At 58.0% G+C, this 115343-nt stretch carries 91 protein-coding genes and 2 tRNA genes; 61 read left to right on the plus strand and 32 right to left on the minus strand.

Features of this window, described 5'->3' with window-relative positions; translation table 11 throughout:
- Together VJU77_16365 and VJU77_16370 are read left to right on the plus strand one after the other, a co-directional pair.
- On the plus strand, window positions 1-1333 hold a 1333-nt coding region (locus VJU77_16365; GenBank protein HKP04928.1), incomplete at its 5' end, for a hypothetical protein.
- Window positions 1334-1962: 629 nt separating this feature from the next.
- Window positions 1963-2451, plus strand: coding sequence for a hypothetical protein (locus tag VJU77_16370; GenBank protein HKP04929.1), 489 nt, complete (start codon window positions 1963-1965; stop codon window positions 2449-2451).
- A 585-nt stretch (window positions 2452-3036) separates the two neighbouring features.
- Here VJU77_16370 and VJU77_16375 read toward each other — a convergent pair.
- The 8 genes from VJU77_16375 to VJU77_16410 all read right to left on the minus strand — a co-directional run bounded on the left by VJU77_16375 (window position 3037) and on the right by VJU77_16410 (window position 19416).
- The gene (locus VJU77_16375; GenBank protein HKP04930.1) at window positions 3037-7188 is read right to left on the minus strand and encodes a M4 family metallopeptidase; all 4152 of its coding nucleotides are present in this window, start codon (window positions 7186-7188) and stop codon (window positions 3037-3039) included.
- Between the two features lie 556 nt (window positions 7189-7744).
- Window positions 7745-9598 (minus strand): hypothetical protein, encoded by a 1854-nt coding sequence (locus VJU77_16380; GenBank protein ID HKP04931.1) that lies wholly within the window; start codon window positions 9596-9598, stop codon window positions 7745-7747.
- A gap of 100 nt (window positions 9599-9698) precedes the next feature.
- Entirely contained in the window at window positions 9699-10082 is a 384-nt protein-coding gene (locus tag VJU77_16385; protein HKP04932.1) for an efflux RND transporter permease subunit, read from the minus strand.
- Window positions 10083-10167: 85 nt separating this feature from the next.
- A complete protein-coding gene (locus tag VJU77_16390) occupies window positions 10168-12666 on the minus strand; it encodes a hypothetical protein (GenBank protein HKP04933.1) in 2499 nt (832 codons plus the stop codon).
- Between the two features lie 119 nt (window positions 12667-12785).
- Window positions 12786-16088: an efflux RND transporter permease subunit gene (locus VJU77_16395; protein ID HKP04934.1), complete on the minus strand. Its 3303-nt coding sequence runs from the start codon at window positions 16086-16088 to the stop codon at window positions 12786-12788.
- A 3-nt stretch (window positions 16089-16091) separates the two neighbouring features.
- Window positions 16092-17279 carry an efflux RND transporter periplasmic adaptor subunit gene (locus tag VJU77_16400; protein HKP04935.1) on the minus strand — a complete coding sequence of 396 codons (1188 nt, stop codon included), beginning with the start codon at window positions 17277-17279 and terminating at the stop codon, window positions 16092-16094.
- Window positions 17276-17764, minus strand: a complete 489-nt coding sequence (locus VJU77_16405) for a MarR family transcriptional regulator (GenBank protein HKP04936.1) — start codon at window positions 17762-17764, stop codon at window positions 17276-17278. Before VJU77_16405 ends, VJU77_16400 begins: the two co-directional genes overlap by 4 nt.
- Window positions 17765-17997: 233 nt before the next feature.
- Window positions 17998-19416 (minus strand): glycosyltransferase family 39 protein, encoded by a 1419-nt coding sequence (locus VJU77_16410; protein HKP04937.1) that lies wholly within the window; start codon window positions 19414-19416, stop codon window positions 17998-18000.
- A gap of 163 nt (window positions 19417-19579) precedes the next feature.
- On the opposite strand from VJU77_16410, the gene nusA reads away from it, so the two are divergent.
- The 6 genes from nusA to VJU77_16440 all read left to right on the plus strand — a co-directional run bounded on the left by nusA (window position 19580) and on the right by VJU77_16440 (window position 26327).
- Window positions 19580-20833 (plus strand): transcription termination factor NusA, encoded by a 1254-nt coding sequence (gene nusA / locus VJU77_16415; protein HKP04938.1) that lies wholly within the window; start codon window positions 19580-19582, stop codon window positions 20831-20833.
- A gap of 52 nt (window positions 20834-20885) precedes the next feature.
- Window positions 20886-23177 carry a translation initiation factor IF-2 gene (gene infB / locus VJU77_16420; GenBank protein HKP04939.1) on the plus strand — a complete coding sequence of 764 codons (2292 nt, stop codon included), beginning with the start codon at window positions 20886-20888 and terminating at the stop codon, window positions 23175-23177.
- An 87-nt stretch (window positions 23178-23264) separates the two neighbouring features.
- Window positions 23265-23612: a 30S ribosome-binding factor RbfA gene (gene rbfA, locus VJU77_16425; protein HKP04940.1), complete on the plus strand. Its 348-nt coding sequence runs from the start codon at window positions 23265-23267 to the stop codon at window positions 23610-23612.
- A complete protein-coding gene (locus VJU77_16430) occupies window positions 23609-24589 on the plus strand; it encodes a bifunctional oligoribonuclease/PAP phosphatase NrnA (protein HKP04941.1) in 981 nt (326 codons plus the stop codon). Before rbfA ends, VJU77_16430 begins: the two co-directional genes overlap by 4 nt.
- Window positions 24567-25289, plus strand: a complete 723-nt coding sequence (gene truB, locus VJU77_16435) for a tRNA pseudouridine(55) synthase TruB (GenBank protein HKP04942.1) — start codon at window positions 24567-24569, stop codon at window positions 25287-25289. Before VJU77_16430 ends, truB begins: the two co-directional genes overlap by 23 nt.
- A gap of 102 nt (window positions 25290-25391) precedes the next feature.
- Entirely contained in the window at window positions 25392-26327 is a 936-nt protein-coding gene (locus tag VJU77_16440) for a bifunctional riboflavin kinase/FAD synthetase (protein ID HKP04943.1), read from the plus strand.
- On the opposite strand, the gene VJU77_16445 is transcribed toward VJU77_16440, so the two are convergent.
- On the minus strand, window positions 26319-26657 hold the full coding sequence (locus tag VJU77_16445) for a hypothetical protein (protein HKP04944.1): 339 nt from the start codon (window positions 26655-26657) through the stop codon (window positions 26319-26321). The two genes, VJU77_16440 and VJU77_16445, sit on opposite strands and share 9 nt — an antisense overlap.
- Window positions 26658-26811: 154 nt before the next feature.
- On the opposite strand from VJU77_16445, the gene VJU77_16450 reads away from it, so the two are divergent.
- Window positions 26812-27189 (plus strand): hypothetical protein, encoded by a 378-nt coding sequence (locus VJU77_16450; protein HKP04945.1) that lies wholly within the window; start codon window positions 26812-26814, stop codon window positions 27187-27189.
- Between the two features lie 15 nt (window positions 27190-27204).
- Here VJU77_16450 and VJU77_16455 read toward each other — a convergent pair whose 3' ends face one another.
- A complete protein-coding gene (locus VJU77_16455; GenBank protein HKP04946.1) occupies window positions 27205-27888 on the minus strand; it encodes a DUF6249 domain-containing protein in 684 nt (227 codons plus the stop codon).
- A 147-nt stretch (window positions 27889-28035) separates the two neighbouring features.
- Here VJU77_16455 and VJU77_16460 point away from each other — a divergent pair.
- Window positions 28036-28107 (plus strand) — tRNA-Gly (locus VJU77_16460).
- Window positions 28108-28426: 319 nt separating this feature from the next.
- Here the strand turns inward: VJU77_16460 and VJU77_16465 are convergent.
- Together VJU77_16465 and VJU77_16470 are read right to left on the minus strand one after the other, a co-directional pair.
- Window positions 28427-28654: a hypothetical protein gene (locus VJU77_16465; GenBank protein ID HKP04947.1), complete on the minus strand. Its 228-nt coding sequence runs from the start codon at window positions 28652-28654 to the stop codon at window positions 28427-28429.
- Between the two features lie 180 nt (window positions 28655-28834).
- Window positions 28835-29134 carry a hypothetical protein gene (locus VJU77_16470; GenBank protein ID HKP04948.1) on the minus strand — a complete coding sequence of 100 codons (300 nt, stop codon included), beginning with the start codon at window positions 29132-29134 and terminating at the stop codon, window positions 28835-28837.
- Window positions 29135-29150: 16 nt separating this feature from the next.
- Between VJU77_16470 and VJU77_16475 the strand changes: the two genes are divergently transcribed.
- The gene (locus VJU77_16475) at window positions 29151-29900 is read left to right on the plus strand and encodes a hypothetical protein (GenBank protein HKP04949.1); all 750 of its coding nucleotides are present in this window, start codon (window positions 29151-29153) and stop codon (window positions 29898-29900) included.
- 262 nt (window positions 29901-30162) lie between these two features.
- Here VJU77_16475 and VJU77_16480 read toward each other — a convergent pair whose 3' ends face one another.
- A complete protein-coding gene (locus VJU77_16480) occupies window positions 30163-30477 on the minus strand; it encodes a hypothetical protein (protein HKP04950.1) in 315 nt (104 codons plus the stop codon).
- Between VJU77_16480 and VJU77_16485 the strand changes: the two genes are divergently transcribed.
- From VJU77_16485 to VJU77_16505, 5 genes are all read left to right on the plus strand, one after another.
- Window positions 30476-31807: a hypothetical protein gene (locus VJU77_16485; protein HKP04951.1), complete on the plus strand. Its 1332-nt coding sequence runs from the start codon at window positions 30476-30478 to the stop codon at window positions 31805-31807. The two genes, VJU77_16480 and VJU77_16485, sit on opposite strands and share 2 nt — an antisense overlap.
- A 237-nt stretch (window positions 31808-32044) precedes the next feature.
- Window positions 32045-33268, plus strand: coding sequence for a hypothetical protein (locus VJU77_16490; GenBank protein HKP04952.1), 1224 nt, complete (start codon window positions 32045-32047; stop codon window positions 33266-33268).
- An 18-nt stretch (window positions 33269-33286) separates the two neighbouring features.
- Window positions 33287-34342, plus strand: coding sequence for a glycosyltransferase family 2 protein (locus VJU77_16495; GenBank protein ID HKP04953.1), 1056 nt, complete (start codon window positions 33287-33289; stop codon window positions 34340-34342).
- 59 nt (window positions 34343-34401) lie between these two features.
- On the plus strand, window positions 34402-35850 hold the full coding sequence (trpE, locus tag VJU77_16500; GenBank protein HKP04954.1) for an anthranilate synthase component I: 1449 nt from the start codon (window positions 34402-34404) through the stop codon (window positions 35848-35850).
- Window positions 35843-36412 carry an aminodeoxychorismate/anthranilate synthase component II gene (locus VJU77_16505; protein ID HKP04955.1) on the plus strand — a complete coding sequence of 190 codons (570 nt, stop codon included), beginning with the start codon at window positions 35843-35845 and terminating at the stop codon, window positions 36410-36412. The genes trpE and VJU77_16505 overlap by 8 nt, the downstream gene beginning before the upstream one ends.
- A 343-nt stretch (window positions 36413-36755) precedes the next feature.
- On the opposite strand, the gene aroF is transcribed toward VJU77_16505, so the two are convergent.
- Together aroF and VJU77_16515 are read right to left on the minus strand one after the other, a co-directional pair.
- Window positions 36756-37763 (minus strand): 3-deoxy-7-phosphoheptulonate synthase, encoded by a 1008-nt coding sequence (aroF, locus tag VJU77_16510; GenBank protein ID HKP04956.1) that lies wholly within the window; start codon window positions 37761-37763, stop codon window positions 36756-36758.
- 32 nt (window positions 37764-37795) lie between these two features.
- Window positions 37796-38407 (minus strand): alpha/beta hydrolase, encoded by a 612-nt coding sequence (locus VJU77_16515; GenBank protein ID HKP04957.1) that lies wholly within the window; start codon window positions 38405-38407, stop codon window positions 37796-37798.
- Window positions 38408-38607: 200 nt separating this feature from the next.
- Here VJU77_16515 and VJU77_16520 point away from each other — a divergent pair, with 200 nt between their 5' ends.
- From VJU77_16520 to VJU77_16545, 6 genes are all read left to right on the plus strand, one after another.
- Window positions 38608-39402: a 50S ribosomal protein L11 methyltransferase gene (locus tag VJU77_16520; GenBank protein HKP04958.1), complete on the plus strand. Its 795-nt coding sequence runs from the start codon at window positions 38608-38610 to the stop codon at window positions 39400-39402.
- Between the two features lie 98 nt (window positions 39403-39500).
- Window positions 39501-40577 carry a nucleoside-diphosphate kinase gene (locus tag VJU77_16525; GenBank protein ID HKP04959.1) on the plus strand — a complete coding sequence of 359 codons (1077 nt, stop codon included), beginning with the start codon at window positions 39501-39503 and terminating at the stop codon, window positions 40575-40577.
- A gap of 44 nt (window positions 40578-40621) precedes the next feature.
- Window positions 40622-41785, plus strand: a complete 1164-nt coding sequence (locus VJU77_16530; protein ID HKP04960.1) for a pyridoxal phosphate-dependent aminotransferase — start codon at window positions 40622-40624, stop codon at window positions 41783-41785.
- Window positions 41786-41866: 81 nt separating this feature from the next.
- Window positions 41867-43480, plus strand: coding sequence for a 1,4-alpha-glucan branching protein domain-containing protein (locus VJU77_16535; protein HKP04961.1), 1614 nt, complete (start codon window positions 41867-41869; stop codon window positions 43478-43480).
- A 97-nt stretch (window positions 43481-43577) separates the two neighbouring features.
- Window positions 43578-44807, plus strand: a complete 1230-nt coding sequence (locus VJU77_16540) for a hypothetical protein (protein ID HKP04962.1) — start codon at window positions 43578-43580, stop codon at window positions 44805-44807.
- A gap of 26 nt (window positions 44808-44833) precedes the next feature.
- A complete protein-coding gene (locus VJU77_16545; protein ID HKP04963.1) occupies window positions 44834-45415 on the plus strand; it encodes a ribonuclease H-like domain-containing protein in 582 nt (193 codons plus the stop codon).
- Between the two features lie 180 nt (window positions 45416-45595).
- Here VJU77_16545 and VJU77_16550 read toward each other — a convergent pair whose 3' ends face one another.
- Window positions 45596-47062 (minus strand): hypothetical protein, encoded by a 1467-nt coding sequence (locus tag VJU77_16550; GenBank protein ID HKP04964.1) that lies wholly within the window; start codon window positions 47060-47062, stop codon window positions 45596-45598.
- A gap of 304 nt (window positions 47063-47366) precedes the next feature.
- On the opposite strand from VJU77_16550, the gene VJU77_16555 reads away from it, so the two are divergent.
- Both VJU77_16555 and lpxA read left to right on the plus strand, forming a co-directional pair.
- Window positions 47367-48686, plus strand: a complete 1320-nt coding sequence (locus VJU77_16555; protein ID HKP04965.1) for a bifunctional UDP-3-O-[3-hydroxymyristoyl] N-acetylglucosamine deacetylase/3-hydroxyacyl-ACP dehydratase — start codon at window positions 47367-47369, stop codon at window positions 48684-48686.
- A 153-nt stretch (window positions 48687-48839) separates the two neighbouring features.
- A complete protein-coding gene (gene lpxA, locus VJU77_16560; protein ID HKP04966.1) occupies window positions 48840-49619 on the plus strand; it encodes an acyl-ACP--UDP-N-acetylglucosamine O-acyltransferase in 780 nt (259 codons plus the stop codon).
- Between the two features lie 201 nt (window positions 49620-49820).
- Here lpxA and VJU77_16565 read toward each other — a convergent pair whose 3' ends face one another.
- Window positions 49821-52043, minus strand: coding sequence for a right-handed parallel beta-helix repeat-containing protein (locus VJU77_16565; protein ID HKP04967.1), 2223 nt, complete (start codon window positions 52041-52043; stop codon window positions 49821-49823).
- A 315-nt stretch (window positions 52044-52358) separates the two neighbouring features.
- Here VJU77_16565 and VJU77_16570 point away from each other — a divergent pair, with 315 nt between their 5' ends.
- Window positions 52359-54731, plus strand: coding sequence for a hypothetical protein (locus VJU77_16570; protein HKP04968.1), 2373 nt, complete (start codon window positions 52359-52361; stop codon window positions 54729-54731).
- Between the two features lie 72 nt (window positions 54732-54803).
- Here VJU77_16570 and VJU77_16575 read toward each other — a convergent pair whose 3' ends face one another.
- Together VJU77_16575 and VJU77_16580 are read right to left on the minus strand one after the other, a co-directional pair.
- A complete protein-coding gene (locus VJU77_16575) occupies window positions 54804-56393 on the minus strand; it encodes a TIGR03790 family protein (protein ID HKP04969.1) in 1590 nt (529 codons plus the stop codon).
- A gap of 1 nt (window position 56394) precedes the next feature.
- Entirely contained in the window at window positions 56395-57195 is an 801-nt protein-coding gene (locus VJU77_16580) for an MBL fold metallo-hydrolase (GenBank protein ID HKP04970.1), read from the minus strand.
- 67 nt (window positions 57196-57262) lie between these two features.
- Between VJU77_16580 and recN the strand changes: the two genes are divergently transcribed.
- From recN to VJU77_16595, 3 genes are all read left to right on the plus strand, one after another.
- Window positions 57263-58927 (plus strand): DNA repair protein RecN, encoded by a 1665-nt coding sequence (recN, locus tag VJU77_16585; GenBank protein ID HKP04971.1) that lies wholly within the window; start codon window positions 57263-57265, stop codon window positions 58925-58927.
- 19 nt (window positions 58928-58946) lie between these two features.
- Window positions 58947-60293 carry a nucleoside recognition domain-containing protein gene (locus VJU77_16590; GenBank protein ID HKP04972.1) on the plus strand — a complete coding sequence of 449 codons (1347 nt, stop codon included), beginning with the start codon at window positions 58947-58949 and terminating at the stop codon, window positions 60291-60293.
- 95 nt (window positions 60294-60388) lie between these two features.
- Complete coding sequence (locus VJU77_16595) at window positions 60389-61570, plus strand: FAD-dependent oxidoreductase (GenBank protein HKP04973.1); 1182 nt, start codon at window positions 60389-60391, stop codon at window positions 61568-61570.
- A gap of 33 nt (window positions 61571-61603) precedes the next feature.
- Here the strand turns inward: VJU77_16595 and VJU77_16600 are convergent, their stop codons facing one another.
- Window positions 61604-62083 carry a hypothetical protein gene (locus VJU77_16600; protein ID HKP04974.1) on the minus strand — a complete coding sequence of 160 codons (480 nt, stop codon included), beginning with the start codon at window positions 62081-62083 and terminating at the stop codon, window positions 61604-61606.
- 79 nt (window positions 62084-62162) lie between these two features.
- On the opposite strand from VJU77_16600, the gene VJU77_16605 reads away from it, so the two are divergent.
- From VJU77_16605 to VJU77_16630, 6 genes are all read left to right on the plus strand, one after another.
- A complete protein-coding gene (locus VJU77_16605; GenBank protein ID HKP04975.1) occupies window positions 62163-62630 on the plus strand; it encodes an RNA pyrophosphohydrolase in 468 nt (155 codons plus the stop codon).
- Between the two features lie 156 nt (window positions 62631-62786).
- A complete protein-coding gene (locus VJU77_16610) occupies window positions 62787-63602 on the plus strand; it encodes a response regulator (protein ID HKP04976.1) in 816 nt (271 codons plus the stop codon).
- Between the two features lie 78 nt (window positions 63603-63680).
- Complete coding sequence (locus VJU77_16615) at window positions 63681-64763, plus strand: type IV pilus twitching motility protein PilT (GenBank protein HKP04977.1); 1083 nt, start codon at window positions 63681-63683, stop codon at window positions 64761-64763.
- Between the two features lie 12 nt (window positions 64764-64775).
- A complete protein-coding gene (locus tag VJU77_16620; protein ID HKP04978.1) occupies window positions 64776-65942 on the plus strand; it encodes a PilT/PilU family type 4a pilus ATPase in 1167 nt (388 codons plus the stop codon).
- A 3-nt stretch (window positions 65943-65945) separates the two neighbouring features.
- Window positions 65946-66410, plus strand: a complete 465-nt coding sequence (locus VJU77_16625) for a hypothetical protein (protein HKP04979.1) — start codon at window positions 65946-65948, stop codon at window positions 66408-66410.
- 135 nt (window positions 66411-66545) lie between these two features.
- Window positions 66546-67064: a GNAT family N-acetyltransferase gene (locus tag VJU77_16630; protein ID HKP04980.1), complete on the plus strand. Its 519-nt coding sequence runs from the start codon at window positions 66546-66548 to the stop codon at window positions 67062-67064.
- Here the strand turns inward: VJU77_16630 and VJU77_16635 are convergent, their stop codons facing one another.
- Window positions 67065-67391: a cupin domain-containing protein gene (locus VJU77_16635; GenBank protein ID HKP04981.1), complete on the minus strand. Its 327-nt coding sequence runs from the start codon at window positions 67389-67391 to the stop codon at window positions 67065-67067.
- Window positions 67392-67484: 93 nt separating this feature from the next.
- Between VJU77_16635 and VJU77_16640 the strand changes: the two genes are divergently transcribed.
- Window positions 67485-70070: an ABC transporter permease gene (locus VJU77_16640; GenBank protein HKP04982.1), complete on the plus strand. Its 2586-nt coding sequence runs from the start codon at window positions 67485-67487 to the stop codon at window positions 70068-70070.
- Between the two features lie 37 nt (window positions 70071-70107).
- Here VJU77_16640 and VJU77_16645 read toward each other — a convergent pair whose 3' ends face one another.
- A complete protein-coding gene (locus tag VJU77_16645; protein ID HKP04983.1) occupies window positions 70108-70551 on the minus strand; it encodes a hypothetical protein in 444 nt (147 codons plus the stop codon).
- A 93-nt stretch (window positions 70552-70644) separates the two neighbouring features.
- Here VJU77_16645 and VJU77_16650 point away from each other — a divergent pair, with 93 nt between their 5' ends.
- The 3 genes from VJU77_16650 (at window position 70645) to VJU77_16660 (ending at window position 74761) form a co-directional block, all read left to right on the plus strand.
- Window positions 70645-71298: a carboxypeptidase regulatory-like domain-containing protein gene (locus VJU77_16650; protein HKP04984.1), complete on the plus strand. Its 654-nt coding sequence runs from the start codon at window positions 70645-70647 to the stop codon at window positions 71296-71298.
- A gap of 66 nt (window positions 71299-71364) precedes the next feature.
- Window positions 71365-73539, plus strand: coding sequence for an ATP-binding protein (locus VJU77_16655; protein HKP04985.1), 2175 nt, complete (start codon window positions 71365-71367; stop codon window positions 73537-73539).
- On the plus strand, window positions 73529-74761 hold the full coding sequence (locus VJU77_16660; GenBank protein ID HKP04986.1) for a hypothetical protein: 1233 nt from the start codon (window positions 73529-73531) through the stop codon (window positions 74759-74761). Before VJU77_16655 ends, VJU77_16660 begins: the two co-directional genes overlap by 11 nt.
- A gap of 58 nt (window positions 74762-74819) precedes the next feature.
- On the opposite strand, the gene VJU77_16665 is transcribed toward VJU77_16660, so the two are convergent.
- The 6 genes from VJU77_16665 to VJU77_16690 form a co-directional block, all read right to left on the minus strand.
- On the minus strand, window positions 74820-76265 hold the full coding sequence (locus VJU77_16665; GenBank protein ID HKP04987.1) for a hypothetical protein: 1446 nt from the start codon (window positions 76263-76265) through the stop codon (window positions 74820-74822).
- 81 nt (window positions 76266-76346) lie between these two features.
- The gene (locus VJU77_16670) at window positions 76347-77726 is read right to left on the minus strand and encodes a TIR domain-containing protein (GenBank protein ID HKP04988.1); all 1380 of its coding nucleotides are present in this window, start codon (window positions 77724-77726) and stop codon (window positions 76347-76349) included.
- A 141-nt stretch (window positions 77727-77867) separates the two neighbouring features.
- The gene (locus VJU77_16675) at window positions 77868-78761 is read right to left on the minus strand and encodes a hypothetical protein (protein ID HKP04989.1); all 894 of its coding nucleotides are present in this window, start codon (window positions 78759-78761) and stop codon (window positions 77868-77870) included.
- 264 nt (window positions 78762-79025) lie between these two features.
- Window positions 79026-80063, minus strand: a complete 1038-nt coding sequence (locus VJU77_16680) for a hypothetical protein (protein HKP04990.1) — start codon at window positions 80061-80063, stop codon at window positions 79026-79028.
- Window positions 80064-80119: 56 nt separating this feature from the next.
- Window positions 80120-80869 (minus strand): hypothetical protein, encoded by a 750-nt coding sequence (locus VJU77_16685; protein ID HKP04991.1) that lies wholly within the window; start codon window positions 80867-80869, stop codon window positions 80120-80122.
- A 392-nt stretch (window positions 80870-81261) separates the two neighbouring features.
- Window positions 81262-81334, minus strand: a tRNA-Phe gene (locus VJU77_16690).
- 55 nt (window positions 81335-81389) lie between these two features.
- On the opposite strand from VJU77_16690, the gene VJU77_16695 reads away from it, so the two are divergent.
- From VJU77_16695 to VJU77_16710, 4 genes are all read left to right on the plus strand, one after another.
- Entirely contained in the window at window positions 81390-82622 is a 1233-nt protein-coding gene (locus VJU77_16695) for a site-specific integrase (GenBank protein ID HKP04992.1), read from the plus strand.
- A gap of 593 nt (window positions 82623-83215) precedes the next feature.
- Window positions 83216-83368 (plus strand): hypothetical protein, encoded by a 153-nt coding sequence (locus VJU77_16700; GenBank protein HKP04993.1) that lies wholly within the window; start codon window positions 83216-83218, stop codon window positions 83366-83368.
- Between the two features lie 12 nt (window positions 83369-83380).
- On the plus strand, window positions 83381-83689 hold the full coding sequence (locus tag VJU77_16705) for a hypothetical protein (GenBank protein HKP04994.1): 309 nt from the start codon (window positions 83381-83383) through the stop codon (window positions 83687-83689).
- A 1316-nt stretch (window positions 83690-85005) separates the two neighbouring features.
- Entirely contained in the window at window positions 85006-86091 is a 1086-nt protein-coding gene (locus VJU77_16710; GenBank protein ID HKP04995.1) for a hypothetical protein, read from the plus strand.
- Window positions 86092-86121: 30 nt separating this feature from the next.
- On the opposite strand, the gene VJU77_16715 is transcribed toward VJU77_16710, so the two are convergent.
- The gene (locus VJU77_16715) at window positions 86122-87723 is read right to left on the minus strand and encodes a DUF4365 domain-containing protein (GenBank protein ID HKP04996.1); all 1602 of its coding nucleotides are present in this window, start codon (window positions 87721-87723) and stop codon (window positions 86122-86124) included.
- Between the two features lie 276 nt (window positions 87724-87999).
- On the opposite strand from VJU77_16715, the gene VJU77_16720 reads away from it, so the two are divergent.
- Window positions 88000-88761, plus strand: coding sequence for a nuclease-related domain-containing protein (locus VJU77_16720; GenBank protein HKP04997.1), 762 nt, complete (start codon window positions 88000-88002; stop codon window positions 88759-88761).
- A 220-nt stretch (window positions 88762-88981) separates the two neighbouring features.
- On the opposite strand, the gene VJU77_16725 is transcribed toward VJU77_16720, so the two are convergent.
- The 3 genes from VJU77_16725 to VJU77_16735 all read right to left on the minus strand — a co-directional run bounded on the left by VJU77_16725 (window position 88982) and on the right by VJU77_16735 (window position 94097).
- A complete protein-coding gene (locus VJU77_16725) occupies window positions 88982-90571 on the minus strand; it encodes a hypothetical protein (GenBank protein ID HKP04998.1) in 1590 nt (529 codons plus the stop codon).
- 212 nt (window positions 90572-90783) lie between these two features.
- Window positions 90784-92727 (minus strand): hypothetical protein, encoded by a 1944-nt coding sequence (locus tag VJU77_16730; protein HKP04999.1) that lies wholly within the window; start codon window positions 92725-92727, stop codon window positions 90784-90786.
- Between the two features lie 692 nt (window positions 92728-93419).
- Complete coding sequence (locus VJU77_16735; protein HKP05000.1) at window positions 93420-94097, minus strand: hypothetical protein; 678 nt, start codon at window positions 94095-94097, stop codon at window positions 93420-93422.
- Between the two features lie 417 nt (window positions 94098-94514).
- Here VJU77_16735 and VJU77_16740 point away from each other — a divergent pair, with 417 nt between their 5' ends.
- The 18 genes from VJU77_16740 (at window position 94515) to VJU77_16825 (ending at window position 115282) form a co-directional block, all read left to right on the plus strand.
- The gene (locus VJU77_16740; protein HKP05001.1) at window positions 94515-95387 is read left to right on the plus strand and encodes a branched-chain amino acid ABC transporter permease; all 873 of its coding nucleotides are present in this window, start codon (window positions 94515-94517) and stop codon (window positions 95385-95387) included.
- Window positions 95384-96283 carry a branched-chain amino acid ABC transporter permease gene (locus tag VJU77_16745; GenBank protein ID HKP05002.1) on the plus strand — a complete coding sequence of 300 codons (900 nt, stop codon included), beginning with the start codon at window positions 95384-95386 and terminating at the stop codon, window positions 96281-96283. Before VJU77_16740 ends, VJU77_16745 begins: the two co-directional genes overlap by 4 nt.
- Window positions 96284-96322: 39 nt before the next feature.
- Window positions 96323-97912: an ATP-binding cassette domain-containing protein gene (locus tag VJU77_16750; GenBank protein ID HKP05003.1), complete on the plus strand. Its 1590-nt coding sequence runs from the start codon at window positions 96323-96325 to the stop codon at window positions 97910-97912.
- A 2-nt stretch (window positions 97913-97914) separates the two neighbouring features.
- Window positions 97915-99090 carry an ABC transporter substrate-binding protein gene (locus VJU77_16755; protein HKP05004.1) on the plus strand — a complete coding sequence of 392 codons (1176 nt, stop codon included), beginning with the start codon at window positions 97915-97917 and terminating at the stop codon, window positions 99088-99090.
- Complete coding sequence (locus tag VJU77_16760) at window positions 99090-99872, plus strand: class I SAM-dependent methyltransferase (GenBank protein HKP05005.1); 783 nt, start codon at window positions 99090-99092, stop codon at window positions 99870-99872. Before VJU77_16755 ends, VJU77_16760 begins: the two co-directional genes overlap by 1 nt.
- A 1-nt stretch (window position 99873) precedes the next feature.
- Complete coding sequence (locus tag VJU77_16765) at window positions 99874-101538, plus strand: hypothetical protein (protein ID HKP05006.1); 1665 nt, start codon at window positions 99874-99876, stop codon at window positions 101536-101538.
- Window positions 101520-102464 carry a hypothetical protein gene (locus tag VJU77_16770; GenBank protein HKP05007.1) on the plus strand — a complete coding sequence of 315 codons (945 nt, stop codon included), beginning with the start codon at window positions 101520-101522 and terminating at the stop codon, window positions 102462-102464. The genes VJU77_16765 and VJU77_16770 overlap by 19 nt, the downstream gene beginning before the upstream one ends.
- Window positions 102461-103225, plus strand: coding sequence for a hypothetical protein (locus VJU77_16775; protein HKP05008.1), 765 nt, complete (start codon window positions 102461-102463; stop codon window positions 103223-103225). Before VJU77_16770 ends, VJU77_16775 begins: the two co-directional genes overlap by 4 nt.
- A complete protein-coding gene (locus VJU77_16780; protein HKP05009.1) occupies window positions 103222-104781 on the plus strand; it encodes a PLP-dependent transferase in 1560 nt (519 codons plus the stop codon). The genes VJU77_16775 and VJU77_16780 overlap by 4 nt, the downstream gene beginning before the upstream one ends.
- 33 nt (window positions 104782-104814) lie before the next feature.
- Complete coding sequence (locus VJU77_16785) at window positions 104815-106359, plus strand: hypothetical protein (GenBank protein HKP05010.1); 1545 nt, start codon at window positions 104815-104817, stop codon at window positions 106357-106359.
- A 14-nt stretch (window positions 106360-106373) separates the two neighbouring features.
- Window positions 106374-107534 carry a hypothetical protein gene (locus VJU77_16790; GenBank protein ID HKP05011.1) on the plus strand — a complete coding sequence of 387 codons (1161 nt, stop codon included), beginning with the start codon at window positions 106374-106376 and terminating at the stop codon, window positions 107532-107534.
- A gap of 142 nt (window positions 107535-107676) precedes the next feature.
- Window positions 107677-108384, plus strand: coding sequence for a hypothetical protein (locus VJU77_16795; GenBank protein HKP05012.1), 708 nt, complete (start codon window positions 107677-107679; stop codon window positions 108382-108384).
- A complete protein-coding gene (locus VJU77_16800) occupies window positions 108381-109598 on the plus strand; it encodes a response regulator (protein HKP05013.1) in 1218 nt (405 codons plus the stop codon). Before VJU77_16795 ends, VJU77_16800 begins: the two co-directional genes overlap by 4 nt.
- 106 nt (window positions 109599-109704) lie before the next feature.
- Window positions 109705-110616 carry a hypothetical protein gene (locus VJU77_16805; GenBank protein HKP05014.1) on the plus strand — a complete coding sequence of 304 codons (912 nt, stop codon included), beginning with the start codon at window positions 109705-109707 and terminating at the stop codon, window positions 110614-110616.
- Between the two features lie 15 nt (window positions 110617-110631).
- On the plus strand, window positions 110632-111888 hold the full coding sequence (locus VJU77_16810; GenBank protein ID HKP05015.1) for a hypothetical protein: 1257 nt from the start codon (window positions 110632-110634) through the stop codon (window positions 111886-111888).
- Between the two features lie 37 nt (window positions 111889-111925).
- Window positions 111926-112690 carry a hypothetical protein gene (locus tag VJU77_16815; protein ID HKP05016.1) on the plus strand — a complete coding sequence of 255 codons (765 nt, stop codon included), beginning with the start codon at window positions 111926-111928 and terminating at the stop codon, window positions 112688-112690.
- Window positions 112687-114519 carry an AAA family ATPase gene (locus VJU77_16820; protein ID HKP05017.1) on the plus strand — a complete coding sequence of 611 codons (1833 nt, stop codon included), beginning with the start codon at window positions 112687-112689 and terminating at the stop codon, window positions 114517-114519. The genes VJU77_16815 and VJU77_16820 overlap by 4 nt, the downstream gene beginning before the upstream one ends.
- Window positions 114506-115282, plus strand: a complete 777-nt coding sequence (locus VJU77_16825) for a DegT/DnrJ/EryC1/StrS family aminotransferase (GenBank protein HKP05018.1) — start codon at window positions 114506-114508, stop codon at window positions 115280-115282. Before VJU77_16820 ends, VJU77_16825 begins: the two co-directional genes overlap by 14 nt.
- The last annotated feature ends 61 nt before the right edge of the window (window positions 115283-115343 follow it).

Consider the following 115343-nt stretch of genomic DNA (forward strand, 5'->3'; position numbering starts at 1 on the left):
GGTTTCCTTTGGCATCGAGACGGCCAATGCGGCGGGGACAGGAACGACCCAACCGATCAACGTGCGCCTGTATACGCAAACCACAGGGACCTTCCCTGGCGGAACGCGGACGCAGATCGCGACGACGACGGTGAACGTGGCCGACCAGACCAACACGGTATTGAGCGTGCCGCTGGCGGCAGTGGTGCCAGCAGGGACGACGCAATTGATCATGGAAGTCAATTCGCCGGATGGACAGGCAGCGGGTCACTCGTTCTTCATCGGATCGAACGCGTCGGCGCAAACTGGCCCGAGCTACATCAGTGCAGCCAGCTGTGGCCTAACGACGCCGACCGACACGTCGGCGATCGGGTTCCCGAACATGCACATTGTGTTTAACATCAATGGTGGATGCGGAGGAACTCCGACCCCGACAGCCACTGCTTCGGCCACAGCCACGCCGACAGCAACCGCGACGGCAACCGCAACCGCTACGGCAACAGCCACACCGACAGCGACGGCGACAATTGCACCGACCCCAACAGCAACCCCGACGCCGGGCGGAATAACGCAAGCGTTGAATCTGTCGACGCGCATGCGCGTGCAGGTGGGCGACAAGGTGGGCATTGGCGGGTTCATCATCACGGGCAGCGCACCGAAGCATGTGGTGGTGCGCGGAATCGGACCTTCGCTGATCCACAATGGCATCACCGATGTGTTGGCGGATCCGATTCTCGAGCTCCATGGGCCGAGCGGGTTTACCACGGTGACCAACGACAACTGGAGAGATACGCAAGAGGCGGCGATCGTGGCGACAGGGCTGGCTCCGACCAATGACCTCGAGTCGGCGATCGACGCGATGCTGGCGCCCGGAGCCTACACGGCGGTAGTAAGAGGGAAGAACAACGCTTCGGGCGTGGCCCTGGTGGAAGTCTACGACCTGAGTCCGACGAGCGGGAAACTGGGGAACATCAGCACGCGAGCGTTCGTGGACACGGGGGACAACATCGTCATCGCGGGCATGGTGCTGGGGAACGGGACCTCGCTGGACCGGGTGGTGGTGCGAGGGATCGGGCCGAGTCTTGCGCCGACCTTCTTCCCCGCGAGCGCGGTGTTGGCCAATCCGACGTTGGAACTGCGGGACGAGAACGGAACGCTGATCCTGGCGAACAACGACTGGCAGGACAACGCCGGGCAAGCGGCGGAGATCATCGCGGCTGGGTTGGCGCCGAGTAACAACCTGGAATCGGCGATAGCGGCATCGTTACCGCCCGGGTTCTACACGGTATTGCTGGCTGGGTTAAACAACGGGACCGGGATCGGCCTGGTGGAAATCTACGATCGCGGTCCGTAACCGGAGCCGATAAAAAAATAATGCGAGGCTCGTGGGGAACCGCGAGCCTCGCTTTTTTTTGGATGGCACGCTTGAAGACGGCGGGCCACCGCCGTTGGGGAAAACGCCACTAGCTTAGGTGGATCGAGCGCTCCGCGCTCGATGGTAGGGACGGCGCGCTGCGCCGTCCGCAAGGAGGGGCGCTTTCCAAACCGCCCTCTTTTCAAGGAGCGGCGGTGTCTTCACCGCCGTCAATTTACGCCACATTGGCGTCGCATCCGCCTTCAGCGTAGCCAGCGGCGAAGCGGCCGCAAAAAAAACGGCGGTTTGTAAACCGCCGCTCCTTGGTTTCGGCGCAGCGCGCCGTCCGAAAATAGCCCAGCGCTTTAGCGCTGGGATTTCTTCGCGCGAATTCGAAATCGTCCGCGGAGCCCTTCGACTTGCTCAGGGCTTTGAGCTTGTCGAAACGGCGGCCGATCCACCTCACGTCACCCGTCACACGTCACTCGTTTCCCATCCGTGTCATCCGCCCTGCCCGCATCGCTACGCGAAGCGTGCGGGCGCGGCGTAATCCGCGGTTTCCCCCTGCCCTCGCTCGTTTTGCCTTTGACATTCGTCCGCCCACTGGGTCGAGTAGGGCCCTCGCGTTTATGAAAAGAATCAATCTCGTCCTTTGCCTCTTTCTTGCCTCCTCCGGATTCGCCTTTCTTCAGGCGGCCGAACCGGAAGCCTCACCCTTTCCGGGCGTGCAAAAGGCCATGTCGCCTGGGGACTACGAAGCGGCTGGTTTGCAAAAGCTCGACCCGGCGGAGCGGGCAAAGCTCGATGAATTCATTCGCAACTATGTTGCGGTAAGCAACGAACGGGTGGCGACCACGGCAGTCGACAAAGCGGTAAAGGAACAGAAGGTCTCCGCCCCGGAGGTCATCCAGAGCCGGATTGTCGGCCCCTTCACCGGTTACAATGGACGAACCGTTTTCACGCTCGAGAATGGACAGCGCTGGGCCCAATCGCAAAGCGACAGCGCTTATTTTCCCAAGGTCGATTCACCGCCGGTCCTGATTGTGAAAGCCGGTTTCGGCTACCGCATGATGATTGCCGGCGCCTCCGGAGCGATCCGGGTGGTGAAGGTCAAGTAAGGGAGCGGCGGCGCGTTTCGCGCCCTCTTGCTCTTGCTCTTACTCTTTGAACCGCGGATTACGCGGATGCCGCGGATAAGCATGGAGACGGCACGCCATCGTGCCGTTGAGGGAAAACCGCAACGGAAGAATGGACAAGAATGATTGCTAAAGTCCCAAATCCCAACCACCAAATCCCAAATTCTCTGATCGACCGCGGATTACGCCGCGCCCGCAACGCTTCGCGTAGCGATGCGGGCAGGGCGGATGGCACTGATGGGAAACAAGTGACGTGTGACATGAGGTGGATCGGCCGCTCCCATCTTGGCGTCGCCCACAGGGCGACGGCTACAGAAGAAGATCGGCGGTTTGGAAAGCGCCGCTCCTTGCGGACGGCGCAGCGCGCCGTCCCTACCAATTCCATCCGTGATATCCGTGGAATCCGCGGTTAATAAGCATTTCCCAGTTTGGTGATTGTGATTTCCCTGGAATTTGGTTCTTGGGACTTGGGATTTCTGCTCAGCGCATCCATTGAGCAGCGCGCCCGCGCCGCTGTCCGCCCCCCGGCAAATGGAAGGCAGACAGCGCGCGCTTTGGGGCGATGCGTCAGGGTTGGAGTCCGAGATCGAAGACTTCTACCAGACCAATGCCGGTTCCACCACTTACCCCGGAAAGAAGAGCCGTGTAAGCGCCGGGCGCCAGGGTCGTCGAGATTCCGGATTCGAGGTCGTTGCTTGGCGCGAGCCCCGCGGCCGTGAGTTGAGCGGCCTGGGCGGGGTCATCCTGCCAATTGTTATTGGCAATCAGGACCGTTCCGTTGCTATTGCGCAACTCCAGGGTTGGATTCGCCAACACCGCGGATGCAGGGAAGCTGCCCGGGGCAAGGCTGGGCCCGATCCCGCGCAGGACAATCCGATCCAGATCCAAAATGCCGGCCCTGATCGAGAAACCAGCGATGACGATGTCGTTGCCGGTGCTCACGAAGCCGCGGGTGCTGAGGTTACCCAGTCTTGAACTGGCCGCCTCATTGAGGTCGTAGATTTCCACCAATCCAACTCCCGAGGTATTGCCGTTTCCTGAGACAATCGCCGTATAGGCGCCCGGACTTAGCGTGGCTATGATCGCCGATTCGGAGTTGTTGGCCGGAGCCAGGCCGGAGGCGATGATGGCCGCTTCCTGGGTGTCGCGCCAGTTGTTGTTGATTACGGTGACGAACCCGCTCGGTCCATGCAGCTCGAGCATCGGGTCGGCGAGCACGTCCGTGATCCCGAATTGGGTCAGGGTAGGCCCGAGCGCGCGTACGATCACCTGCTTGGGCCCGCTGCCGCTGATGATGAATCCACCAATACCCACTTTGTCGCCCGTCTGAACGCGCAGGCGAGTCGAGAGATTAACGGTTTGGGCGTGCGGCGTGGCACTTGGGCCCGGCGTCGGAGTAGGCGTAACCGATCCGCCCGGAGTCGGCGTCGGCGTTCCGCTTGGACCTGGAGTAGGTGTGGGGCCACCCTGGAGAAGAACCGTCGCACTAACGACATTACTGAACGGACCCTCCACCATCTGGCCGTTTATGGTGTAAGTCGTCCGCACCCGGTAACAGCGAGTCCCGTTCGTCTGGTTCTGGACCAGGAACGAAGTCGCGGCCGTGCTGCTGACGTCAAACCAGGCGTCGTTCACGATGGAGATATCATCAACGTACCACCCAAACGGCGTCGACCCGGCCCGGTTATCCGGACCGAGGGCATAATGGAAACGCAGCCGGATGGTCTGACCTCCGTAATTCGCAAGGCTCACCGAACGTTGAAAAAGCGGTTCGGTGGCAAACGATACCGGGCCAGTGCCTAGCTCCGACCGATTATGAATATAGAGCGCCTCCCAGGTTGTTCCATTGTCCACGGAAGCTTCGACCAGCACGTTGTCGTCGCCTTCGTTGTTGTCCCAGTCCGAGAAGTTAAGGAATGTCTGTCCTCCGGTCGGAATGGGTATCGGGTTGTTGTAGGTAAGGTACGAGTCCGCGCTGACCGTGTTTTCCATTCCCTGGGCATAGAAGGTAGTGCCGGCATGTTGCGGTTTCGTTCCTGTCGTCCAGTTGATGGCTCCTGATCCATTCGTCGTGGTGGTCCAGTTCATCAGGCCATGCTCGGCATCATCAAAGAGCAAAGGAGCGCACGCTTCCTGCGAGACCTGGAGCAGATCGGGGCCGGTGGCGCCGGTGGGCCGCACCCAGTTTAGCGTGTAGGAGCCGTCCGGATCCGGGTTCTGATAATCGCTTCCCGTGGAAAGCACGGGCGCTTCGAGAGTCGGGCATTGGATGACCTTAATGTTATCGATGTACCAGCCTTCGACGCCGTTGCAGCCATCCTGGCTCCAGGTGAAGCGGATATTGATCGTATCGCCCGGTTGTGCGACCGACGCGAGATTGGCCAGAGTAGTTCCCCACGAACCGTGGGCCACCCCTCCGAGATTCGTCCCGGTCCATGCGTCTTCACCGGGATTGGGCCCGGTGTTGTTGCCGATCGGCGCAGCCTGATTGTAGACGGTGTTCGGCGGGTTGAAGACGTACTCGCTCCGGGGGAGGAGCTGATACGGAAGACCATTCGTGCTGATCTCCACCTGGCCGCCATCCACTCCCGCTTCGCTCGCGATATAGTGGTCGAAAATCAACATGGGCGTAGTCGCCCCCGCTGGGATCGTAATCGGGGGACTATCAAGGGTGTGACTGCCGGAATAATCGCCGCCCGGCGCGCAAGTCCCACCGCCGGGCTGACCGATAGCTGGATTAATGGCAAACGCAGCCGTCCCGGTGCGACCACCTGGCAGGGTGGAATTCAAGTGGAAGAAGCGGGTCGCCATCTTGGTGGCGTCCTCCCAGTCAATGAGACCGGTGCCGTAGCCCATGCTTGTCTTGGTCCATGCACCTTCACCGCTCTCCCAATCCTCCGAGAAGATGATGGTGGGCGCCTGGCAAACCGGCGCTGCATCCGGATTCAAAAGGGGGCCAGTCGCACAGACCGGCGGCAGGCTCATCTCGACGGCCAGCATTGCCTTGGTCACCTCCTGGCAGTCAGCGGCCGTAATATGTTCGGTCGAAGGCGTGCCCGTCCCGCTATCGGTGGAAAGATTATTCAGGTTCGCTCCGATCAGATCGCTGCAGGAGCTTTGGAGCGCAATGGCGTGCGCCGGGAAATCGGTGGTAGGCGTTTGATACACCGATTCCGCGCGGAAATAGATCGCGGCAGCTTTCGTTAGGCCGATGCCGGTTATGGTCTGGCCGTTATACGAACCACCGGGCAAAAACTGCGTCCCATCCACGATAAAAGCATAGGCGTGGTTCGGCACGCCCGAGTTGGTATGAACTCCGCCGCCATCATCCGTGCCACAGGCATAGTTTGGAGAGGAAACCTTGCCGGGATCGCCGAGACGATCGGGGTCGTACATGTCGCGCAAGAGAAGCTCCTGCACTTGCTGGCCCAGGTCTTCGCCGACCAGCCAGCGTTGCCCGTTCGGGTACGGCTCGGCATTGTTGCTTCCGCCCGACCCATCCGATCCGTTAATCAGGTCGACCGTCTCGCCAAATATGTCCGAGTACGATTCATTGAGCGCGCCGGACTGAAAGGCGTAGATGAGTCCGTGGGTGTACTCGGTGTAGGCGTGGCTCCATTCATGGGAAACAACGTCGTCGGCGTCGAAGATCGGGCAATAGTTCGTGGAGGTTCCATTCCAGTAGGCATTCGGGCACTGCTCGTTGATCAGGTAAACGCTGATCATGTGATGCCCCATAGCGTCGTAGGAATCGCGGCCGAAAGCAGATGAGTAAAGGTTGTAGGTCTGGCCCGCGAAATCGTAGAGGTTGTTAACAAACGGCGCCGGACTCGGCGGGTCTCCTTCCTTGCGCTGAACAAAGAGGTCCGGATTCATGGGGTCGTAGCGCGGCGAGTAAATGGTCCGGTAAAGCGCGGATGGATGGAGCGGGAAATGCAACAAAACCGCCGCTGTTCCCGCATCGACCAGGACCTGCTCGGCCGATCTTTCTCCCGTCGCGGTGACGGAATAGGCCAGCCGGCTAACCACCGGCCGTCCTTCGAGCAAACCGGCGGGATAAATGACGGTCTCAACTTTCGCCACCTTCCATTTCTCACCGGCTCCCGTCTTTTGCAGCGCACTCATGGCCGCTTCGAGAGCTGAAGCCTCCGTAACATACGGAACCGTCCCGGCCGAAATCCGGCCGACATAATCTCCGTTCACGCCTGTGATTCCCTGGTCGTTCATGTGGACGACGACCTGCGCGCCAAAGACTGGAATGCCGTGATAGAACTGATTCAATCTCACGTGCGTCATCCCGATCGAGTCGGTCGTCGGCGCCGCGGCCTGGAGATCGTTACCGGCGGTGGCGGAGGCGCGCTCCGGATCGCTCATTCCGATTAATGCGCCGTGCGCGGCCAGGAACGCTTTCGCGCGAGTTTGCGGCGTCGTTGATTTATCGGCGGTCGCCAGGACTCCGCCGGAAGCGCGAACGAACCGATAATTGCCGGTTTGGCGCGAGACCTCACCGGTGATCTCGGACCGGCTGGATTTCCGAAGATTGTTGAACGCTGCTACGGCAACCGGATTAATCGTCACTGCTGAAGCGGCTGCCGAATTTCGGGTTGGAGTGGCGGCTCGCGGGTTCGTGGTGGAGCTGATCGCGCTCCAGGCGAAGGCTGCTCCAAGCAGGAGACAAGTGGAAGCCGCGGTCGCGCGGATGAGTCTGTAATATTTCATAGAGGTGTCCTTTCGGATGCAGGTTGAGCAATTTTCCTGACGTGGATTGGAGCTCTGCCCTGAAGGCGTGGGCGAATGTCCTGCCCTTGATTCGGGTGATGGAGGCCAGGTGTTCGTATTTTTGTGAAGCTAATTTCTTAATCTGCGGGAAAATAGGTAAGCAACTTTCGAATGGAGAGCGCAGTCGAAGAGGTTGTTGGACCGCGGATTACGCGGATATCGCGGATGATCGAGGTGGATCGAGCGCTCAGCTCGATGGTGGGGAAGGCGTGCTGCGCCGTCCGGACAAGGAGGGGCGCTTTCTAAACCGCCCATTCTTCTGTAGCCGTCGCCCTGGGGGCGACGCGAAATGGTCAACCGCGGATCACGCGGATTTCACGGATAAAAAATGGTAGGGACGGCGCTTTCCCGTTTCGACAGGCTCAAGGCCCTGAGTCCAACCGAAGGGCAAACCGCCGATTTCTTCTGTAGCCGTCGCCCTGCGGGCGATGTCAAGGTAACGGCGGCCGATCCACCTCACGTCACACCTTTCCCCATCCGCGGTCAATTTTTCGGGTCACTGCAGCTTGTAAACTTCAACCAACCCGACGCCCGTTGTGTTACTTGCACCGCGCACGATCGCCGTGTAGCTACCGGGCGCAATTGTCTGCAGTAATGCCGATTCACGATCGTTTGGGGGCTGAAGACCCAACGCTTCGATTTCGGCTTCCTGTGTGTCTCTCCAATCGTTGTTCGATCGAAGTGTCACACCGTAGGAATTAATCAAATCCAGCGTTGTATCCTGCAGCGCCCCTTGGATCCCGAAATCACTTAACGTAGGGCCCAAGGCGCGCACGACAATTTTCCCATTCGCACCATTAGCAGGCCCAACAATGATTCCGGCGATCATCACATTGTCCCCCGTATCGACCAGGCCCCGCGTACTGATGTTCGCTAAAGTGGAATCCGCGGCCGGGTCTAAATCGTAGGCATCAACCACCCCCACGCCGGTGGTGTTGCCCTGCCCGCGCAAAATCGCCGTGTACGCCCCGGGATTAAGGATCGCCACCAGAGCCGATTCCAAATCATTCGTTGGTGCCAGGCCCGTGGCTTCAATCTCAACCTGCTGATTGCTGCCGTCAGGTCTTAGCTTCCAGTTGTCATTTGTCGCGATAACCGCGTCACCCTGATGCAATTCGATGATCGGATCCGGCAACCTGTCATTGACCGCACTCAACGAAGGTCCGATCCCGCGGATGATTACCCGCTTGGGGTTAGTGCCTGTGATAATGACTCCGCCGATCAAGGCATTGTCACCGAGACCAACGCGCAGCCGGGTTGCAACATTGCGGAGCGCCGCAGTGGGAACTACATCGCTCCGTCCAGTATCGAACACTCGCAACCCAGTTGGACCGACATTCGTGCCGGTGGAAGCGAAAAGCCAGCGACCAGAGCGATCTATGGCAAGTTGACGTCCGTCAATGCCATGCGGCAGAGAGATCGTTCCCACCAGGTTAAACGTCGCTGTATCAAAGATCTTGATCGCACTTTGGGTGTAGGCCCCATGATATAGGAGCGTGTCATCATTGCTGAAAACCGCCGGTCCGGGGCGGGCACCCACGTTAAACGTTCCATTGACGCTTGTGAGGTCGGCGGTCGGAATCTCAAACGTCGTGTACGGAGGCGAACCATTCCCCCTGCCCATTGGATATACGATCAGCTGGCCGCCATGGCTGAGTTTCAGATCCGCGGCAATGCTGGCAAAGCTTGCGCAAAACGCGACTTCCTGAAGAAGAGACGCGTTTTCAGTCGCTACCTTAAACTTATTCAAGGTAGAGCATGTCCCGGCGGCGCCATCACCGTAAAACAATATATTCCGATCAGGACTGATCTCCAAACGACCGTCGACGGATTGGTGGTTTCCTCCCAACGGCGCCTGAAAGGCACCGGTGTTTGCATCAACCTGCCAAACCCGGGGGGAGCCGGAAAGCGGAGTCACATAAAGGCGACCGCCTAAGCCTTCTTCAACATCTGACAACTGCAAGGGGACCGGCAGACTTGGTAACCTCTCGAGAGTATTCAAGTCCAGCACTCTGATGCCGGGGTCTCCTCCCGCGTCTGCAATCCACAACTTTGATCCATCAACAGAAATGGACAGGCCTTCAGGAGCCGCTCCGAACGATACGCTTTTAATAATACTCATCGTAGTCGTATCGATCACGATGACGCGGCCGGAGCTGCTCGCGTAAACCCGAGGACGAATTGGATCCGCCACGAGGCGCGAGACGGCCTCATCGAATATGATTGGCGTCGGCGTGGGGGTGGGAGAAGGACCTGCCAAGGTATTTCCGGTAAAGGCAATCAGTGAGCCGCATCCCACCAATAAGAAACGGGAGATATGCATCGGACGCGCGGATTTAATACGTATCAAACAGAGAAGTCAAAGCGTGAATTTGGATGATCGGTAGCGGGCGGAGGAATACCCGCGAAGCCTGGTCCCCACGAAGCGCTGCCCGCCGTGCTGGGCCCAATTACTGAATACTAACTGAGGATGGCTGTAACCCTTTTGTCGCCCCGGTGGCGGTGTCGGCTTCGTGGTGCATATGGCCGCTGCGCAGGAACGGGACGCGATCGAGAACGTTCTCCTGGAACCACTCCAGCGCGAGGTAGATCACCGGCGTGATGTAAAGAGTGATGAGCTGCGAAACGATCAAGCCGCCAACGATGACGAGACCGAGCGGACGGCGCGATGATCCGTCGGCGCCGTAGCCGAGCGCGAGCGACACCGCCCCCATCAACGCGGCCAGGGTTGTGATAATGATGGGGCGAAAACGTTCGACGCTCGCTTCATGAATCGCGGTGCGAAGATCGTAACCTTCATCAATCCGGTGGAGAGCGAAGTCGACGATCATGATGCCGTTCTTTTTCCGCCCAAATGGAAAGACGCCGTCGCTCCCACTTTAACCAGAGCCATTCGCAGGCCGCGAGGCTCCAGCTCAATTACGGCAACTTATAAACTTCAACCAACCCCACGCCGGTGGTGTTATTCGCGCCGCGCACGATCGCGGTGTAATTGCCGGGCGAAATTGCTTGGAGTAACGCCGACTCGCGATCATCGCCGGGCGCAAGACCCAGCGCCTCGATTTCGGCCCGCTGCATATCCTTCCAGTTGTTATTCGAGCCGATCACTCCACCATCGGAGTTAACCAAATCGAGGGTCGGGTCCTGCAAGGCACCCGCGATTTGAAAATTGCTCAGGGTAGGGCCGAGAGCGCGCACGACCACAGTCGCATTTCCTCCGCCGGCGGGACGAAGGATCAAGCCGCCGATCATGACGTTGTCACCGGTTTCGACAAATCCTCGCGTGCTGATGTTCGCGATTTCCGAGATCGCCACCTGGTTCACGTCATAAACTTCAACGAGCCCGATGCCCGTTATATTGTTAACGCCCTGCACGACCGCTGTATAAGCACCCGGCGCCAGCGTCCGCACGATGGCCGATTCCAGGTTATGGCTCGGGGCAAGTCCGGTCGCTTCAATCTCAGCCGCCTGCGTGTCTCTCCAGTTATCATTACTCGCGAGCTGGATACCGCCCTGGTAAAGCTCCAGCCTTGGATCCGCCAAGGGGTTGGTGGAAGCGGAAAGAGAAGGCCCGATCGCGCGAACGAGTACCTTCTTGAAGTCTGTCCCGGTAACGATAAAGCCGCCGATCAACACATTGTCACCCGTCTGCACCCGCACCCTGGTTGAGATATTCAAGACCTGCGGAGCGGGGGTTCCGGCGACAGAGAGGTTCCGGCAAAACTCAGATGTGTTTCCGCCGGAATCGGTGGCGGTGGCGGTGACCGTTCTAAGTCCGGCGGGACAAGGCCAGGCAAAATCCAGCGTGGCTGTTCCATCCGGACCCGTCAGAACGTTGGCAGCGCCGAGGAAAACTTTCGCCTCGCCGAATCCAGAAGGATCTGCCACCGAATCGCCGAAGAATTCAACCCGATAACTCTGAGTGGCCATGCTGTTCAGGGCTCCGCGGATCCTCACGGTGTTGGCTTCGAAATCAGCCGACGTCAGCTCGGGATAATTTTGAAGATTATTCGCGCCAGTGTCCGTGTCGCCCGGATCGTTCGAAGTTGGATGATCAGTCCCAAGATCAATTCCGAGCTCCTCATTGCCGTAAACGAGGTTGCCGAGAATCGCGTTGCCAGTGGCGCTCGGCACCGAATTGAATCCCTGATAAACCGCGATTCCCGTCCCTGCGGGAAAGTCAATGGGGCCAGCCGAAGTAAACGCGATGCGATTGCCGGCGCCAGGTTCGGTGCCTCCAAGCAAATTGTCGTGGGCCAGGAAATTGAACTCCACTCCGTAACGTCCATTGCCGAGGGGCAGGACGCCGGATTCGTCCGTGCCAATGAAATTACCCTGGATCACATTCTCCGTCGCTTCTTCACCATCCAGGGCGCCGCCAATGATGATTCCGCCCACCCGGTTACCCGAGATGACGTTGCGCGCGCCAGGCTCCGTTCCGCCAATCACGTTATGGTGACCGGTCACGATGATGCCAATGCCGGTCGGGGTTCCCTCCGTGTCGACGATCCCCTTCCCGGTCACATCCAAGCCGAAGAAATTGCCCTTCACGAGATTTCCGAAGGTCGCAAGATTGCCGTCCTTGGCGCCCGCAAAATTAACACCGATGTAATTTCCACCCGTGGACTCACTGGACGAAAGCACGTTTCGCGCGGCGAGCGCGGTGCCGCCGATGAGGTTTGCGGAAGCGGCATTTTCCAAATAAACCCCATAGCCGCCCGCACCTTGAAGGACCGCCATCCCAGAGGCCTTCGTGCCCAGGAGGTTTCCTTCCACGATGTTGTCCGTCGCCCCCGGCCCGGTAATATAGGTATCGTAATATTCATTCCCCGCGATCAGGTTCCGCTCGGCTGGCTGCTGCCCTCCTATCCGGGATGCCCGGCAATTATCGAGCACAACGCCGTTAATCTGGCGCGGTTCCCTGGCGAGAGTGCCGACAATCGGTGCGAACGTCCCTGTTGGATCGGTTCCAATAAAGTTACCTTGTATCGTATTCCCGCTCCCTCCCTGACAAGTAATGCCGCTATCAAAACGGTTGATAATCAAACCACGAACAGTCGTATTTCCGCCGGTGATCATTAACGCACTTCCCAGGAAGCTGATGAAATTGCCATCGAGCTCGACCTTCAAACTTGCATTCAAACCCTGCCCGACGGGATTACTGTTTGGAAGCGCGCCGGCCTGGGTAAATCCATCGATCACGACCGGATCGGTGATCGCGGGAAACGGCTCGAGTGCCAGGATGGTCTGAACGCCGGAGCCGGGAATGGCGAAATGGATGCGGTCACGATCGCTGGCCGAAGCGTTCGGGTGCGAATTGGCATCCAGGATCGCCTGGGCAAGCGAGCCCGGTCCAGTGTCGGAGAGGGTGGTCACGATATAAGTGGTGGCTCGAACCTGGAGGGGGATAAGCAGCATCGCTGCAAGGAGGAGCCGAACGGAGAACACGCCGTGGAGTCTATCAGTCCCGAGCCTTGTCCTCCAACTAAAAGGCAAGTGCTCCGGGGAAAGACGCGAAACGACGACTGGCGCAGAACTTAGCTCGCACTCGCCGGTGCGGACTCCTTCGCACCGACTCCGGCGGGCGACGAACCCCCACCCATGTCGGACTCGTGGTGCATGTGGCCGCTGCGCAGGAACGGGACGCGATCGAGAACGTTCTCCTGGAACCACTCCAGCGCGAGGTAGATCACGGGCGTGATGTAAAGAGTGATGAGCTGCGAAACGATCAGGCCTCCAACAATCACGAGACCGAGCGGACGGCGCGATGATCCGTCGGCGCCGTAGCCGAGCGCTAGCGGGACCGCGCCCATTAACGCGGCCAGCGTTGTCATGATGATGGGGCGGAAACGTTCGACGCTCGCTTCGTGAATGGCGGTCCGAAAATCGTAGCCTTCATCGATCCGATGCAGTGCGAAATCGACGATCATGATGCCGTTCTTTTTCACGATGCCCATGAGCAGGAACAAACCGATCACGGAATAAAGCGAGAGCGTTGAATTGAAGAGCCAGAGAGTAAGCAGACCGCCCACGACCGCCGGGAAGAGGGTCGAGAGCACGGTGACCGGATGAACGTAACTCTCGTAAAGAATTCCGAGGATGACGTACATGACAAAGACCGCCGCGAGGACGAGAAAGGGCAACGCTTTGAAGAGCTGTTGCAGGACAAGGCCTTCGCCCTGCATCTCGCCCTTTACCGTCGGCGGGAGGACTTCGGCCGCGGTTTTCTCGATGAAATTGGTCACGTCGCCGAGCGGCGCGTCGGGCTTGGTATCGAATCCGAAAGTGACGCTGGTAAATTGATTGAGGTGATTGACCGCCTGCAGGCCAAGATTCGTCGTCGACTTCGTCAGCGTCCGGATCGGGATGAGGGTGTCCTTGCCCTCGGGGCGGATGTAGAGCTGGCGTAAATCTTCCGGCTTCGACCGATCGGCGTCGTCCACTTCGAGGATGACCTGGTATTGGTCGTCCGGCTGCTTGACCAGATAGACGTAGTTTTGGGAATAAGCGGCGCGCAGCAATCCCTGGAGTTTGGTGATGGAAACGCCATACATGCTGGCCCGGTCGCGATCGACGTTGATATCGAGGTTCGGCTGGTTGCGAAACAGGTTCGACCGCGGCGGCGCGGCAAAACCCTCGTAGCTCTTCAACTTCTCGCCGAGCTTATCGGCCGCGGCGTAAACCTCGTCCGGGTCGATCCCGCTGATCGTGTAACTGTAGCGTCCGAATTGGCTGCCGCTCGCGCCGATGTTGATCTGGAGAACCGGCCCCGGATTCAGGGTCGGAAAAATGCCCGGGATCTGGTTGAGGGTTTGGCGCAGTTCCATCGCCACTTCTTCGATCGGTTTCCGCTCCTTGGCGTCCTTCAAAAACAGAACGCAAAAAATCCCGGAGGACCCGGCGCGTCCGCTGCCGGCGATGGTGAAGTATTTATCCACGGCGGGATTCGCCTGAAGAATCGGATCGAGTTTTTCCTGCATGGCGCGCTGTTGCTGGGGCGAGGCGCCTTCCTGCATGAGCAAAGCGCCGCGAATTACGCCGCTGTCTCCGGTCGGCAAAAGCGTGAACGGCAGGGAAGAAAAGAAGAACCAGACGCCGACGCCGCAGGCGATGAGGATTGGCACCGCCAGCCAGCCGTGATCAAGAAACCAGTCAAGCGACCGGCTATAAAAGGCGCGGATCGGCTGGAAGAAACTGTCGGTGAAACGCTCCATCCAGGTCTTGCGCTCACCGGCGTGATGCTCGCGCAGAAGCCGCGCGCACATGAGAGGCGTCAGCGTGAGCGAAACCAGACCCGACGCGAAAATCGCCACGATGATCGTGATCGCAAACTCGCGAAAGATTCGCCCGAGCAATCCCGGCATGAAGGCAAGCGGAATGAAGACCGCCGCCAGGGAAAGCGTCATGGATAGAATCGTGAAAGAGATTTCGCCGGCGCTATTGAGCGTCGCGCGGTAGATCGATTCCCCGTGTTCCGCCCGGCGGACGACGTTTTCCAGGAACACGATCGCGTCATCCACGAGGAAGCCGATGGCAAGGGTGAGCGCCATCAGGGTGAGGTTGTTAATCGAATAGTTGAGCGCCCACATGACGAGGAACGTCAGCAGGATGGACAAGGGCAGAGCTACGACCGGGATGAGCGTGTCCCGCACGCGGCCCAGAAAGACGAAGATCACCAGGACCACGAGAATGAACGCGATGAAAAGCGTCGCCTGCACATCGGAGACCGAATGGACGATACTGAGCGAGCGGTCGAAAGTCGGGATCAGGTTGATCGATCCCGGCAGCTCGAGGCGCATTTGCGGCACGAGGCCATTGATGGAACGCGCGACCTCCACCGCATTCGCCCCGGCCTGGCGTGAAACCGCGAGGACAATCGTGGACGCCGGTGGGTTAAAGCCGCGCGCAAAAAATTTACGAGAAAGGCGCTCGTCCTGAACGCTGTCGACTACGTTCGCGACATCGCGCAAATAGACCGGCGCTCCGTCTTTGCCGCGAGCGATGATGAGATTTCGGTAGCCCTCCGCATCGGAGATCTGGCCGTTGGGGCGCAGAACCAGCGAGGTGTTTTTTCCGTCGAATTGTCCGGCGCCGGAATACGAGGTGCCGGAGCGGACCGCGGTGGAGAGTTCGTCGAGCGTGATGTTGCGGGAGGCGAGCGCCGAAGGATCGACCTTGATGCGGATCGCGCTCTTGACGCCGAAAATCTGGACCTGTGAGACGCCGGGCAGGATGTTGATCCGCTGCTGGACCTGAGAGGTCGCGTATTTGTAAAGGTCGCCGTCACTCAGCGTATCGCTGGTCAGCGCGATATACATGACCGGCGAATCGTTCGGGTTCGATTTTTCAAACCGAGGCGGGCTGGGCAGGTCGTTAGGTAACTGCCCGCTGGCGCGCTGGATGGCGGCCTGCACATCGGTCGAGGCGTCGATGATGCTCTTATCGAGATCGAACTGGAGGGTGATGTTGGTCGACCCCTGCGTGCTGGAGCTGGTGGTCAGCGTCAGGCCGGGAATCTGGGTGAATTGTTTCTCGAGCGGCGTCGCGATCGTGTTCGCCATCGTCTCGGGGTTTGCTCCCGGATAACTCGCGGAAACGGAGATGACGGGATAATCGACGGCCGGCAGGTCATTGACCGCCAGCTGCCGGAAAGTCAGGATGCCGAAGACGATCAGCGACGCCGTCAGCAGCATCGTCATGACCGGGCGTTGGATGAAGGGCTTGGAAAGGCCCGAGGAAAATTGGACGAGCTTGCCGCCTGGCGTTTTCTCGCCCGGCACGCCGTCGCGGTGCTCGCCGGGTTCGCCCGGCGGCGCGGTGCCCTCGTCGTAATCGCTCATGGCCTAGTGACCCGCGCTCCCGGCCGATGAACCCGCCGGTTTTTCGCCGCTATTCGATTCATCGGGACGCGGATTTACCTTCATCCCGGGCGACAACTGAAGCTGCCCGGAGGTGACGACCATCTCCCCCATCTGCACGCCGTCGGTGATGACAGTGAGGTCGCTCTGCCGCTGACCCGGTTTCACCTGCCGCAGCTCCAGGGTCGAATCCGGTTTCACGACGAAAACATAGGGGCCGTTCTGCCCGATCTGGACGGCCGTGCTCGGGATGAGCTTGGCGTCTTTCAAGACGTCGAGAATCAAACGCACTTTCACGAACTGCGAAGGCCAGAGGGCGCGGTCGGGGTTCGGAGTCACGCCGCGAAGTTTCACGGTCCCAGCGCCGGCTTGAACCGCGTTATCTATAAAGTAGAGAGTGCCGGCACGCGGTTCGATGTTGTCCTCCTCGGCGTCCGTCACGACTTTGAGATTCGGATTATTGAGATATCGCCTAACGAGTGGCAGGTCCGGCTCCGCGACCGTGAAGTCGGTGTAGATCGGGTCCATACCCATGATCGTGAGCAGCGGCGTTGTCCCACCCGGCCCGACGACATTCCCGATGTCGACGTTGCGCAGACCGGCGCGGCCATCGATCGGCGATTTGATGTAGCAACGGTCGAGATTCACCTGCGCCGCTGCGACCGCGGCTTCGGATCGGCGCGCATTGGCCTGGGCCGTGTCCCATTCCTGGCTGGCGGTAACGTTCTTTGCTTTCAGCTCCTCCTGGCGTTTGAACGTCGCCTGACTCAACGCCAGGTCAGCCTGCGCGGAGGCGAGCGCGGCTTCGTAAGGTTTCGGATCGATCAGGAAAAGGAGGTCGCCCTTCTTCACGTCGGCGCCGTCCTTGAATTCGCGGGAAACAATTTGTCCGCTGACCTGGGCCTGGATCTGCACCGTTTCGTAAGCGGCCGTGCTGCCGATTTCGTCCAGGTAGAGCGGCACGTCCTGAGTGATGACTTTCGCCGTCGTCACCACGCGGGGCCCGGGTGGCTGCTTTTGTTTTGGCCGGTTGGCAACCGTTCGCACCGTCAGGAGCAACGCCACCAGGAGGATGAAGCCCCCACCCCAGTAGAGTTTCCGGCGGCCAAAACGATGCTCGAGTTTGCCCACGGCGTCGCGCGCGAGAAGATTGCCTTTGGCCAAGGTCGTCATGACAAGCTGTTTCGTTTCGTCAGGCCGGAGTGACCATTGCGCGCGCCATTCGCGGGCCGTTCCGCCTTGTCCCTGATTTTCGAGAGCACTCTAATACAGGTCTCGAGATCAGGCTTCGGAATATTTTCGATCAGTTCGGCCCGCAAATCGTGGGCGGTATTGAAAATCTTGTCCAGGACCGCCTTGGAACGGCGTTGCAGGTGGACGGTTTTGCAGCGGCGATCTTCCTCCGAGCCGCGGCGTTCGACCCAGCCGTCATTTTCCAGGCGGTCGAGCAAACCGGCGAGAGTCGCGCCTTCAATTCCCATTCGTTCCGCGATTTCCTTTTGGGTGAGCTTATTCCCGCCCTGGGAGAGATGAATGAGGGTTCGCCATTTGCCCTGGCTCAAGCCGAGCGGGCGCAGGCGCCGATCGAGCCTGGTGCGCCAGGCCCGGGCGGTGCCGAAGAGCACGAGACCGAGTTCACTGATATTGGGCGGCGGCATAACGAATAGTTAGCATGCTAACGAAAACGGATTTCCCGCGGTTGTCAAACGGACGTTGGAGACGGCTCGCCATCGACAATGGAGACGGCACGCCTTCGTGCCGTTGGATGAGGCGACGCTGCCCCTCCCCGGCTCGAAGGCGAGCCGGCTCCAATGAGCGGGCGCGCCGGCTCCATTGGCTGTTTGAAAACGCCAGGCTTCCCTATCACGGCACGAAGGCGTGCCGTCTCCATTTACTCGCCTACCTTCGCCAAAACGATCGTGTGGTTCCGGTAATCGGTGATGCGTTCGATCGCCTGGACGCGCAACGGCAACCAGCGCTGGCTCTCCAACACCTCGCGTTCCCGCTCCGGTTGGAGCAACAAATAGCGGGCGTTCGCCGGCACTTCCTCCAGCCGGTTCACGTAAACCACGCGAGTGCGCAGATAAAACAGGAACGGCTGGTAATCCGGATCGAGCGCATAGAGCAACTCTCCTTCCGGCACGCGACGATCGATCTTGGCCGCGATCGGTTTCACTTTTGCCCGCCGTTGCAGCTGCGGCACGACCGCCACGGCATAGAGGCACAACAGGATTCCGGCGGCGATGGCCATCGAAACTACCCACCGGCGGCGCCGCTGTTCCGTCAGAATTTTTCCGCGCCATTGCACCTCCGGCGCGGCCAGGATCATGGCCATGAGCCAGCAGGCGGGAACCAGCGCAGGCATCGAATAGCGTGGCAACGCTCCCGGCAACAAGTTGACGAGAAGGAACGGCACCGCCGCACCCCAGGCGAGTCCGTGCGCCAGGCTTCGATCCTCGTCCCTCCCCCATTTGGTTTTACCGACCAGTGGCAGGAGCAAGGTCCACGGAAGAAAATAGGCGAGACCACGGGGAATGTTCAGGAGCCAGCTTCCAAGCTTGAAATCATCGCCAGTGAAACGCCCGGTCAATTGCGCCGACCAGTTTCCGGCGACGTCAGAGCCGCGCATCATCTGCCAATACGGGACCGCCCATGCGGCTAAGATTCCCGTCATGATGAGGAGCCCGAGAAAATGCGCCGGCGTCAGTAGTTTCCGCAGCTCCCCAGCGCGGTAGAGAACGGCGATGACGACCGCGTAGAAAAACAGCAGGTGGAGCGGCCCTTTCGCGAGCAAGCCGAGCCCGAGAAAAATCCAGGGCACCGTCCAGGTGAGCCATAACGATCGACGTTGCTGCCACCAACTGAGCCAGCAGACAAGCGCCAGTCCGAAAAGCGAAACGTAAAGCGCTTCAATCTCGATGAGCCGGCCCTTTTCGATTATCCCGAAGTTCACCAGCCAAATAAGCGCGCCGAAGAGCGAGCCGTTCGGACCGAGGCTGCGACGCGCGACCGTGAGGAACGCCAGCGCGACAACCAGGACACAGAGGACGGATGGCAGCCGGGCCGTCCATTCATTGCGAACGCCGGTAAGTTTGAAGGAGGCCGCGACCAGCCAGTTCACGAGAGGCGGTTTGCGGAAGTAGGGCTCGCTGCCGACCTGCGGAACGAGGTAGTTCCCCGATTCGATCATAGTTACCGCGGGAAGGATGCGCCGGCCCTCTTCGCCCTTGATCTCCAACGACCCGAGCCCGGGCAGGTAAATCGCTGCCCAGCAAAGAAGTACCAAAACGAACGCGGCCGTGCGGGACATCGTAACGTCCAACGTCCAACGTCCAACGCCCAACGTCCAATGGCAGAGCGCCGGATTCCTCCCTTGACGAAAGGCCCCTCAAAAATTAGGTTGAGCGCCTAGTCCGCGCTGAGGGAGTGGGAGCTGGTGTCCCACTCTTTTTAGTCTGCGGGCTAATGCATTTATGAACGCCGAGTTTATTGCCATGCTGGATTACCTGGAGCGCGAGCGCGGGATCAAGCGCGAGATCCTGCTCGAGGCCGTTTCCAATGCCCTTCTCTCGGCCTCCAAAAAGAGCGTGAGCGCCTCGCGCGACCTGCGCATCGACATCAATCCCAAGACCGGTGAGATCCGCGCCCTGGCGAAGCTGCTCGTGGTCGACAACGTAACAAACCCCGCGGACGAAATTTCCCTGGCCAAGGCGCAGCGGCTCGACCCAAACGCCGCCGTGGGCGGAGAGGTGGAAGTGGAAGTGACCCCGAAGAATTTCGGACGGATCGCGGCCCAGACCGCCAAGCAGGCGATGATGCAGCGCATTCGGCAGGTCGAGAAGGAAATGATTTACGAGGAGTTCAAGGATCGCGCCGGCGAAATCGTGAGCGGAACGGTCCGCCGTTTCGATCGCTCCGACGTGATTCTCGATCTCGGGAAGTTCGAAGCGATCATGCCGCAGCGGGAACGCGTGGTGGTGGAAGATTACAACGTCGGCGATCGCCTCCGCGCCTATGTGGTGGCGGTCGAGAACGGCATCCGCGGCCCGGAGATCATCGTTTCGCGAAGCCACCCAAATTTTGTGCGGCGCCTGTTCGAGCTGGAAGTGAGCGAAATCAACGACGGCACGGTCGAGATCCGCGGCATCGCCCGTGAAGCGGGTTACCGCACCAAGATCGCGGTGATGAGCGCGAACGAAAAGGTCGATCCGGTCGGCGCCTGCGTGGGAATGCGCGGGTCCCGGGTCAAGAACATCGTCCGGGAATTGAACAACGAGAAGGTCGACATCATCCGGTGGAGCTCCGATCCGAAGGAATTCGTCCTCGAAGCGCTCAAGCCGGCCAAGGTGAAGAACCTCGTCTTCGATCCGGAGAAGAAGAGCGTCCAGATTTCCGTCGATGAAGATCAGCTTTCGCTCGCGATCGGAAAGAAAGGCCAGAACGCGCGGTTAACCTCGCGCCTGACCGGCTGGGAAATCAATATCGACCGCGACACGACGGCGACGCATCAGGTCGAGCAAAAGGTCGCGCAGGCGGCCCAAACGCTCGCGGCCGGGCTGCCGATTACCCAGGAGCAGGCGCTCACTCTCGTTAAATCAGGTTTCACTAACCTCGAGGGATTGCGGGACGCGGCGGTCGAGGACCTGGTCGATATTCTTTCCGTGGATGCGGAGAAGGCGCGTGAAATTCATGAGGCCGTTCACCAGGAGACCCCGGCCGCGCAATAAATTGGTCCGCCTAACCAGCCGGCCATGAATAATTTTTTTTCCAGGAGCCTAAATGCCAACGAAAGCGACGACCAAGACCACAGCGCGGAAGGCCACGACCGCACGCAAACCCGCCCCGGCGGGTCCGTCCCGTGGCGGACCGGTCAAGGCCGCCGTCTCGTCGCCCCCGGCGCCTGAGCCCAAGCGCAAGGAAACCAAGAGCGCCAAGGAAGAGGCAGCGGCGCCGGCCAAGCCAAAGGCCTCCACTCAAGCGCCGGCCAAGCCATCCGAACCAGCGCGAAAGCCCGCTGCGGCACCAGCCAAGGTAACGACCGAGCCGAAAACGCCTGAGGCCCCGAAAGCGCCGAAACAGGTGATGGAGACGGTGTCGTTGATCGACGAAAAGAAGCCGCGGCCCAAGCGGGCCGAGGGCGGGGCCACCAAATCGTTCCTCCCTCCCATTTCCCGGATTCGGACGCCCGAGCCGGTTGCTCCACCAAAGCCGGCAGCACCGCCACCTCCGCCGCCCGAGCCGGCAGCCGAGGCCGCTCCAACCGAGACGAGCGCAGCCGAGCCCGAGGTCGAGCAAAAGATCATTCACATCAAGCCGCCGATCATCGTCAAGGAATTGGCGACGCAACTCGGTGTGAAGCCGTTTCAGCTGATCAAGGAGCTGATGACCGACTTCAACATTTTCGTCAATATCAACCAGACGATCGAGCCGGACATCGCCACCCAGATTTGCCAAAAGCACGGGTTCGTTTTCGAAATGGAACGCCGGGAAAAAGGGGGCGGCGTTCACAAGGTAGAACAGGTGGTGGTCGCACCCCCGCCGCCGGTGATCGAGAAGGAAGAAGAACTCAAGACCCGCGGCCCGATCATTACCTTCATGGGCCACGTCGATCACGGCAAAACCTCATTGATGGACGCCATCCGCAAGACGCGCGTCGCCGCCGGGGAAGCGGGCGGAATTACGCAGCACATCGGCGCCTACACCGTCGATTACAAGGGGACGCGGATTACTTTTCTCGACACTCCGGGCCACGCCGCGTTCACCGCGATGCGGGCCCGGGGAGCGCATGTCACCGACATCGTCGTGATTGTCGTGGCGGCCGATGACGGCCTGATGCCGCAAACTCTGGAGGCGATCAGCCACGCCAAGGCGGCGCCCCACGTGAAGATCATGGTGGCGATCAACAAGATCGACTTACCGGGAGCGAACATCGACCGGGTAAAAAAACAGCTCCAGGACCGCGAGCTGACTCCGGAAGATTGGGGCGGCGATACGATCGTGGTGCCGGTTTCAGCGACGAAGGGCATCGGCATTGACCAGCTCCTGGAGAACATGTCAGCGCTCGCGGAGGTAGAGGATTTGAAAGCGTCGCCCACCGCGACTCCGCGCGGCACCGTGATTGAAGCGCAGGTTGAACCGGGACGCGGTCCGACCGCGACGGTGATTGTGCAAATGGGGACCCTGAAAATTGGCGACCCATTTATCTGCGGCGATTACGGCGGCAAAGTGAAATCGCTCATGGACGACCGCGGCAAGCCGATCAAGGAAGCAGGTCCTTCCACTCCGGTGAAAGTGCTCGGCTTCAGCGGTCTTCCCCAGGCGGGTGATGAGTTTTTGGTGATGGAATCGGAACGGTCGGCGAAAACGTTGAGCGAAGAGCGTCTCCTCGACCGGCGCGCCGACAAACTTAGTGCGCCGCAACGCGCCACTCTCGAAAGTTTGCTCGAAGCGGCCGATGGCAAGAAGCATCTCCGGATTGTCCTGAAGTGCGACGCGCAGGGCTCGCTCGAAGCGTTGACGGGAGCGTTGGAGCAAATCGAGAGCAAGAAGATCGACCTCGAAATCATTCATTCCGGCGTGGGGCCGATCTCGGAATCCGACATTCTCCTGGCCAGTGCATCAAACGCGGTCGTGGTCGGCTTCAACATCAAGGTTGAAAGCATGGCCGTGAACGCGGCCAAACGCGAAGGCGTGCAGGTCAAACTTTACAGCATCATTTACGAACTCATCGACCAGATGAAGGAAGCGATGGCGGGTCTGCTCGATCCGGAACATCGCGAGACGGTGATCGGTCATGCCGAAGTGAAGCAGGTCTTCAAGTTGAGCAAGGGAATCGTGGCGGGCTGCCTCGTCACCGACGGCCGCATCGCCCGCACGGCGCGGGCGCGCGTGCTGCGGAAACGTCAGCCGGTTTACGACGGCGGGCTTTCCACTCTTCGCCGTTTCCAGGACGACGTGAAAGAAGTTCGCGTCGGCCTCGAGTGCGGCATCAAGCTGGGCGACTTTAGCGAATATCAAGTGGGCGACATCATCGAGTGCTATCAACTCGAGGCCATCGCGCAGAAACTCTGATGGTTGAGAGTTTTTAGTTGAGTGTTGAGAGCCGCTGGGAGGCCGTTCGAACTCTCAACTACAAACTCTCAACTCTCAACTTTCCTCATGAAACATCGATTACTCCGCGTGAATGAGCTCCTGAAACGCGAGCTCAGCAGCATCATCACGCGCGAAATGACTTTTGACGACGTCCTCGTGACGCTCAACCAGGTGGACGTCACTCCGGACCTGAAACACGCCCACGCGTATGTCAGCGTTCTGGGCAAGAAAGGCGAGGCCGCCGCGGCCATGGCCAAGCTCGAGGAAAACCGCGTCGTTCTCCAGGCCGCCCTCGCCAAAAGCGTGACCTTGAAATACACGCCTCATCTTGTTTTTCACCTCGACGATTCCATCGAACGCGGCGCCCGCGTTTTCGAAATTTTGCAGCAAATCGAGACGCCGGAAAAGGAATGAAGCAAGCGAGTTTCGACGAAATCGGGGCGGTCCTGCGTTCGCAGCAAACGTTCGCTGTCCTCAGCCATGTCCGCCCGGATGGTGACGCGCTCGGCAGCCAGCTTGGCCTGGGCCTTTCTCTGTCGAAGCTCGGAAAGAAGGTGATGGTCCGAAACGAAGATGGACTCCTGGAGAAATACAGCTTCCTGCCCGGCGGCGAGTTTCTCCAGACGCCTCTGAGTGAAGCGCAGGATTTCGACGTGGCGATCGCCCTCGACACCGCCACGCAGAGCCGCCTGGGAACGTCGACGGAGCTCGTGCGCAGCGCCAAAACCTGGATCAATATCGATCATCATCCGAGCAACCCCGGTTACGGAGACCTGGTCTATATCGACGCCACCGCGCCGGCCACCGGACAAATTCTTTTCGAACTGATCACCAGCCAGGGATTGCCGCTCGACACCGCCATCGCCGAAAACCTCTTCGTCGCCATTTCCACCGACACCGGCTCGTTCCAATATCCGAACACGACGGCGCGCACCTTTGAGATCGGAGCGGCGCTCCTGGGTTGCGGGGTGGACGTTGGCCGGGTCAGCCAACTTCTCTACGAGAGTTATCCGCGCCGACGCACCGAACTGCTCCGGGAGCTCCTCGGCACGATGCGTTTCGAAGCCGGCGGCAAAATCGCGACGTTCAGCCTCAGCTTGAAAGTCGCGGCCGATCTCGGAGCGAAGCCCGAGGACAACGAGGGATTGATCGATCACATCCGCGCGATCCAGGGAGTAATCGTGGCGATTTTTTTCGAGGAACTCGCTGACGGGAAAGTCCGGGTGAGCATGCGCTCCAAGAGCGAAGAAGTGGATGTTGGCGCCATCTGCCAAAAATTCGGCGGTGGCGGGCACAAGCTGGCGGCGGGCACCCGCGTTCGCGGCACGCTTCCCGAGGCGGAAGAAAAAGTTATCAAGGAAATCTGCGATGTCATTAACTGCGACTCCTGACGGCGTCCTCCTCGTGGACAAAGCGGCGGGGATGACGTCGCACGACGTCGTCGCGATCGTCCGGCGGCGTTTGCAGATGAAGAAGGTGGGGCATTGCGGCACGCTCGACCCGATCGCGACCGGTTTGCTTCTCCTCACCCTCGGCCGGGGAACGAAAATTCAGGACCTCCTGATGAGCGAGGACAAGGAGTATTCCGGCACGATGATTCTCGGAGTGACGACCGACACGCAGGATCGCGCCGGAGTTCCCCTGGAGGAACGTCCGGTGCCGCCGCTCGATGACGCGACGGTCCGCGCCGCGTTTGAGAAATACTCCGGCGATTTTTACCAGATGCCGCCGATGGTTTCCGCGATCAAACAGGGCGGGGTCCCGCTCTACAAACTGGCGCGCCAGGGAAAGACGGTCGAGCGAGAGCCACGCTTGGTTCATGTGTATCGCTACACGATCGATCGCATCGCTTCGCCCGAGATCGGTTTCAGCGTGGTTTGCAGCAAGGGCTTTTACGTGCGCACCTACGCCCACGACATCGGCGAAACCCTCGGTTGCGGGGCTCACCTGAAGGATTTGCGGAGGACGAAGTCGGGGCGCTTCAGCGTCGAAGGGGCGATCACCGTGGAAGAGCTGAAGAGCGGTGAGCCGGTTGATATTCTTTCCCGCATTTTGACGTTGCCCGAAGTCTCGCGGATGCGCGGGGCGTGAGGAAAGTAAGAAGGAAGAAGTAGGAAATAGGATTAGAAATATCCCGCCCGGCGAAATCCGGTTCTTGATTCATCCTTCTTAATTCTTACTTCTTACTTTTCGATGCTGGTCCTTCGTTCCATCTCCGATCTGGCTACCCTCCCCGGTCCCGTTTTCCTCGCGATCGGCGTTTTCGACGGCGTCCACCTTGGCCACCAGGCCGTGATTTCCACTTCGGCGAAACACGCGAAGGAGGCCGACGGCACTCCGGTCGTCGTCACCTTCGATCCGCATCCGGTGAAAGTTCTCCGGCCGAACAATGCGCCGCATCTGATCACCGCGACGCAGCATAAGATTGCGCTGATCCGCGATCTCGGGGTCAGGCATCTGCTCGTCCTCCATTTCGATCGCTCGTTCGCAGCCACCAGTCCCGAGGATTTCGTGCAACAGCTCGTCGAGAATTCGAAACCGCTGCGCGAAATCTGCGTCGGCCACGAATGGTCGTTCGGGAAAGGAAGAGCGGGCAACCTGGAGCTGTTGAAAGAACTGGGGAAACAGGCGGGATTCAACGTCATCGGCGTTCAGGCTGTCAGCGTGAACGGCGAAGTCGTGAGCAGCACGGCCATCCGGAAAGCGGTGGAAGAGGGCAACCTCGTCAAGGCCACGCAAATGCTCGGGCGGGAATACACGATCCTGGGCACGGTGGTCCGGGGCGAACAACTGGGCCGCAAACTTGGATTTCCGACCGCGAATCTGAGCGCGCACAGCGAGCAGTTTCCGCCGAATGGCGTGTACGTGACGGAGGCCCGCATGGGCGGCGCGGTCCATCGCGGCGTGGCGAACCTTGGGTTCCGCCCGACCGTGGCTGGCGAAAAATCAGAGCGCCTTCTCGAATTGCATCTCTTCGATCTCGACCGCGAGATTTACGGCGAAGAAATGGAAGTTCGTTTTCTGAGATATCTCAGGCCGGAACAGAAGTTCGCGGATGTCGAGTCGTTGAAAGCGCAGATTGCGCGTGACGTCGAGCAGGCCCGGGAATCGTTCGCGATCTTACCGTGAGCGTCCGCGCAAACGCGAGACGGCCGCGGCCAAACAGCCGGCGGTAACCAGAACGCCAATCGCGGCGGCGAAGACCAGCATCCGCATCACCGGCATCATCGCAACGTTGGCATAGGCTTCGAACGCCAAAGAAGTTCCGCCGGCAAACCAGAAGGCCGCGATACAGGCAGCCAGGGTGAGCCCCAGGAGAATCAAGGCGCGAGAGGAGCGGCGGACATGGCGGGCCGGCAGCTTTTGCACGACCTGTGAAGTGAAGCCGGCATCGTCGAGGTACGGCGCTTCATCGCGCAGCCGCGCATCCAGCCAATCTTCCTGAACTTTCTCGTCCATGTTAATTAGAACCCCACGCCGACAACATCTTCTTCAATTTTTCGCGTCCCCTCAACACATTTGTTTTCACGGTGCCGAGCGGAATGTCGAGAACGCGCGAAGCCTCGTCGTGGGAAAGCCCGTTCTGGCAGCACAATACGATGGCTGAACGCTCATGAACGGGAAGCAATTCGAGAGCGTGGGCAAGATCGTGGCGGAGAGCTGGATCGACAGTTTGCGGATCATGTTCGGCCTCCAACTGAGCTTCGTCGATGCCAACCAGCTCCTTTCTTTTGCGGGCTTCCTCCCGGAAACAATTGTAGGCGATCCGGTAAAGCCAGGTCGAAAAACGGGCTTCCCCGCGAAAGCTGCGAAGGTTTTTGTAAGCCCGCAGAAAGGTTTCCTGCGAAAGATCGTCCGCGAGCGAAACATCGGCGCGGACGAGCTGGCGGAGCAGACCCCGGACGCTCGACTGGTGGTTGCGCACCAGCTCGGCGAAAGCGTGGTGGTCATCCTCAAGAAGAACGCGGGCGACGAGGTCTGCATCGGTTAGCGCCACGCGCCCATGTTAGGGCAACGGCGGAACTTTGTCTTTAGGACGTTCGAGCTTCCAGACCAGCAAATAGCCCACCCCGATCAGGAACGGAATGATGCCCAGCGCCCAGGCGCCGCCTTCCCAATCGTTCACTGCTCCGAAGAAGATCATGAGTCCAAACCCGATCATGAGGAGCACCACCCCGCGGCGCATGTCCGAACGAGCGCGCACCACCGGCGGGGGCGCGAAGAGAGCTGCCGGCACTTCCTGGCCTCTTTCCACCATCGTCCGAACGGTGCGATGGAGGGACCGGCTCTTCAGGTAGCTGAAGAACATGATCGCCGCCACCACCAGGACAGGCGCGCCAAAAAGGGTTGTAAAGATGATCCCGATGATTGGGATGGCCATCAGGGCGCCGTCCCCGAAGTCGTCGTCACTGTCGTGATGGCGTTTAACTGTGACGCTGGAAGGGTTGTTGATGGTCACACCGAAATGGCGCTTCAATTTTCTGGCGACATCGCGGCTGATATCGTCGGATTCGTCCGGGGCGACGCTCGCGGCGACGGAGGGCGAAATGTTGGCGCCGGCCACCACCGCCGGGCTTGGGCTGGCGGGGCTCGCGAACGGCGTGGCCGAGGCCGAGGGAGACGGGGCTTGGCCGAGCAGGGTCGAGATAAGCGCGATCGAGCAGAGGCAGGTTAAGAGCAATGTTTTCATAGGCATTCTGTGTAGTGAGATGCAGCCCGGGCGGCTTTTGGATTCAAAAAAGACTCGAAACTCCGGTCTTCGTGGGCCGAGTCGAGGGAGCACAGACAAAAGCCTTGCATCGCAGGGTGTGGCGGCCATTATTCCATCCGCTAAAATGCGGGTGTAGCTCAGTGGTAGAGCACCTCCTTGCCAAGGAGGACGTCGCGAGTTCGAGTCTCGTCACCCGCTCTCCTCCCCATTCCTCTCTGGAGCCGGCACGCCATCAATGGAGCCGGCACGCCATCGTGCCGGGGAGGTGTGGCTCCGCTTTCCCCCACGGCCTGTGGGCAGGCCGTCTCCAAACTCGTGGGCAAGCCGTCTCCAAATCTCCGCTGCGGCGAGCCGTCTCCAAAATCCAGGAAACCGAAAGTAACAACCGGGTTACTTATCACCGCTCGACCGTATTTACATCCCGTCATATATCGCCCCACAACCAACCAAGAAAATACATGATGAACATCTCAAAACTTGATCAGACATCTCTCACGAGCCGCTCACCACTCTGGATCTATTGGGCGATTGTGACCATCGGCGCCATTTTCATCAGCGTCGGCGCAAGCGTGACTCTGGCGCAGGGCACAAGCCCCAGCCCGTCGCCGAGCCCAAGCGCTTCGCCGAGCCCAAGCGCTTCGCCAAGCCCAAGCGCTTCGCCAAGCCCCAGCGCTTCGCCGAGCCCCAGCGCTTCGCCGAGCCCGAGCCCTCTCCCGAGTTGCAGCCCCATCGCCAACGCCAGCATGACATACAACGGCGCTACCTTTAGCCCGCCTTCGCTGACGATTAATCCCGCGACTCAGGTGACCTGGACGAACGCTGGCAACTCCAAGATTCGCCTGCGAGATGTCGGTCATTTCTTCTTTGATAGCGGCGATCTGGATCCCGGACAGTCGTTCTCGTTCACTTTCTGCGCCGGCGGCACCTACTTCGTCGAGAATTCACGCGGCGGCGGATTGGCCACTATCACGGTGACTGGCTCAGGCCCTTCGCCCAGCCCGAGCCCAAGCGCTTCGCCGAGCCCAAGCGCTTCGCCGAGCCCAAGCGCTTCGCCGAGCCCCAGCGCTTCGCCGAGCCCGAGCGCTTCGCCGAGCCCGAGCGCTTCGCCGAGCCCGAGCGCTTCGCCGAGTCCGAGTGCCTCACCGAGTCCGAGTGCCTCCCCGAGCCCAAGCGTTTCGCCAAGCCCGACACCGATGCCCAGCCCTGCGGCCCAGCCAGTTAACATCTCGACCCGTGTCCGAGTGGAAACCGGCGAGGGCGTCATGATTGGCGGCTTCATCATCACCGGCAATGATCCCAAGCGCGTTATCATCCGCGGCATCGGTCCTTCGATGACGAGTGTCGGAGTCAACGGTGCCGTGAGCGATCCGATCCTGCGCCTCTTCAGCGCGAGTGGGTCGCCTTTGGCCGTAAACGACAACTGGCAGGACACCCAGCGGGCTGATATCGAGCAGACCGGTCTCCAGCCTTCCGATCCTCGCGAATCGGCCATCATCGCTACGCTGGCGCCGGCGGCTTATACCGCGACAGTTTCCGCCGCGAATGGCAGCAACGGCGTCGGCCTCGTCGAAATTTACGACCTCACCTCGACGAATAATTCAAAACTGGGCAACATGAGCACCCGCGGATCCGTCCAGACGGCGGAAAACGTGATGATCGGCGGTTTCATCCTCAGCGGCACCAACCTCAATCCCGGCAAGGTGGTCGTCCGTGCGATTGGCCCAACGCTCGGGCAATCTGGAATCACCAATCCGCTCAGCAACCCGAGCCTCAGCCTGTTCGATAGCAACGGGCAATTAGTGGGCTTGAACGACAACTGGCAGGATGATGCGAACCAGGCCAACCAGTTGCTGTCGCTCAACCTCGCGCCGCAAAACGCGGCAGAGTCCGCCATCGTGGCAATTCTGCCCCCGGGGCAGTACACGGCGGTGGTCGGCGGCCAGAATGGCGGCACCGGAATCGGATTGATCGAGGTTTACTCCATCAGATAACGACCAATCACTTGCTTCACTCATCGACCCGCTCCGCGGAAGGCTCCGCGGGGCGGCCGGTGGGGGAGGCGAGGCCCAATTCTCCAGGGAAAACCGAAGGTAACAGTTGAGTTACTTTTAACCATTCGACCGTAATTAACTTCTCTCTAATATCCAACCCACATTCCAAAAAACCAAAACATATGACCATTCCAAACCCTGATTACGTTGAACAAACTGATGGTTCGCGGTCGACAAACCGGCCGGGGCAATCGCGCTGGATTCAATCCGCGATTGTCGCCATCGGGTTGCTCTTCTCTGTGAGCGTCGGCGCAAACTCAGCCCTGGCGCAGCTCCCAAGCCCTTCACCGAGCCCGAGCGCTTCGCCGAGCCCGAGCGCTTCGCCAAGCCCGAGTGCTTCGCCAAGCCCAAGCGCTTCGCCAAGCCCAAGTGCTTCGCCCAGCCCAAGCGTTTCGCCAAGCCCGAGTGCTTCGCCAAGCCCGAGCGCTTCGCCAAGCCCGAGCGCTTCGCCAAGCCCGAGCGCTTCGCCAAGCCCGAGCCCGCTCCCAAGCTGCAGCCCCATCGCTAACGCCAGCATGTCTGTCGGCAATGGTTCCTTTAACCCGAGCTCGCTGACCATTGCAGCGGCAACGCAGGTGACCTGGACCAATACGGGTAGTTCCAGAGCCCGAGTGCGGGATGTAGGTCATTTCTTCTTTGATAGCGGCGACATTAATCCGGGACAGTCGTTCTCGTTCACTTTCTGTGTGGGCGGGACCTACCAGGTCGAGGATCAACGTGGCGGTGGCACGGCCACGATCGTTGTGACCGGCACTGGCCCATCGCCAAGCCCGAGTGCTTCACCAAGCCCGAGTGCTTCGCCGAGCCCGAGCGCTTCGCCGAGCCCGAGTGCTTCACCGAGCCCGAGTGCTTCGCCCAGCCCGAGCGCTTCGCCGAGCCCGAGCGCTTCGCCGAGCCCAAGTGCTTCGCCGAGCCCGAGCGCTTCGCCGAGCCCGAGCGCTTCACCGAGCCCGAGTGCTTCACCGAGCCCGAGTGCTTCACCGAGCCCGAGCGCTTCGCCAAGCCCAAGCGCTTCTCCGAGCCCGAGCGCTTCGCCGAGCCCGACCCCAACACCGAGCCCTGCTGCTCAGCCAGTCAACATTTCCACCCGCGTTCGAGTGGAAACCGGCGAAGGCGTCATGATCGGCGGCTTCATCATCACAGGCAACGATGCCAAGCATGTCATTATCCGCGGCATCGGCCCCTCGATGGCTGGCGTTGGCGTCACCGGAGCCGTGACCGATCCCGTTCTGCGCCTTTTCAGCGCCAACGGTTCGCCGCTGGCGGTCAATGACAACTGGCAGGACACCCAGCAAACCGAAATCGAGCAGACCGGTCTCCAGCCTTCAGATCCTCGCGAAGCAGCCGTCATTGCCACACTCGCGCCGGGCGCTTACACCGCGGCCGTCTCGTCCGCGAACGGCAACAACGGCGTCGGCCTGGTCGAAATCTACGACCTCACCTCGACGAACAATTCGAAACTGGCCAACATCAGCACCCGTGGATCCGTCCAGACCGCGGAAAACGTGATGATCGGCGGTTTCATCCTGGGTGGCACCAGCATCAATCCCGCTAAAGTGGTGGTCCGCGCGATTGGGCCAACGCTGGGGCAAGCTGGCATCGGCAATCCCCTTGGCAATCCAAGCCTGAGCCTGTTCGACAGCAACGGGCAATTGGTGGGCTTGAATAACAACTGGCAGGATGATCCAAGCCAGGCCGCCCAGTTACAGGCGCTCAATCTCGCGCCGCAAAACTCGGCTGAAGCCGCGATCGTGATGATGTTGCCACCAGGGCAATACACGGCGGTCGTCGGCGGCCAGGACGGCGGCACTGGAATCGGATTGATCGAGGTTTACTCCATCCAATAACCGAAACCAATGGCATTGCTCCACTCACCGACCCGCACCGCGGCCCTGCTCCGCGGGGCGGGCGGTGAAGTGGACGAGCCCCGCAAACTTCCGCGGGGCTGATCGGAATGATGGCGCGCCGCGCGCGCAACTTGTCTAGCTCCTGCGATTCAGTCAGGGTGTAACACCCGGAAGATCGCGGGTTTTGTTCGGTTAGGAAATCCCGTGCAATTCCCTGGAAAGGCCGGCTTGGAACCTTTGAACACACCAACATTCTCTACTGTCCGCGAAACCGAACAGACCTTGGACCTGGAGGCGGTCGCGCCCGAGCCGACCGTCCCGGATTCCACGGAAACGACCGTCGCCAAAGAAAGAATTCCAGAGCCTCCAGGCCCTCGCCTGGGCTGGTCTGCGGCCGACGCCGGGACGGTGTTTCTGGTTCTCGCGCTCAAAGGCCTCGTTCTGCTCCTGGCCGTTTTGAGCGTCGGCGTCCTCTTCGATCAATATGAGACCTGGGCAACTCTCTGGAATCGCTGGGATGCCGTCCATTATTTGAGACTGGCCGAGATCGGCTACACCGCTACGGGTGAGGGCCGGTTCTCGATTGTCTTTTATCCCCTCTATCCCGGACTGGTGCGGGTGGTAGCGCTTGTTTGCCAGAGCTACTTCGGCGCGGCCCTCGTGGTCTCAGGCGCGGCGGCCGTGGCTGCCGCCCTTCTCTTGCGCCGATTAGCCGAATTCGATAACCCGGAGAAAGTCGCGCGCCTGGCCCCGTGGTTTCTCCTTATTTTTCCGACCGCCTACTTTTTGCACATCGCCTACTCGGAAAGCCTGTTTCTCGCTCTTGTGCTCGGGTGCCTGCTCGCGGCCCGGACCCGGTCCTGGGCGATCGCCGGAATCCTGGGAGCGCTGGCCTGCGCCACGCGCGTGAACGGGCTCCTGCTCGTCCCGACTTTGTTCGTCGAAGCGTTCCTGCAATATCGGGCCACTCGCCGGATCGACTGGCGCTGGCTTTGGATCGGCGCCGCCGGACTCGGCACGGCGACGTACCTCTTCATCAACTATAGCGTCACCGGCGATCCCTTCGCGTTCTCGAAAATCATGGAGGTGAACTGGTATAAGAAATTCAACTCACCGTGGGTGGGGATTCATGATGTCTGGCTTCGCATTCCCTACTTCAATCTCACGGAAGGGCTCCTCGAGTTTGTCTTCATCGTCTTCTCGTTTCTCTGCACCGTCTGGTGCTGGATCAAACTGCGCCCCACCTATGCGGTTTGGATGACGTTGAACTGGCTTTTGATTAACAGCACCAGCTATGTTGTGAGCGTGCCGCGGTATTGCCTGACCCTTTTCCCCATCTTCATTCTTTTCGCCCGCTTCGCCGCGCGCCGGCCGCTCGCCGGAGGTCTCTTGAGCGCTACCTGCCTCCTTCTTCTTGCTCTTTTCGCAATGAAATTCGCCCACGGCACCTGGGCGTTCTAGGCCCGGCAGTTTTTTCCCATGCTACTTTCGATCGTTATCCCGTGTCATAACGAAGCGGCCGTTCTGCCCGAGACGCATCGCCGGCTCGCCGAGGTAGCCGAGCGCCTCAAGAGCAGGGTCGATTGCGAATTCATCTTTGTGGACGACGGCAGCCGGGACGAAACCGCCCGCGTCCTCCATGAGCTGGCCATGGCCGACTCCCGTCTGCGTGGTTTGCGTCTCTCGCGCAATTTCGGCCAGCAAATTGCCACCACCGCCGGGCTCGAAAACGCCGCCGGCGACGCCGTGGTGGTGATGGATGCCGACTTGCAGGACCCGCCGGAATTGATCGAGACAATGCTCGACCGCTGGCAGGAAGGTTATCACGTCGCTTATGCGAAACGGACCGAGCGAACCGGTGAGACGGCGTTCAAGATTTTGAGCGCCAAAATCTTTTACCGGCTGGTCCAGCGCATCTCGCGCGTTTCCATTCCGAGCGACACCGGCGACTTCCGTCTCATGGACCGCCGGGTGGTGGACGCCTTTCTGCGAATGCCGGAACAGGACCGTTTTCTCCGGGGAATGGTGAGCTGGGTCGGCTATCGGCAGGTCGCCGTTCCTTACAAACGAGAAGTCCGTTTTGCCGGCAAGACCAGCTATCCCCTTTTGAAAATGATTCGCTTTGCGATCGACGGAATCGTTTCCTTTTCCTTTGCGCCGCTCCGCCTCGCGGTCTGGATGGGATTTATTGCGATCGGCGTCGCGCTCCTTGGAATTCTCTACGCCGTTCTTTTGCGATTTTTCGCCGATCCCTCGCAGTGGGTTCGCGGCTGGGCCTCCATTTTTGTCGCCATTCTTTTCATGGGCGGCGTGCAATTGATTTCGCTCGGCATTATCGGCGAATACGTGGGCCGGGTTTATGGCGAAGTGAAACAGCGGCCGCTTTATCTCGTCTGGGAGCGATTTGGTTTTCCAGAGAACGCTCCCGCAAACCTGGACCCCACCCGGCAGGCTGCCTCTGAAGATGAGAATCCCATCCGAACGAGTAGCGTGTCGGATCAACCCTCGAATTCCCGAACGCTTTCTCCGGTTTGACCGCGGCGACTTCCCTGCTGGCGCCACCCTAATTTTGCCCGGCGCCAGGGGACCCTCTCATGGATGACCTCACCATTGTCCCCTCTCGCGAACGCTTCGCCGAGATGGCGAAACGCGGGAACGTCATCCCGGTTTTTGTCGATTTTGTGGCCGACGGCGAGACGCCTGCCTCCGCCTATCAAAAACTGGACGACGGCGGGCACTCATTCCTGTTCGAATCGGCGGAACAAACGGAGCAGTCCGGACGCTATTCGTTCCTCGGCTTCGATCCGCGGTTGATTGTGCGGGGCGAAAATGGCCGGGACCCGCTCGCGGCCCTGGAAAAGGTCATGTCGGATTTTCGTTTCGTGCCATCGCCTGATCTGCCGCGGTTCGCCGGCGGCGCGGTCGGTTACCTCGGTTACGACGCCGCGCGTTATTTTGAAAAATCGCTGCCGGAGCCACCGGAAGATGACCTGCAATTGCCGGAGATGATTTTCATGATCATGGGGCTGCTCGTCGTCTTCGATCATCGCTATCGCCGGGTGAAAATCGTAGCGAACGCGTTCCTCGACGATCATCCGGACTCATTCACCGCCTGGCGAAGCGCCGAGAACAAGATCCGAAACGCGCTGGCGAAATTGTCGGGAGCGGCGCGCCTCCCCTTAATCGATGCCCAAAAAACCGTTTCGCCGAAAGTGGTGCGCAGCAACCTGACGCAGGTGGAGTTCGAGGCCGCGGTCCTCGAAGCGAAGGAACACATCCGCGCCGGAGACGCGTTTCAGATCGTTCTTTCCCAGCGTTTCGAGACCGATTTCACCGGCGACCCCCTCAAGCTCTATCGCTGCCTGCGGCTGGTGAATCCGTCGCCCTACATGTTTTGTCTCCGCTTCGGCGATTCTTTCTCGCTGGTCGGCAGCTCGCCCGAACTCCATGTCCGGGTCACGGATGACCTCGCCGAAGTCCGGCCCATTGCCGGCACGCGCCCGCGCGGTGAAACGCCGGAAGAAGACGAAGAGAATGCCTCCGAGTTGCTGGCCGATCCCAAGGAACGCGCGGAGCACGTGATGCTAATCGACCTGGCGCGGAATGACCTGGGTCGTGTCGCCGAGATCGGCAGTGTCCGCGTGACCGAGCAGATGGTCATCGAGCGCTACAGCCACGTGATGCATATTGGGTCGCACGTGGTGGCGCGGTTGCGAAAAGGCCAGACGGCGTTCGATGTCATGCGCGCCACTTTTCCCGCCGGCACTGTCTCCGGAGCCCCGAAGATTCGCGCGATGCAAATCATCAGCGAGCTCGAAAACCGGAAGCGCGGTTGTTACGCCGGAGCGGTCGGTTATTTCGGATTCGACGGGGCGCTCGATTGTTGCATAGCGCTCCGCTCCATCGTGCTGAAGGAGGGACGCGCTTACCTCCAGGCCGGCGCCGGGATTGTGGCCGATTCCGATCCGGCGAGCGAATACCAGGAGACCGTCAACAAAGCGAGGGCCATGGTCGATGCGATCAGCCGGGCGAGCGATGAATAAGATCCTGCTCATCGACAATTACGATTCGTTTACCTACAACCTCGTCCAGTATTTCGGCGTCCTGGGTTGCGAGGTCGTGGTGAAGCGGAACGACGAGATCGCCGCCGCCGAGGCCAAAGCGCTTGCGCCCGATCGCATCTGTATTTCACCCGGACCCGGAAGGCCCGGAGATGCAGGCATCAGCAACGAGATCATCCGGGAGCTCGGCCCAACGATTCCGGTCCTGGGCGTTTGTCTCGGCCATCAATGCATCGCCGCGGTTTTCGGAGGCGAAGTCGTTTCGGCGCCGCGGCTGATGCATGGCAAGACGTCGCCGGTTCAGCATAACAGCGCCGGCCTTTTCGCAGAGCTTCCGAATCCTTTCGACGCGACGCGTTACCATTCGCTGATCGTGCGTCGGGAAACGTTACCCGCGGCCCTCGAAGTCACGGCCGAAACCGCGGAAGGCGAAGTGATGGGGTTGCGCCATCGCGATTACCCGATCCACGGCGTCCAATTTCATCCCGAGTCCGTGATGACCGGTGAGGGAATGAAGCTGCTGCGAAATTTTCTCTCGTTGTAAAGCGCTAATGCGATCACTTCGCGACTCGCGCGCAGCCACGCGCCATCCCCCTAATTGTCTTCGAAACTCTGTTTCGCTGGTGGATCGTGCGCTACGCGCGCGATGGGAGGGCGCGTGGCAGCTCTATCGCAAGTTGTCAGTCGCTCCCATCGAGCGACGTAGCGCTCGATCCACCATGCACCTCTATCGCAAGTTGTCAGTCCCTCCCATCGAGCGGTGTAGCGCTCGATCCACCATGCATCTCTATCGCAAGTTGTCAGTCGCTCCCATCGAGCGGCGTAGCGCTCGATCCACCATGCAGCTCCGAAGTTCTAGACTCATCGCGGAGCGCAGCTGCGGACGTTTAATGCGCGATCACTTCCCGAATGGCCCGAAGATCGCGCAGCATTTCGTCGTATTCGCCAAGGCTCAGCGCCTGGGCCGCATCGCACAACGCGCTCTGCGGATCGTTGTGCACCTCCACCAGAACGCCATCCGCTCCCGCCGCTACTCCGGCGCGCGCCAGGGGCGCAACCATATAATTTTTTCCGGCGGCATGCGACGCATCGATGATGACCGGCAAATGGGAAATGCGCCGGACCGCGGGAACGGCAGCCAGATCGAGCGTGTTGCGCGTGTGCTGGGCGAAAGTCCGCACCCCGCGCTCACAAAGGATCACCTGATAATTTCCCTCCGACATGATGTACTCGGCGGCGAGCAGCCATTCATCGAGCATCGCGGCCATTCCCCGCTTCAGGAGCACCGGCAGCTTGGAACGGCCGGCGCGGCGTAACAGGGAAAAATTCTGCATGTTGCGGGCTCCGATCTGGATGATGTCGCCATATTTTTCGACGAGGTCGACTCCGGTGACGTCGAGCGCTTCCGTCACGATCTTGAGCCCGAATTCTTTCCGGACGTCCGCCATGATCTTGAGCCCCTCTTCTCCGAGACCGGGAAATTCGTAGGGCGAACTCCGGGGCTTGAAGGCTCCGCCGCGGAAAAAACGCGCGCCGCTTTGCGCCACGGTTTTGGCCACCGCAAACGCCTGGGCCCGGCTCTCGATCGCGCACGGACCGGCAATGACGGCGAGCTCGTCCCCGCCGATGGTGGCATCGCCAACCCGCACCACCGTTTTATCGGGGCGAAGATCGAGCGTGATCAATTTATACGGCTTGCTGACGCGGATTGCTTCCGCCACGCCGGCCATGTTCTCGAAGCGGGCTGGATCCACGGCCCCCTGGTTGCCGGTGATGCCGATCGCGGTCCGGGTCGCGCCGGGCATGACATGCGAGCGATAGCCGAGCTGTTCGATCACGGCCACGACGTCCGCAATTTCGCGGTCCGCCGCGCCGGCTTTCATTACGATGAGCATGGAACAGTTATTCTATACCGAAATGAGTGGCTCTACGATTCCTGAAGCCACGATTTTGCGGCGGCCAGATCGCCGCGGGTTAATTCGTGCCCGGCTTCCTCGACGCGAACAACAATATTCGCTCGGGCTGCGCGGAGCATATTCGCAAGGCGTTCGGCGTTTTCCATTGGAATAATCGGATCGTATTTCCCCGAGCAGATTAACCCCCGGACGCTCGCCAGGTTTGGCTGGTTCTTCGGCGTCAGCGGCACCATGGCGCGGAATAAAATGGCGCGGGAGAAGACTTCGGGTCGGAGGAGAAGGACAGCCACGGCGATGTTTGCGCCGTTGGAGTAGCCCACCGCGGTCACATTTCGCGCGTCGAATTCATACTGCGCTGCCGCGGCCAAAATGAAATCGGCCAGCTCCTCCGCGCGGCGGATAACGTCTTCTTCGTCGAAGACGCCCTCGGCCAGGCGCCGAAAAAAGCGCGGCATCCCGTTTTCCAGGACCTTTCCCCGTGGGCTGAGCAAGGCCGCCGAAGGATCGAGATCGCGACCGAGCGCCACCAGATCGTGCTCGTTGCCTCCTGTTCCGTGAAGGAGGAGAAGAACGCGTTCGGCCCGACCATCCGGGGCCGGAATAAATTGGTGGATGAAGTCCATATTGCACGACGAGCTAAGACCAAGGAGCGGCGGTTTACAAACCGCCGATGCTTGGTTGTAGTGACGCCGCTCTGTCGGCGTATGGAGCATAAACAACAAAAGACGCGTTCACACGGCGACTGAGCGCCGTCGCTACAGCAAGCAGGGCGGTTTGGAAAGCGCCCCTCCTTGGCTTGCGACTACGCTACACTAACCAAGTAATGTATCTCTGGAGAAAACAGGCACATCCAAACTGGCTTCGAAGCCACGAGCAGAGTTTGCAACTCCGATTTGGATCAGCGCTGGCGATCGTCGAGCGCCCGGGAAAGGCGCGGACGCTCGTGGAGATTTCCTGCCGGATGCGGAAGGAGGCGATCGAACTTCAAAAAAAGCTCGGCGGTTCCATCGAGAAACTGCGGACCGACTGGCTGCAACGGTTCGCGAAACGATCGACGGTAAAACCGGTGCGAATCGGTTCGCGATCGATCACGATCCCCGCCGAAGCCGCTTTCGGCACGGGCGAACATGCGACGACCGCGATGTGTGTGCGACTGCTGGAACGCGTCGCCCAAAGACGCGACAGCGACACTTGGACGATGCTCGACGCCGGGACCGGCACCGGCATCCTCGCCATCGTGGGAAGTTGCCTTGGGGCGAAGCGGGTCCTGGCGATCGACAACGATCCCCTCGCCTGCTCAATCGCACGCCGAAACGCCCGAAAGAATCGGGCGAACAGGATCGAATTCCGCACCGCGGACGTTCTGAAAGTAAAGCTTGCCGGAAAACTCGACATCATCACGGCCAACCTCTTCAGCGAGCTCCTGATCGCGGCCATGCCTGGCTGGTCGCCACATCTGGCCCCCGAGGGCTGCCTGATTCTTTCCGGCATCCTAACGACGCAGGAAACCAGCGTCGTTCGAGCCCTCCGCCGGCAAGGGTTTACCTGCTCCGAGACCCGCCGCCGCGGCAAATGGGTTGCCCTGCTGGCAGAGCGAGACCGGCAAAAAGGAAGTTGACGCCGGGAGGGGGCGAAAGCATTTTCTCCGACCCGTTCGCGGCCTCGATTTCCTGCATCCACGCGGTTGATCTGTGAAGCCGCGCCCGGAAAAATCGCATGCCGAAAGAAGAGCTCTCCTACGTCATTGTCACGCCTTACTCGATGCGCAAGTCGCGCACCGGCGGCATCATAGCACGCCTGATTTCACGGACGGGGCTCGACCTGGTTACGTCGCGAATGTTCGCCCCGGGCGAAGAACTCACGAAGCGTTATGCCGACACCATTGTCACCGAAACTGATCCGCGCCACCGGGCCACCCAGGAGCTGATTCGGGACTACGTCCTGAAGAATTTCACCGGTAAAGTCAACGGCCAGAAGTCGCGCGTGATGTTCCTGGTTTTTCGCGGGGAAGACGCGATCGAAAAAATCCATCACACCATCGGCCACATCGTCCACGAGCGGACCAGCGGCGAAACGATCCGCGACACTTTTGGCGACTACATCGCGGACGATTCCGGCAAAGTCATTTACTTCGAGCCGGCGGCCATCACCGCGTTCGAGCCGAAACAGGTTGAGCGCGATTTGAAGCTCTGGGCCGAGTATTCCGACAGCGATGGCGGGATCCTGGAGAGCGTGATCGAATTCCCGAGCGGCGCAAAGGTCGAGAAAACCCTCGTCCTGATCAAGCCGGACAACTTCAAATTTCCCAATCAGCGCCCCGGCGGCGTGATCGAGGTTTTTTCCCGCACCGGGCTCTACATCATCGGGTTCAAGGTGCATCGCATGAGCGTGGCCCAGGCTGAAGAGTTTTATGGGCCGGTGCTGCCCGTCCTGGAAGAGAAACTGGGCGCCGGCAAAGGGCGCAACGCCTGGGAAGACATCGTCGAATTCATGGCGGGCGGGCGGCCGAGCGCCGTCTCGGGCGGAGAACGCAGCGCCCCTGGCTCGGAAAAATGTGTGGCGATCGTTTATCAGGGCGAGGACGCGGTCCGCAAGATTCGGGACGTTCTCGGGCCGACCGATCCGGCCAAGGCGCCGCCCGGGTCGATCCGGAAAGAATTCGGCCAGTCCATCATGATCAATGCCGCCCACGCCTCCGATTCGGCCGAGAACGCGAAACGCGAGATGGCGATCGTCCAGGTGGACGAGAATAACTTCAAACCTTTAATTGAAAGTTTCTACGCACGCCCATAGCTTGCGCTCCCATTTTGGAAACCCTGAACCCAACCTCGACAGCCATGGAAATTTCAGCGCGCGCCGCCCAATTGACCCCCTCTCTCACCTTATCCATCGACAGCAAGGCGAAAGCGATGAAGGCGGAGGGAATCGATGTCTGCGGGTTCGGCGCGGGCGAGCCGGATTTTGATACGCCCGACCATATCAAGGCAGCGGCCATCGCAGCCCTTGAGGCGGGCTTCACCAAATACACGCCAAGCGCCGGGTTGCCGGAATTGCGCCAGGCGATCGCGGAGAAACTCGAGGCCGATAACCAGATCAGCTACCGCGCCAGCCAGATCGTGGTCAGCAGCGGCGCCAAGCATTCCTGTTACAACGCGATCCTGGCCACCTGCCAGGCGGGCGACGAAGTCCTCATCCCCTCGCCCTATTGGGTCAGCTACCCCGACATGGTGCGCCTGGCCGGCGCCGAGCCCGTGATCGTGCCGACGACCGAACGCAATGGCTGGAAAATGCGCGCGAGCGATTTCGAAAACGCCATGACGCCGCGCACGAAGATGGTGATTCTCAACAGCCCCGGCAACCCCTCCGGTTCGGTTTACACCCGCGAAGAACTGGAAGCGATCGTGGAAGTCGCCGCGGAAGAAGATATCTACATTCTCTCGGACGAGATTTACGAAAAGCTCGTCTACGACGATGCGAAGCACGTCAGCGTGGCCTCGCTTTCGCCGGAGGCTTACGAGCTCACCATCACGGTCAACGGTTTCAGCAAAGCCTACGCGATGACCGGCTGGCGGCTCGGTTACCTGGCCGCTCCGGAAGCAGTCGCGAAGGCGGTGGACAATATCCAGAGCCACAGCACTTCCAATCCCTGCTCGTTTGCGCAAAAGGGCGCCGTCGCCGCCCTCAAAGGCGACCAGCAGCCGCTCGCCGACATGCGCGATGAGTTCGGGATGCGGCGCGATTACATGTTCGACCGGATCACCAAGATCCCGAACATCACCGCGGTGAAGCCGGAAGGCGCGTTTTACATTTTGGTCAACATCAGCCAGCTCGGCCTCAGCTCGCAAAACTTCGCGGATCGTCTGTTAAGCAAAGCCAATGTGGCCATCGTCCCCGGAGCGGCTTTCGGAGACGATCGGACCGTCCGGCTCAGCTACGCGACCAGCATTGACGTGATCAAAAAAGGCCTGGACCGGTTCCAGGACTTTTGCCGGACGCTGTAACGATTTTAGATTTCAGATTTCAGATTTAAGATTGGGCGGCGGCGCCTTACACAATCTGCAATCGTCACTCTGAAATCTGCAATGCCAACCGGCCACCTCGCGCTCATTCTTCACGCGCATCTCCCGTTCGTCCGGCACCCGGAGCACGACGAGTTTCTCGAGGAAGACTGGCTGTTCGAGGCGATCACCGAGAGCTACCTCCCGCTCCTCGCCATGATGGAGCGACTTCTGCGCGACCAGGTCCCGTTCAAGCTGACGATGACGGTGACGCCGACGCTTTGCGCGATGTTGCAGGACCAGCTCCTGCGCGAGCGTTACGCGCGGCACCTCGACCAATTGATTGATCTGGCCGGGCGCGAGATCGAACGCAACCGCGGTGACGAGCGGCTGCGCGCCTTGGCGGAATTCTATCACGCCCATTTCTCCGAATGCCGGCATCGCTTCACGGAATGGAACGGCGACCTGCTCGCTGTCTTCCGCCAGATGCGCGACGCGGGCTGCCTCGAAATCATGGCGTCCGCCGCGACCCATGGATTGCTGCCGCTGCTCCAGGCTTCTCCCGAAGCGGTCCGCGCCCAAATCCTGATCGGCTGCGATTCGTATCGTGCCGCCTTCGGCGCCGACCCCGCCGGGTTCTGGCTGCCGGAATGCGCCTATGCGCCCGGGCTGGAGAGGATCATGCAGGCGGCGGATTTGCGGTGGTTCATCATCGACGCCCACGGGATGATGTTCGGTCAGCCGCGCCCGCGCCGCGCGATTTACGCGCCCTGTTACACGGCGGCCGGCCCCGCCGCCTTTGCGCGCGACCGGGATTCGAGCCGCCAGGTCTGGAGCGCGGCGGAGGGATATCCCGGCGACCCCGCATATCGGGAATTCTATCGCGACATCGGGTTCGAACTTCCGCCCGAATACATTCGCCCGCGCTCGGCATTGCCGATACGCAAGTTCTCCGGAATCAAATATCACCGGATAACCGGCCGCGCCGGGGAGAAGGAACTTTACGATCCGGAAGCTGCCGCCCGGGCCGCGGAAGCACATGCGTCCCATTTCCTCGCCATGCGCCGCCAAAAAATGGACGAGCTCCGCGCCTTGGACTTCGATCCGATCGTAGTGGCGCCGTTCGACGCGGAACTGTTCGGCCACTGGTGGTTTGAAGGGCCGCAGTTTCTCGAGTCGTTTATTCGCCAGGCAGCCCACGGTCATCAGGATCTGCGGCTCACGAGCCGAGACGCATATGGCCAGCGGGATTTCCAGCTCACGACGCCCTCCGAATTTCTGACCAGTCATCCGACGCAACAAACCATCGCGCCCGCCGCTTCGAGCTGGGGAGAGAATGGTTACCTCGGAGTCTGGCTGGATGAAACGAACTCCTGGATTTATCCACACCTTCATTCCGCCGCCCGGCGCCTCACGAAAATCGCTCGCGCGGCGACGTCGGATGGCCGCGAGTTGACGGACCGCGTGCTCAAACAACTTGCTCGCGAACTCCTCCTCGCCCAGGCGAGCGATTGGGCCTTTCTCATTAAGACCGGAACGGCCAAGCACTACGCAACGAAACGCGTGACCGATCACCTGCTGCGTTTCAATCGCCTTTACGACGACTTTGTCGGCGGCCACGTGGATGAGGGGTTTCTCGCGAATTGCGAATGGCGCGATAATATTTTCCCCGAGGTAAATTGGCGGCGATACACTTGACCCTGCCGCCTTGTCGAGCGAAGTCGAGACACCCCGTGACGGCAGCGCTACTCAGCAACCCAGGAATCATCTACGGGGTTCCTCCACTACGCTCGGAATGACCCGAAAGATTGCTTTCACCTTATTGGTCGCCTGGCTGGCTGGAACTGCCGCCGGCCAGGACTCGACCCCCGCGGCGACACCCTCTCCGGCGGTCCGGAGCGTTCGGATCAGTTTCGTGCCCCCTCCGCTGGATGGAACGATCAGCCTCGGCATTTACGACGCGAAAGGAAAGCTCGTCCGCGTTCTCTTCCGCGAAGCGGACATTAACGAGTTTACCATCGGGCACGATGCGCTCTCGACGACGTGGGACGGAAAAGATGACGCGGGTGAAAATGTTCCGGCGGGAAAATACAGCGCGCACGGCTTCGTCGTCGGCGACCTGAAGATCGAGGGCGTCGGGTTTTCCTTTAACGATTGGATCAGCTCGCCGGACGCGCCGCGCTTTTCCCATATCCGCTCGCTCGAATTGCGGGATGACGATTTGCTTCTGGGGGTGGATTTAGTTCCACCGGGAGTGGGACACGTTCTCTACAATCTCTCTGGCAAATCGATAAAACTGAAAGACACCGATCCCGATTCCACCGCGTCGTCCACTACCAGCGAGCCTGGCGCCGGTGACATCGATCCGGTTATGTCCATCGCGGGGCGCGACGGCACCCGCTGGGTGATCGATCGCACCGAGAAAGGTTCGAGCACGACCGAGCTAAAACAGTTTTCGGCCGGCGGCGAATTCCTCCGGCGTCTCCCGATTTCCCCGAATGATCCCCAACCCAAAGCCGTGGCGGCCTCGAAGACCGAGGACAAGATCTATCTCCTCGAAGAAAACAGCGCCTCGCAGCGCTTGCGCGAGCTAAGCCTGGTGGCGACCAAGGCGGAGGGCGCCGAGCAGCCGGTTTCGGAATGGAAAGTAGATTTCGAGAAATGGATTTGGTCGCACAAGGATTTCTCCGTGGTGGATGGAAAGCCGGTCGCCTCTTCCGCGCAGCCGGCCGCTCCGGAAAAGCCGAAAGCAAAATTACTGGCGAACCCGCTTCTCAACGATGACCGGGTTACCGTGGAGCTAGCGGTCGGTCTCGATGCCGACGGCAGTTTCTTGAAGGCAGCCGACGGCCTGCCGCTCTGCACCATCAGCGAAACGCAAGAGCTGGTCCGCGCTCTTCTCTACCCGCATGGAGCTACCAGCCTTGATGTCTTTCAGGATGACGGCGCGGTCGTCGAACAATTCCGGGTCAGCAACGTGGACCAGATGATGAGCTTTGATTGCGGCGGATTTGAATTGAAATGAGCCCCTCGCCCCGCTGAGATTCGCCGATGCCGCGCGACATTGTTTACTTCGACCTGGAAACACAGCGGACCGCGAACGACGCCGGCGGCTGGGCGCGCAAATGCGACATGCGCATGTCGGTGGGAGTAATCTACAGCACAGCCACCGGCCGATACGAAGTTTTCGGCGAAGCCCAGGTCGACCAGCTGATCGAACGGCTGCGACGCGCCGATCTGGTGGTCGGCTTCAACATCCTGAACTTCGATTATCACGTCCTGATGGGCTACACGATCCTCGATTTGATCGAGGAATTAAGGACCGCCGATCTGATGGCCGACATGGAAAAGCGGATCGGGCATCGGCTTGGCCTCGACGCGATCGCGCACGCGACCCTGGGGATTCAGAAAACAGCCGCAGGCCTGGACGCTATTCGCTGGTGGCGGGAAGGGCGGATTATGGAGATCGCCGAATACTGCTGCTTCGATGTGAAGGTGACGCGGCTCGTGCATGAGCACGGTTGCCGGCATAAGGAATTATTCTTTCACGATCGCTTCGCCCAGAAGCAACGAGTGGAGCTCGATTGGGCGCACCTGGATGAGCTGGAGCCGGCCTGCCCTCAGGCGGCGTGAGCGTCGTTCGCCTTGTAGGCTGTCCCGTCCTGCCCCGTTTTTCATAAAGTGGGGCAAGTTTTCAACTTGCCCGCCAAGCAAAGCGCAAGTTGAAAACTTACGCCACTATCAATCCGCCGAGGGGCCGATCCACCTATCTGGCCGCAAGAGCGGCTATCTGATTGCTGCGGACGGATCCGGTTACGGGATGTTGTAGGCTTCGACCAACCCCACACCGGTGGTGCCGCTGTTCCCGCGCACGACTGCGGTGTACGACCCCGGCGCTAAAGTTTCCACGAGCGCTGCCTCCTCGGCATGACCGGGAGCAAGCCCGGCTGCCTGAATCTGGGTGCTTTGGGCCGGGTCGTCCTGCCAGTTATCGTCCGAGCGAATAACCGTCCCGCTCGAATTAACCAGGTCGAGCGTCGGATTGGCCAGGAACCCCGAAACCCCAAAGTCACCCAAGGTCGGCCCGAGCGCCCTCACCAGAATCTTGAGAGTTCCTCCGTTACTCGGCCCCACAATGAGTCCGGCAATCATGACGTTGTCCTCCACATCCACAAATCCCCGCGTGCTGATGTTCCCCAGTTTTGACGCCGCGGCCGAGTCCAGATCGTAGACTTCCACCAGGCCAGTCCCGGTCGTGTTGTTGAGTCCGCGGACGACGGCGGTGTAGCCCTGGTTCGGCGTCAGCGTCCAGATAATAGCGGACTCCGCGGGGTCGCTTGGCGCCAGCCCGGTGGCTGAAATCTCCGCTTGCTGCGTGGAGTTTTGCCAGTCGTCGTTACTCATCAGGAGAGTACTGCCCTGGAAAAGGTCGAGCGTCGGATTGGCCAGGGCGCCGGGAACGCCAAAGCCGGTGAGCGATGGCCCGATCGCGCGAACGATCACGCGTTTGCCAGCCGTGCCGGTGGCAATCATTCCGCCAATCAAAGCGTTGTCCCCGGTCAGAATGCGGAGCCGGGTAGAGATATTCCGCAAAGTGGAAGCGGGCGGCGTTGGCACGGTCAAGACGGTGGAGGCGCCTGAATTATTAGTGAAAGTCGCGGCGCCTGAGGTTACGGAATAATCGGCCGCATTGTTCGTGCTCATGGTGCTGCCGCCCGTAAAGAGCAGCGCGGAAGTAGAGGTGGAGGGCAACGCTCCGCCAAAGGGCGGGGCAAAATCTCCGTCCATATCATTGTCTATCGTTCCGGTGTTGGGGCCGGTGTAAGAGGCGCCGCCCCAGCTCACGGACCAATAAACAAGTCCTCCCTTCTCATAGCGCAATCTGCCCGCGGCGAGATAACTGGCGGGAATCGGGTTCGTCATCGTGAAGTCCGTCGTGATCGGCGTGCTCTCGTAGTTTGCAAAACTGGAGGTGGCAATGAGGATGCGTTTAAGCGCGCCACTGGTGACATTCGACGGAAACGTAATCAGGGTGACCGGGTTGTTTCCCGCGGCGTCGACCACCACGAGTTGAGCGCCGGTGATCAGATTTTGGCCCGCGAAGCGCATCCGCAACTGGACCGCCTGGGCGGTGGTGTCTCCGTTCACCCCGCCGATCACCTGTTCGATTTGCATGAAGTGAAAGGTGGCGTGAGCTGGGACCGCCAACGCCAGAGCGGCGAGCGCGGCGAAAATTCGCAGGCTGCGCGTGGACGCAGCAAGAAGACGATAAGTTTTCATGGCATAACCTCCGTGAAGCTGATGGCGCAGGGCACGTCGCTCAAAAGTACGAAACGGGCAGCCGCTTCTCAAGCCTGGAATAGATTGGAGGCGGCCTGCCCCCAGGCCGTGGGCTCTTGGGCTGCCGGAACGCCGCGCAACTCTCCGGCACGAAGGCGTGCCGGCTCCATTTACCCGGGAGTTGCATTGCGTTCCGGCGTGCAAAGTCCACGGCCTGAGGACAGGCCGCCTCCAATCCGGTTTCGCCTTTGCTCCTCTGAATGCCCCTAGTCACCGCCCGCAATCTTTGTTAGTTAAGCCCCTAATGTCTTCCGAGCTTCAGCAAACTCTCGCCCGGAGCGCAAGCGTCAGCGGCACGTCCTTGCACACCGGGGAAAAGGTCATGCTCAAATTGCAGCCGGCTCCGGTCGATTCCGGCATCAAGTTCAAACGCAAGGACCTGGAGGAGGAACCAACCATCGACGCGACGATCGCCAACCTGAAAACGGTCGAGCGCGCCACGACGATTGGGGAAGGGTCGATGCGGGTTCACACTGTTGAGCACATCCTCTCCGCCCTCGCGGCCATGGGAGTCGATAACGCCGTGGTGGAAATGGACGCCAACGAACCCCCCATCGGGGACGGCAGCGCCCGGCCCTACGTGGAGCTGATCAAGAAAGCGGGCACGGTCGAGCAGGAGACTCCACGGCGGGTTTTCGAGGTGCGCGAACCGATCCACATCGAGATGAAGAACGGATCGCTCCTCGTCGTGCTTCCCGATCCGAAATTTCGCATTTCCTGCACCCAGGCCGGACCGGGCGGGCAATTCACCCAGTTCCTTTCCACCGAGATCACCCCTGCCATCTATGAGCGGGAGATCGCGCCGGCGAGGACATTCGTGTTTTACGAAGACGTCCAGGGACTCATGGACAAAAACCTGATTAAGGGCGGGAGCCTCGAGAACGCGATCGTCGTCCGTGGCGACGCCGTCCTCAGCAAGGAACCGTTGCGATTTCCTGATGAATTCGTGCGCCACAAGATTCTCGATATCGTGGGCGACCTCGCGCTTCTTGGGCAACGCATTCGCGGCCATGTCATCGCGGTCAAACCCGGGCATGGCGCTAACGCGGAGCTGGTCCGCGCTCTGGCCCGCGAAGTCGCGCGTTCGGCGCCGGTGTTGCAACCGCACACTTTTCCGGCGGGCGAAGGCGGGCTCGATATCAACGAGATCATGGAGCTCTTGCCGCATCGTTATCCTTTCCTGATGGTCGACCGGATCGCGCGGTTCGAGGGCGAAACGAAATGCATCGGCGTGAAGTCGGTCACGATTAACGAGCCGTTCTTCGCCGGTCATTTTCCGGGGCACCCGGTCATGCCCGGCGTCCTCCAGGTCGAAGCGATGGCGCAGGTCGCCAGCGTCCTGATGTTGAAGCTCACCAAGAGCGCCTCCGGACGGCTCGGCTATTTCGTGAGCGCGGACGAAGTAAAATTCCGCAAACCGGTTTTCCCCGGCGACACGCTCTTCATTTCCGCGGAGTTAACGAAAACGCGCGGCAAACAACTGGCGCGATTGAAGTGCAGCTGCTCGGTCAACGACACGGTTGTCTCCGAATGCGAGCTGATGCTGAGGCTGCTGGATCAATGAGCGACGTGCAAATTCACCCGACCGTGATCGGGTTTTGTTGTAGCGACGGCGCTCTGTCGCCGTTCACAGCTGAGGTTGCAATTGACGCGCCGAAACGCCGACTGAGCGGCGTCGCTACAGCTCGCCCTGCAACAGTTCATCGCCGAGGTGACTATGAGTGATGCGCAAATTCACCCCACGGCCATCGTGGATCCGAAGGCGGAGATCGGGGCCGGCGGAATTATTGGCCCGTATTGCATTGTCGAAGCCGGCGTGGTCCTCGGGCCGGACTGCTGGCTCCAACACCACGTCACGCTTTGCGGCCCGATGACCGCCGGCGCGCGAAACAAATTCTACGCCTATTGCTCGATCGGCCAGCAAACCCAGGACCTGAAGTATCAGGGAGAGCCGACCTATCTCGAGATCGGTGACGAAAACTCCTTTCGCGAGTTCGTCACCGTAAATCGCAGCACGACAGGCGCGGGCAAGACCCGCGTTGGCAGTCGCGGAAATTTCCTCGCTTACAGCCACATCGGCCACGATTGCACCGTCGGCGACGCCGTGGTCTTTTCGAACAACGGAACGCTGGCCGGGCATGTCCAGGTTGGCGACCACGCCATCATGGGCGGGCTGACGGCCGTGCATCAATTTTGCCGGATCGGACGTTACGCGATTACGGGCGGCTGCTCGAAAATCGTGCAGGACATTCCGCCGTTCATGATCGCCGACGGCAACCCCGCGAAGGTGCGCGGAATAAATCTGGTCGGCCTCGAACGAAGCGGCTTTCCGGCGGAGAGCGTCAAGTGGATCAAGGAGGCCTTCCGCCTGATTTACCGGTCGAAGTACAACACCCGCCAGGCCATTGAAGCGATCCGCCAGCAACTTCCCTCGAGCGTCGAGATCGATCAGATCGTCGAGTTTATCGAGAAGAGCGAACGCGGCATTATCCGTTAGCCGGCCGGCGCGGAGAAAGTGAATGGTGATGAGTGACTGGTGAATGGGAGTCTCCATTCACCGATCACCAGTCACTATTCACAGTACCGTTCGGGGAGCACGGCCGCCTATGGCCGGCGAGAGGAGGTGGATCGGCCGCTCCGCGGGCGATAAGAACGGCGATGCGGACAAAACGATCGAGCGACGGAGCGCTCGATCCACCTAAGGCACGTTGTAAATCTCAACTAGGCCGATTCCGGAGCCGCCGCTCTTGCCGGCCAGGATGGCGGTAAAAGCGCCTGGCGGGAGCACCGCGTAAATTCCGGATTCCTTCGCATGCTGGGGAGCGAGGTTATGGGAGCTTAACTGAGAAGCTGAGGAGGGATCGTCCTGCCAATCGTCGTTCGAGATCATGAGGGCGCCGTCCGCATTGCGCAGCTCGAGAGTCGGATCGGTCAAGACCGGACTAAGGCCAAACTGGGCCAGCGACGGCCCAATCCCGCGCACCACTATTTGGCTGGTGCCGCTGCCGCCGCCGAGAATGAACCCGCCGATCATGACGTTGTTCCCGGTCTGCACCAGGCCGCGGGTGCTGATGTTGGCGAGTTGCGACCCGGTCCCCTGGCTTGTGTCGTAGAGTTCGACCAGACCGACGCCAACGCCGTTGTTTTTTCCGGCCAGAACCGCGGTGTAAGCGGCCGGCGCGAGCGTGGCGACGATGCCTGATTCCTTTGGATCGTGAGGGGCGAGGCCAAGAGCGCTAAGTTGAGCGGCCTGTTGGGGGTTGTCCTGCCAATCGTCGTTTTGGAAGATCAAAGCGCCACTGGCCGCCCGCAGTTCCAGGGTTGGGTCAGCCAGCACATCGCTCAAGCCGAAACCGGTCAGCGACGGCCCAATCCCGCGCAGGACCACCTCCTTTGACATATTGCCCGTGATAATGAAACCGCCGATGAGAACGTTGTCGCCGGTCTCGACCCGCAAACGCGTGGAGATGTTTCCCAGAGAGATCGGGGTGATAGTTGCGGTTGGAGTGGGTGTCGGCGTTAGAGTTGGTGCTGGGGTCGAAGTTCCGGTCGGAGTTGGTGACGGCGTCGGAGTTGGCGTCGGAACAGGAGTTGGCTGCACTTCAACTGAGCCGATGTCGATCCGCCCATTGAAGATACGCGCGTAACCGGTGCCCCGCTGATCGGACGAGGGCGGTGGTGTAAAGTTGGGGTCGCCCGCGTTGATGGCTGGGCTGCCGCTCAGCGGCAAATGGGTCAAGGTCGGACCGCCGTTGTTCTGAAGCGGACCAAGCACGGGATTGGTGTTGACCTGGTCACCGCTGCCGGTCAAGAAGCCACCGCCGTCGTCACTACTCAGATTGTAACCCTCCGAGGTGACGGTGGCTCCGCTGCTGAAAATGTTGGCGCCCGAGGCGCCCGCGTCCAGGATCGTATTCCCAATCTTAAGAATGCCGCCAGTGTGATGGATTCCGCCGCCGTTTCGGTTGGCCCTGTTGCCGCTGATTGTGCTGTTCGTAATCGTGAGCATCCCATTACTTCCACCCTGGCTGATTCCGCCGCCGTCTTGGTTGGAGAAATTGCCGCTGATCGTGCTGTTGACGATCGTCAGCGTTCCGCTGCTAGCGATGCCGCCCCCGGTGCCGGATTCGTCGCCACGGGCCTGGTTGCCGCTAATGGTGCTGTTGGTAATTGTCGCATCGCTGCAAACGATGCCGCCGCCCGTGCCGGAGCCTACGAAATTTGAGAAAGCACTGTTACCGCTGATCGTGCTGTTAATAATCACCAGCGGTCCGCCGAGGATGCCGCCCCCGTCAAAGACAGCTTTGTTATTGGTGATTTTGCTGTTGATGATCGTCATTTGCCCTCCCGCGATGCCGCCACCACGCCCTGTCGGAAAGCCAAAGCTGAAGGTCGCCCAATTGTCAGTGACAATGCTATTGACGATGGTCAGCGTTCCGAAGCTGGCGATGCCGCCGCCGCTGTCGCCAGCGTCCATGACGTTATCCGAAACAACGCAATTATCCATGGTCAACGTCGCCTCGTTGAGCAGACCGCCGCCCGGTTCCCCACTGGCGCTCCCGTTGCTGATCCTGAGGCCCTCTATTGTGACAGTGTGGCTGGGCAGGATATGAAAGATACGAAAGTAAGTGAGCGAATCTGCTCTCACCACCGCGAGGAGATCTGGACCTGGGCCATCGATGGTAATGTCATTATCAATCACCAATTCATCGCTAGTCAGGATGATGGTCTGGCCGTTAAGCGCGGGATCGAACTGAATCGTATCGCCGTCGTTCGCTGCGGCGATGGTACCGCGGAGAGAGCCCGTTCCGCTATCCGCCGTGCTCGTGACGATGAGCGTCGCTCCTTCAGCGCTTCTAACGAACGCCAGCGCTAGACACAGAGTAGCGAAGGCGATGAGACGGAGGAGGAACAGGCGCATCCTCGCTAAATTTACCGCATAGGCATCCCCGCAGCGAAACCTTTTTTCGGCGATAGGAATATTTATCCGCCCAAGCATCATGCTAGCGACCCGGTATGGGACGCCGGGCCACTCCAAAGTGATCGGTTTACAAAGTTGGCCAGCATTTGCTGAAACCCTTCAAGGCTCGGCTGAGCGCGATGTCCCTTGTTAAAACAATACGAAGTGTCTTGACTCTTACCTGCTCTTCGGGAGACAACCATGATCTCCCCGCAAACTCCCCCAATCCCCCAACGCAAGCTCCCCAACTCAAGCTCCCTCAACTGCCCTAAGCCAATGAATATTGACGTCCCCCGTATGAAAACTTCGCTAAAATATCTGCCTATCGCCGCTCTCGCTATCTCAGCACTGGTGTGGCCCTCGGCCAAGGTCCGTTCCACCGAGGAATTGGGAGTGAAAGAGCAAGAGTTTGAGGAGAATCATGCTGCTCGGGACGCGTATCGCCGCCAGTTCCTGGAGGACGAGAATGGCCAGATCCCGCCGAACGCGTGGCGGGACGCTTACGCGCAAAAACAGGCGATGCCGTTTCTTCCCGAAGCGTGGGATGAATTTCAGGATCCTAACGGGCAAGCCTCAGCGGTCCCCAACGTACTCCCTTGGGTCTCGATCGGTCCGGGTAGTACCGGCGGCCGAATCCGCTCGATTATTATTCACCCCACCAATCCGGACACCATTTGGGTTGGCGCGGTATCTGGCGGCATCTGGAAAACAACCAACGGTGGCACATCCTGGAGCACGAACACCGATTTCCTCCCGAACATAGCGGTCAATTGCCTGGCAATGGATCCAACGAATCCCAATATACTCTATGCGGGAACTGGCGAGGGCTTTTATGCCAATAATGGAGTTCAGGGTAACGGCATTTTAAAGACTACGGACGGCGGCGCGAACTGGATACCATTGCCAAACACAACCAACAATGCGGATTTTCTGTGGGTCAATCGTCTGGCGATTTCTCCGACCAACCCGCAAATAGTGCTCGCCGCTACCAGATCGGGAAAAATTTTAAGGAGCATCAATGGCGGAATAGACTGGGTAATAACCCTCAATTCAGTTAACATGGAGGATGTTCGTTTTCGTCCGCTCGATGGCACGAACGTGCCTACCGTTCCCGAGATTGTTACCTGCGTAGCCGGAAATTTCCGAGGTCAGGTCTACTATTCAACCGACGAAGGGCTGAACTGGACGCTGGCAACCGGCTTGCCCGCGCCCGTTGATTTTCTCCGGGTAGAGGTGGCCTACGCACCAAGTGATCCTTCGATTGTATATGCTTCGACAGCAGCAGACGGCAAGCTTTATCAGCTTTACCGGACGACGGGCGGCGATTACAACTTTGTTGCGAAGGGGGGCCCTCCCGGGGGCACTGGAGTCAGCTTTTTCAACAATTCCTTGTGGGTGGATCCAACCAACCCCGACATCGTGATAGTCGGTGAGGGCGGATATTTCTGGCGCACCACCCAAGGAGGAGTCCCTGGGAGCTGGACGCATAATGAAAGTGGGCATGCGGACCATCATGTGTTTGTTGAACATCCCGGCTACAACGGAACAACCAACAAAATTGTATATGAGGGGAACGACGGAGGGATTTTTAAGACAACCGACATCCTTCAGCCTACGCCCATCTGGACAAGCCTCAATCACAACCTGGCTATCACGCAGTTTTACTCAGGCGCTGGCAACGTGGCCAGTGGCACCATTATTGGCGGAAACCAGGACAACGGGACAGTGCGATTTCGCCCTCAGGATGGGTTTGAGAATTGGGGAGGCGTATTTGGGGGCGATGGTGGCTTTTGCGCTGCTGATCAAACAGATCCCAATTATTTCTACGGAGAGTACGTCAATCTACAAATTTTCCGAAGCACGAATGGTGGTGGCGGAAAGCCCTCTTATATCTGGCAGGGCCCAGATGGCCATCCTGAGGAGGGAATTCCTGCTGAGTGTAGCGGCCATCCTTGTGCCGATTTCATCGCCCCTTTTGTGCTCGATTCCAATAATCCCGAAACTCTTCTCGCAGGCGGGAAAAGTCTCTGGCGTTCGAAGAATGCCAGAGAAGCTCAGCCAGAATGGTCGGAGATAAAATCTCCGTTTCCGGAAAACTGTATCAACAATTGTAGATATATCAGCGCAATCGCGGTGGCTCCGGGAGATTCCAATATCATCTGGGTGGGATATGGCAACGGTGGCGGCGTTTTTTATACGACTGAGGGCACTGCAGCCCATCCAACGTGGATCCCGGCGAACAATGGGCTTCCTGGCAGGCATTGTACGCGCATCGCGATTGGACAGCTGCCCCTCATAAGTGCAGCCCAATCAGACGATCCCACCGTGGGCGGCAGGAAGGTGTATGTTACCTTTAGCGCTTTCAAAACCGGGAATGTTTGGAAAACGGCGACTAATGGTGCCAGCTGGATTCCGATTCATAATAATCTGCCTCTTCTTCCGGTGTATTCTTTGGTGATTTCGCCGTCGGACCCTGAGAAACTCTACCTCGGAACAGAATTGGGGGTATTTGCTACTGCGCATGGCGGAGAAAGCTGGTCGCCGACCGGTGGCGGTCACCCCAATGCCCTTGTGAAGGAACTATTTTGGATGGGAACAAAATTGGTCAGCGTTACGCACGGTCGAGGAATGTTCACGCTCGGAAATTAACCGCCATACTGCCCCGATCGGCGTCAAGAGCGAACAAAGCAAGGGCCATCTAAGGCGAAGGGCGCTCCCCGGCTACGGCCGGCGCTGATTCGCGGGCGGGGTTGGCGGCTTCGCGGAACGAAGCTCCGCCTCCAGTTTCTTGAGGAGTGAAGAAGCCGGCGCATTGGAGATGATGCGCAAAGTGTCGCGGAGCAGGTCGACGGCGCGCTTCGTTTTGTTCTGCTTCCCCAGGACTTCGGCTTCCTCCATGACCGTTCGGAGAATGTCGTCCCGTTTTGTGTAAAGGGTTCGCGCCTGATCGAAACAGGCGGTGGCTTCGGTCAGCCTTTCTCCGGCCGCCTCCATCAGTCCGAGGTCCTCCAACATCGGGGCGTTGCGGGTCCGGGAGGCAAACTTCATGGCCGCGGCCCGATATTCCGGAGCCGGTTGCGAACTATTTTTCGCGGCGAACTCGTGATACGCCTTCCAATCCGACGAACCCTTTTCGTCCCCGCGTTTTTCATCGATCTCCAGCCAGGCCGCATACGGGCGGTAAAGCGGATCGCCGACCATGACCGACATCCAGGAAACGGTTTGCATCGACATGTAAGCGCTCTCCGCAAAGGTGAAGCCGTGGAGCAGCCGGTCGCTGAATACATTCAGGTGCGACGTTAGCTGCAGATACGGCTCGTAAACGTTCCCGAGCGTCGCCGTCGCGCCCTTGGACACAAGAGGCCCGGCCCAATTCGCATGCTCGTCGTGGAGCGTGCTCGCGCTAAAGGAATGGATGTGGACGGCGATGGCGCCGGGAGCAAACTGGAAATCGAATTGATTGAACGGCCCGGAAATATTCTCGGCGTACCAGCCGAAATAAAGCGCGCAATCGCTCATTGGGTAGCTCTCCGGAAAAATCGCGGGCGAATCGTCGTAAATCACCGGCACGCCGGCCTTGTGCAGTTGCTGGGGAATTTCCGCGAGCCAGGTGTCCCCCACGCCCAATCCCGGCGCGGTGTTGTGCGCTCCATCGACATAAGCGCGACCCCATAGCCCCGTCTTTTCGGTTTCGATCGCATCCGTAATCATGCGGCGCACGGTTGCGGCCTTCGGAGCATCGAGACGGCAGACCAGCAGGAGTGCGGCGTTTTCGAATTCGGTTATCGGCCGATAACTTTGGAAATAGGGATTGGTCGGCGCGCCGGAAATCTGGTCGGTGAACAGGCCGAGCGCAGCCAGCTCGGAGTCTACCGAGGCGTCGTTGCGATTCCCGAGCGGCGCTTCTCCCGATTTGTCGCCGGGATAATTCGCCGCCGGGCGAATTTTCAGAGGGATGCCTTTGATCAGGGCCACGAACCGGATCGAATTGTTCGTGACGCTGGGCTGGCCTTCGCGCGGCTCGTGCAGCGTCCACCATTTCCGTTCCTTGAAAGCCGCCCGGAGCGGATTGCGAATCATCGTGTCGTACTCCAGCCGACTGATCTCCTCCGTCCTGGAACAGCTCAAGCCGACGAGATGGTCGCGCGCGATGCCCCGCTTTTGCGCGTAAAACTTCGCCAGCTCGACAGACTCCGGGACGTCCTGGTTGAAAACGACGATGGTCGCCGGCGCGAGCGGCTTTTCCGCCACAGCCGGCGCGGTCAGCCAGACAAGAGAGAGTAAAAAAAGCGCTTTGCCGGCGAGCTTCATCCTAGAGATGCAGTTTCAAACCGTCGTAAGCGATTCCCACACCCGGCGGCAGTTCGGCTTCAGTCGACTGCGGCAGTTCATGACAGATATGCGTGAACAAGGTCTGGGCCGGCTGCACTTTCGCCGCCACTTCCAACGCCTGCTCGACGCTCAAATGCGTCGGGTGCGGCCGATGCCGCAGCGCGTCGATAACCAGGACTTTCGTGCCCGCGATCTCGCCTACGATGTCGTCCGGCACCCCGCTGCAATCGCTCAGATAAGCCACCAGCTTTTCGCCATCGCGCGAAAACAGGTAACCATTGACCATTGATTTTCCGTGCGGCACCGGCAGGGGCGTCAGCGTAGTTTTCCCCAGCTGAAACGGACCGTCCACGATGTGGGGCTCGGGCACGAGGTAGCCGGGAAACCGATTCAGACCATTGAACGCAAACTCATAAACCCGGGCGAGGTCCCGCATCGTTGCGGCCGAGGCGTAAACCGGAATCGAACCCAGATCATGCGAATAACGCCGGAGATCGTCGAACCCCATGATGTGGTCCGTGTGGGAATGGGTGAAGACGACCGCGTCCAGATGCCGGATGTTTTCCCGCAACGCCTGGGTCCGAAAATCCGTTCCCGTATCGACTACCCAGGCGGATTCGGGTGTCTGGACATAGATGGACGAACGCAGCCGCTTATCGCGCGGATCGGAGGACTGGCAGACCTCGCAGTCGCACCCGATCGCCGGAACGCCCTGCGACGTCCCCGTGCCAAGGAAGGTCAGGGTAAGTTGAGAGTTGAGAGTTGAGAGCTGAGAGTTCAAAACTGAGCGGTCGCGCGATTTCTTGTCTCTCAACTAATAACTCTCAACTCTCAACTTCTTCCCCGAAATGCCCGCCACGCTCACGTTGCTCCGGATTAAGAACCTGGCGCTGGTCGAGGACCTGGAGTGGAAGTTGTCGCCCGGGTTCACGGTCATCACCGGCGAAACCGGGGCCGGCAAATCGATCATCATCGGCGCACTGCAACTGTTGCTGGGAGAACGAACGGACAAATCGTTGCTTCGGACGGGCGCGGAGATTTGCACCGTCGAAGCGGTTTTCGAAGGCAGCGAATTGAAGAAGCTCGATGCGCTCCTGAGCGACTCCGGAGTCGAAGCAGGCGATGGCGAACTGATTCTCAAACGCAGTTTCTCGACGACGGGCGCCAACAAGCAGTTCATCAATGGCTCGCCGACCACGCTCAACGTCTTAAAAAATCTCGGCGACGATCTGGTCGATCTGCACGGTCCGCACGATCACCAATCACTCCTTTCTCCAGAGCGTCAGCTGGCATTGCTGGACAGTTACGCGCACGCCGGGGAGGCCCTGGCGAAGTTCGAGGAGCGCTTTCACACTCTCCAATCTCTTCGGTCCGAACACGCCGCGCTCAGCACTGCTGAATCGGCCCGCGAACAGGAAATCGATTTGCTCCGCCATCAGGTGAACGAAATCACGAACGCCAATTTGTCAGCTTCGGAAGAGGAAGAAATCGCCACCCATTACAAGCTGGCGGCCAACCGCAAGCGCCTCCTCGAGCTCGCGGGATCGATCACCACAAAACTTTCGGAAGCGGACGACGCCATCCTCGCCCAGCTCGCCGAGACGCAACGGCTTCTCCGAGAACTGGAGAAGATCGACCCGTCAAAGGCACCCCTGGCCGACGCCCACTCCGCCAGTGTGATCGAGCTGACGGAAATTTCGCGTTCGCTCGGGCAATACGTTGACCAACTGGATCTCGATCCGGCGCAGCTCGCCGCCCTGGAAGAACGGGTGTCGCTCTTCGAAACTTTGAAACGCAAATACGGCGGCTCGATCCCGGAAGTGATTTCATTCGGGGAACGTGCCGCCGAACGGATGCGAAAAATCGAGGGGCGGGATGCCGAATTGGAGCGTTTGAACAAGGAGATCGAAAGCGTGCGCGGCGAAGTTGAAAGAATTGGTCACGCCTTGCACAAATTGCGGAGCAAAGCGGCGCCGAAACTCTCCGAAAGTATTCGTGCCAACCTGCGCGACCTCGGGTTCCGGCAATCGGAGTTCGAAGCAAAGCTGGCGGCGCTCGACGAAGCGCGCTCCACCGGGTTCGACACCGTGGAGTTGCTCTTCTCTCCGAATCCGGGCGAGCCGCTCAAGCCGTTGCGCCAGATCGCTTCGAGTGGGGAAATTTCGCGTTTGATGCTGGCGATCAAATCGTCGCTGGCCGCGCAGGACGCGATTCCGCTTCTGGTGTTCGACGAGATCGACGCGAACGTCGGCGGCGAAATCGCCAATGCCGTCGGCGCGAAAATGAAAGCGCTCGCGGCCGATCACCAGGTGCTCTGCATCACCCACTTGCCCCAGGTGGCCGCGACTGCCACCACGCATTTTGTGGTGACGAAGGAAGTGACTGGCGGACGGACTCATTCGCGCCTGAGCGAAGTGGCCGGTAAAGCGCGGCAGGAAGAGATCGCGCGCATGCTTGGTGGGAAGACGGACTCCGCACTCAAGCACGCGGCGACGTTATTGAAACAAAGCTAGCCGCGTTCTATAAACCGCTGTGTTGAACTACATCTGGCTGGCGCTGGTTGTTCTGGCGGTCGCGATTGGCGGCTGGAACAATCGGCTGGGCGAGGTAACCGCAGGCGCTTTCGACGGCGCGAAAACGGCGGTGACGATTGCGCTGGGGTTGATCGGCATCATGGCGCTATGGCTCGGCGTTATGCGCCTGGCGGAACGGGCCGGTCTCATCCAAAAGATCGCGCGCGGTTTGCGCCCGGTTATGCGGCGGCTTTTTCCGGATGTGCCGCCGGAGCATCCAGCAATGGGTTCGATGCTCATGAACATGGCCGCCAACATGCTCGGGCTCGGAAACGCGGCCACGCCCCTGGGATTGCGCGCCATGCGCGATCTCGAACGGCTCAACCCACGGCCCGGCGTCGCCTCCAACGCGATGTGCACCTTTCTCGCCATCAATACCGCTTCGGTGCAATTGATCCCCGCGACCGCGATCGCGCTTCTGGCCTCCGCGGGATCGGCGCGGCCGACGGCCATCGTCGGCACTGCGCTTCTGGCCACGCTCTGCGCGGCTACGGTGGCGATCACTTCAGCGAAAATCCTGGAGAAGCTGCCGTTCTTTCGGTTGCCGCCCGTTGGAGCCGGAGTCGATGATCCCGGCCCCGAGGCAGCTGCGACGGAACCAGCCGGGATTGCCGATCCCGACTACAGCGACAACGTCATCGCGGTCGAGCCGCGCGGCTGGAAGCGAATCCTTCCGTTCCTCCTGACGCTTTTCTTTCTTGGCCTGTTTGTTCGCCTCGTCTTTCCAAATTGGTTTGGATTCCCGGCCGATTCGAACGCCGCAATCCAAAACGCGTTTGTCCGCAGCGTGAACACGCTTTCGATTCTCGCGATCCCTTTCCTTCTCAGCTTTTTCCCGGTCTATGCGGCGACGCGGGGGATCAAGGTTTACGAAGAATTCGTCGAGGGCGCGAAAGAAGGGTTCGGCGTGATTTTGAAAATCATTCCGTTTCTGGTCACCATGCTGGTGGCGATCAGCATGTTCAAAGGCGCCGGCGGAATCGATTTACTTACCCGGCTCCTCACGCCGGTCCTGACGCCGCTCCAATTTCTGCCCGATCTCCTTCCCCTCGCCCTGATGCGGCCGCTCAGTGGCAGCGCCACGCTCGCCATTCTCACCGACATCATTCATCGGCTGGGGCCGGACAATATCGTGAGCCTGATGGCGGCGACGATTTACGGAAGCACCGAAACGACCTTCTACGTCGCGGCGGTTTACTTCGGTTCGGTGGCGGTGAAGCAGACCCGGCACGCGATTCCGGCCGGCTTGCTGGGTGACCTGGCCGGCGTTATCGCCTCGGTCATTATTTGCCGCGCGGTCTTCTAGTTTCCTTCGATTCTATCCGGGGGACGAGGGAGCTGAACGCGCCCCAATTTTTACCTCGCCAGCGGCGTAAGAGATTTCCTATCGTCCGCCTTCACATGATACAGCGCGATTATCTCATCGTTGGCAGCGGGATCGGGGGCGGGAGTGCCTGCGAAAGCATCCGCAAATACGACAAGCGTGGCTCAGTCACCCTAGTCGGCGCTGAAACCTTTCCTCCTTACAAACGCTGGATGCTCTCCAAGAGTTTTCTTCGGGATAAGGTGCCGCCGTTGAAGAAGTTACCGCACCTGGAAGCCCACTGGTACGAGTCCCACAAAATCGAGACCCGCCTCGCGGCGATCGTCACCCAAATCAATATCGATCGCCGCCTGGCCGTGCTGGGCAACGGCGAAACCATCGAGTTCAACAAGGCCTGCCTGGCCATGGGCAGCCGGCCCGTCCGCCCCCCGGTCGCCGGCGTGGGCCTCGGAAACGTGATTTATCTGCGAACCATTCGCGACGCGCTCGCCCTCCGGGAAATGGCGTCCCTGGAAAAGATGATCGTCGTCGTGGGGGGCGGATTGCTCGCCTGCGAGGCCGCGGCCAGCCTTCGCCAGTTGAAATTCAAGGTGAGCATGATGCATCGCAACGCCTACCTCCTGAACCGCTACCTCGACCCCGAAACAGGTGCCTGGGTCACGCAATATTTCGAAAAGCATGGAGTGAGCGTGCTGCTTGGGGAAAGCCTGAACGGGTTCGAAGGAAAAACCGTCTTGCGCAACATCCAAACCAAGAGCGGGAACCGGATCGCGGCCGGCGTGGCAGTCGTCGCCTGCGGCGCCGAGCCGAACCTGGAGCTGGTCCGCAACACCCCACTCTCCGGACCGCATGGATCGCCCGTCAGCGAATACCTCGAGACAGAGGAGAAGGGCATTTACGCCATCGGCGACCTGGCTTTTTACCCGGACCGGATCATGGGAGGAGTGCGCCGCCAGACGCATTGGGAGAACGCGCGGGAACAGGGACTCGTGGCCGGCGCCAACATGACCGGCAAAAAGCGAATTCGCTACGAGCAGGTCCCTTATTTCTGGACGGAGATGTTCGATCTCAAGATGGACTTCGTGGGCGATTTCAGTTTGCAGCCGACCCGGGTGAACCTGAAGGGCGCTTACGCAAAAAAGAAGTTCGTGGCCAAATATTATCAGGGCGACAAGCTGCGCGCGTTGCTGCTCTGCGGAGCTACGCCAAAAGACGTGGATGCGGCCAAGACCGAACTGCGGACGGCGCTGGGGAAATAAGACCGTCGAACCGTTAAAGCGTTGGAGCGTCGGCTACGGCCTGTCGCCGGAAATTTCGAGCGCGGGATTGCGGACGGAAACCAATTTCCAATCCCACGGCCAGGTAGCGCCGCGCTTCCATTCCAGCTCGAAAGGCGGTTCCAGGGAATTGACCCGCGCCTCGATCACGCTGGCGAATTCGCCGGTGCCGGTGATCGTGATTTTCGCGCTCCAATTGCCCTGGCCGCTGCCCACCCGCACCAGAGGGCTCCGAGCTTCGATGCGGGCATTCGGAAGGGCGCGGAAAACTTCCCGCAAGCGCTCCAGCAACAAAGCGCGGTCATTGCCCCAGCGATCCTGGTACTCCAGGCCGATGAAATCGCCGACCGCGTTCCAGTTCTTCTTCTCGATCTGAGAGAGCAGATGGACGCTGTGGAGTTCCACCTGGCGTTCGGGCTGCCAGAGCCGGACGAGATAAAGACCTGCAATCAGCGCGACGAGGAGGCCGGCGTAGAACCCATTTCGGAAATTCACCGAGCGTAGGATAGCGCACGCGTTCCGCGCGCGAAATGAGAGGGCGAAAATTGGATGTCTGCCCTTACTCTTGAGAACAATGAAATATCGCCCTGCCGTGGCCGCTATTGTCCAGGATCGCGCTGGCCGCATTCTGATCTGCGAACGCGCTGACCGGCCCGGCGCGTGGCAGTTTCCCCAGGGCGGAATTGAGGCCGGCGAGGCGCCTGCCGACGCCCTGGCGCGCGAGGTCCTCGAAGAGATTTCGCTGCCTCGAACGGCCTATGGGATTGCCGCGGTTCGCGGGCCGTACCGCTATCGCTTTCCCGCCGGGACCACAAAGAAAGGATATCGCGGCCAGGCGCATTACTATTTTCTTCTGCGTTTGCGCGGATCGAAAACACTGGTCAACACGGGTCCAGCGACCGCGGAGTTTCGCGGCGCACGCTGGATTCGGCCGGACGAATTCGATCTGGGCTGGCTGCCGCCGATGAAGCGCCGGGCCTACCGCCGCGTCCTTCGCGATTTCTTCGAAGTGGCTCGATTTGCCGGCACGAATTCCGGTTGACGCGGAGCAGCTACGGGGGCATGAACCGTGCTGACGTAATCGCCTCTTTTCATGCTCACCATTGGTTCATTTGCGGTCGCGATTTTTGCTGTAATTGGTTGCGTTTTATGGGCATGTGTAACCGACCACGATCAGACCTGACCGGTCCCCCTGTTTATGCTCGATCATGAGGATTTGAAGTGGATCGCCACCACTTCCACGGAACTGAATTCAATGTTGCAGCAAATCTCGCGGTACGCGGATTTGGCGCGACAGCACAAGGGTGAATACAACTACATCGAAATGCTCGGGGAACGCGTCGAGCTCGCCTCCAAAACCGCCCAATCTCTCTTTGACCGGATAACGTCGCGGATCCTGGAAGGGACCGCTACCAAATCAAAGAAGACGCCCGATCCGGGCCGTCCCCCGGAATTCACGGTGGTTCGGCCTCCCACGGAAGAGGAAATCGCCAGCGCAAAAACCAAAACCGCGGCGGAGAAATCGTCCGGCCGAAGCAAGACCGCTCCCCCCGAAAGCAAGAAGAGTTCGACCAAGTCTGGAGAGATTCCCGAGGAGATCAACGTCCTGAACCGAAAAGGAAATCGCGAGCTTATTCTGCTGGTTGAAGACGAACTGGAGATCGCCGAGCTGGCGGCCGAGATGCTGACCGACGAAGGCTACAAGGTGATCCTGGCCAAGGATGGATTCGAAGCGCTCAAGATCTACCAGCTGATTGGAAAACAAATCGGCCTGGTCATTCTTGATTTTTTCCTTCCGGTGATGGACGGCGACGCCGTCTTCGACGAACTGCGCGCGCTGAACCCAGAGGTGGCAGTGGTTTTGAGCAGCGGTTTTGCGGAGCAGAGCAAGCTTGGCAATATGCTGGCGCAGGGTCTGAAAGGATTCATTCCGAAGCCCTACACGCGCGAGAAATTGCTCGAGCAAGTTCGCTCCACGCTGGAATCGGCGGCGGAACCCAGTTCCCTCGGGTAAACTGCCGGAATCGGGCCGCGCTTCCCTCGGTGAATCCACCCTGGATGGCACCGATTTAGCTTTAAAGGGGCCGCGCCCATGGCCCGTATTGACTCATTCTTCAAGCTAATGGGAGAGCAGAAGGCATCCGACCTTCATCTCTCTACCGGCAACCCGCCGATGCTCCGCATCAATGGCGAACTCGTCCGCGTCGATTATCCAGCGCTGCAAAACGACGAGTTAAAAGCGATGGTTTATGAAATCGCTCCCGAAGGAAAAATCAAGATCTTCGAGGAAACCTCCGACATCGACTTCGGCTACGAGGTTCCTGGCATGGCGCGTTATCGCGCGAACTTCTTTCAGCAAAAGTACGGTATCTCGGCGGTTTTCCGTTTGATTCCTTCCAACGTGTTGACCGTGGACGAGCTGGGGCTGCCGCCCGTCCTGAGAAAATTTCCGATGCTGAAGAAGGGCCTCGTCCTGGTCACCGGCCCGACCGGCTCCGGTAAATCCACCACCCTGGCGGCAATGATGGATTACGCGAACCTGCAACGGCATGACCACATCATCACGGTCGAGGACCCAATCGAATTTGTGCATCGCAGCCAGAACTGCCTGGTCCAGCACCGCGAAGTCGGAGTCCATACCCGCTCTTTTGCCTCCGCCCTGCGCGGCGCGCTCCGCGAAGATCCCGATATTCTGCTCGTCGGTGAAATGCGCGACCTCGAGACGATCGAGCTGGCCTTGACCGCGGCCGCCACCGGCCACTTGGTTTTTGGAACCCTCCATACTTCCAGTGCCGCCAAAGCCGTCGACCGTATCATTGACGTTTTCCCAACCGACCAACAAAACCAGATTCGAGCGACCCTGGCCGAATCGCTCAAAGGCGTCATCGCGCAAAATCTTTTCAAGCGCATCGACAAGCCGGGACGGGTAGCTGCCCTCGAGATTCTGGTCGTGGACATGGCGATCGCGAACCTCGTTCGCGAAGGAAAGACACACCAGATCCCCGGCATGATTCAGGTCGGCAAGAAGAAGGGCAACCAGCCCCTGGACGACGCCATCATGGAGCATTTGCGCCATGCCCGAATTTCGCCGGAAGAAGCCTACGACAAAGCGATCGACAAAAAGAAATTCCGCCCGTTCCTGAAAGAACCGCCGGCCGACGGCAGCGAAGAATAGGGCTCACACGCAATGAGAATTCCCGATCTCGACAAAATTCTATTCGCGATGCTGCAAACCTATGACGGCATCTCTGACCTCAACTTTTCCGTCGGTCACCCAATGCAGGTGGAAGATTTCGGCGAACTGAAGCCTGTCTATGTGGATCCGCCCATCGAGGCCCTCACCCCGTACCAGACGGAACAAATTGCCCTGACCTTAATGCAGGGAAATCGCCGGCTGATTTACGATTATCTCACCGGCGGATCGTGCGATTGCAGCTATTCGCTCGGAACCGATGCGCGTTTCCGCGTCAATATATTCCGCCAACAGGGACACTTCTCGATCGTGCTACGCAAACTGGAAGGGCATATCCCAACGATCACGAGTCTGGGATTGCCCGGAATTTTTTCAGAAATCGCCAAGGAAAAAACGGGATTGGTCCTTGTGACTGGCGCGACGGGAAGCGGCAAGACCACCACGCTGGCGGCATTGCTCAACGAGATCAACGAGCAGCAGCCGGTGCACATTGTTACCCTGGAGGATCCGATCGAGTTCGTGCACCCGACCAAGAAGGCCACCTTCAATCAACGCGAGCTGGGTCACGACTTTAACAACTATCCCAACGGGTTGCGCGCGGCTCTCCGCCAGGCGCCCAAAGTCATTCTGGTGGGTGAAATGCGCGATCGGGCCACGGTCGAAGTCGCCCTCATGGCGGCGGAAACCGGGCACCTGGTCTTGAGCACGCTTCACACGGTGGATGCCGGCCAGGCCATCAACCGTATTCTTGGCCTGTTTTCCCTCGGGGAAGAGCAACAGCTTCGCATCCGGCTGGCCGACACCTTGCGCTACATCGTGAGCCAGCGCCTCGCCCCAAAAGTCGGCGGAGGGCGGCAGTTGCTTACCGAAATTGTCGGGAACAACCTGCGGACCCGGGAAACGATCGCGATTGGCGAAGGCGAGCATCGCAGTTTCTACGAAATCATCGAGGCCAGCTCGCCCTTCGGCTGGATGACCTTCGATCAATCGATCCTGAACGCCTACGAGAGCGACAACATCACGGAAGAGACGGCCCGACTTTTCGCCTCTCGAAAGGGACGGGTCGGGCGCGGAATCGATCTGATCCAGAAGAGCCGCGGGGTCGACAACGACCTGGATTCCGGGCTGCGGATGGACGTCCCGATCAACGCATTTCGCTAACCCATGGAAACTCAAGACGCTTCCTTTTTCGACCTCGGCGACAACACGGCGCTCGTTTGCGTCGACCATCAGCAGTACCAGAAAATGGTGGTGCCGCAGTTGATCGACATGACCTACAAGGTCCACCTCGGCCTCTTCGAGGAGGACGTGCTCCTGAAGTTGAAGACCTACAGCTACAACGTCGTCATTATTTACGAAAACTTCAAAGGTTCCGATCCTCGAAACAATCCGATTCTGCGCGCGATGATCGAACGCCCGGGCGCCGAAAGACGCCAGTATTTCGTCGTTCTTCTCAGCCATCGTTTTCCTACAAACGACGCCATGAGCGCGTTTGTGCAAAGCGTGGACCAGATCATTAACATCGCGGATTTGGCGAACTTTAAGCCGGTCCTGCGGCGCGGCGTCGCTCAGTATCGGGAGCTCTACAGCTCCTTTCACGAGACGCTCAAGGCCGTTCAGGCCATCTAATCCCGACGGAAATTTCCCGTCGTCTGGCGACAGAAAATTCGCCCGGCGAACTGCACCTTTGGACGATATTCTTCCTCGAACGCGCAGTTGCGGGCCGTCCGCGCGCGCCGATACTACCGGACGATCTGTATGAATTTGAGCAACTGGATTCGTTTTCGCTGGGACCTGACTCAGCTCCCCTCTTTCCCGAACGAGTTGCCCGAGCATTACGAGATCGGACCGGCCACCGCGGAGGACGAAAAAGAACTGCGGAAAATTATCTCGAGCTCCTTTGTTCTCGACCCGGCCTGGAGCCCGGCCATGCAGGAAGTCATGGAAAGGCTTGAGCATTGGCTCGAACGGGCCTTCAGCTCGTCAACCACCTGTCGCTGCCTGGCGTTGCGGCATGGGCTGCGCATTATTGGCGCCGCCGTGATTTGCCCGGAAGCGGACGCCGACTTTCATCTCGTCCCCGGCCCCTGTATCTCGACGGAATATCGGAATCGCGGCTTCGGCACACGTTTGCTCGAGCAATCCCTCACTCGGCTGCGGGAGGCGGGACTTCAGGAAGCCAGCGGCGTGGCCAAAGAAAACGCGCCCGTCTCCAAATTCCTTTATCCGAAATTCAACAGCACCGCTTCGCCGCACGATTTCACGCCCCTTCTGGCGGTCTGATCATCCCTTCGTTCCGGGTGGATACTCGGGTGGTGAATAAACATTGAAGGTAACGGCCCGTTGCCGGCCGGGATTCACGAAACGGTGCGGCGTTCCGGCACGGATCAATAGGATGTCGCCCTTCTTCAAACTGACAGTTTCGCTGCCCACGGTGCCCGACAGTTTTCCCGAGATCATCAGCAGAACCTGATCGCTTTTTTTGTGCGCCTCGGCTTTGCGGCCGGTCTTCTCCCCGGGCGCGAGCGTCATGATCGCCGTCTGGGTCCGCTTGCTGGTTTGGAGCACTTCGAACCATTCCGTGGCCTCTTTGGTGTTGGCTAAGTCCATTTTGCACCTTCTGCCGCCGTGCCGCCCGGGGCAACATCCTCGCGGGATGCGATTTTTGAATCCAATCTCCGGCAGACCCGCATCCCACTGCATATGATCCACGATCTCAAGTTTGCCCTCCGGCAGCTCATCAAGGCGCCAGGATTCACCGCCGCGGCTGTGATCGTCCTCGCCCTCGGTATTGGCGCCAACACCGCCGTCTTTAGCCTCGTCCACACGATGTTTTTCGCACCGCCGCCCTACGCGAAGGCCCAGGAAGTCGTCCAGGTTTTCTCGCAGGATAAGAAGAACCCCAAAACCTATCGCGGCTTTTCCTATCCGACCTACGCGGACATCCGTGCCCAGAACACCGTCTTTGCCGATGTCATGTCGTACAACCTCGCCATGATCGGCCTCGGCCAGAAGGGCGACACCCGCCGGACCTTCGGGGCCATCGTTAGCTCGAACTACTTTTCTGTGCTCGGCGTTCCGCTCGTCCGCGGCCGGACGTTCACCGCCGAAGAGGAAGCGCTCGGCCGGAACACCCCGGTCGCGATCGTCAGTTACGCCTATTGGCAAAAGCATAATCTCGATCCGTCGGTGCTCGGGTCGGAGCTGCTCGTTAACGGTCACCCATTCACCATCGTCGGCATTGCCCCGCGCGGGTTCACCGGGACCCTGCAAATTTTTTCGGTCGAAGTCTGGCTCCCGTTCAGCAATTACGACCGGATCGCCAACGATTTCGAACAGGCGAGCAAAACCACTTTCGGAGACCGGGCCGGGCAACAGTTGATCGTCGTAGGCCGGCTCAAACCGGGGATGACCGCCGCTGCGGCGAAACCGGCGCTCGAAGGGCTGGCGACGAATCTTGAGAAAGCGTTCCCGGTCGAACAAAAGGACCAAACGTTCACCACCACCCCGATCTCGCGCTTTTCTGTCAGCACGTCGCCATCGGGCGATAGCGGAATTGCGACTATCGCGCCGATGCTATTGGGAATGGCGGTCGTCGTCTTGCTGGTGGCGTGCCTTAATCTCGCCAACATGCTGCTGGCCCGCGGCACTGCCCGGCGGAAGGAAATCGCGATTCGGCTGGCCCTGGGTGGAAGCCGGAGGCGGATTGTGCGCCAGTTGCTGACGGAAGGTTTCGTTCTGGCCCTGCTCGGTGGCGCGTTCGGCCTGCTCCTCGGTTTGTGGTCGTCCGACCTTCTCGTGATGTCGTTAGGCAAAATGATGCCGCTCGACATCGTCTGGCTGGCGGGGCCTAATCTGGCGATCCTCGCCGCCACGTTCGGCTTCTGTGTGGTTGGCACGCTCGGTTTCGCCCTGGGACCGGCGCTCAAGCTTTCGAAAAGCGCGGTCGTCGCCGACCTTAAGGAACAGGCCGGCGAAGATGTGGTGAAACGGCGCTGGAGATTCATGCCGCGCAATCCTCTCGTGGTGGCGCAGATCGCCTTCTCGCTCGCCCTCCTCACCGCGGCGGCTCTGTTTATCCGGGGCGCCGGCAAAGCTGCCTCGGTTGATACCGGCCTGGCGCCGGGCGCGAGCTTCCTTGTCGAAACGGATGCCAGCCTCGCCGGCTACGACCAAAAGCGGGGGCAGGATCTTTACCGCAGCCTCGAAGAACGGCTCGCGGCCTTGCCCGGTGTCGAACATGCGAGCATTTCGGCGACGATCCCATTCGGAATGATTTCCCTCAGCCGTAACGTCCAACGCGCCGGTCTGCAATCGGCCCCGGACGCAAAGCCGGCGATGGCAGCCGAAGGTCTCGCCTTTAACGCCGCCTGGGACAGCGTCGGCGCCGATTATTTCGGCACGGTCGGCCTGCGCATCGTCCGCGGCCGCGTTTTCACCCAGGCCGAAGCGACCCAACCCGGCGGGCCGATGGTGGCGATCATCGACGAGGTCCTTGCGAAAAAGCTCTGGCCCGACGGTGACGCGCTCGGCCAGCGCATCCAATACGCCAGCGATAACGCGCCCAAAGCAAAGAACAACGGCCGCGGCGTCGGGATGAGCGGCGATCTCAGTGGGGAAACCGGCAAAGAAACGATCGAAATCGTCGGCATTGTTCCGACCACCAAGCAGGGGCTCTTTGAAAAGGATCCGTCCGGCCAGATTTACCTTCCCTTCGCGAAAGGATTCCAGAGCAACGTGAACTTTTTCGTTCGCTTCCATTCGCTGGCGCCGGGAAGCGAAGGTGCCACCGCCGATCTGCTCCGCCGCACCGTCCGCGAAGTCGATCCCGCGCTGCCGATCTTGTCGCTAAAGAGTTTCGCGCAACACCTCGACAGCAACTTCCAGCTTTGGGTTGTTCGCGCGGGCGCGGCGATGTTCTCGGTCTTCGGCGGTCTCGCCCTCGGTCTCGCCATCGTCGGCCTTTACGGGGTGAAAGCCTATTCCGTGGCCCGGCGCACTCGCGAGATCGGCATCCGGATGGCGCTAGGGGCTCAACCTGGCGCCGTTCTCCGCATGATCATGCGGGAAGGCTCGGTCATGCTGCTGACCGGGATCGTCATTGGCCTGCTCCTCGCCGCCGGCACCGGCAAAATCCTGAGCGGAATGCTTTACGAAGTAGGCGCGCTCGATCCGGTCGCGTTCACGATCGCTCCGCTTACTCTCGCGGCCGCCGCCCTGTTCGCGACCTGGCTTCCCGCCCGTCGCGCCACTCGCATTAGTCCGATGGCAGCGTTACGAACCGAATAGCAGGCTCTTTTGGAGTTGGCAGAAACCTGGATCGCTATTAGCGACGCGGAGCCACGATGACGGTGTGGGTCCGGGTGTTGATGGCTCGAATCTCTTCGAGGTGATGTTTCCGCTCCGTCGGCGTCATTTGCTCCAGATAATTCAAATTGGTGTTTCGCGCATCAGGGGCCACGACAATGTGCTGGTTATTGGCGGGCTGGTGAACTGGTGGGGCGACATAAGTCGGACGTTGCGTGGCCACACGCGAGCGGCCGGTGAGCGCATCGCGTTCGGCCCGTAAGGTCGCGCGCATATCGGCATCCTGCTGGGTCCCGGTCAGGGGGGCGCTGAGCAGCCGGTCTATTTCGACAATCCGGTCAGTCGATGACTTGGGGGCTTCCTGCATCACAGGAACATCCTGGGTCATCAGGGGCGGATTTTGGATATCAACTTTCGAGCAGCTGCAAATAGCCAGGGCAGGAATAAGGAGGAGTCTTTTCATTGTTCGTTAGGGCTATAGCAAAAGCCGGACCCAGGCCACAAACACGAAGAAGACTAGCACGACATGGCACCTTTCTCGCTATTCTGAGAAGATGTGCGGCAGGGCTTCTCCATCCTGATTTTGCTACTCGGCTTCGTTGCTGGACCCGTTTGTGCCCAAGGCGTTATCGAAGGCACGGTCCAACTGCCAAAGCCCTCGGTCGACCGTGGCCTGAACCAGCGCTACAACGCCGGAACGGACGTGGCTTTGGCGCCCACAAATCCCCCCGCGGCAGTGGTTTATCTGGAAGGCGATTTCCGCTCGGCAGTGGCCAGCGCGTCGAAGTCACCGGGCCAGGTCGCCCAAAAGAACATCGCCTTCGCGCCCGATCTATTGCCGGTCCTGGTCGGCAGCGCGGTCGAGTTTCCGAACATGGACGACATTTACCACAATGTTTTTTCCTACTCGAAAACCAAGCGGTTCGACCTTGGCCGTTTTCGCAAGGACGAAAAACCAACTTCGGTCGTTTTCGACAAACCGGGAGCGGTCACCATCCACTGCGAAATTCATGAGAGAATGCGCGGCACGATCCTCGTCTTGGAAACACCCTATTTTCAGAAAACTGACACCGCCGGTCGCTATCGTCTGGAACACCTCCCCCCCGGCAGTTACTTCCTGAAAGCCTGGGTGGCGGGCGACGACGTCCGGCAGCATCCCGTGGAACTGAAAACCGGCGTGACTTTGCATGTCGATTTTCCAGCCAGGTAACCTCCCATTCCCTTCAAATACAATCTTACGGCAGCTCTGAGTTTCCGCGCCAGGCTCCTCCTCGCGATGATGCTGGTCGTCCTCGCGGTCACGACAGCCACGGTCTACCTCGCGGAGAAAAATCAGCGGACCAATCAGCAGCAACTGCTCGACGCGCAATTCCAAAACCGCGTCCAATCGTTCTTGAAAATCCAGGCGGCGCAGTCCGAGGCCATCACGGAAAGGTGCGCGGGGCTTTCCCACTCGGTCCGGCTCCGGGCGGCCTTGGAAGAGCGTGACGTCGACGATCTGTATCAGAACGCGTTGACCGAACTCGAGGGAATGCTGGACCGCACCGCCAATCCCGCCGACGGGACGCGCGCTTCGTTCTTTCGCTTCTTTGACGCCGACGGCCTGATCTTGTCTCCGGAGAATCATCCCGCCGGGCTCACGGATCAGCCGGCATTGCAGGACGCGTTGTCGGGCCTGGCTCAGGGCGTCCGGGACGATGACGACCAGGCGGTCGGCTTTATTCCCCTGGCGCGCGGCAACCGGCCTTCGGCGCTGTGCAAAATTGTCCTGACAAAAATCCGGGCGCCGAGCGGCAAGACGCTCGGTGAATTGGTCGTCGGCTTTCCTCTCAGCCATTTTCAGGACACGGAGGTCGACCGCGCCGGCGCCATCCAAAGCGGCATCTGGCTAAACCAGCGTCTTTACATTGAAAGCCTGAGCGCCGCCGATCGCCGGCTTGTCAGCGAGCGAATGCGCGGCGCCTCGAACGAAAAAACGGCGAATCATCTTCCGATCGAGCTCGAGAGCGGTCCGCACCTCCTCTTTTACAAGGCGCTCGATCCTGAGACCCAGTTTGCACCCGCCTACCAGGTTTGCCTTTACCCGCTGGCCGCCTCCATCCGGGACGAGCAGGCGTTGCGCTGGAAGATCATAGCGTTCGGACTCGTTGTCCTTTCCTTCGGCTTTGCCGCCAGCCTGTTTGTAGCCAAGGGCCTTTCCAAACCCGTGGAGAAAATTGTTGCCGGTTCCGTGGAAAACCTGACGCGGCGCAAGGCGGCGGAGGAGAATTTACGCGACACCAACCGCGAGCTTGAGAAAACGCTCGTGGAGTTGAAGGCCACCCAGCAGCAGGTCATCCAGCAGGAACGGCTCAGCGCGATAGGCCAGATGGCGAGCGGCATCGCCCACGATTTCAACAACACGCTGATGCCCATTCTGGGATTCTCGGAGCTGCTCCTGGAAAGTCCCGGGTTGCTCGAGAACAAAACCGAGACGCGGCGTTGCCTCCAAATGCTGCGGACCTCCGCGAAAGACGCGGCCAGCGTGGTCAGCCGGTTGCGTGAGTTTTATCGGCCGATTGAGACCGACGAAGAATTTCCGGTAGTCGATCTCGCTAAGATCATGCAACAGGCGGTTTCGCTGACAGAACCGAAATGGCGGCGCCAGACGCAAGCCTCGGGCTTGACCGTCGACGTGGTTGCGGAAGCGAAAGCGTCTCCCTTCGTCGCCGGCCAGGAATCCGCTTTGCGCGAAGTCCTGACCAATCTCATCTTCAACGCCGTCGACGCGATGCCGCAAGGCGGCCGCATTTGCCTTGAAACGACGATCGAAAACGGCGACGCCGTTCTTCGCGTTCGCGACAACGGGACCGGCATGAGCGAAAGCGTCCGCCAGCGTTGCCTTGAGCCGTTTTTCTCGACCAAAGGCGAGCGCGGCACCGGCCTCGGATTGTCAATGGTTTACGGAATCATCGACCGTCATCGAGGGAAACTGGAAGTCGAATCGGCGCCAGGCCGTGGAACGACGTTCATCATTCGCCTGCCACTGGCGAGTACCGCCGCCCTGGAGGAGGAACAGGAAAGGCCCGGCCGGGCTCGATCGAAATCCGCGCTGAACGTCCTCCTTGTTGATGACGAGCCGCGGGTGCTCGAAGTCGTCTCGTCCTATCTGCGTTGCGACGGGCATTCCGTTTCGACCGCGGCCAGCGGGCGCGAGGGCCTGGAAAAATTTCGACGAAACCAGTTCGATCTTGTGGTCCTGGACCGTGTCATGCCGGAGATGAGCGGCGATCAAACAGCGCGTTTCATTAAACAGGTGAACCAAGACATTCCGGTCATCATGCTCACCGGGTTCGGCGGCTTGATCGAGACAAAAGGATCGCAACCCGCCGCGATCGACGTCGTTCTCAACAAGCCGGTCACGCTCGATGAGTTGCGAAAAACCATCGGCAAACTGCTCCATGCGGCCTAAAGCTTTTCTCGCGATCCTGGCAGCTGGCGTGGCGTTCCTGCCCCCGGCGCGGGCCGATTTTTTCGAGAAAGTCCATGACGCGTTCTCGCTGAACGATCCGCAAAACCGCTTTCATCTTCAGCTGAGCGGACTCGCCGACCTCGAAGCGTATTCAATCGATCAACCGGCGTCCGGTCTCATTTTCTCCGAGCACGACTTTCTGTTTAATCCGCGGCTGACCCTTTACCTCGACCTTGAGATTGGCTCTCAGCTTTACGTTTTCGCGCAAACCCGAGTAGATCGCGGTTTCGATCCAAGCGATGACGGCGCCCAGATCAGATTGGACGAATACTTTGTCCGCTACAGTCCGGCCAGGAATGTTCACTTCCAGATCGGACAGTTCGCGACCGTCATCGGCAATTGGGTCGCACGACACGACACCTGGCAAAACCCGTTCATCAACGCGCCGTTGCCTTACGAGAATCTGACCGGGATCTGGGACACCTCGGCGCCGGAAGATACCGACGAGCTCTTGGAATGGGGACACGTCGGCGAATACAACAACGGAGATTTTTCGGACAAAACCTGGCGCTCACCCATCGTGTGGGGTCCGAGTTACGCGAGCGGCTTCGCGGTCTCCGGTTCCTGCGGCCGGTTCGATTATGCGGCGGAGATGAAGAACAGCGCGCTCGCTTCGAGGCCGGAATCCTGGCGGATTACCCAGACCGGTTTCGAACATCCAACCTTTAGCGGTCGCGCTGGGTTTCGCCCGAATGAAATGTGGACGTTCGGCGTGTCCGGCAGCGGCGGTACTTATTTTACCTCCGACGCCGCGGACAGCCTGCCGCCCGGTCGCAGCCTCGGCGATTATCGGGAGCTGGTCCTGGCGCAGGACGTTTCGTTCGCCTGGCATCATCTCCAGTTGTGGGCCGAGTTTTACGAAGCGCGCTTCGAGGTCCCGCGGATCGGGAATGCCGATACCTTCTCCTATTATTTAGAGGCGAAATACAAAATCACGCCGCAGTTATTCGGTGCGTTGCGCTGGAACCAGCAGCTCTACGGGACTGTCCGCGATGAAGATCGGTGGACGAGATGGGGCAACGACATCTGGCGGATCGACGCCGCCCTCGGGCACCGATTCACCGATCATCTCCAGTTGAAAATCCAGTACAGCTTCAGCCGGCAGGATTCGATCCGGGAAGGCGAACACCTTTTCGCCGGACAACTGACCGCGAGGTTCTGAAATAGCGCCAGGTTTTCGGGCAAAACGCGCCTTAACAGCCCGGGAAATCCGACGCCGGCTAGCCCAATGGCGGCGCTGCGGACGGAATAGGTTTTCGCGCCAGAGACGAACTATCCTGAGGTCCAGCCGCGATAGCTGCCTTCGCTGGGCCCGGCGGGGTCCGGTGTAATTCGCGAAAAACCTGGAGATCAATCGCGCCGTAGCGCGCGAGATCGATGCCGTGCACGTCGTATTCGAATTGGCGCATCGCGGGCAGATAGTAAATCGTGTAGCCAGTCTTGAGGAATTCCGTCAGCTCGTTAGGCGGGAGCAGATAGACAAAGTGACCGCTCTTTGATTCGGGCGCGATCAACCCAAGGGCGTGGAAAAACCCGCCGATCACAAAGACGTTCTTTCCTTCAATGGTGCGCGCGTAGTCGTAGAAATTGCGGATGTTCGCCATGGTCCGCAGCCGCTGGGCGCGATCCTGAAAAACAGGCCCGACGGCAGGCGCGCCGTTCTCCCACCCGACGAATGCACCGGCGATCGTCGCCATGCAGAAGGTGTGGAACAACCGCCGGGGACTGAAACGGGCCAGGAGGAGAATGGCAAATGGAACCGCGGGCAAGAAATAGGCGGCCTGATCTGGGAAGGCAACATAGAGAGCGGCATAGATCAGAACCACCGCTCCCCAGGCTAGGGCAGGATACGCCGCCGGGCCCCCGATTGATGATGGCGACCGTCGAAACCAGAACGCGCCCGCGACGGCGGCGGCCAGTCCGACACAGCCAAGAGCGCCCCAGACGTCCACCGAGCCGCGGGACGCGACGGTAAGCCACGACGGATAATAGACGGGCTCAAAATAAGTCAGGAATGAAACGCCATAGCGAGCGAAGGCCGGAAGGAATGCGAGAACGGCGACGACCGCTGTCGCCGTGGCGAATTGCATGAGTTGCCGGAACCGGCTCTCGCGCGATTGAAGATTGAAAAGCATCAAGGCAAGGGGAAGCAGCATCGCGCCTGAGGTCAGGCGGCAACCCATCGCCAACCCGAGCGCGATCCCGGCCCGGAACGGCCAACCCTTCGCAATGAAAAGCGCACTAAGCAACACGAACGCGCAGGCGACGGTGAAATCCTTGGAGGTGACGCTGCTGATGTAAAAGACCGAACAAAAGCCCAGGGTGGCAGCGGCCAATAACCAATCGCGGCAGCCGAATCTACGGGCGAGCAGGGCGAAGATCGCCACGCACGCCGCCCCGGCGACGGCCGACAAACCATTGAGCGCCCAAGGACCACCCCAGGAAAGAAGCGCCGTGGTTAATTCGTAAACCGGCGCCCCTGGCACTCGCGCCATGGTGTAGCGACCGGTTGTCGCGATCTCTTGCGCGATCCTGGCGTTTCCCCAGGCATCCCAGTGCAAGCCGTAGCCGGCGTCGAGAAACGGGATGCGCGAGAGTAGCACAACGCTGACCAGCAGAAGCAGCGGCGCCCATTCACGCGCCCAGGACCAGAGACGACTTAACACGGCAGACTGGTCAGCACGAAGGACGCCACCTCGAGGCGATCCTCTCGCGCTTCTCGGAAGATTATGGGACAGCTTTCTGCCTCACTTCGCCAGGTTTTCTTTTCCCGTTACTTCCTGACCCACCAGCGTCCAGACGCCTTTGGCGCGGTTCCCCTCAAAGATATACGCCACAACTCCCAGAGGAGTTTTGTCCCCCGACGCGACGAAGAGGTTGTCCCCTACCCTGAGCCCCACACCCTTGATTGTCGTCCCCAACACCTGCCATTCGAGCTGGAAGGTCTGGCTAGTCTTTACGATCTTCAGTTTGCCCTGATAGTTGGTGCCGTCCGAATTTAGCCCCTTCACGGTGTAGTTCCCCTCGATCTTCCCGGCAGAACGCCCGGTCGCGTTTTCAAAGGCATCAGGATCACCTTCCGAAAAGGCAGAGCTGGCCCATCGGCCTTTCAAGGTTCCATCCGGTTGAATCTGATAAAAAATAACGCTGAAAGTGTCTGAGCCGAACGCGACGCATAATTTGTTGCCGTCGGCCAGGGCAATGCCGCTGTAGTCGGCTCCGGCGGCGCGCCACTGAAGGCGGTAGCGCGTGCCGGATGGCGTTATCGACAAGGTGCCGGAATACGACTCGCCCGGCAGCGTCATTGCTTCGGTAATTCGCCAATCGCCGGCAAACGGATCTTCCTCCGGCTCGCGGGTGGAAGCGGAATCGTCTACAGCCTGCCATTCACGCTGGACCGCGGGCGATGGCGTACTCGCTGGAGCAGAGAGATTTTGGGCGGGAGTACTTTTCGGCGGGGCGGTCGCAACCACAGGAGGTGCGGGCTTTCTCTGATTCAGGAAAAGAAAAACCAGCCCGCCGAGAGCGAGAATGGCGAAAAAAACAAACGCAAGGCCTGCGATGATCCAGGGCGCTTTGGATGACGCGGGAGCAGGCGCGACCGGCGATGCTGGTGGCGGTGGAATTTGCGAACCCGGACCTGACTCCACGCCGGCTACTTGCCGAATCGTTCCGGCGAGCCGGTCGATGTGTTGCTCGAGTGGCCTGGTCACGGCGTCGAGCCAGTGGGTCTTGGCGAGGTAGTAGGCGAGACCCTTGTCGATCTCCACGTTTTCCACCCGAAAAGGGATGATCACTTTGCCCAGGCTGAAGGCGCGATCGATCTCGCTCTTCACGTGCCGCGAGCTGTTGGAGCCGCTCGAAAATACCATCACCATAATGGTCGACCGCTCCAGGGCGTCGGCGATCTGGTTGCTGTAATCCGCGCCCGGATTCACATCGCGCGGCGCAATCCAGCACCGGATATTCTGGTTCTCGAGACGCGAGCAGATCGCGTCGGCAATCAGCTTATCCTGCGAGGAATAAGAAAGAAAAATCAGCGGATTCAATTCGCCAAAGGTGAAACCAGGAAGCCGCGTCTGACAATCCCAAAGAGGTGGCTGGGGAAGGAATTGAACCCCCGACACGATTCAGCCTGTAAATCGTTGGTCCTTACCGGTCATCCTCCTAGTGAAATGGTCATTGACCGCCTAATTTTTTTTGGAAACCCGCACGAACACCTTTGGCAGTTGCCCAAAGGTGTAGTCAAAAGTCTAGGGGAACTGTGTCTAGTGAGCCCCCTTCGCGCGTTTTGGCAATCCCTTCATCTGATATCCGGCGCCCTCGGTCACTGCCTGCACGGAATCAATCTCCAGCTTTTGAATGGTGGACAGGTTAATAGCCCACTCACCATCTCCCACCTTGGACGCGCGAACGCCAACCACCGGAAATAGCTTTCTGATGTACAAGTCGGAAAGACTTGCGAGAGTTGCCTCATGGGCGTCAGTAATCACAAAATTATAATCAGTTCGATTGAAAGAATCGTCTGCAGGTCCCTTTGTCTCTAGAGGACCGGCAGCTAAACGCGTAGACATCTGACTCACGAGCCGCTGAAGACCGTCCAACCGATCTAAAACATACTTCTGTGGTTCGCCGGCGACAGCCTCCCTCATCACGCGATCTTTCGTGACTCGAAATACCGGATTGTCAGGCTCCGACTCTCCCAGAGCGGCTTCGATGGACAACTTTAGTTTTGGCTTCAGTTCTTCCGCCCCCGCCATATCATCAGCATAGAAAATCGTGCGTTCATCCGCGACGTCGAATGGCAGCCGCGTGCCTAATTTCGCAATGACCACAACGGGCATTCCTTTGCAGTGTCGAACCGCGAGTTCGTACATCACGTTCGGGTTTAATTCGGTCAGATTGGCAATCACCAGATCATCGTTTAGCAAGTGTTCGATAACCTGCCTTGTGATCGATCCTGGCGCGGCAATCTCGTGAGCCACGTGCAGATCGATTTTCAAGTCATCACATACCGGTCGCAGCGCCGCAGACAACAACCCTGACGTGGCCCGCCGTGTTTCCGAGTTATCATCCCCCACCGGCGTCACGCAAAAGGCGATCTTTCGCGGCTGGTCTGCGCCATTAGATTTCGGTTTATGATGCTTTGTTGGCTCGGCCATGCTTTGACAATTAAGTTTGCGTTACGAATCGCAGATTGTCCATCAAGTCGGCCAGTTCAGTCAGCAACAACCGAACTCGACGGAAACTTCGCGAGTCGGGGAGGCGTGATAATAGGGAATTCACCAAAAGCAGATTCTAATCACGAGCGACCATCAATTGCAATTTGGGTGTCGGGGGAGTCCGTTCAATACACCTTTGGCATTCGCCCCAAAGGTGTAACCAAAAGTCTAGGGGGAAGAGTTCACCAAGGGCTCGCCTATGAGTTATCCCGGTGTCGATGTCTTCTCCGGTGTCGGTGTGCGCGATGGTGTCGACGTGGGAGATGGTGTCGGTGTGCGAGATGATGTCGGCGATGGCGCTGGTGCCGCTCCATTTTCCACATTCAACGACTCGCTGGCTTTCAAAATATCCTCGTCAGCCTTATCCCTATTCTCAGACCACCATTCCAGAAGGAACTCGACCGCCAGCGGCTTTATTTTTAGCTGAGCGAGATGCGTGAAGCATTCGCCTGCGATCTGAACCATTCCGAGACTGGCTTCGCTACGCATTACCGAGGCGAAGTAATCAAACCTGTCGTTCATCGGAATATCCTGTCGACTCTCCAGGTATTGAAGGAGCGCAAACTTCCCCTCTTTGTACGGAGTATCCGCGATTGCGAGTTTCAACCCCTCAAAAGTGATCTTGCTGGGATCGACGCCACGCTTCCAGGGCACAGTGTAGGCAACACCGAACGGCTTTGAACTCGCATTGAGTATCATTTCATAGGCCTGAGAAGCGCGATCCCGCAACGGATACTTTGCGTCCTTAGACCATTCATGTAATTGATCGAATGATTTGCGATCGTCGTTCTGAGCCGCAAGAACAATACTCGTGAACGCCGTCAACTCGTTCAGATTGTCTACCGTTTTTGAAGCCTTTTTTAGGGTGTCTTCAATTGTGTCAAGCTTCTTTGATGCGAGCTCGTTTTTTTCCCCCAGCTCTCTGGCCAGTCTTTCTGCCTCGGTCGCCTTGTTTGCAACCAAATCGACTGTCGCCGCTTGTGCTTCAATTCGTTCCTTGATCTTTGAAATTTCTTCTGCGTCCCCGGTCGCCTGTCGCGCAGCGGTCTTAATTGAACCGACCTGGGTTATTGTTATCTCGGTTATGCGCTCGTGAAATATGCAGATTAATCCAATAAAAACGACCAACACTGAAAGAGCCACGGCGGCCGTGACGTTTGGTTTATTTGCGAGAAGCCACCAAGCGCAGACCGCAACCGAATTGCCGATCAGAAGAAGGCCCAACAACTCAATAGATTTCACGTGGGTTCGAACCGAAACTTTGTTGCTTGCACCTAGAGACAACTCTTTGCCTTCCGTCAAGGTTGTTGACCTACCCCCGAATTGAGAGCTCGTAATAATTTTCCGCCGATTGGGGTCATACGCCAAGCCTTCGAGCGGAATCGATTATACCAAGCATCCCCCGGTCCGGTGAGGCTAAACATCGCATTGATCGAAGCTTGAGTAATTAAGCCACGCGCTTCCAGCTTCGCCACAGAGTTTATCGCTGGCCCGAGCATTGCGTCCCATTTCATATCTTCTTTTCCCGTACCCAATCCCACGTCCTCGAACCCGGTATCCTCTGTCGAAGATATCCAATCGCCTCGCTGCGCTCCGGCGGCAAATTTCTGCAGATATGTGATATCCTGCGCCGTTAGCGTGTCCAAATCATCAATTATTGTCTGACGTTCATCCCGCGTAGTCGATTCCGGTTGGGCGATAAACGAAGTCAAAACGTTTACGTAATAATGCCGCTTGCCATCCTCCGGCTCGCGTTTCACTCGTCGAACGATGTCTTCCAGCAATTCCGCCGCGTCTGGTAATTTTTTCACGTTGGCAGCGAGCTCGGCTACCCCTTGCTCCATTGCAGCAACACGCGCCGTGAGTCGGTCGAAAAATTCGTCCACGCGTGCGCTCTGACTGTACGTTTCGTACTCGTTCCATGCCTGCGAGAACGCCCCACCTACCAGCGGCACGAACTGCGCGAGCGTTCGTATTCCGCCTTTTATTATCGCACTATTCCGTGTTCCGGTTACGGGCAGCGGGTCTTCTCGGTCTGGGGTGCTCATTCTGGCACCCTACGCGAAAAAATCTTTTGCGCGAGGTTGCGCGCAATTTCAGCCGCCCAGCAATGTCGGCAGCTTCCGCATCCAAAATTCCGCGTCTAAGAACAGGTTTATCGACCGGAGATTCCGCAACCGCAGCTTCGGCGGCATTTTCGCCCCGCCGGCGCGAAGATGTTTCCCGAAGTGCACCCTCTCACGTTCAAACCATCCCCACGCGATGAGTTCCGAGGAATTGCAGGCAACGGCTTTCGCAATCCGCCTGATTCGCGCCTGTCGGTTTACCGCCATCATGAAACGACGCGCTGTTCGTAGAACCAATTTCCGGGCGGAGGGGGTAGATTCTGCCCGGAGGTTTTGCTGCAAAATTTGCTCCACTCTCTGCCGTATCAGAGGTGTGGCTGGGGAGGGAATTGAACCCCCGACACGAGGATTTTCAGTCCTCTGCTCTACCAACTGAGCTACCCAGCCAACTAGCTGCGATCAAGGACTTTGGATCGATGTTTGAAAACCATTCTTGCCAAATATGATACCAGAATCTGATACTGACTGCCTGAAAAACAGCCAAACAACGCCAACGAAGGTCTCAAGTCCCTGGCATAAATCTTCGGTCGCAAATCTCGTCCGCTACGGCCCATCGGGCGTTTACTTTGCGCGCTTCAAAGTAGGCGGCAAGTTAATTCGAAAAAGCCTTCGCACGAAGCTATTAAGCATTGCGCGCAATCGACTGACGGAGCAAGTCACCGAAGCCCGATCCCATTCCGACTTAGGCAGGAAGATCGCAAAAGGGAAAATTACCTTCGGCGAGGTAGCGGAAACGTATCTCCGCGCTCGTGAAAGCGACCCCGATCTAAAACCGCGCTCGAAGGAATACCGCCGCGCGTGCCTCGCCGCAATTCGCAAAACGTGGCCGAGCATCGACGCACTCGACGTTCGGAGAATCTCCAAAGGCGCAGTGCGTGACTGGGCGGCAACGCTTCGCGCCAACGGCACGGGATTCAGGGCGAATCGCACTAAGAGCGCGCACAAAGGAATTTCTGCCGGGCGTTTTAATAATACGGTGGCGACGTTGCGACAGATTTTAGATTTAGCGATAGAGGAAGGCGCGCTTCACACAAATTCAGCTCGTGCGATCAAACGCATGAAGGAACGCGCTAAAGAGCTGTCGCTACCCTCCCGTAGTCAATTTGCCGACTTAGTAAGGATTGTCGAAACCTCGGGCGCGGCACGGGCGCGGCATTGTGCGGACTTGATTCGATTTCTGGCGTTTAGCGGCTGTCGTCTTGGCGAAGCTCAACAGGTCCAATGGCGGGACGTTGATTGGGAGAAATCCGAGTTGATTATCCGCGGCGATCTGAAAACCGGCACAAAAAATTGGGGAATCCGTCGCGTGTCGATGATTCCCGAACTGGATCTGATGTTAAGAGATTGGCGGCAACGGCGGTTCGGCGAGACACCGGAGACGGCTGTTCTTTGCGTTAAAGAGTGCCAACGGAGCCTCGACCGTGCCTGCAAGACTCTGTGCATTCAAAAAATCACGCATCACGATTTGCGGCACCTGTTCGCAACGATGGCCATCGAAAGCGGAATTGATATCCCAACGGTGGCCAGACTGCTCGGGCACAGAGATGGTGGCGCGCTCGCCATGCGCGTTTACGGTCACCTGCGGCAACAACACGCAAGGGAGCAGGTGCAGAAAATTCGCTTCAACCTGAGCTCTCCGGAAAACGTTGTCAGCTTTTTTCCACGAACCGGATAGCGACAAATTGCTTTTTCCGACTGTCCCGCAACCGAACACGTGCCGGCGGTCCCGATACTCGGATTTTTCGGGAGCGCCCGTCGGCACTATTCCCGAGGAAAGGCTTCGCAGTGGACAGCGAAAGTTGTCAAACAAATTCTGCGGCTAAAAAAGGCCCTGACTGTCCATAAGAGTCTGGAACAGTCCGCAAGAGTCCAAGGTCAGACCTCCGCCCCTGCGTGATCCTGAAAAAATGGGCTTACTATCCGCCTATGTTGAGCCAAACTACGCCAACTCCAGCCCCAGCCCGCCTGTCTCGAAACGGAAAGCGCATGGGGAAATCTCCGAAACTCATCCTGCCGTGGAGGGAGTGCGCAGCGGTCACACCGAACCACTTCGCCGCCATTTTCGGGCGTGAAGTCACCTGGGCGTACCGTAAAATCTATGACGGTAGCGTGAAGACGCTTTCCACGCTCGGTCGACTCCTTATTCCCACCTCTGAAATTCATAGGCTTCTCGCCGGCGCAGAAACTTATGACGGACTTTCTCGGGACAACGGGCGCGCAGAGCAGGCCCCTGCCACTCAGCAGCCGAACATAGAGACTCAATCGTAAATGCTGTCGCACTCCAACGAAATCCTCGCGGGTCCGCAGGCGATTAGGTATGGAGCTCTGCCGAAAGTGGAATTGCCGACGGACGATGTATTGCTCTCCGTTTTCGCGCGACAACTGCTGAAGATTATCAAGGCGAGAGGCATCTATCGTTGAGATAATGTGCCAATGTTTCCGTACGCGGAACGCGCACGGCTTGAGATTCTCGACGCCCACACATTCCGTTCGTGGGTCGAGAGCTTCCTTGTTTGTTATAAGACGAAGATCGACAACGCTGGTGATTCCTACGACGTTTTGCGCACGATGAACAGGGACACGGCGGAAGCTGTGCTTAAATGCAACGAGTTTTGGCAGGGGCTACACGAGGTCGTGACTTTCAATCCCGTTCGACTCCCTGTCGTTTCGTCGATGGGGCAGAGCAGGTTATTGGAGCCTGGTTATGATGAAGATACTCGCACCCTGACTTTCGAAGGCTGAGTCATAAATGCTTCCCCTTACTCTGCAATCGCGGCCAACCCGGACGCATAACAGCAGACCAAGAGCGGGACAGGGCCTTCGTTGTACGAGAGGACGAATTGGTTTGAAAATGCTATCCCGCCGGACTAAGCGGAGCGCAGCCAACGAACATCGCATTTGCGTTCCAGCCCCACCGCGAGGCGCTCAGATGCGCCCCCTCGGACCTATCTTGACGTCAATCGTAGCAACTGTGCGGAGCTCAACGGCTTAGCGAATTCTTCCCTCCACCCATGCCGTTTTTCCGATTTTGACCTTGTCCCACCCTATCCCTACCCTATCCTTTTCTTAGATTGTTATCTTCTTCTTAGTTAATGAGTTATGATAATGAGGGAATGGGTGGAATAGGTGGGATAGGGTTTTGTGTGGTCTATACGGAGAGATTTTAGTTTTTCTTTCGAATGGAATCAGTGGCAGCCGAGCTCACTTTTGCCGTCCAACCCTGTCACCTATGCCCGCTTCATAGGTGAATTCGCGGGTATAGGTCGCTGGAAGGTGCCCACCACCGTGGAAAAGGAATCTACTTTTGTCGCAGATTTCAATGGGTGGCGAAGCCCCATGTCGCTTTTTTGTGCGGGACCTAATTTCGAATGTCCCATTCTGGGGCCAAGATTGGGGCAAAAGCGCGCAAGTGAGACATGTCGCATTCGTGTCGCATCGCCTAGGCCGGCAAGAATAGTGGACCGTCCACACGATTTTTGTCACGCGGCAAGCATGAATAGCGGTCTGCTGACCGCCGATCACGCGGAAGGAAGAGTCTTGCAGTTCGGCAAAATCTGCTTTGAACAGCCTTCTGTCACCTTTCGCTCTCAGCACCCCCTTATCCCAACGCGTCTACACTCTTCCGGGGTCGAAGTGCGCCCGCCATGCGCTCAAAGCGAGGATGGCAAGAGCTTTTCCACCGCCGCGGCGATCTCCTCGGACGCGGAACCGCGTCTCGATCAACTTTCGGGCCACGGTGGGCATAGGTAGAACGACGCTTATGGGCTCGAACCAAAGCCGGGCAGGCCTCCGTTTCCATCATGCCTTCCCGATTGCCAAAAAAGCAGTGCGCTTCCCGTCTACGCAAGGGACGAACGCCAACGGTGCACCACGCCCGTGGACGAAGAGGCCGCTCAAGAGCTACGCATCGATTCCGCATAGAGGCCATCGCGAGCGGACGCAATTTGCCGTTTGATCGTGTAAAGTAGTTAGGGTCCTTCGTAGATAGGGGTGGCCGGTCATTACCGGCCGGCCTGAAGCGAACCAGCAAGTGACAAAAACTCTGCGCGACCGAAGACATGCCGACGATTGAACTGTACGAGTATGAACTTCCAATAGCGGTTGATGACTTGAACCGAGTCGCCGACCTCTTACGGGAGGCGAAGGTATTTTGCGCCGGGCCTACTGCAGCCGATATCTACGACTGGAAGGCGTGCCGGAAGGCTCACGCAGACGGAATAACCGTTGCAGCGCTCCTTGATCGGAATGTCTTCAACGACGTGGTCATTCTCGCTCGTACAGCATCAGCTGAGGCCGTCTGTCCATTGTCCGGTCGCGCGCGGTTTGGAGCGGCTGTCATGAGTTACTTGCTCTGCTCCAACATTCTCGTTGATCCAGGCCTCGCTGTTCACGAATGGCCTGCCGGTGCTCTCGAAGAGCTAACGCTGTTTCGTAGAGCGGACGAGACGGATGCCGCGACGTTTGTCGAGATAGCGTTGGCGCGGGCCGATCGAATCGCTCCTGGTGAGCTTCCACCACCGAAGGTGCACCCGACACCACAGACGTTCCGAGGCAGTGTTTCGGGACGAGAGGAACATCGTCTGGCCGTGCTCAAAATCTGCGAGTTAGAACTCGCTGCGCTCAATCCATGCGAAAAGATCGAGCGGTTCTTTAGGTGGACATTCGATCATTACATTTTCCTGCCCGCTGCCATTAGCCTCGCAGCGCAACAATTTAGCCCAAGCCGCCGCAAGCCGCTCTTGCGCCGAGTCGCTAGTCCTGATCGCCAACGTGCGATGTCGGCGGTCGATAATGCCGTTTGGGATTTGCTCGTTGCGATGCATTGGGCAGAGCGAGTTGAACGGCAGCTTTCCGAAAAGAAGTTTTGGATTCTGTGTTCGCGCGACGAATCCCTTAAAGCACTCGCCAGAAACCTCCATTTTAGTCGCGAAGCAGGACAGACGCGCGAAAGCGCGCTCCGCACGATGTTCATCGATTTGTGGGGGTCATTGGACGGCGGGCGGCTGGCAACGCACCTCTTGCAGTTGATGCTCGACGCGAAGAATCCGATACGGTGGTGCAATCAAGATGGCTTTAAAGAAAGGATCGACGATATGACCCGCCACCTAGAGCATGCCTTTCTTTCGTGGCAGCCGGCGGATTGATTGTACCGGCCGGGCAAAGCGCTATGAGTTCTACGGCCCGAGCTTTCGCCGGGACCAGATAGCATTTTCCCCCGCTCGAAAGTTGAGGCGCTTTTTCAATGGGCGGTCAGTGTCCTCGAAAGAAATTAACTCTACATCGGTCATCGTATTCTCGACATCCGGTATCTCAATCAGATAGCCAAAGAGGTCGAAAGCGGCGGTACCAATTATTTTCATCATACCGTGCGGTTGAGGTTCTCCGGTTCGCCACTGAGCCGGGAGGGCAGTTTCGCTTTCGACCGTGCATCCGAATGTGGCACCGCTGATGAAATCTTGGAACGAGTCTCCGCGTGTGAGTGCCCACAATGCGTCAAGTTCTCGTTCAGTCTGGTAGGTGATGTCGCTTGGCTTTGGCACTCGCGGGTCGATTCCGTAATGCTCTGCGACGGAGCGAACCCGTCCGAACCAGTCCAGCTCGCGGTGCATTCGCTGATTGGCGTCATTGTTCGTTGCCGCAAGCTGCCCTCTGCCAACACGAAGCCCTTCGACGAAATAAGCGAGTTCGACTTCCTCCTCCGTCGCAAGCGTGGCCGCGAGGCTCCGCAATTCGTCAAACCACGCGAGGCAAGACAGCGCTTGGCCTTCCCATTCATCTAGTCTGAGTGGCGTTGATACTGAAATGCTGAACTCGTCTGTCGCACCGCGGGTGAGAGATATCTCAACTGAAAGCGGACTGTGGGGAAGTCTACCGCCAAAGCGCATCACCTCTATCCCACCCTGCCAATAGCCTTCTATTTGGAGAAATTTCGAGTTTTTCCACCGAAGTTGCACCGAGCCTGGTCGTGACTCGGGTTCGAACCGCAGCTTGTATCGCCCCGCAGGCATTAGTGTCTGAATCAGAGGAGAGTCGTGCGGGCCGATTAAGTCCATGTCCGCAAGGAAGACATCCCCACGTTTCACCATCGCCAGAAACTGTCGGCGAGTTTCCGAGTCACCGCTTGTAAATGTCAGGCAGAGTGGTGCGGTCGGATGAAGATCTATAACTTCCCGGCCGGCCTGAAAGGAAACGTCGACGCCAATTGTCGGATCAAGCTTCTGCAAAGTCGTTTTCCGCTGCTCAATCGCCGCCCCGATCGAGCCAGGATACAAATCCCGCACATATTGCTCCGCTTGCTTCACCGCTTCAGAGAAGCGGGCCAAATCACGGAAGGAGTCCGCCAAATTGAACGTCACACTCAGCGTGTTCTGGCTGTCGAGCCTTGCTGCGGCAGCGTGTTCACGAAGGTACTTCTGCGCGAAGACCCAGTACGCGTTCCTTTCGGTGACATCTACTAGTGCGATAAAGACCGGCAGACGAGCATCGTCTCGGTAGTATAGGAGAGGTTTGCGATTCATGCGGAAGCGAATACCGCCTTTTCGAATCGTAACCGAGTGAGAGCCTTTTACCTGAACCCCGAGCTGCAGCCCGGTCAGTTCGCCGGCTTCCACAATTTCAACATTGTAGTCGACGAAGAAGTCGGGTACTTGCGCCCGCCATAGCCACGAGTCAGGGAGAAGTGATTTCAGAACCTCAATCGCCCTTTGCTCGATAACGAAGCTCGGCCCCACCGTCGGTTGGTTTGATCGCTTAGCGCCCATCAGCACGCCAAACATACACCGTTTGAATCGTAGTCTGGAAAATCCGGTGCGGAACTAGCCTGTACACGCTAAATTAAACGGATGCGGCGAGACTGTGGCCGCGTTGCTTTCGCACAGATTCGCGAGTTTACTGGCGTTGTTTAGAGGGGCTCATCTGCGCCGTCCTCACGGGCGCTCTCGGTCTTCCGGCCAATGGTCTCTCTTGGAAACCACCGCACCGCTGCGGGTGCGCAGATCATCACGAGGCTCACTGCTGATCGATGCGACTCGCGCCGAACATCGGCTTACTGCATGCTGATTTCATCAGCGATGTTCATCTGGGCCATATTTCTAGAGAGCGCATTCCTCCTTTTACTTGGCGGTACCGTTCTCGGGCTGATTCACTGGAAGAATCGGAAAAAACGTCATCCCTTTACACAAAAGATTCTGCGTCCGCCGGGCGAATCCCTACGCATCAAATTGGTCGAACTAGACGAGCGATTGAATGATCGACTGATTCAGCTTTTCTTGTCGGCGTATTCGCCGCTCATAATGGCTGGTTTGGTCGCACTCCAAGGCGTCCATACCGGTATCGGAGTATGGATCACGATCGCTGCCATCGCTGCGATCGCATCGATTTGGTCGGCCTATCGACTGTGGAAAGTGCTCAATCTGCGACCTCGCATTCGCTTGGGTTTCGAAGGCGAGCGACACGTTGGCGAAGCGCTCAATCAGCTAATGCTCGTCGGCTACCGCGTTTTTCACGACTTCCTTATTACGGACAAGCCGCGCTCGATTCGAAACATTGATCACATTGTAATTGGTCCGAACGGAGTCTTTGCCGTTGAGACGAAGACCCGTCGAAAAATGAAGGGCGAAAAGGGCGCGACGGTCACCCTTCTGGATAACGCGCTGCAATATCCATGGGGTATTGATCAACGTGACCTAGCCCAGGCGCAGGAGGAGGCCGCGTGGTTAGCCGAGTGGCTCTCGAAAATCTCTGACCAATCATCAGAGTGGGATCGATACTTGTCCTTCCGGGCTGGTTTATCGACCGGCGCTCAAAACTGGTAGTCACAGTTCTCAGCGGCAGCGAAGTCGCAGCAAATATTCCGAAATTGAACGGAACCGCGACGAGCGAGAGCGACGTTCGCCGTTTCGCGGCCATGATCGAAGACCGCAATCGCAATATCGAATACTGATGCGGCAGCGCGCGGAGGGAGACAGCGCCGACGAGATTGGTTGCGATCGCCCGACCCCGTGTCGGGCCGGTACCGGCAACGCGAGTAATCAGCTAGTTGCTGGTATTGACCCTCAAAAATAGCGAACGCCAAAACTCTGGCGGGATCGGTGATTGGTGCTTCAAACATGCGAGCGCAAAAACAGAAGAAGGAACGCGCTCACCCAATTGAAGAGGAAACCGCTGACGCGCAGCGTAGGCAAAGGACGCTAGCTGCGCAGGGAGCCCAAGATCAGGCAACGCCGAGTCCGGTACGAACTCCGCCGGTATGGCAACACCATCGAGAACGGCTTCTTCCAAGATTCGGTTCTCCCACTCGGGCGGAGGCGCCCAACTCATCAATTGCATCGGCTGCCGGTCGCCAAGCGGCTTGCCGTCATCATCTGCGGCTAGGATCAACCGGAGAAAATAATGTCGAAGCAATTCCGCGTGTTTTGCCGCAGGCAGCGAACAGCAGAGTTCGAGAAGCATCAGAAGCAGGTTGGAACTCGTGTCTCCAAACGCGCGCTCGCTTTTGCCCCCGGCGCGCTCAAATGCCAGTTCCCAAGAATTTGCGCCGGAAATGAAAGGCGGGCCGCTCTTCCCGAGGCGACGCATTAGAATTCGCTCGCCAAGCATCCAAAGCCAGCCTTCGATGTTGTCGCTTTGTTTAGAAATCCATTGCGCTCTCCAGACGAGGAACAGCTCTATGTGCTGAATGTCGAGCATAGGTCGCAATGCACCGGAATTGTTACTGACTAGCCCGTTTAGAACATCGATGACCGCGGTTAAACGTGGTCGAAACGCGGCGCGCTCTTCAGTTGGTGCTTTGCCTGATAGCTCCACCAGCGCCCATGTCAGGATGCCGAGCCGACCAAGATGCCAAAATGCCAGGTATGAACCTGCGACGCTATCAAGGTTAGTGGTAGATTTCTCTGCTTGGAGGCCGTGCTCAACGGTGGCAACAGCAGCGTTGTCCGAATAAAATCGCTCCAGTTCGCGAAGATAGAATTCGGCCCACATTTCCTGCACCACCTTGTGGACTTCAGGATCATCGCTCTTCTGCGCACAACGCCATGCCGCAAGGACGCCCCACTCTGCAAGGTCAAGCCAACCAGTCTCGCGGGTGGGTTCGCGGGCGTAACTGCGAAGAATTACCAGCGTAACAGGAATCAAGCGCAGCATGCGGAGATCGATCGGCTCGGTGAGGCGCGAAAGAAAACGCCTCCAGTTCGGCACGAGTTGGTTAACCCATTCGTCGGAGCCGTGAATGAAATCGCCAGCCTGCGCGCATAAGTAACTAAATTGTCCGAATAGGTTCTGCGGAACTAGCGACGGAGTGAGGAGATGCTGTCGGACAAGCTCGGTGATCTCTACCAGATTCCATCGCGTGAAAGTCAACGTAGCGTGATCGCCAACTTTTGTTCCAAGCGCGCTGCTCGTCTTCTCGAACGAAGCCACCCCGGCGTCTTCTTGGTCCTTGTTGTACGCAAGGATGATTTCGACGCGTTTGACCTTTTCGAGACCGGCGGCGGAAAGATCAACCGCGGCCGCCCGGCGCAGGTCTCCATCAAATGACTCGGAAATCCAATTCTTATAGGAGAGCACTTCGCCTTTAAGGACGAAGATGACGAGCGATTCGCCCTCCTCGCGGAGGAAAGACAAATCGATCCCGAATTCCTCCTCGGTCTTAGTCTTTGAAATGTCGTCATCGCCTGCTCGTAGCCAAGGCAGGCGAACAGGCTTCCAGCTTAAGGCCAGTCCGAGATTGTAGATGATCCAATCGAATCCATACTTCGTCCCCTTTTTTTCCTTTCGTGTCCGCTCCGCGAGTCCGCGAACGTAATACGTGAGAAAAGAAGTGATCGTGTCCGGCGTCATTGCGCTTTTCTCGATTCGCTTAAACGATGAATCATCTGCAATGCGTGCAGTCGCCGGAGGGCCATGTCTTCGGGGGCGATAAATTCAAGGTTCGGAAATTCGAATTCGAACGAGTGCTCGCCCATTGGGGTTGTTTCGGAAAGATTCGCGTCGTCGTAAGACGAGAAAGCATCGCCGTAGAGCATCTCCACATTTTTCATTAGCTGGGCAAAGACGGATTGCTCTTCAGCTTTGTCGTGGATTTCGCGGTTCATGGTGCGCCACTTCCGTTCCGCCTGCCAGCGGTAATAAGGCACTTGCATCGCATTGAGCGGTGATGCGCGCACCTCCGTTCGAGCTTTGAAGTAATGTTCAGCTTTTTCCACTGCAGCGCGGATGACCTCAGGTTGGCTTTCAAGCTGCTTCAAACTGGCAAGACACGCGTTGGGATAGTTCTTGCATTGGACAAAGAGTTCATCGGAAAACTCTCGCTTCGCGTCTTCGCTGCTCTGCTCAAATCGCGGTGCGACCGCCGAAAAGAATCGCGCGATGACGTTCCCGTGCACTCCAAGGGTCTGAAAAACAAACAAGGTTATCCGGAGGTCATCCTCATGGATCGCGCTCAGCATCTCGGTTGAAAATGCGGCAAGCCCGAGGCACTCAAAGAGCGCAAGACCGAGTTCCCTTCCACCGATCGCCGACTGAAACATCAATCGGCCTACCAATTGGCCATTGTCTTGCGCGGCCATCTTCGAAAGTAGCGCGGTAAAGATTTTGTCAGAACGCACCAGCGGATACAGGACCCCGGGACTGCGCTCGCCAATGGCTTGCAGCGTTTGCTCGAAACCACGCTTGTCGTGGTTCGATTGCTTTATCAGGAAGGATTCGAGAACACGCCACGTGCCGAGACATTTGGGGCCAATGGGCAGAATCTGATTAAGCAGATCCAGGAGATTCGCCTCCGGCCGATCCGCTAAGGAACGGCAGCGGTCGGCGACCGCATTGATTGCTACTGTGATGATGTGTTTCGACTGAATAGATAGATCGGAAGACGCTTTTTCTCGGAGCCATGCGAGAGCAGCTAATAAGCATTGTTCGTTGAGTGCGGCAGCGCAAGCGATCCTGCAAACAACCCCAACGCCCTCCGCGAGGTCCTCCGGGGTACCGGCCTCGCACTGGCGAAGGACTGCTTTGAGCTGGTTGATATCCATCGTGCCACGTCGAGCGGTCGAAATCCACGATCGAAGGGAACAATGCCGCTGGGTGGGGCTTGAGCTGCGAGCGAGTTGCTTGTTTAGACTTAACAGTTTCGCATCCTCCGCCGGTTCTAGCGTTACGCTGCGCAAAGTTCCGAGCATCTGGGCCGCGATCTCCATCGCTATTGTCGACTGCTCGCGCGCCGCGAGAGCCTCGGCAGTTTCGAGAGCCGCGCTTCGATTTACTTCACAGTAGCGGGTGATCGCGCCCCACACTCCCGAAGTAGCTTGGTCATCGCCAAGACGCGTAGCTAATGCCGGAAACCACTCGATGGCGAAACGCCCCGGGAGGGAGAGAGCATCCACCACTGCGGGCAAACCTTCATGGACGCGAAAAAATGCGTGACCGGTTTTGGCAAACGCCAGTAAGAGAGCTTCTGCGTCCTCTTGATTCAGCGAGCGAAGCGCCGCGATCCAAATCTGCGTCCCGATTTTTTTTTCGCTTGGGGCTGCGAATCCGAGGTGATTACAGAAGCTTTCCACCTGCGCGTAAAAGTTTGCGTCGCACGGAATACCATTTTGAAACAGAGCACGCACAACACCCGCTGCAGAGTCGGAATCGGCGGACAGCCACTCACGCTCCGCCTCCAGCGTGGAATGGCGTTCTGGACTGTGCGGCGTATCAAAATCAACCGGAGCGTTCGAGGCAGCGCGACGCGCGGCTGCGAAGATCAGGCTATTCTCGGGACTAAACGACGCCGACATGCTTTACCCAAGCAAACATTCGATCTCCTGTCGAACGCACGTGTCTGGTTCGTCGCGCCGCAAAAGGTGGTGCGCGCGTGCGCTGCGCTCCTCCATATCAATTCCACGAGTGATTATCCACCGGATCAGTTGGCAACGTGAATCGAAAGTGTCTCCAACCGCACTTGAGTGCGGGTCCGCGCCGTACTCGACCAAGAGCTGCGCCAACTCAAGTCGGCGGGCGAATATGGCGGTGCGAAGTGCAGAATTTCTGCCTTCTTGGGGCACGCCAGCGCGCAGAAACACTTCAACGAGACTGTGAAAACCGGTGTCGAGCGCTACACGGGTGGCGTGCGGCCGCTCCGGCCGGCGGGAGGTACGGCACAAGTCTGCCCGCACCCTTGTTGGTGGCGTTGCTTCTCGCATTGGGCGCCAGTTTTTCTACATGTGCCGGTCACGCACTTCCGAGGGCAACCGCAATGCGCGCCTCTCAATGGTGCCAAGTGACAGACGCTTCTTCGGCAAGACTGCAAGGGCGCGATTGATCACTTTGTGCGCTACCAGACGCTGGAAATCGTCTGGCGTGTGAAGCAAAGCGGGGAATGGCCACCCGGGCGGGAATGCGTTGCTGAGATCAAGCACTCCCTGCGGCACGGTCTCCTCGGCCTTCAATCGAGACGCAACGCCGAACACTTCGTTCCCAAATACGTCCGTCAGCGCTTCTGGGGCTTCGAGGCCAGCGGCGGTATAGACACGACACCGCACGGTCCATCCCCGCTGGTTTTGGAGCCAGAGCCCGAGGAAAGTTTCGAGCGCTCCGGGCTGCTCTTTTCCCCGAATACAAGAGCATGTTTTCTCATCTGCTCATCGAATACGGCACGCAAGATTGCTATTTCCTCTGCGGCGAGTTTTCGTGCGGTGAATTCAACTTCCGCGGCGCGAAGCGCACTGTGTCGCAACAACAACAGCGGCGCGAAGGTCAACCACCGTGCGATGCGGGTCGACGGGATGTCGGGTACAATCACGGAATTCGCGCGGTCGGCGTGCGCAGCTGTACGATCAAAACCAACCGCAGGAGTCAGCGCGAGCCCTCTGCAACGAGGTACCAGCTCAAACGACCGGTTTTTCCCCAGAGACTGACGGACAGCACCGAGTTCATTATTACCGAACAACATCCCGCGAGACCGCATCGATTCGAGAGCGACTCGCAGCTGCTCCTTCAAACGCGGAGCGCCCGGCCGTTGGTCCGCTCCCTCGAATGCAACCCGTACCCGTTCGCCATCGCGGGAATAGACGAGCCGCAACATCATTCCCGGCTGCGCGAGTTCCAGTAACCCCGCAACCAGCGCAAGCCTTTCGTCGCCCTCCTCCTCTGCCGTCTCCCGAGACAAGCTAAACTCTCCTCTTCATTGAAGGTTTGTTCCGCGATCGCTTGCGCGCTCTCGCAGGCAGAATGCTGGTTTTCACGCTTCGTCCCAGTTCCACCTACGGCGCCCAGGTAAAACCGGAACTCCGCCTTTATCCGTTCCGTTCTCTCGCCGCGCGACTCTTGGTTGTACTCGCGTTTTTCACTCTTAGTTGATTCAGCTCCCACAAACGCAAGGCGTGACCAAAAGAGCGAGCGTCGTGACGCGTCACGTACCGCCGGACCGTCTTGAAAGACAAATCGTCGCCACGCCGCGCCTTGAAAAATCGAATCCATCTCGATGTAAGAATAGAGGAGGGCGGCGTTCCCATCCACCATCCTGGGGCCGCTGTGACAAGCTTTGTCACGCACTAACGCAAACGGGAACCAACAGGCGGGCGAAATGCAAATCCTCTTAAATGGCCTCATAGCCGGTTGCGCGATCTCGTTGCTCGCAGTGGCCTTTCAACTCGTCTATTTGCCGACGCGTGTATTTTTCATCGGCCTCGCCGGCCTTTATTCGCTCACGCCATATTTCGTCCGGGCGTGCCAGACGGTAGGGCTGTCACTCGCGCTCGGAATAGCAGTAGCCGTGGTTGCTGCGATCTTATTATCCGTTCTTTGCGAATGGATGAATCATGCGCCCCTCACACGGAATCGCGCTTCCGAGGGTGCTCATCTGATCTCATCCCTCGGTATTTACATAGTGCTCGTTCAGACGGCAGCCATGATTTGGGGCAACGAGACGAAAACCCTGCGTACGGGTATCGATTCAACAATCCACTTCAGTGGCGCGGTGCTCACCTCGGCCCAATTCGTAACGGCCGGTGTCGCCGCAGCGATGCTGACAGCGTTCTGGATCCTACTTCGCACGACCACGATCGGACTACGATTGCGCGCCTTGGCGGATAATCCGACACAATTCGCGCTCTTTGGTTACAACAACAATGCTCACAGACTGATCGCCTTTGCTCTGGGGGGAGCGTTCGCTGCCGCCAGTTCGTTGTTGACCAGTTACGACATTGGATTTGATCCATATACCGGGCTGCACGCAGTGCTTCTCGCGATAGTCGCCGTAATCATTGGTGGACGTTACTCCTTCGCCGGACCTGCAATCGGCGGATTGCTGCTCGGCTTTGTTCGGGAGGAAGTGGTTTGGTATTTTTCGGCTCGTTGGCAAGAAGCCGCCACGTTCGCGATCCTGGCATGCTTCCTTTTGCTCCGGCCGCAAGGCCTGTTTGGGCAACAGACGCGGCTTGAAGCAACTACTTCATGAACTACCTGCTTCACCTTTTCATTTACTTCGACATCTATGTGATTGTCGCTCTTAGCCTCAATCTTCTTGTCGGCTATTGCGGGCTGCTCACGTTGGCTCACGCTGGTTTCTATGCAGTCGGCGGCTATGTGTACGCTCTGCTCGCACTTAGACTCGACTGGGGTTTCATACCTGCGGTTGCTGTCGCCATTCTTATCGGCGGCTTGTTGAGTTTGACGGTTTCTCTGCCGGCGTGGCGGCTGAAAGGGGATTTCTTCGTGCTGGTCAGTCTCGCTGTCCAGGCGCTCATTTTCAGCGTTATCTACAACTGGTCTGATCCGGACTCGGCTCTCGGCTCATTCAGAAATCTTACGAACGGTCCGTTTGGGATTGCTGGAATACCGAAACCAAATGTTCTCGGATTCGAATTCGACCATCCCGCCAGCTTCGCCGTTCTCGCTACTACATTGGCTGCATTCTGCGCTTTCATCATCTGGCGGCTAAAGAAGTCACCTTGGGGGCGTGTTCTCGTTTCGATGCGCGATGACGAACTCGCGGCCCGAACCTTGGGCAAGAACACACGTCTTTTGAAATTGCAGGCTGTCGCAATCTCAGCCGCAATGGTTGCAATTGCCGGAGCGCTTTATGCTGCCCATCTCAGCTATGTCGATCCAACGACGGCGTCTCTCGATGAGAGTATCTTGATGCTCAGCATGGTCATTGTCGGCGGAGCCGGCAATTTCCGCGGACCGCTGGTGGGCGCTTTAGTCCTCATTGCGCTTCCCGAACTTCTCCGCTTCACACACTTGCCCGGAGCGTTTGCAGCCAACCTGCGTCTCGGGACCTACGGCTTGCTTCTCATCCTGATGATGCATTTCCGCCCGCAGGGAATAGCCGGGCAATACCGCTTCAAATAATTTGTCACCATCAAGCGGATCGCGAACATGATTACTCTAGTGGAAACACCAAGAGAACGACACGAGGCGACAGAATTGGATGCCGATCACGACGATCAATCAGGAGGGAAGATTCTCCTCTCCGCTCGTGGCTTGCGTAAGACTTTTGGCGGCGAGGTTGTTCTCAACGGACTCGATTTCGATCTGCACGAAGGTGAAGTCGTTCTATTGCGTGGCGAGAATGGCTCGGGAAAGACCACGTTGATCAATATCCTCACAGGAAATATCGAGCCCGATTCTGGCGCAATTCACTATAGCAGTAATGGATCATCGCGCGCTTATGAATTTCCACGACGGCTGTGGCAAGGGTTAGGTCCTCAAGATCATTTTCGGCCGGAATTCGTCGCCCAGAGCGGAATTGGCCGAACCTGGCAGGATGTACGTCTGTTCAATTCTCAATCATTGCGGGACAACATTGCCGTCGGTGTTTCAGCCCAGCCAGGCGAGAATCCTTTGCGCACTCTATTTACTCCGCGACACACCCGCCGAGTAGAGCGCCAAGTCGGTCAGAAGGCTGACAAGATACTTGCCGATCTTGATCTTGGCGGACGCGAAGATTCTTCGGCGGATAAAATCTCGCTCGGACAATCCAAGCGGGTTGCCATCGCGCGCGCATTCGCAGCCGGCGCTCGATTGTTCTTCCTTGATGAACCGTTGGCCGGGCTGGACCGGCAAGGCATCATCAACGTCCTCGCCTTGCTCGAGTCACTGATTCGCCAGCACAGGGTTACCGTTGTTGTTGTGGAACACGTTTTTAATCAAATTCATCTACACGGCCTTTTGACGACGGACTGGCTACTGGCGAATGGCAGGATTCAACGAACTGCCAGCGAAAAGATCATTGGAAATCGCAATACGCTAACGCCACAACATCGACCCGCCTGGTTCGACCTTCTCGTGCCGAGTCGGGCGGAAGTTTTGGAAGAAACTTTACCACGTGGGGCCATACTAACTCGAATTCGGTCTGGCAAGCGCGGCTCAGAATCCAGAAAAATCCTTGAGATTCGCAACCTAGTCGTGAATCGCGGTTCACACACCTCGATTGGTCTCGATGATGGACGTGAGATTTCTGGACTCAATCTCGCACTTTACGAAGGCGAAACCGCCGTCTTGCAGGCTCCAAACGGTTGGGGGAAAACGACACTCGGCGAAGCGATCATAGGCCTTATTCCCATCGATCGCGGCGAGATTCTATTCGACGGTCAGGACATTAAACAGCTGCATGTGTGGCAACGCGCTCGTGCAAGACTTCACTTCGTTCCCGCACGCAGCAATGTATTTCCAACACTCACGGTCGAGGAATCTCTACGCGCGGCCGGCATCCAGGATGCCCCCCCGCACTTAAAACCTCTCTTACAGCGCACGGCAGCGCAACTTAGCGGAGGCGAGCGACAAAAACTCTCCCTCGCTTCAGTGCCAGCAAATAGCCGCCTCGTTGTGTACGACGAGCCTTTTTCAGCTCTCGATTCCGCTGCTCTGATGACTCACGCAAACACCATCGTCCAAGGGCATAATGCCAAATTGATTATGTTGCCCCAATCTGACGCACCGCTTTCCACGGCAAATGAAACCAATATGAACAGCGACTAATCATGATGAATCCATCTTCCAAACGAAAATCGATTGGCATTTCAGCTCTCGCGGGATTTTTCGTCCTTTTCCTCGTTGGCAGTTGTAACAAACAAACTTCCACGGAAGCGCAAAAGGAAACGGGCACTGACAAGATTCTCGTGGGATCTATTTTGGCGCTCACCGGACCAGCTGCGTCATACGGAGAGATGATGCAACGCGGACTTCAGCTCGCGGAATCCGAGATCAACGCTTCAGGAGGGATCGGAGGTAAACAGTTGAGCGTTATTATCGAAGATTCACAGTTTTCGGCACCCAAGGCCGTCTCCGCATTTCAGAAACTGACTTCGGTGCAAAACGTCAAAGCGATTGTTGGGATTACTGGCAGCAAGATCGCTCTTCCAGTAGCCGAAGCGGCAAAATCAGGAAACTATCTCATCATTGATGCGCTTAGTACCGCGCCGGCTCTGACAGAGCGAGGGGGTCCTCGCTATTTCCGTGTCATCGCATCGGATGCGTTGGCTGGGAAATACAATACCGACTGGGCAATTGAAGAGGGCATGAAAAAGCCTGCCCTCATCTATGTAGAAGACGAATGGGGGGCGAGTTATCGGAACGCCCTTCAAACATATCTCAAATCGAAAGGGTTTCCTGATCCGTTGATTGAAGGCGTAGCCGCGGGAAGCCGGGACTTCCGCACTCAGCTTCAGAAAATTAAAGATAGCGTTTGCGATGTTGTCTTTCTCCTTACGTACAGCAACGAAGGAGCGCCCTTCGTTCAACAACTGCGTGAAGCTGGCGTCACTTCACGAGTCTATGGCAGCGACAACCTTAGTTCGCCTGAGTTTACTGCCGTAGGCGCAACCGTTATCGAAGGCGTCCGCGTCGCCCTTCCATTGCCAACGGAAGGAACGGAGTACGACGAATTCGTCAAAAGGTTCAAGACCGAATTCGGAATGGACCCCGATGTGAACGCTCTTAAGAGCTACGACGCGCTAAACGTTGCCGCGAAAGGAATGAAAGAAGTCGGAACAGATCCAAACAAAATTGCCGACTATCTGCATTCGCCTCAGTTCTCGTATCGCGGCATCTCCGGCGAGATTCGCTTTGATCAAAACGGCGATTTAGTGAGTCAACAATATCGACGCCAGGTTTACCAAAACGGATCGTTGGTGCCTTGGAAGATGTCCAAAGAATAATGATAGCGGATACGACATCGCGTTTCGCAGATGCCACGGCGGACATCACCGACCCAAAGAATCTCGAACTCGCGCAGGCAACGTTTAACGAGGAGTTGCTTTACGAAGCGATCGTCTCGTTTGCGAGCGATTGGTTCGCCCGTGTACAACGACCTGCTCGAATTCTCGATCTCTGCGCCGCCACTGGGCTAACAGCCAAGAAAGTTTCGGACGCTATTTCAACGGACTCGGTTACCCTCGTAGATAACAGCCCGCAAGCTTTAAGCGAGAGTCACGGACATTTCCCAACAAACCTTCCAGTTCGACGCTGTTGTGTCGATGCTGTGACTTTCACCAGCGACACACATTACGACATCATTCTGGCAAATTCAGCATATCACCACATAGAGGATGATCGGAAAGGGGCGTTTTTAAGGAATGCAACTTGCCTGTTGTCACGGGATGGCATCCTCATTCTGGGCGACCACTTTCTTCCGGCGTACGTAGACGAGGCGGGACATGCCCGCGCCACCGAGCAATTCTATTGCGCCCTTGTCTCGGAACTTGAAACGCGAAACTCAAATCCACGCGCAATTGAAGTAATACGTAGCGCGGCGAATCACGGCGTTCGCTCAAACGGTGAATACAAGGTTTGCTGGAGTTATTTTCTTTCCAGCCTCGACTCAACTCGTCTACTACTACAAACATTCAAGCTTGTCTGGACGCATCCATTGAGTCGGGCGAAACAACTCGTTGGTTCTGTGGCGAGCGTTCTCAAGGCCGATTTTAGGCCAGTTTCCTGAAATGGCCGCTAGAGCTGCAGAGCTTGATTTACTTGACCGGCTCCAGGCCGGCGCCGGTTTTCGCAACGAGCGCGAAGCGCTCCAATTATTCGGAAGTCAGTCCGCCAACAACGTCGATTTGACTATTGGTGGCGAAATTATCAACACGTTGACTAACGGAACCGACGCGTGTTCCGAGGTGCTTTGGCTGGAGCCAGAATGTGCGGCCGCTTCCAAGTCAGATACCGAAAAGTCTGCACGAATGTGGCCCTTTGCCATGAAACATGCGTGTCAGAAAACAGTCGAAGCCGTCCACGAGCCTTTTCTTAAAGGCGAATCAGCGTGGATACTAAAAACCAAGTACTGGTTCTCACTCAGCAGTATCATGGCAGCGGAACGCAGAATGGCGCTGGCGAACGCCAACGGTCAGCGTGGTTCACACCCAGAAGTTTTTCTGATTCTTCTCGATGGCGTGGCACCGGAGGCATTCCAAAAGTGGGAGCGGTTTCAGGGCGGACTCGTGGCGCTAGTCTATCGTGAAAATTTCATACCAATACTGGAGACCTGTACTGAAAAGCGATTTCTCTGCAGCATCATGCTTGAAGGCGATCCAGAAAAGGATGCCAAGTGTTTCAAGAATTTCTATGACTGGCTCCAGGAGGTCCGGACCAACACATTTTCGGATCTTGGAGTCTATGCCGGTTTCAGAATGGGGGCGAAACAAGCCAAATTATGGGCCGCTCTCACAACAGCGGTCAAACCTACAACGCTAACCGTTCTTGAATCCTTTTATGATCGGTTTCAAGCGCGCTATGCAGACCTAATTCGGCGAGCCGCGAGTGACGGACTAGAGGTCTTCTGGGAGGAAACGAAACACCTAAATCACGATACGATTGAAAGCGGTCAGGCAGATGAATTTTTGCGACGGTTTATCGATCAGCCTGGTACAGATTGGCCGAAGGGATTGGATGAAGCAACTGTTCGCGAGGCTCTCAAAACAATGTGTGGCCAAAACTGTGCATTCGCCTCAGGGGGGCAGCAGAAACCGACAGAGAGCCTCACTACGTTGGGCGGTTTTTTCTTTCTCCTAGCTGCAATTGCTTCGAAATTTGGTTCGACCAATAATTGGTTGAAGAGGATTGAGATCGAGCTTCAGAACGGATACGATGCGCGCAATGATCATTTATTACCCGAACAAAATGACAAGATAGCGACAGCCGCTGCGCGATACCTCTTCAAACTGTTTACGCTCATATGCGAGCACCGTAAACCGACGTCTGTCATTGATCCGTTCTTGGTTCGTAAGGTTATTCTAAACCGCGACTATTTAGAGATTCATGTCGCACTGGATTCCCAGAGTCTGTCCAAGTCGGTTGGATACGAGCTAAGCCGGTTAGTCTCAATCAAAACCGAATCTGACAATCCGACGCAACCAACAGACACAACAATCCAAGCTCTAGATATTGCGTTATCGGATGACCAATACCACGCGGGGACCGTCGCGCAAAACATAGCAAGATTCGTGACGTTAGCCGCTATACGGGTAATCGCTCCCAATGTGGAGTGTCATCACGAGTTATTCTTTCCACCGTCGACTCTTCAACTGATCTCCAAACCAGAAAACACGGGTAACAGAGACGAAAAGAGGCTAATTCTACGTTTCAACAAATGCAAGACATCCTTGTAATCGACGGCGACTCTGAACGTGCCACCGCTTGGGCTACGCGTCTCCGCGCGAGCATTCAGGAGATCAATGTCTGGCTAATCACGGAATCCGATCTGGCCAGAAAAGGAAAGGCCCGAAACGTAGCGCGATGCTTAAATGAGTCGTGCCCTCAGCCGGATGTTGTGCTCATCCACTATCGAGACAACAAGCCTCACATGAGGCCCGCGCATATTTCGCTTCCATACACAACATTCTGGTATGGAGGCGCAGGTGCGGAACCCGAGACAACGAAGGGGTGGCACATCGTGTGTTCCCTAAATCGAGGCGATGATGTCACAACCAAGATTTCTGTTCCTGAAATTAGGAAGCTTCTGCTTTGGGCGTTTGATCCAAAGCGCGATCCGGAAAAGCCACCAAGCCTCTTAAGGCTCTCATCTCCGAGTGAGGCGTTGCCCGCGCTATCTATGTTATGCCAGGGCTATCTCGCCGCATTCGCCGGCTCAAACAGTGATCAACACTCAGACGACCTGGATCGCGCGCTGGATCAGATGCAGTTCTCGGAAATGCCTCGCGAGTTTGCCAGCGAAATCGCGAATCGATTTACGCAAATACGACAAAAGACTTGGTGGAGGTCTCCATTTGAGAAAGCGAATCTAACAGGGGAGACCCGAACGGAGGCGCAGGATGCGGGTTGCAGCGACATTCCGAAGCCAATATTGGATCTGCTTAAAACAATTGAGGAAGGTGATGGACAACAGACGCTTGGCCATAGCAACAACCTCTCCGATAACGATTCACAGAAACTGCTGGCAGAGGCGGACTTAGTGGCAAAAGCCTTCTGCGAGGTAGAGAAACTGCTCCTTAAAAGGAGCAACGAGCTCCTTCGGCCGAATGAAACTGGGGGCGGAACGTCAAATACTGTTACGCAGGGCAAAAGGGCAACATGAATACAACCGCCACAGTCACATTTCCAATTTCCGCCCTCAAGCGGTTCGGCGAGCATCTTGTCGAAATTGCGCATCGCGATCTAGGAATGACACGCGATACTGCCGCCAGCTTCTCACAGGACGCGCATCAGCTGCTATCAAGAGATGGTGATTTCACCCGGTTGAGTGCGCTATTGGCAAGCAGCGGCATTCGGGATCGTTGGAATAAGGCGTGCGCCAAATACCGCGCCACCGAACTCGCGAAGTGGATTGCTCCACATGTTCGCGGACGTTTGATGGATTTATTGTCTGGAGACGGCCGGATCGGTGAAAATCTGGCCAGCAATGGAGCCGATGTGTTGCTGGTAGAGCGGCCGGACGTTTATGATGTCGATCACAGCTCACACTCAGCACCGTTCAGACTTTTTGACGAAGACAAACCATTGCCAATGGTCGATACGGTTCTCTTGAGTACAGTTTTGCATCACGAACCTGACGCAGACGGGCTCTTGCAGCTTGCCGCTAAATCGGCTCGCCGCCGTCTCATCCTGGTCGAGAACTGCCTGGAGTCTGAGCACCCTTCAGAGTTCCAAGAGTTCATGGATTTGTTTTTCAACCATTGTCTGAATCATACCGGATTGGATTCGCCTATGAATCATCGGACGGAGGAACAATGGATTCAGACGTGCGCATTCTACGGAGTTCCAGTTGCTGTCGACCGCAAAGAACGACTGCCAGGTATTCCACTATCCCATCACTTGATCGTTATCGAAACAAAATGACGCGACTACTCCAACGGCGTCAGCAGCCAAATCAAGAGATTCAAACTGATGACCAAGTTAGTCTTCGGGCAAAGGCAAGCGATAGGGATCAGGACGAGAGAGAGTTTTTACGTTACTTCACGTGCCTGGCCGACGGCCTTGATCAGGAATTGCGCCAACGCATTAACCGCACAGCAATTCGGACGCGCGAGATTGATTCATGGAATTCAAGTCTTTCTGATTTTCGTCGTTTTATTGCGCAGCTTTCCGAGTCACAGCTATGCGGCGGAACCGTTGCGGATGTAATCGCTCAATATGAGCAACTCGCTCGAAAAAAAGGCTGCACGCTAAACAATGTCGCTGAGGTCGCGCGCGCGTACGAAAGCATGGACGCGTTTTGGAATGATGTTAGCGCGCAATCTCGTGGCGATAGTTCACACACGTATTGGGACACATACGAACATGGTCGTCGCCGCCAGTTGGAGCACCTACTTGCACAGATGTATGGCAGTGAAGACGGATTACTCCTGAACAGTGGAATGTCGGGAATCGCCGTTGTCTGCGAAATGCTAAATCTGCGTCCCGGCGACACAGTAGTAACAGGCGAGCGTTCCTACTTCGAAATCACCGATTTTCTCGACCGCTTCGTTTCAGAACGGGGAATCCGTGTTGTTCGAGTTCCAGTAGGCGATTTCCAAAAAGTAATTGCGGCCTTACAAGAATCCAAACCGCGTCTGGTGATTATCGAAACGGTAACGAATGTTCCGAGTGTTGATGTGCCTGAGAATGTTCCAGCATGGCTCGAGGCAGCGAAGCAGGCTTTATTCTTAATCGACAATTCCGTTCAAAGTCATCTGACCTGCTGGTTTTCCATTCTGCCGCAACACGAACGACTCATTATTTTGGAAAGCGGAGTTAAATATCTTGCGCATCATTGCATGGCCGGCATTCTTTACGGCAACCGGACAACATTGGAACGAGCGCGCAACTACGCGCGAGTAGCTGGCCAGCAATTGCAGGAAAAGGCGTTTAATTTTATCAACGTGGCAGAGACCGAGCACCTGCCTGAAAAACTAGCGCGGCATACGCAAAACGTGCGACTTTTTCATCAAACACTCCAGCCGTACGCTCGATGCTTTTCATTAATGAACGTGCTCGATTCGACAGCGACACACGGCGCGGCGAATACGATCTTCGACGAAGGTATCGGGGCGTTACTCTTTGTCGCGCTGCCTCATGACAGCGGGAACGCAAACACCGCTCATCGGCGTTTGCTCGACGATTGGCGTCAAGGAGCCGCTCAAAATGGGCTCATCGTTCAAATTCGTTGCGGCTTTGGATGGAATCAGACCACTGCGCGTGTCTACGAATCCGGTTTCTTAAACCAACCAGATGCGCCGACGTACTTGCGAGTCTCGGTCGGAATTGAACCGCAATGGATTGTTCGCAGTTTGGCGGAGACTCTGGGCAAGACAGCGCTCGCGATCAGCCAGGTGAAATTGTCGGCCGTTCATACGAGCGGAAGCTCAGAAGGTTCCACTGAGGTCCAGCTCTTTTATCCAGGTTTTGTTGCATAGACGGCGGCGCCGTAAGGCTACGGGATTCTCCGAATGGCAACTCCTCTTGCGAACGCGCTCAGGCAAGTCTTGGGAAAAGAATCTGACCTGATCGTAATTGACTACCGAGACAAGAATACTTTCTCGGACCTGTGGCTCCACGGACTAACGTCAGACAAACCGACCATCCGAGGATTGTCCTGCAATTGGAATGATCCAAATTCGATACTAGTGATCGTCGGTAGTCTTCCGCCGAGCGAAATGTTCACCGAACGGCAAAGTGCTTCGACGTTGATTAATTTTCGCGATCATTTCACAGCAGCTTCGTGGCTGGCCGCTTGGAAACTGACGTTTACTCCTGACCAGAAGAACGAGAAACAACGCCGAACCGAGCCCCTCGTGAGGATCGCGATTATCGATCCTAATACGTCGGAAGTTTCCGGCCCCGCTGCCCGCGCTATCCAGACGCTCTTTGGCGCGAAAGATGCCACTGGTAAAAACCTGGCTCCTCGCGCAACCGTCCTCCGCGCGCCAAGTCTGAAGTCGATCTCCAAATGGATTCACGATGCCAAGACCGATGCTCACGACACGCCTCAAAATGTTTGTGATCTCCTTAAATCTACAATTTGGGCCGAGCTCACTTCGAACCGCGAAAGACATCATGCCATTAGCAATGTTCTCGGCGCATTTCTACTCAGACGGGAAGTACGCGGCGAGTCGGCATCAGACTCGATAATCGATCAGCTTCTGGAGCAGTTAGTAAAGTCGGTTGTCGATCTGCAGCTCGATGATTCCGGCCGGACACTAAACGAACTCGTTAGAGAATTATTCGAAACAGCGAGTAAATCGAGAAATCATGCGGTTAGAGAACTGCAATATGCATTGATCGATGACATGGTCGACCTATGGGAGCCGTTCTTGCGCGGTGTACTCGATCTGCAGGATTCAAACCGGCTGCATACGGCATCGGGGGAAGCCTTTGGTGATATGATCGAAAGCCTGCCGACAAGACTGGAGAATTTTTTGGGCCGGCAAAGCCCTAGTCTTAGTATTGGCGATCTTTTTGAGGATGGCCCCACTGACATTAGGAATTTCGTTCTCTTCCTCGATCTGCGTCTTTTTCCGAAGTCTGATGCTACGAAAGAAAAGAGCGAGCCGGAGAAGAAATTCATCAAAGACCTCGTCGACTTCGGAATCAAGTTGATCCATTCCGAGCGGAATCTCCCGTGGTTAAATGGGACGAGAGGGAAGGACAATCTGTCTGATGAACTGGATGCATTGAGGTGCGATGCAAAAGTTGCGTCTTCGCCCGGCAAATCCGCTCCGCCGCCCGACGAAACGCTACTCGCGCGCTTGGTCAGCCTGCTCGACCCGACTCTTCCGATTGTCGTTTTCTCATCCACACATCGGACAGAGCTGACCGCGGCGTTCCGCGATTACGGCAACATCATTACTACATTTCGGAAGCCGATCCTGAGCGGCATGACTGGCGACTGGACCGCAATCTTTGAAGAGCTCCGTGCCGACTTCATTGATGCAATGCAACGCGCCGCTGCCATCTCGGAAACTCGCCGTTTGCTGGCAGAAATCGCTTCATAACCTACTGAACCAGCATGAAAGCAATCGAGATTTACATCGACGAATCGGGCGTGATGGACTCCAAGAAGCCGATGAATGTCACCGGCTTAACACTGCTGTTGTCCGATGTTGATCAGTCGGAATCTTTTCATGCGCAGTTTTACGATCGCGTGAAACAGAAGAAGTGTCTGGCGGGACGTTGCAGTAATGCCCCCGGCAAAAGTGGAAGTATCAGCGCTCCTAGGGAATATCTGAAGAAACGTCTTCCGAAAGGAGTTTCCGCTGCCGAAGCACAGCACCAGCAAGCTAAATTGACAGAATTCGTTAGCTCCGCTGTAGAGACGGCGAAGCAACATGGGATCACGATTTCTGCGTTTTCGCTTCAGTTCCCGGCAATAGCGTTTCCACCATGGGAAGCGGCCAATGACTGGGAGGTGAGCCTTCTTGATCGCTCTTACATAGAGCGTGTGAAAGATTTGTTAGAGCTGCTTTTGTTTGAGACACCATGGGTTACTCTGGCACTTCAGGCTGATTGCGTTTTGTCACTCGATCTGCCCACGCGATCCGTAAAGGTGGAAAGCACGTTGGTGCCGGCCGGTCTCAGTCTGACGGAAGTGAGCGACTATGCTTGGACCACTTGGGGTCTCCGGAATGATCGCCAAAATGTTCGGGAACTCGGGGCTGCGTCTGTTTCACCGGAGGATGGAGGTGGAATTCTCACCGAAGTCATCACCCGGAGACGAAGCAACCCTTTTCACCGTTTGAAGGTACAGCGAGCTAGATGTGTGCGGTTGATGGATTGGGGCACGTGGACCAAGGATTGTCCCACCGCAAACGCCCGCAACGCGTGGAGTCAAAAGTATCTCCCGCCTAAACAGGTTCATTATTTGGCTGATTTTCTCGCAAACGCGATTTACAGATCAGGAGAGTTATTGCATAACAAGACTATCCAGGAATGGTTCAAAGACGGGTTTCAGTTGGATGCCTGTAACGATGCTGTCGATCCTTGGATAGAAGCAATGCGAGCTTTTGCAAATAAGGACCGCGTCGGTGCAATCGAAATGCTCGGCCACTCAGCTGCGTCAAACGCCGCCGGTGGGCAATTCGCGTTCTTTCGGAGCCGGGCTTCGAAGTGGCACCAAGAGATCGAGGGCGCTGACTTGCGGCGTTTGTTTCAGATCCAACGAAATGCGTGACAGCAACCAGCTACGTAAACTGTGCGATCCCTTGCTGGTATTCGGCGACTTTCTTGGACGCGGACGCGTGCGTATCCTAAACAGTCACCGTGCGGCCAGATTACGCTTCGTAGTTTGTTCCAGAAACTATTAGATTCTGGCTGTGTCGATCGCAAAGTTAAAGGCAGAAAAGTTCGGCCGCACCTTCATTGTGGGCGACGGCGTATATGCACGCTCTCTCGCACACGTACTTGGCGCGTATTGGATCGTCTCAGAGTCAAGTCCCGACACCGCAATAGGAATTGATGGGCGAGCACCCGGCGGGCGATCCACGGTTGTCTTAGTACTGGCCTCGAATGACACGGGCTCGACCGTTGTTCGAAGGCACCGAGATCTCTGGCTGAGGATTCCCGGCGAAGCGCTGGCTTGGATTATCGTTGCCGAAAACGAGCAGCAGCGCATTCAAATACGCAATCAAGACGTGTACGGACGGGCCGATGGCACTGAAACCTTCGGCGCGGAATCATGGCGCAAACGTTATGCCATCTTATCAAGAGTGTGCAGACTTAGCACCGTGCTCAACCACCGCAGGGCGTTGATGCCAATGATGCGTTCAACGTGGGAGCGAAGCGATGTCGGTGCCGCGACAATACAAGAGCTGCTGCGCAGAATTGAAGCCGCAATCACCGGCAACCCTGGGTCCCTTGTGGAGCAACTCACGAGCGGACTACCGTTCTTGGTTTGGGAGTGTTTTTGCGATCATCTTTATGCCAACAAGATTCGAGATTGGATGTCGCGTGACAAACAGTGTACCGCATGGCTTCTGGAGGGAAGACAGCTCCTCATGGAGCTTGGACACGAAAACAAATGAGATATTCGATCCGCATCTTAATCGCGGAGGACATCAAAGAGTGGCGTACCGCGCTGCGAGAGGAGTTGCACGATCGTTTCCACGCCATTCGCCACTATCGCGAGGTCGAAATCGATACAGTTGAAGACGGCGACCAAGCGATCGATTACGTAAGAAAACGGAAATATGATCTCGCTGCTCTCGATGTTGGCTTGGGGAAAACACCTGATCCAAGCGGACTGGACGTTTTGGAGATGATCGAGGAACAAAACGCCGCCTTTTTTGTGGCGCTAGTAACCGGAGCCGCCACCGACTCGTCTCTTGTGAAACGTTACGGACCGGACGCAGCGGCTGTTATGCAGGTTGGCTTGCAGTGCGAAGCGGCCAAACGTTTCGCGCCCGACAGAATCCGAGTGGTGAACAAGCCACCGACCGGAGGGTTCGAAAAACGGTGGGGCGCCGTGAAAGCTGCTCTGGACAGTGTGATAGAAGCATTCGAGTACGCCGCTGCATGGCGATATGTCTTCCGTCCAATAAATCAAGGCGGCAAATTATGGGAAGCCCGTTGGAATGGTGGTCCATACGTCCGGATCGGGGACATGGCCGGCTTCGCCGAAGTTCGTTACATCCTCAAGAGCGTCGATCGTGAAGACGAACTCACAGTCAATGAAATGATGGACCGAGTGAGAGAATCCCTCAGTCGGCGCAGAGGAGGTGGCAAGCGTAAGGGAAAAGCGAAGGCAGGCTCAGAGCCGGACACAGCTGCAAAACAAACTTTGGTGCTTGACGATGTGGTCAAAATGCTCCGCGAGGGCTGGCGAAGCGGCGAGATTACCGAAGATGCCTTGGCAGATTGGCAGGAATACCTAGGCTCCAAACAAATAGAGAAGGTTGGACAATTCTTTCAGCGCAAGGGAGGCGACGAAACACTAGTGAAAGCGTTGAATGGCATGCTCAAAGACGCGACTAAGAACGGTGAGAAATTTGATGGCAAGGTTCGCTTGGTTCCGCGAAGGCCCGGCAATCAAAACCGCGCCGACGATGCTGAAGATCCTAATCGTGAGCGGAACCTAGGAGCATTCCGACAGCAGTGGAGGCGGGTTAAGGCAAGGCTTTCAGAGGTAGGCTTAGAAGGAATGGCGGAACATTTCGAAGCAACGATTGACCGCGGGGACCGCAACCCGGGCCGTTGCCCATACGATGCCAACCTCGCTGTCCGATGGGTGCTGGATTGAATCGTTTGGGTGACCTTCACTGAGTCGGCGGCCCCGCGTTTCGCACCGGTCCCGCTGAGGCAGATTTTGTCACGCGCTCGCGCGGTTTCGTCACGTTTATCACGTGATGAAAACAAACAAACTTCACCTCACTGGGTTTACTCTCTCACTCGCGCTCGCAACGGCGCTCGTCACTCCGTGCAGAGCTGCTGAGCTAAACAAAGAAGCGCTCGGCGTCGCAAAGCCAGCCTTCAGCGTGTTTCTGATCGACGACGAAACAGGGGAGGAACTGACGACCAAACATGGCATCCGTCCCCTCGCTGCAAGTGATCTTGAAGCCCTGATCAACGTCGTGCTTCGCGGGAGTACTCCGGTGAGGTTGCTCCATCAGGCAGTTGACGAGGATTCCGCAGATAATGCCTTGGCCCGGATGGATTTCCATCCTTACGGCGGCGGACAGCCGCCCAAAGCACCGTCCCCAGGACTCCCTTTGCGCCAACTATCCGAAGAGATGAAGACCTACAGAGCAGTGCGAGGGGAATGGCAACGCGGGATTCGCGCCTACCGCACAAACGTAGTCGCCGGGGTCGAAAGATTCATCAAGGGAATCGCCGCTACGCAGGCTGAAGTCTCGGAGCGTTTCGATCGGATGTTGGCCGAGCGTAATGGGCGCGATTTCAACAGAAGTGATATCCTGACGTGTATCACGACAGCTAACCGCCTGCTCGGATCGGAAGGCAGGCGATTTCTGGTACTCAATACAGACGCAGAAGATTTGCCAGCCCACCGTCAGCCGCGCAGAACAGCGCTGACCGTTCAGGAACTCGACTCACAAATAGAACTGATTTTCGTTAATACTAGCCACCTCCCAGACCAGAGCCTGCTTTTCCACGGTCTCGCAAACCCGGTTCATCACGCAGACTCGATGCAAGCAGCGATGGACATCATTGTTGGGTCTCTCAACACGGAAATGGCCGGGGAGGACAGCGAGACGGATCGTGTCACGAGTGCCCTGCCTGATGTCACGCCAGGTAGTTAACCAACCCCAAAAACCATGCCGAACCAAATCACATCGAAATACGAAGTCGCCCGTCACCAAGATGCAAACACAGCACGGCAAGTCCGTGCGCGCCACCGCGTGATCGGTGCCGTGCGCAAGGGGGTGGAACACGCGCTCGGACTCGATCGTCAAGCCGGAGAACTGGAACGGCAGGTCGCTGCTTACGATGCCGACACGGACGGATTCCAGCAACGAGTCCATAGCGACCACGTCGCATGGAATCTCCGCCTCATCTTTTTCAGTGCGATTCTACTTTATGTTTTCCTTGAGTTAATCTCGTCGGGAGACATCGCCGAATTTCTGGCGCATCAAATGGCTCCGCTCTTCCGACTCGACACGGCGGGCGAAACACCGATGTGGCTGCGCCGCCTCGCTGGAGCGGCTTTCATCGGAGGAATGTTGGGAGCTACGTTGCTTATCAAATTCGTGACAACGTGGTTCGCGGGTGTGTTCAGGGCCGCGCGAGCGTCAACCATGCCCGGCGAACATCTCCGCTACTGGAGTCTCACCGGAGCGATATGGGGAATGTATTTTGCCAAAGTGGTGTATGTCGGCGCGGCGGCCTGCCTCTACGTATGGCTGTTCGGATTCGCTCAGCAACGCGCGGCGTTGATGGCAGACATCGCTACGGAACAGAAACAGGTCGTAGAATCGACCGACCTCGGAATTAAGATCCAAAGGGGCGCCGTAGAAACAGAGACAGTAGCTGTCGCCAAACCCGCAGGGACTGTCGATTCAGCCGCAACCACACGCTTGGCTGGCGCATCCGGCGTCTTTTATGCGGTGATAGTTCTTCTGCATGCGCTTGTCTTGTTGCTGCCAACAGAAGGTTTTGCGCGAGAGCTTGAATTTGCTCATTTCAAACGGGGCAAGGCAAACGCACGAGCCACCGCCTTCCACGCAGAGGAAGAGAGGACGCTCCGCGATATTTATGAACGGATTCGGCTTGCGCCGGCCGACTACCAGCAAGACCTCGTTTATTCGGCAGAGCCGGTAGTTCCAAAAATCAATAAATTGTACGGCAGCCGGGTTATTCGAATTGCCGGGCGTGATCAGAATTCCTCACTTGATGGCAATGAGCCGGGCGGGGATGCCACAAGGCTAGCGCCGCTGTCTCCCCGGACGCCGAACGGGCCGACCGGCGATGGCACGGCAGCAGTGGCAGAAAGCAGCCGCGACAACAGTGCCCCGATCGACCAGGTGCCCGCTACGAATTGGGACACCATTTTTCCGGGAGCGCAACACAGCTAAATCAAACGAGACGCCGTCCTAACCCACATCCACTACCATGAGCGAAATTCGCAGGACAACCACCATCGACAAAATTGACGTACCACCCCGCGTACCCTTGATTTCATTCAGCGAAGTGATCACTGCCATCGGCTGGATCGCATATCAGGGAACGAAGTTTGCTGTAAAAGGGGCGATCACGGGCAGTACGCTAGCCTACAAAGGCGGCAAAGCTTTGGCAGCCGCCGCGAAGGAATCGCGCGAGCGAAGCCTGAGTCTTCACCAGATCACTCAACTGGTTGATTCAGCGGCGACGGCAAAACATGCCGTGGTTGCCCTCGCCGCTGCCCCTGGCATCGAGTTGCCACGGCAGCAGGCGGAAGCCATCGCGGCCAAGCTGAAAGTGCTGGTTGCCAAAAACGACAAGGCAGGCCTCACCGCAGTTGCTCGAGATCTGGTCCTAGGCAGACAGGATCGCCTTCGCGCAACGCTGGTGCCTCTTGTTGCGGAGTCGTGTGAAGCAAGCGGTTTTGTGGCAAAGACGCTAAGCACCGAAAACGGACTAATCGCAGCTAACAGAAAAGGAACGCGACAAAGCATCGCGATTGAAGTGGCCAAGGGAAAAGAAGGCGGCATCCAATTGCACTTCGACGCCGAGGGATTCGAAGGCGGTACATGCGTCCAGGCGCTCGATGCAATTCAACATGAATTGCGGACTCGCGGCGTTCATTGCGACCTGCGCGAACGGCGGCGCAAACACCGCCGCCCAGTGTTTGATCGGAGCAGAGTAGGAAACCATCTCGTTATGCAAACGGCCCGATGAGCGCAAACGCCAAAGACAACATGAGCATACCCACCGAACGCACAGCCACCGCAATTGACCCGATCATCAACGCGTACCGGTCCGGCCATCAGACCGTCCTTCTGTCTGGTCGATCGCTGTTTGATCTACACATCAATGAGCGTGGCGAATTACGTCCGCTGCGTCACACGTTGATCCGACGCGCACGAGAGGAGTTCGGCATGACTACGCTTCTCTACAATCTCGCCTTGGGACCTCGCTGGAGTTGGGAAGGTTTCGACGGCAAAGAAAGGCGCGACTTCGAATCAAAGTTGGAAGCGGCGAGGGTTCCTCTATATGAGGAAGTCCGCAACAACATCACAGGGCGTCCCCCTCACGAACGTGCGGTCGATTTGCTGAAGTCGATCCAACAGACCATCGAGCAGGGCTCGGATATTCCGCCCGTGTTGGCGCTTTTGGAATGGGGTGAAGACTTGGTGCCGGATTCGGAACGCGGAGCAATCAACGATTGGATCATGCAAATGAATGAGCTGCTGGTCATGATAGGCAGCGATTACTTGCGCCGGAGGCATCCCTTTCTCATGGTCTTGGCGGGCACTCCGGAACGGATGGACCGTCGTGTTGTGAACAGCCTTCAACCTGTTCATCTCGCGCAACCCGAACGCGACGAGAAGACACTCTTCATCCAAATGTTGCGCGGGATGCCGCATCTCAAAGGCGCTTCCTACGAGGAAGGCTTAGACGATTCCGCGGTAGCTAATCTAACGGCTCGGACGCCAAACCAGAGCCTCGAGGAAGCATTCTTCGAATCCGATCGCACCGGTCGTCCCATCACGCACACTCGCATTGTCGAACGCAAACGCGCGGATGTTGTCGCCTTATCGGAAGGCACAATGACACTTCTTGATGCCGAGCGAGTCGCCGGGATCAAGCTTGTGGGACGAACCATAGAACATGTTCTGACTCTCCTATTAAGATGGGCGCAAGGTCTCAAACAAGGCGATCCGCTCACCCCAATGAATATTCTCCTCGCAGGAGCACCTTCGTCGGCTAAGACCGATCTGGCCCTATTCGCCGCACTCATGTCTCAAACGCCAGCCTATGCACTCTTAAGTCCAAAAGGCTCGTTAGTGGGCCAAACTGAAAAACTGGTTCGTCTGCTTTTCCGTATTTTCAAAGAACTGAGTCCAGCATTCGGCGTGATTGATGAAATTACCGAGGCATGGCAAACGCAGCGAAACAGCACAAATCTCGATTCTGGCGCGTCGGATTCAGTACTCGCTGAAATGCTAACCGCACTCTCGGATTCGTCGCGAGCAGGCCGCACGCTGCTGATAGCCACTACAAACTGTCCGTGGAAAATTGGCGCGGCAGCTGCGGACCGATTTATGTTCGTACCCGTTCTTTCAGCACTGGAAGAAGATTTCTCTGCGATCCTATGTGCCATCGGCGAAAGGCTGCTTCCAGACGCGGACTGGGATGCGAGCAGCGCCGAGGTCAAAAACGCAGCTACTGTATTTTATCGCAAGAACGCAACTCCTAGGACAATGCGCTCAATCCTTTCCTCCAAGATCGCCAGCGGAGAGGAGCGAGTGCTGCGGCACCTACTTCCCAAGGCAGCTGCAGATTGTGCACCTCGCCATCCCCGAGATCGAGCGAGTGCCGAATACGCAGACTTGTACGCGATCAGCGTTTGTTCAGACTTGGCCTTACTTCCCTGGCACAATCGAATCTTTGACTATCCATTACCGGCTTACCTAAAGGGAATCGTGAGCGAAACCGACGGCACGATTGATATCGATCGGTTGAATCGTCGGATTGAGGAGCTCAGACCCAATGTCAACGTCTGAAGCGACATTACCATCTAGAGCAGCCAGCCGCGTCGCAGAATACGTCGATGTGTTCATGAATGAACCGCTAGCGTTTCGCGGACAACAGTTGCGCGGCACAGGCCCCATTCACGAATTCGAAGGGTTGCTCGCCAAGCGCTGTGGATTTCCGTTTTGCGTCTCCACCTGCAATGCTACGACTGCGCTGCTTGTCGTTGCGATAGCGGCCAAACTTCGTGGACGCGAGGTAATCTGTCCGCCAAATAACTGGGCGGCCACCTTCGGGCTATTAGAGTTCGCGGGCGCAAAGCTCATCCGTGCTGAGGCCGACGAACTGCGGAACATTTGTCCAAGGTCCGTTGAAAGTCTCATGTCAGCAGCGACAGCGGCCGTCCTCGCCGCCGATTGGAAGGGAGAGCGGCATCAGGTGGAGATGATCGCAGTCGCCTGTCGCCACAACGGATGCCTCTATATTGAAGACACTTCTTACATTCCGCCTGAACGCTCGGAAAGCGACAGAGCTTCGGTCGCTGACGTTCAAGTAATCTCGTTCGGACCGGGAAAACCCCTCAGCCTCGGTGAAGGCGGGGCGATACTCACCCGCTCCTCGGCAATTTACGAGACCGCCGTGGCCTTAAGCCAGCATCCTGAACGGTGCCGCGCCGAAGGCATCAAGCCGATGTCAGGTCATCAGTTTCTAAATGCCCGAATGCATCCGCTCGCAGCGATTCTGGGCGTCGAGCTGTTGAAACAACAAGCAAACTCACCGAGCCGATTTGTCTGAGTGATCGCGCCGCTTACGCTAAGCTGGCGTGACGCTCCGCCGTTGGGCACGCTTTTGATTT

It is taken from the genome of Chthoniobacterales bacterium (genome assembly GCA_035274845.1).
Classification (GTDB): Bacteria; Verrucomicrobiota; Verrucomicrobiia; order Chthoniobacterales; family UBA10450; genus AV80.

What these genes read in the sequence shown, in the direction of transcription:
- VJU77_16370 (HKP04929.1), top strand. Translation starts at nt 1,963, where the DNA reads ATGAAAAGAATCAATCTCGTCCTTTGCCTCTTTCTTGCCTCCTCCGGA.
- VJU77_16375 (HKP04930.1), bottom strand. Translation starts at nt 7,188, where the DNA reads ATGAAATATTACAGACTCATCCGCGCGACCGCGGCTTCCACTTGTCTC.
- VJU77_16390 (HKP04933.1), bottom strand. Translation starts at nt 12,666, where the DNA reads ATGCTGCTTATCCCCCTCCAGGTTCGAGCCACCACTTATATCGTGACC.
- VJU77_16395 (HKP04934.1), bottom strand. Translation starts at nt 16,088, where the DNA reads ATGAGCGATTACGACGAGGGCACCGCGCCGCCGGGCGAACCCGGCGAG.
- VJU77_16400 (HKP04935.1), bottom strand. Translation starts at nt 17,279, where the DNA reads ATGACGACCTTGGCCAAAGGCAATCTTCTCGCGCGCGACGCCGTGGGC.
- VJU77_16405 (HKP04936.1), bottom strand. Translation starts at nt 17,764, where the DNA reads ATGCCGCCGCCCAATATCAGTGAACTCGGTCTCGTGCTCTTCGGCACC.
- VJU77_16410 (HKP04937.1), bottom strand. Translation starts at nt 19,416, where the DNA reads ATGTCCCGCACGGCCGCGTTCGTTTTGGTACTTCTTTGCTGGGCAGCG.
- nusA (HKP04938.1), top strand. Translation starts at nt 19,580, where the DNA reads ATGAACGCCGAGTTTATTGCCATGCTGGATTACCTGGAGCGCGAGCGC.
- infB (HKP04939.1), top strand. Translation starts at nt 20,886, where the DNA reads ATGCCAACGAAAGCGACGACCAAGACCACAGCGCGGAAGGCCACGACC.
- rbfA (HKP04940.1), top strand. Translation starts at nt 23,265, where the DNA reads ATGAAACATCGATTACTCCGCGTGAATGAGCTCCTGAAACGCGAGCTC.
- VJU77_16430 (HKP04941.1), top strand. Translation starts at nt 23,609, where the DNA reads ATGAAGCAAGCGAGTTTCGACGAAATCGGGGCGGTCCTGCGTTCGCAG.
- truB (HKP04942.1), top strand. Translation starts at nt 24,567, where the DNA reads ATGTCATTAACTGCGACTCCTGACGGCGTCCTCCTCGTGGACAAAGCG.
- VJU77_16440 (HKP04943.1), top strand. Translation starts at nt 25,392, where the DNA reads ATGCTGGTCCTTCGTTCCATCTCCGATCTGGCTACCCTCCCCGGTCCC.
- VJU77_16445 (HKP04944.1), bottom strand. Translation starts at nt 26,657, where the DNA reads ATGGACGAGAAAGTTCAGGAAGATTGGCTGGATGCGCGGCTGCGCGAT.
- VJU77_16450 (HKP04945.1), top strand. Translation starts at nt 26,812, where the DNA reads ATGAACGGGAAGCAATTCGAGAGCGTGGGCAAGATCGTGGCGGAGAGC.
- VJU77_16455 (HKP04946.1), bottom strand. Translation starts at nt 27,888, where the DNA reads ATGAAAACATTGCTCTTAACCTGCCTCTGCTCGATCGCGCTTATCTCG.
- VJU77_16465 (HKP04947.1), bottom strand. Translation starts at nt 28,654, where the DNA reads ATGCTGGCGTTGGCGATGGGGCTGCAACTCGGGAGAGGGCTCGGGCTC.
- VJU77_16470 (HKP04948.1), bottom strand. Translation starts at nt 29,134, where the DNA reads ATGTTAACTGGCTGGGCCGCAGGGCTGGGCATCGGTGTCGGGCTTGGC.
- VJU77_16485 (HKP04951.1), top strand. Translation starts at nt 30,476, where the DNA reads ATGTCTGTCGGCAATGGTTCCTTTAACCCGAGCTCGCTGACCATTGCA.
- VJU77_16480 (HKP04950.1), bottom strand. Translation starts at nt 30,477, where the DNA reads ATGCTGGCGTTAGCGATGGGGCTGCAGCTTGGGAGCGGGCTCGGGCTT.
- VJU77_16495 (HKP04953.1), top strand. Translation starts at nt 33,287, where the DNA reads ATGCTACTTTCGATCGTTATCCCGTGTCATAACGAAGCGGCCGTTCTG.
- trpE (HKP04954.1), top strand. Translation starts at nt 34,402, where the DNA reads ATGGATGACCTCACCATTGTCCCCTCTCGCGAACGCTTCGCCGAGATG.
- VJU77_16505 (HKP04955.1), top strand. Translation starts at nt 35,843, where the DNA reads ATGAATAAGATCCTGCTCATCGACAATTACGATTCGTTTACCTACAAC.
- aroF (HKP04956.1), bottom strand. Translation starts at nt 37,763, where the DNA reads ATGCTCATCGTAATGAAAGCCGGCGCGGCGGACCGCGAAATTGCGGAC.
- VJU77_16515 (HKP04957.1), bottom strand. Translation starts at nt 38,407, where the DNA reads ATGGACTTCATCCACCAATTTATTCCGGCCCCGGATGGTCGGGCCGAA.
- VJU77_16520 (HKP04958.1), top strand. Translation starts at nt 38,608, where the DNA reads ATGTATCTCTGGAGAAAACAGGCACATCCAAACTGGCTTCGAAGCCAC.
- VJU77_16525 (HKP04959.1), top strand. Translation starts at nt 39,501, where the DNA reads ATGCCGAAAGAAGAGCTCTCCTACGTCATTGTCACGCCTTACTCGATG.
- VJU77_16530 (HKP04960.1), top strand. Translation starts at nt 40,622, where the DNA reads ATGGAAATTTCAGCGCGCGCCGCCCAATTGACCCCCTCTCTCACCTTA.
- VJU77_16535 (HKP04961.1), top strand. Translation starts at nt 41,867, where the DNA reads ATGCCAACCGGCCACCTCGCGCTCATTCTTCACGCGCATCTCCCGTTC.
- VJU77_16540 (HKP04962.1), top strand. Translation starts at nt 43,578, where the DNA reads ATGACCCGAAAGATTGCTTTCACCTTATTGGTCGCCTGGCTGGCTGGA.
- VJU77_16545 (HKP04963.1), top strand. Translation starts at nt 44,834, where the DNA reads ATGCCGCGCGACATTGTTTACTTCGACCTGGAAACACAGCGGACCGCG.
- VJU77_16550 (HKP04964.1), bottom strand. Translation starts at nt 47,062, where the DNA reads ATGAAAACTTATCGTCTTCTTGCTGCGTCCACGCGCAGCCTGCGAATT.
- VJU77_16555 (HKP04965.1), top strand. Translation starts at nt 47,367, where the DNA reads ATGTCTTCCGAGCTTCAGCAAACTCTCGCCCGGAGCGCAAGCGTCAGC.
- lpxA (HKP04966.1), top strand. Translation starts at nt 48,840, where the DNA reads ATGAGTGATGCGCAAATTCACCCCACGGCCATCGTGGATCCGAAGGCG.
- VJU77_16565 (HKP04967.1), bottom strand. Translation starts at nt 52,043, where the DNA reads ATGCGCCTGTTCCTCCTCCGTCTCATCGCCTTCGCTACTCTGTGTCTA.
- VJU77_16570 (HKP04968.1), top strand. Translation starts at nt 52,359, where the DNA reads ATGAATATTGACGTCCCCCGTATGAAAACTTCGCTAAAATATCTGCCT.
- VJU77_16575 (HKP04969.1), bottom strand. Translation starts at nt 56,393, where the DNA reads ATGAAGCTCGCCGGCAAAGCGCTTTTTTTACTCTCTCTTGTCTGGCTG.
- recN (HKP04971.1), top strand. Translation starts at nt 57,263, where the DNA reads ATGCCCGCCACGCTCACGTTGCTCCGGATTAAGAACCTGGCGCTGGTC.
- VJU77_16595 (HKP04973.1), top strand. Translation starts at nt 60,389, where the DNA reads ATGATACAGCGCGATTATCTCATCGTTGGCAGCGGGATCGGGGGCGGG.
- VJU77_16605 (HKP04975.1), top strand. Translation starts at nt 62,163, where the DNA reads ATGAAATATCGCCCTGCCGTGGCCGCTATTGTCCAGGATCGCGCTGGC.
- VJU77_16610 (HKP04976.1), top strand. Translation starts at nt 62,787, where the DNA reads ATGCTCGATCATGAGGATTTGAAGTGGATCGCCACCACTTCCACGGAA.
- VJU77_16615 (HKP04977.1), top strand. Translation starts at nt 63,681, where the DNA reads ATGGCCCGTATTGACTCATTCTTCAAGCTAATGGGAGAGCAGAAGGCA.
- VJU77_16620 (HKP04978.1), top strand. Translation starts at nt 64,776, where the DNA reads ATGAGAATTCCCGATCTCGACAAAATTCTATTCGCGATGCTGCAAACC.
- VJU77_16625 (HKP04979.1), top strand. Translation starts at nt 65,946, where the DNA reads ATGGAAACTCAAGACGCTTCCTTTTTCGACCTCGGCGACAACACGGCG.
- VJU77_16635 (HKP04981.1), bottom strand. Translation starts at nt 67,391, where the DNA reads ATGGACTTAGCCAACACCAAAGAGGCCACGGAATGGTTCGAAGTGCTC.
- VJU77_16640 (HKP04982.1), top strand. Translation starts at nt 67,485, where the DNA reads ATGATCCACGATCTCAAGTTTGCCCTCCGGCAGCTCATCAAGGCGCCA.
- VJU77_16645 (HKP04983.1), bottom strand. Translation starts at nt 70,551, where the DNA reads ATGAAAAGACTCCTCCTTATTCCTGCCCTGGCTATTTGCAGCTGCTCG.
- VJU77_16655 (HKP04985.1), top strand. Translation starts at nt 71,365, where the DNA reads ATGATGCTGGTCGTCCTCGCGGTCACGACAGCCACGGTCTACCTCGCG.
- VJU77_16660 (HKP04986.1), top strand. Translation starts at nt 73,529, where the DNA reads ATGCGGCCTAAAGCTTTTCTCGCGATCCTGGCAGCTGGCGTGGCGTTC.
- VJU77_16675 (HKP04989.1), bottom strand. Translation starts at nt 78,761, where the DNA reads ATGGCCGAGCCAACAAAGCATCATAAACCGAAATCTAATGGCGCAGAC.
- VJU77_16685 (HKP04991.1), bottom strand. Translation starts at nt 80,869, where the DNA reads ATGAGCACCCCAGACCGAGAAGACCCGCTGCCCGTAACCGGAACACGG.
- VJU77_16695 (HKP04992.1), top strand. Translation starts at nt 81,390, where the DNA reads ATGATACCAGAATCTGATACTGACTGCCTGAAAAACAGCCAAACAACG.
- VJU77_16700 (HKP04993.1), top strand. Translation starts at nt 83,216, where the DNA reads ATGCTGTCGCACTCCAACGAAATCCTCGCGGGTCCGCAGGCGATTAGG.
- VJU77_16705 (HKP04994.1), top strand. Translation starts at nt 83,381, where the DNA reads ATGTTTCCGTACGCGGAACGCGCACGGCTTGAGATTCTCGACGCCCAC.
- VJU77_16710 (HKP04995.1), top strand. Translation starts at nt 85,006, where the DNA reads ATGCCGACGATTGAACTGTACGAGTATGAACTTCCAATAGCGGTTGAT.
- VJU77_16715 (HKP04996.1), bottom strand. Translation starts at nt 87,723, where the DNA reads ATGTTTGGCGTGCTGATGGGCGCTAAGCGATCAAACCAACCGACGGTG.
- VJU77_16720 (HKP04997.1), top strand. Translation starts at nt 88,000, where the DNA reads ATGCTGATTTCATCAGCGATGTTCATCTGGGCCATATTTCTAGAGAGC.
- VJU77_16730 (HKP04999.1), bottom strand. Translation starts at nt 92,727, where the DNA reads ATGTCGGCGTCGTTTAGTCCCGAGAATAGCCTGATCTTCGCAGCCGCG.
- VJU77_16740 (HKP05001.1), top strand. Translation starts at nt 94,515, where the DNA reads ATGCAAATCCTCTTAAATGGCCTCATAGCCGGTTGCGCGATCTCGTTG.
- VJU77_16745 (HKP05002.1), top strand. Translation starts at nt 95,384, where the DNA reads ATGAACTACCTGCTTCACCTTTTCATTTACTTCGACATCTATGTGATT.
- VJU77_16755 (HKP05004.1), top strand. Translation starts at nt 97,915, where the DNA reads ATGATGAATCCATCTTCCAAACGAAAATCGATTGGCATTTCAGCTCTC.
- VJU77_16760 (HKP05005.1), top strand. Translation starts at nt 99,090, where the DNA reads ATGATAGCGGATACGACATCGCGTTTCGCAGATGCCACGGCGGACATC.
- VJU77_16765 (HKP05006.1), top strand. Translation starts at nt 99,874, where the DNA reads ATGGCCGCTAGAGCTGCAGAGCTTGATTTACTTGACCGGCTCCAGGCC.
- VJU77_16770 (HKP05007.1), top strand. Translation starts at nt 101,520, where the DNA reads ATGCAAGACATCCTTGTAATCGACGGCGACTCTGAACGTGCCACCGCT.
- VJU77_16775 (HKP05008.1), top strand. Translation starts at nt 102,461, where the DNA reads ATGAATACAACCGCCACAGTCACATTTCCAATTTCCGCCCTCAAGCGG.
- VJU77_16780 (HKP05009.1), top strand. Translation starts at nt 103,222, where the DNA reads ATGACGCGACTACTCCAACGGCGTCAGCAGCCAAATCAAGAGATTCAA.
- VJU77_16785 (HKP05010.1), top strand. Translation starts at nt 104,815, where the DNA reads ATGGCAACTCCTCTTGCGAACGCGCTCAGGCAAGTCTTGGGAAAAGAA.
- VJU77_16790 (HKP05011.1), top strand. Translation starts at nt 106,374, where the DNA reads ATGAAAGCAATCGAGATTTACATCGACGAATCGGGCGTGATGGACTCC.
- VJU77_16800 (HKP05013.1), top strand. Translation starts at nt 108,381, where the DNA reads ATGAGATATTCGATCCGCATCTTAATCGCGGAGGACATCAAAGAGTGG.
- VJU77_16805 (HKP05014.1), top strand. Translation starts at nt 109,705, where the DNA reads ATGAAAACAAACAAACTTCACCTCACTGGGTTTACTCTCTCACTCGCG.
- VJU77_16810 (HKP05015.1), top strand. Translation starts at nt 110,632, where the DNA reads ATGCCGAACCAAATCACATCGAAATACGAAGTCGCCCGTCACCAAGAT.
- VJU77_16815 (HKP05016.1), top strand. Translation starts at nt 111,926, where the DNA reads ATGAGCGAAATTCGCAGGACAACCACCATCGACAAAATTGACGTACCA.
- VJU77_16820 (HKP05017.1), top strand. Translation starts at nt 112,687, where the DNA reads ATGAGCGCAAACGCCAAAGACAACATGAGCATACCCACCGAACGCACA.
- VJU77_16825 (HKP05018.1), top strand. Translation starts at nt 114,506, where the DNA reads ATGTCAACGTCTGAAGCGACATTACCATCTAGAGCAGCCAGCCGCGTC.